This window comes from Chryseobacterium edaphi, from assembly GCF_025628985.1.
Taxonomy (GTDB): domain Bacteria; phylum Bacteroidota; class Bacteroidia; order Flavobacteriales; family Weeksellaceae; genus Chryseobacterium; species Chryseobacterium edaphi.
This window is the reverse complement of sequence record NZ_JAOTEM010000002.1, coordinates 749731-842677: the sequence shown is the minus strand read 5'-3', so window position 1 is coordinate 842677 and position 92947 is coordinate 749731. Positions and strand designations below refer to the sequence as shown.

General features: G+C 33.8%; 104 protein-coding genes and 3 tRNA genes (1 of these 107 cut by a window edge). 32 read left to right on the top strand and 75 right to left on the bottom strand.

Going from position 1 to position 92947, the window contains the following annotated elements; translation table 11 throughout:
• Positions 1–1083: 1083 nt before the first annotated feature.
• The 3 genes from NZ698_RS12255 to NZ698_RS12245 form a co-directional block, all read right to left on the bottom strand.
• The gene (locus NZ698_RS12255) at positions 1084–1899 is read right to left on the bottom strand and encodes a M48 family metalloprotease (RefSeq protein ID WP_263003403.1); all 816 of its coding nucleotides are present in this window, start codon (positions 1897–1899) and stop codon (positions 1084–1086) included.
• A 99-nt stretch (positions 1900–1998) separates the two neighbouring features.
• On the bottom strand, positions 1999–2808 hold the full coding sequence (locus tag NZ698_RS12250; protein WP_263003402.1) for a ferritin-like domain-containing protein: 810 nt from the start codon (positions 2806–2808) through the stop codon (positions 1999–2001).
• 24 nt (positions 2809–2832) lie between these two features.
• The gene (locus NZ698_RS12245) at positions 2833–3543 is read right to left on the bottom strand and encodes a ferritin-like domain-containing protein (RefSeq protein ID WP_263003400.1); all 711 of its coding nucleotides are present in this window, start codon (positions 3541–3543) and stop codon (positions 2833–2835) included.
• Between the two features lie 217 nt (positions 3544–3760).
• Between NZ698_RS12245 and recJ the strand changes: the two genes are divergently transcribed.
• From recJ to NZ698_RS12225, 4 genes are all read left to right on the top strand, one after another.
• Entirely contained in the window at positions 3761–5479 is a 1719-nt protein-coding gene (recJ, locus tag NZ698_RS12240) for a single-stranded-DNA-specific exonuclease RecJ (protein ID WP_263003399.1), read from the top strand.
• 122 nt (positions 5480–5601) lie between these two features.
• The gene (nadD, locus tag NZ698_RS12235; RefSeq protein WP_263003397.1) at positions 5602–6186 is read left to right on the top strand and encodes a nicotinate (nicotinamide) nucleotide adenylyltransferase; all 585 of its coding nucleotides are present in this window, start codon (positions 5602–5604) and stop codon (positions 6184–6186) included.
• Positions 6187–6192: 6 nt separating this feature from the next.
• Positions 6193–6987, top strand: coding sequence for a hypothetical protein (locus NZ698_RS12230; protein WP_263003395.1), 795 nt, complete (start codon positions 6193–6195; stop codon positions 6985–6987).
• Positions 6988–6992: 5 nt separating this feature from the next.
• Entirely contained in the window at positions 6993–7331 is a 339-nt protein-coding gene (locus tag NZ698_RS12225) for a DUF3817 domain-containing protein (RefSeq protein ID WP_263003394.1), read from the top strand.
• A gap of 47 nt (positions 7332–7378) precedes the next feature.
• On the opposite strand, the gene NZ698_RS12220 is transcribed toward NZ698_RS12225, so the two are convergent.
• Positions 7379–9145 (bottom strand): carboxypeptidase-like regulatory domain-containing protein, encoded by a 1767-nt coding sequence (locus NZ698_RS12220; protein ID WP_263003393.1) that lies wholly within the window; start codon positions 9143–9145, stop codon positions 7379–7381.
• Positions 9146–9431: 286 nt separating this feature from the next.
• Between NZ698_RS12220 and NZ698_RS12215 the strand changes: the two genes are divergently transcribed.
• A complete protein-coding gene (locus tag NZ698_RS12215) occupies positions 9432–11678 on the top strand; it encodes a TonB-dependent receptor domain-containing protein (RefSeq protein WP_263003391.1) in 2247 nt (748 codons plus the stop codon).
• Positions 11679–11753: 75 nt separating this feature from the next.
• Positions 11754–12608: an alpha/beta hydrolase gene (locus NZ698_RS12210; protein WP_263003390.1), complete on the top strand. Its 855-nt coding sequence runs from the start codon at positions 11754–11756 to the stop codon at positions 12606–12608.
• Position 12609: 1 nt separating this feature from the next.
• On the opposite strand, the gene NZ698_RS12205 is transcribed toward NZ698_RS12210, so the two are convergent.
• From NZ698_RS12205 to NZ698_RS12140, 14 genes are all read right to left on the bottom strand, one after another.
• Positions 12610–13128: a hypothetical protein gene (locus NZ698_RS12205; protein ID WP_263003389.1), complete on the bottom strand. Its 519-nt coding sequence runs from the start codon at positions 13126–13128 to the stop codon at positions 12610–12612.
• A 164-nt stretch (positions 13129–13292) separates the two neighbouring features.
• A complete protein-coding gene (locus tag NZ698_RS12200) occupies positions 13293–15047 on the bottom strand; it encodes a discoidin domain-containing protein (RefSeq protein ID WP_263003388.1) in 1755 nt (584 codons plus the stop codon).
• 27 nt (positions 15048–15074) lie between these two features.
• A complete protein-coding gene (locus NZ698_RS12195) occupies positions 15075–16097 on the bottom strand; it encodes a hypothetical protein (RefSeq protein WP_263003387.1) in 1023 nt (340 codons plus the stop codon).
• 263 nt (positions 16098–16360) lie between these two features.
• Entirely contained in the window at positions 16361–17911 is a 1551-nt protein-coding gene (locus tag NZ698_RS12190) for an NAD(P)/FAD-dependent oxidoreductase (protein ID WP_263003386.1), read from the bottom strand.
• A 19-nt stretch (positions 17912–17930) separates the two neighbouring features.
• Positions 17931–19445 carry a polyamine aminopropyltransferase gene (locus NZ698_RS12185; RefSeq protein ID WP_263003385.1) on the bottom strand — a complete coding sequence of 505 codons (1515 nt, stop codon included), beginning with the start codon at positions 19443–19445 and terminating at the stop codon, positions 17931–17933.
• The gene (locus NZ698_RS12180; RefSeq protein ID WP_263003384.1) at positions 19438–19653 is read right to left on the bottom strand and encodes a DUF350 domain-containing protein; all 216 of its coding nucleotides are present in this window, start codon (positions 19651–19653) and stop codon (positions 19438–19440) included. The genes NZ698_RS12185 and NZ698_RS12180 overlap by 8 nt, the downstream gene beginning before the upstream one ends.
• Before the next feature lie 12 nt (positions 19654–19665).
• Complete coding sequence (locus NZ698_RS12175; RefSeq protein WP_263003383.1) at positions 19666–19860, bottom strand: hypothetical protein; 195 nt, start codon at positions 19858–19860, stop codon at positions 19666–19668.
• Between the two features lie 3 nt (positions 19861–19863).
• Positions 19864–21327, bottom strand: coding sequence for a DUF4178 domain-containing protein (locus NZ698_RS12170; protein WP_263003382.1), 1464 nt, complete (start codon positions 21325–21327; stop codon positions 19864–19866).
• 3 nt (positions 21328–21330) lie between these two features.
• The gene (locus tag NZ698_RS12165; protein WP_263003381.1) at positions 21331–21690 is read right to left on the bottom strand and encodes an S-adenosylmethionine decarboxylase family protein; all 360 of its coding nucleotides are present in this window, start codon (positions 21688–21690) and stop codon (positions 21331–21333) included.
• A 22-nt stretch (positions 21691–21712) separates the two neighbouring features.
• Positions 21713–22636, bottom strand: a complete 924-nt coding sequence (gene ctlX, locus NZ698_RS12160) for a citrulline utilization hydrolase CtlX (RefSeq protein WP_263003380.1) — start codon at positions 22634–22636, stop codon at positions 21713–21715.
• A gap of 11 nt (positions 22637–22647) precedes the next feature.
• A complete protein-coding gene (locus NZ698_RS12155) occupies positions 22648–23925 on the bottom strand; it encodes a hypothetical protein (RefSeq protein ID WP_263003379.1) in 1278 nt (425 codons plus the stop codon).
• Positions 23926–24023: 98 nt separating this feature from the next.
• Positions 24024–24938: a dimethylarginine dimethylaminohydrolase family protein gene (locus NZ698_RS12150; RefSeq protein ID WP_263003378.1), complete on the bottom strand. Its 915-nt coding sequence runs from the start codon at positions 24936–24938 to the stop codon at positions 24024–24026.
• A 415-nt stretch (positions 24939–25353) separates the two neighbouring features.
• On the bottom strand, positions 25354–25686 hold the full coding sequence (locus tag NZ698_RS12145) for a helix-turn-helix domain-containing protein (RefSeq protein ID WP_263003377.1): 333 nt from the start codon (positions 25684–25686) through the stop codon (positions 25354–25356).
• A 185-nt stretch (positions 25687–25871) separates the two neighbouring features.
• Entirely contained in the window at positions 25872–26432 is a 561-nt protein-coding gene (locus NZ698_RS12140; RefSeq protein ID WP_263003376.1) for a hypothetical protein, read from the bottom strand.
• Positions 26433–26953: 521 nt separating this feature from the next.
• On the opposite strand from NZ698_RS12140, the gene NZ698_RS12135 reads away from it, so the two are divergent.
• From NZ698_RS12135 to NZ698_RS12110, 6 genes are all read left to right on the top strand, one after another.
• The gene (locus tag NZ698_RS12135) at positions 26954–28048 is read left to right on the top strand and encodes a phage tail-like protein (protein ID WP_263003375.1); all 1095 of its coding nucleotides are present in this window, start codon (positions 26954–26956) and stop codon (positions 28046–28048) included.
• A 759-nt stretch (positions 28049–28807) separates the two neighbouring features.
• Entirely contained in the window at positions 28808–31270 is a 2463-nt protein-coding gene (locus tag NZ698_RS12130; RefSeq protein ID WP_263003374.1) for a beta strand repeat-containing protein, read from the top strand.
• Positions 31271–31539: 269 nt separating this feature from the next.
• Positions 31540–31872 (top strand): DUF4870 domain-containing protein, encoded by a 333-nt coding sequence (locus NZ698_RS12125; RefSeq protein ID WP_263003373.1) that lies wholly within the window; start codon positions 31540–31542, stop codon positions 31870–31872.
• A gap of 333 nt (positions 31873–32205) precedes the next feature.
• On the top strand, positions 32206–32592 hold the full coding sequence (locus tag NZ698_RS12120; protein ID WP_263003372.1) for a transposase: 387 nt from the start codon (positions 32206–32208) through the stop codon (positions 32590–32592).
• A gap of 58 nt (positions 32593–32650) precedes the next feature.
• Positions 32651–33088 (top strand): hypothetical protein, encoded by a 438-nt coding sequence (locus NZ698_RS12115; RefSeq protein WP_263003371.1) that lies wholly within the window; start codon positions 32651–32653, stop codon positions 33086–33088.
• Positions 33089–33094: 6 nt separating this feature from the next.
• Positions 33095–33415, top strand: coding sequence for a helix-turn-helix domain-containing protein (locus NZ698_RS12110; RefSeq protein ID WP_263003370.1), 321 nt, complete (start codon positions 33095–33097; stop codon positions 33413–33415).
• Positions 33416–33597: 182 nt separating this feature from the next.
• On the opposite strand, the gene NZ698_RS12105 is transcribed toward NZ698_RS12110, so the two are convergent.
• From NZ698_RS12105 to NZ698_RS12070, 8 genes are all read right to left on the bottom strand, one after another.
• Positions 33598–34884: a citrate synthase gene (locus NZ698_RS12105; RefSeq protein ID WP_263003369.1), complete on the bottom strand. Its 1287-nt coding sequence runs from the start codon at positions 34882–34884 to the stop codon at positions 33598–33600.
• Between the two features lie 83 nt (positions 34885–34967).
• Complete coding sequence (eno, locus tag NZ698_RS12100; RefSeq protein WP_263003368.1) at positions 34968–36260, bottom strand: phosphopyruvate hydratase; 1293 nt, start codon at positions 36258–36260, stop codon at positions 34968–34970.
• A gap of 199 nt (positions 36261–36459) precedes the next feature.
• Positions 36460–37350 carry a YEATS-associated helix-containing protein gene (locus tag NZ698_RS12095; RefSeq protein WP_263003367.1) on the bottom strand — a complete coding sequence of 297 codons (891 nt, stop codon included), beginning with the start codon at positions 37348–37350 and terminating at the stop codon, positions 36460–36462.
• A 19-nt stretch (positions 37351–37369) separates the two neighbouring features.
• Entirely contained in the window at positions 37370–38575 is a 1206-nt protein-coding gene (locus NZ698_RS12090; RefSeq protein WP_263003366.1) for a hypothetical protein, read from the bottom strand.
• 1 nt (position 38576) lies between these two features.
• The gene (locus NZ698_RS12085; RefSeq protein WP_263003365.1) at positions 38577–38999 is read right to left on the bottom strand and encodes a hypothetical protein; all 423 of its coding nucleotides are present in this window, start codon (positions 38997–38999) and stop codon (positions 38577–38579) included.
• A gap of 136 nt (positions 39000–39135) precedes the next feature.
• Positions 39136–39924: a sensor histidine kinase gene (locus tag NZ698_RS12080; RefSeq protein WP_263003364.1), complete on the bottom strand. Its 789-nt coding sequence runs from the start codon at positions 39922–39924 to the stop codon at positions 39136–39138.
• Between the two features lie 606 nt (positions 39925–40530).
• Complete coding sequence (locus NZ698_RS12075; RefSeq protein ID WP_263003363.1) at positions 40531–41364, bottom strand: hypothetical protein; 834 nt, start codon at positions 41362–41364, stop codon at positions 40531–40533.
• 4 nt (positions 41365–41368) lie between these two features.
• The gene (locus NZ698_RS12070) at positions 41369–42001 is read right to left on the bottom strand and encodes a response regulator transcription factor (RefSeq protein WP_263003362.1); all 633 of its coding nucleotides are present in this window, start codon (positions 41999–42001) and stop codon (positions 41369–41371) included.
• A 174-nt stretch (positions 42002–42175) separates the two neighbouring features.
• On the opposite strand from NZ698_RS12070, the gene NZ698_RS12065 reads away from it, so the two are divergent.
• Entirely contained in the window at positions 42176–42604 is a 429-nt protein-coding gene (locus NZ698_RS12065; protein WP_263003361.1) for a hypothetical protein, read from the top strand.
• 56 nt (positions 42605–42660) lie between these two features.
• Here NZ698_RS12065 and rplQ read toward each other — a convergent pair whose 3' ends face one another.
• The 28 genes from rplQ to rplC all read right to left on the bottom strand — a co-directional run bounded on the left by rplQ (position 42661) and on the right by rplC (position 56677).
• Positions 42661–43182 (bottom strand): 50S ribosomal protein L17, encoded by a 522-nt coding sequence (rplQ, locus tag NZ698_RS12060; RefSeq protein ID WP_263003360.1) that lies wholly within the window; start codon positions 43180–43182, stop codon positions 42661–42663.
• Positions 43183–43188: 6 nt separating this feature from the next.
• Positions 43189–44184 (bottom strand): DNA-directed RNA polymerase subunit alpha, encoded by a 996-nt coding sequence (locus NZ698_RS12055; RefSeq protein WP_263003359.1) that lies wholly within the window; start codon positions 44182–44184, stop codon positions 43189–43191.
• A gap of 33 nt (positions 44185–44217) precedes the next feature.
• Positions 44218–44826 (bottom strand): 30S ribosomal protein S4, encoded by a 609-nt coding sequence (gene rpsD / locus NZ698_RS12050; protein WP_047442245.1) that lies wholly within the window; start codon positions 44824–44826, stop codon positions 44218–44220.
• Positions 44827–44845: 19 nt separating this feature from the next.
• Complete coding sequence (gene rpsK, locus NZ698_RS12045) at positions 44846–45235, bottom strand: 30S ribosomal protein S11 (RefSeq protein ID WP_027387198.1); 390 nt, start codon at positions 45233–45235, stop codon at positions 44846–44848.
• A gap of 12 nt (positions 45236–45247) precedes the next feature.
• Entirely contained in the window at positions 45248–45625 is a 378-nt protein-coding gene (rpsM, locus tag NZ698_RS12040; protein WP_047442246.1) for a 30S ribosomal protein S13, read from the bottom strand.
• Positions 45626–45628: 3 nt separating this feature from the next.
• The gene (rpmJ, locus tag NZ698_RS12035) at positions 45629–45745 is read right to left on the bottom strand and encodes a 50S ribosomal protein L36 (protein ID WP_007839480.1); all 117 of its coding nucleotides are present in this window, start codon (positions 45743–45745) and stop codon (positions 45629–45631) included.
• 114 nt (positions 45746–45859) lie between these two features.
• On the bottom strand, positions 45860–46075 hold the full coding sequence (infA, locus tag NZ698_RS12030) for a translation initiation factor IF-1 (protein WP_034684855.1): 216 nt from the start codon (positions 46073–46075) through the stop codon (positions 45860–45862).
• A gap of 3 nt (positions 46076–46078) precedes the next feature.
• Positions 46079–47458 carry a preprotein translocase subunit SecY gene (secY, locus tag NZ698_RS12025; RefSeq protein WP_263003358.1) on the bottom strand — a complete coding sequence of 460 codons (1380 nt, stop codon included), beginning with the start codon at positions 47456–47458 and terminating at the stop codon, positions 46079–46081.
• A gap of 8 nt (positions 47459–47466) precedes the next feature.
• The gene (gene rplO, locus NZ698_RS12020) at positions 47467–47916 is read right to left on the bottom strand and encodes a 50S ribosomal protein L15 (RefSeq protein ID WP_263003357.1); all 450 of its coding nucleotides are present in this window, start codon (positions 47914–47916) and stop codon (positions 47467–47469) included.
• Between the two features lie 19 nt (positions 47917–47935).
• On the bottom strand, positions 47936–48112 hold the full coding sequence (gene rpmD, locus NZ698_RS12015; protein ID WP_089028774.1) for a 50S ribosomal protein L30: 177 nt from the start codon (positions 48110–48112) through the stop codon (positions 47936–47938).
• Positions 48113–48122: 10 nt separating this feature from the next.
• A complete protein-coding gene (gene rpsE / locus NZ698_RS12010; protein WP_262990075.1) occupies positions 48123–48644 on the bottom strand; it encodes a 30S ribosomal protein S5 in 522 nt (173 codons plus the stop codon).
• A 19-nt stretch (positions 48645–48663) separates the two neighbouring features.
• Positions 48664–49017 (bottom strand): 50S ribosomal protein L18, encoded by a 354-nt coding sequence (gene rplR, locus NZ698_RS12005; protein WP_047442251.1) that lies wholly within the window; start codon positions 49015–49017, stop codon positions 48664–48666.
• 14 nt (positions 49018–49031) lie between these two features.
• The gene (gene rplF / locus NZ698_RS12000) at positions 49032–49577 is read right to left on the bottom strand and encodes a 50S ribosomal protein L6 (protein ID WP_263003356.1); all 546 of its coding nucleotides are present in this window, start codon (positions 49575–49577) and stop codon (positions 49032–49034) included.
• 17 nt (positions 49578–49594) lie between these two features.
• Positions 49595–49993 carry a 30S ribosomal protein S8 gene (rpsH, locus tag NZ698_RS11995; protein WP_050378492.1) on the bottom strand — a complete coding sequence of 133 codons (399 nt, stop codon included), beginning with the start codon at positions 49991–49993 and terminating at the stop codon, positions 49595–49597.
• 348 nt (positions 49994–50341) lie between these two features.
• Entirely contained in the window at positions 50342–50611 is a 270-nt protein-coding gene (gene rpsN, locus NZ698_RS11990) for a 30S ribosomal protein S14 (protein ID WP_047442254.1), read from the bottom strand.
• Position 50612: 1 nt separating this feature from the next.
• Positions 50613–51164 (bottom strand): 50S ribosomal protein L5, encoded by a 552-nt coding sequence (gene rplE, locus NZ698_RS11985; protein ID WP_263003355.1) that lies wholly within the window; start codon positions 51162–51164, stop codon positions 50613–50615.
• A gap of 12 nt (positions 51165–51176) precedes the next feature.
• On the bottom strand, positions 51177–51503 hold the full coding sequence (rplX, locus tag NZ698_RS11980; RefSeq protein ID WP_047442256.1) for a 50S ribosomal protein L24: 327 nt from the start codon (positions 51501–51503) through the stop codon (positions 51177–51179).
• Positions 51504–51523: 20 nt separating this feature from the next.
• Entirely contained in the window at positions 51524–51892 is a 369-nt protein-coding gene (rplN, locus tag NZ698_RS11975) for a 50S ribosomal protein L14 (protein WP_034684837.1), read from the bottom strand.
• Positions 51892–52146, bottom strand: a complete 255-nt coding sequence (gene rpsQ, locus NZ698_RS11970; RefSeq protein ID WP_027387210.1) for a 30S ribosomal protein S17 — start codon at positions 52144–52146, stop codon at positions 51892–51894. The genes rplN and rpsQ overlap by 1 nt, the downstream gene beginning before the upstream one ends.
• Positions 52147–52157: 11 nt before the next feature.
• Positions 52158–52343, bottom strand: a complete 186-nt coding sequence (gene rpmC / locus NZ698_RS11965) for a 50S ribosomal protein L29 (RefSeq protein ID WP_047442257.1) — start codon at positions 52341–52343, stop codon at positions 52158–52160.
• Between the two features lie 11 nt (positions 52344–52354).
• On the bottom strand, positions 52355–52780 hold the full coding sequence (rplP, locus tag NZ698_RS11960) for a 50S ribosomal protein L16 (RefSeq protein ID WP_263003354.1): 426 nt from the start codon (positions 52778–52780) through the stop codon (positions 52355–52357).
• A gap of 78 nt (positions 52781–52858) precedes the next feature.
• Entirely contained in the window at positions 52859–53602 is a 744-nt protein-coding gene (rpsC, locus tag NZ698_RS11955) for a 30S ribosomal protein S3 (protein WP_229983459.1), read from the bottom strand.
• An 8-nt stretch (positions 53603–53610) separates the two neighbouring features.
• The gene (gene rplV, locus NZ698_RS11950) at positions 53611–54009 is read right to left on the bottom strand and encodes a 50S ribosomal protein L22 (protein WP_047442260.1); all 399 of its coding nucleotides are present in this window, start codon (positions 54007–54009) and stop codon (positions 53611–53613) included.
• Positions 54010–54011: 2 nt separating this feature from the next.
• Positions 54012–54290, bottom strand: coding sequence for a 30S ribosomal protein S19 (gene rpsS, locus NZ698_RS11945; protein ID WP_034702850.1), 279 nt, complete (start codon positions 54288–54290; stop codon positions 54012–54014).
• Positions 54291–54292: 2 nt separating this feature from the next.
• Entirely contained in the window at positions 54293–55114 is an 822-nt protein-coding gene (gene rplB, locus NZ698_RS11940) for a 50S ribosomal protein L2 (RefSeq protein WP_050378484.1), read from the bottom strand.
• Between the two features lie 22 nt (positions 55115–55136).
• Positions 55137–55427: a 50S ribosomal protein L23 gene (gene rplW, locus NZ698_RS11935; protein ID WP_129535110.1), complete on the bottom strand. Its 291-nt coding sequence runs from the start codon at positions 55425–55427 to the stop codon at positions 55137–55139.
• Between the two features lie 3 nt (positions 55428–55430).
• Entirely contained in the window at positions 55431–56060 is a 630-nt protein-coding gene (gene rplD / locus NZ698_RS11930; RefSeq protein ID WP_263003353.1) for a 50S ribosomal protein L4, read from the bottom strand.
• Positions 56051–56677, bottom strand: coding sequence for a 50S ribosomal protein L3 (gene rplC / locus NZ698_RS11925; protein ID WP_129535112.1), 627 nt, complete (start codon positions 56675–56677; stop codon positions 56051–56053). The genes rplD and rplC overlap by 10 nt, the downstream gene beginning before the upstream one ends.
• Before the next feature lie 307 nt (positions 56678–56984).
• Here rplC and NZ698_RS11920 point away from each other — a divergent pair, with 307 nt between their 5' ends.
• Entirely contained in the window at positions 56985–57956 is a 972-nt protein-coding gene (locus NZ698_RS11920; RefSeq protein WP_263003352.1) for a hypothetical protein, read from the top strand.
• A 51-nt stretch (positions 57957–58007) separates the two neighbouring features.
• The gene (locus tag NZ698_RS11915; RefSeq protein WP_263003351.1) at positions 58008–60710 is read left to right on the top strand and encodes a hypothetical protein; all 2703 of its coding nucleotides are present in this window, start codon (positions 58008–58010) and stop codon (positions 60708–60710) included.
• Positions 60711–60743: 33 nt separating this feature from the next.
• Here the strand turns inward: NZ698_RS11915 and NZ698_RS11910 are convergent, their stop codons facing one another.
• The 9 genes from NZ698_RS11910 to NZ698_RS11870 form a co-directional block, all read right to left on the bottom strand.
• Entirely contained in the window at positions 60744–61244 is a 501-nt protein-coding gene (locus NZ698_RS11910) for a low affinity iron permease family protein (protein WP_263003350.1), read from the bottom strand.
• A gap of 65 nt (positions 61245–61309) precedes the next feature.
• A complete protein-coding gene (locus tag NZ698_RS11905) occupies positions 61310–62134 on the bottom strand; it encodes a GLPGLI family protein (protein WP_263003349.1) in 825 nt (274 codons plus the stop codon).
• Positions 62135–62191: 57 nt separating this feature from the next.
• Positions 62192–63025 (bottom strand): GLPGLI family protein, encoded by an 834-nt coding sequence (locus NZ698_RS11900; protein ID WP_263003348.1) that lies wholly within the window; start codon positions 63023–63025, stop codon positions 62192–62194.
• A 93-nt stretch (positions 63026–63118) separates the two neighbouring features.
• Positions 63119–63952, bottom strand: a complete 834-nt coding sequence (locus NZ698_RS11895; RefSeq protein ID WP_263003347.1) for a GLPGLI family protein — start codon at positions 63950–63952, stop codon at positions 63119–63121.
• A 137-nt stretch (positions 63953–64089) separates the two neighbouring features.
• Complete coding sequence (gene rpsJ, locus NZ698_RS11890) at positions 64090–64395, bottom strand: 30S ribosomal protein S10 (RefSeq protein WP_002661363.1); 306 nt, start codon at positions 64393–64395, stop codon at positions 64090–64092.
• A 17-nt stretch (positions 64396–64412) separates the two neighbouring features.
• Positions 64413–66530: an elongation factor G gene (fusA, locus tag NZ698_RS11885; RefSeq protein WP_263003346.1), complete on the bottom strand. Its 2118-nt coding sequence runs from the start codon at positions 66528–66530 to the stop codon at positions 64413–64415.
• 6 nt (positions 66531–66536) lie between these two features.
• A complete protein-coding gene (gene rpsG, locus NZ698_RS11880) occupies positions 66537–67013 on the bottom strand; it encodes a 30S ribosomal protein S7 (protein WP_034962875.1) in 477 nt (158 codons plus the stop codon).
• 23 nt (positions 67014–67036) lie between these two features.
• Complete coding sequence (gene rpsL, locus NZ698_RS11875; protein ID WP_027383325.1) at positions 67037–67450, bottom strand: 30S ribosomal protein S12; 414 nt, start codon at positions 67448–67450, stop codon at positions 67037–67039.
• A gap of 122 nt (positions 67451–67572) precedes the next feature.
• Positions 67573–69162: a DUF8728 domain-containing protein gene (locus NZ698_RS11870; RefSeq protein ID WP_263003345.1), complete on the bottom strand. Its 1590-nt coding sequence runs from the start codon at positions 69160–69162 to the stop codon at positions 67573–67575.
• Positions 69163–69287: 125 nt separating this feature from the next.
• Here NZ698_RS11870 and NZ698_RS11865 point away from each other — a divergent pair, with 125 nt between their 5' ends.
• The 8 genes from NZ698_RS11865 to NZ698_RS11830 all read left to right on the top strand — a co-directional run bounded on the left by NZ698_RS11865 (position 69288) and on the right by NZ698_RS11830 (position 76052).
• Positions 69288–69764: a Dps family protein gene (locus NZ698_RS11865; RefSeq protein ID WP_263003344.1), complete on the top strand. Its 477-nt coding sequence runs from the start codon at positions 69288–69290 to the stop codon at positions 69762–69764.
• 93 nt (positions 69765–69857) lie between these two features.
• Positions 69858–71036: a nicotinate phosphoribosyltransferase gene (gene pncB, locus NZ698_RS11860; protein WP_263003343.1), complete on the top strand. Its 1179-nt coding sequence runs from the start codon at positions 69858–69860 to the stop codon at positions 71034–71036.
• Positions 71037–71053: 17 nt separating this feature from the next.
• A complete protein-coding gene (locus NZ698_RS11855) occupies positions 71054–71737 on the top strand; it encodes a hypothetical protein (RefSeq protein ID WP_263003342.1) in 684 nt (227 codons plus the stop codon).
• Positions 71738–71783: 46 nt separating this feature from the next.
• Positions 71784–72320: a YciI family protein gene (locus NZ698_RS11850; protein WP_263003341.1), complete on the top strand. Its 537-nt coding sequence runs from the start codon at positions 71784–71786 to the stop codon at positions 72318–72320.
• A 62-nt stretch (positions 72321–72382) separates the two neighbouring features.
• Positions 72383–73138 (top strand): DUF5995 family protein, encoded by a 756-nt coding sequence (locus NZ698_RS11845; protein ID WP_263003340.1) that lies wholly within the window; start codon positions 72383–72385, stop codon positions 73136–73138.
• Between the two features lie 17 nt (positions 73139–73155).
• Entirely contained in the window at positions 73156–73851 is a 696-nt protein-coding gene (locus tag NZ698_RS11840; protein WP_263003339.1) for a hypothetical protein, read from the top strand.
• 53 nt (positions 73852–73904) lie between these two features.
• The gene (locus tag NZ698_RS11835) at positions 73905–75251 is read left to right on the top strand and encodes a DNA recombination protein RmuC (RefSeq protein WP_263003338.1); all 1347 of its coding nucleotides are present in this window, start codon (positions 73905–73907) and stop codon (positions 75249–75251) included.
• A 33-nt stretch (positions 75252–75284) separates the two neighbouring features.
• Entirely contained in the window at positions 75285–76052 is a 768-nt protein-coding gene (locus NZ698_RS11830; protein WP_263003337.1) for a TrmH family RNA methyltransferase, read from the top strand.
• Positions 76053–76136: 84 nt separating this feature from the next.
• Here the strand turns inward: NZ698_RS11830 and NZ698_RS11825 are convergent, their stop codons facing one another.
• A complete protein-coding gene (locus NZ698_RS11825) occupies positions 76137–76370 on the bottom strand; it encodes a hypothetical protein (RefSeq protein WP_263003336.1) in 234 nt (77 codons plus the stop codon).
• Between the two features lie 182 nt (positions 76371–76552).
• Here NZ698_RS11825 and NZ698_RS11820 point away from each other — a divergent pair, with 182 nt between their 5' ends.
• The gene (locus NZ698_RS11820; RefSeq protein ID WP_263003335.1) at positions 76553–77731 is read left to right on the top strand and encodes a hypothetical protein; all 1179 of its coding nucleotides are present in this window, start codon (positions 76553–76555) and stop codon (positions 77729–77731) included.
• The gene (locus NZ698_RS11815) at positions 77715–78293 is read left to right on the top strand and encodes a hypothetical protein (protein WP_263003334.1); all 579 of its coding nucleotides are present in this window, start codon (positions 77715–77717) and stop codon (positions 78291–78293) included. Before NZ698_RS11820 ends, NZ698_RS11815 begins: the two co-directional genes overlap by 17 nt.
• Here NZ698_RS11815 and NZ698_RS11810 read toward each other — a convergent pair.
• The gene (locus tag NZ698_RS11810; protein WP_263003333.1) at positions 78245–78817 is read right to left on the bottom strand and encodes a 5-formyltetrahydrofolate cyclo-ligase; all 573 of its coding nucleotides are present in this window, start codon (positions 78815–78817) and stop codon (positions 78245–78247) included. The two genes, NZ698_RS11815 and NZ698_RS11810, sit on opposite strands and share 49 nt — an antisense overlap.
• A gap of 211 nt (positions 78818–79028) precedes the next feature.
• A complete protein-coding gene (trhO, locus tag NZ698_RS11805) occupies positions 79029–80378 on the bottom strand; it encodes an oxygen-dependent tRNA uridine(34) hydroxylase TrhO (protein WP_263003332.1) in 1350 nt (449 codons plus the stop codon).
• Positions 80379–80668: 290 nt separating this feature from the next.
• Here trhO and NZ698_RS11800 point away from each other — a divergent pair, with 290 nt between their 5' ends.
• Complete coding sequence (locus NZ698_RS11800) at positions 80669–82201, top strand: trypsin-like peptidase domain-containing protein (RefSeq protein WP_263003331.1); 1533 nt, start codon at positions 80669–80671, stop codon at positions 82199–82201.
• A gap of 82 nt (positions 82202–82283) precedes the next feature.
• On the opposite strand, the gene NZ698_RS11795 is transcribed toward NZ698_RS11800, so the two are convergent.
• The 3 genes from NZ698_RS11795 to NZ698_RS11785 form a co-directional block, all read right to left on the bottom strand.
• Positions 82284–82739 (bottom strand): hypothetical protein, encoded by a 456-nt coding sequence (locus tag NZ698_RS11795; protein WP_263003330.1) that lies wholly within the window; start codon positions 82737–82739, stop codon positions 82284–82286.
• On the bottom strand, positions 82740–83120 hold the full coding sequence (locus NZ698_RS11790; RefSeq protein ID WP_129535133.1) for a RidA family protein: 381 nt from the start codon (positions 83118–83120) through the stop codon (positions 82740–82742).
• Positions 83121–83249: 129 nt separating this feature from the next.
• A complete protein-coding gene (locus NZ698_RS11785; RefSeq protein ID WP_263003329.1) occupies positions 83250–85838 on the bottom strand; it encodes a putative LPS assembly protein LptD in 2589 nt (862 codons plus the stop codon).
• A gap of 54 nt (positions 85839–85892) precedes the next feature.
• Here NZ698_RS11785 and NZ698_RS11780 point away from each other — a divergent pair, with 54 nt between their 5' ends.
• The 6 genes from NZ698_RS11780 (at position 85893) to NZ698_RS11755 (ending at position 88188) form a co-directional block, all read left to right on the top strand.
• The gene (locus NZ698_RS11780; RefSeq protein ID WP_263003328.1) at positions 85893–87182 is read left to right on the top strand and encodes an N-acetylmuramoyl-L-alanine amidase family protein; all 1290 of its coding nucleotides are present in this window, start codon (positions 85893–85895) and stop codon (positions 87180–87182) included.
• A 56-nt stretch (positions 87183–87238) separates the two neighbouring features.
• Positions 87239–87313, top strand: a tRNA-Glu gene (locus NZ698_RS11775).
• Between the two features lie 10 nt (positions 87314–87323).
• Positions 87324–87638 (top strand): hypothetical protein, encoded by a 315-nt coding sequence (locus NZ698_RS11770; RefSeq protein ID WP_263003327.1) that lies wholly within the window; start codon positions 87324–87326, stop codon positions 87636–87638.
• A gap of 73 nt (positions 87639–87711) precedes the next feature.
• Positions 87712–87966: a 30S ribosomal protein S20 gene (gene rpsT, locus NZ698_RS11765; RefSeq protein ID WP_050378252.1), complete on the top strand. Its 255-nt coding sequence runs from the start codon at positions 87712–87714 to the stop codon at positions 87964–87966.
• A gap of 8 nt (positions 87967–87974) precedes the next feature.
• A tRNA-Glu gene (locus NZ698_RS11760) sits at positions 87975–88046 on the top strand.
• Positions 88047–88116: 70 nt separating this feature from the next.
• Positions 88117–88188 (top strand) — tRNA-Glu (locus NZ698_RS11755).
• 204 nt (positions 88189–88392) lie between these two features.
• Here NZ698_RS11755 and NZ698_RS11750 read toward each other — a convergent pair.
• The 6 genes from NZ698_RS11750 to NZ698_RS11725 form a co-directional block, all read right to left on the bottom strand.
• A complete protein-coding gene (locus NZ698_RS11750) occupies positions 88393–89067 on the bottom strand; it encodes a superoxide dismutase (RefSeq protein WP_263003326.1) in 675 nt (224 codons plus the stop codon).
• A gap of 65 nt (positions 89068–89132) precedes the next feature.
• A complete protein-coding gene (locus NZ698_RS11745; protein ID WP_263003325.1) occupies positions 89133–89816 on the bottom strand; it encodes an SCO family protein in 684 nt (227 codons plus the stop codon).
• Complete coding sequence (locus NZ698_RS11740; protein WP_263003324.1) at positions 89803–90078, bottom strand: YHS domain-containing protein; 276 nt, start codon at positions 90076–90078, stop codon at positions 89803–89805. The genes NZ698_RS11745 and NZ698_RS11740 overlap by 14 nt, the downstream gene beginning before the upstream one ends.
• Positions 90079–90152: 74 nt before the next feature.
• Positions 90153–90512, bottom strand: a complete 360-nt coding sequence (locus NZ698_RS11735) for a hypothetical protein (RefSeq protein WP_263003323.1) — start codon at positions 90510–90512, stop codon at positions 90153–90155.
• A gap of 152 nt (positions 90513–90664) precedes the next feature.
• Complete coding sequence (locus NZ698_RS11730) at positions 90665–92620, bottom strand: heavy metal translocating P-type ATPase (RefSeq protein ID WP_263003322.1); 1956 nt, start codon at positions 92618–92620, stop codon at positions 90665–90667.
• A 44-nt stretch (positions 92621–92664) separates the two neighbouring features.
• Positions 92665–92947 carry the 3' portion of a Fur family transcriptional regulator gene (locus tag NZ698_RS11725; protein ID WP_263003321.1) on the bottom strand. It continues 137 nt past the right edge of the window, so the window shows 283 of its 420 coding nt (coding positions 138–420); its start codon lies off the right edge, out of view; its stop codon occupies positions 92665–92667.

The following is a 92947-nucleotide window of genomic DNA, read 5'->3' as shown; positions in this document are numbered from 1 at the left end:
TTTTGATGACCCTAATCTCTTATCTCAACACCTAATCTATCCACTCCTGCGCTCCCAGTATCGGGACTGCAAAGATAAAAACTTTTTTTATTCCCACAAATTTTATTTACACAAAATTTATTGAGATTTTTAAGTTAATTCCTATTCAGAGTTTTTTGTTCCTGCCCATCTAAAGGCTCTTCTGCGCTACCTCAAACTTCCGTTTTTCAGTGGGGCAAAAGTAGTACGTTTCCCCCTCTACTTCCAAATATATTTAACATAATGTTTAACTTAAATTCATATTCAATCCTAAAGCACTGATAACCTGAAACAAAAATTTAAACTGAGGTTGGGTAATTCATGGGGAGGTTCGAGAGTTCGAGAGTTGGAGAGTTTTAGCGTAGATGCGTCGGACGTTTAAAGGATTTTTAGGTTTGAGTTTTGGAAGCGAAGGTGTAGAGCTTGAACGACGGTGGGATAATAAAGGTTGGAAAATCATCATATATTTAAAGCAAAAGGTTTTTAGTTATTAGAGATAATTTAGGTTGAAGTGTGAAGAAACAGAGAATTATGAGAAATCGACTTTCTAAATAGTATATAAAAAAAGAAAAGTTGGAAATTGATATTTAAGTAGAAGTTTACAAATCATATGTAGAGATGCCGCTCTTACGGAGCTCAAATATCATTCATTACTCTTTTCTACAAACATAACGCTCCAATGGAGCTAAATTCGAATCAAATTATTTTCTTGCAAACGCTTTGATTCTATGAGCAAATATAGAGTTTGCCGAAACCTTAAAAACATGTTGGAAAAATCGGATAGAGTTTTTGAGTGCTAATATGAAGGTAAAACTTAGCACACTTCTGCAAACTAATAGATAAGTTTACTCTTTGTGACAAATCTCAATCCTTAACCGCTCTCTTAGCCCCGATCGAAACGGCATCCTTTTTTGGATGGACGCTGCAAAGCAGCGGGCATCAAAAAAAGATATAGTGGAGAGCGGGATTAAGCTCCTGAAAAAAAATGCATTATCATATAATGGTATTATAGTGTACAAACAAAAAAGTCCGGCATAGGCCGAACTTTCTATTATATATGTAAACTTATTTTGTCAACTTCGTTGTTGGAATAGAAACTGTCCCGGGATCTTTCCACAGACCGTCTTTTTCGGCTCTCTTTTTAATGGCTTCTGCCCTTTTGTTGCTATCGGGATGAGAATTGAACATTTTCTGAAAACCCGATTGCGCCGTTCCACCTTCGGATAACAATGCCAATTTTTTGAATGCTGTGTATGCTCCTACCACATTATAATTGTTTGCTTTCATAAAATCATAGGAATACAAGTCTGCTTCAGATTCCTGCTTTTTGCTATGTGAAGCATCAAGAAATGCGTTTGCCATCTTTCCTACCTGACTTTCATTCAATGTAGCAACCGTAGAGGAAGCTGATGAAGCAGCATCTAAAGCCGCAGCTTTTAAGTAAGCAGATTTGATTGCATCTTTTGTATCCTGATTTTTAACGTGACCAATCTCGTGACCGATAACTGCTAACAATTCAGCATCTGTCATGATATCCATTAAGGAAGAAAAAACACGAACACTTCCATCTGCACAGGCAAAAGCATTAATATCTTTTACTTTATAAACTTTATAGTTCAGATTTAGCCCATCCTGAGACTTGTGTTTTGCGAAAAGCTTATTTAATCTAATGGTGTAAGGATCTTTTGGTCCGGCAATCGCATTATTTTTATCCATGTAATCTACAGATTCTTTGGAAAGTTTTATTGCATCTGCATTGGTAAAAGTTAATGCCTTTGCTCCTTTAGATACAATATCGGTAGCTTTTCCGAGATTAATTTTTTGTGCATGAACTGCATTGATTGAGCCTAAGAATATTGCTCCGATAATAATTTTTTTCATATTACATAATTTAGTCTAGCCAAGATAATACTTTTTTATCAAAAATCCTCTTTCGGAGAAGTACCGAAAGAGGATTTAACCTAAACTATATAAACTAAATTAATCTATAAATAAGGATGCAATTGCCGTAGCTTCTGTTCCTGTCAATATTTCATCGTAAGCTGCAGAACCTGCTGCTGCCCCAAAAGCAGTTGCAGTATTGAATCCTGCTTGCATTGTTACATCTTCTCCATTATATACAGGATTGGTTGCGGCAGGCATATTTCCGCCATTTGCCAATTCGATCCATCCTTTGTTTGCACGCATTCTACGAACCATTGATGCATGTCTCGCTTCTACAGAGTGAATCTGTAAAGCTGCCTGAAGAACATCTTTGTTTGACATTACATTTCCTGCTTGTCCTTTATAAGCTCTAACTCCTGTATCTTCGAAAGCCTGAGCTAACGTAAGAAATTGCTGATAATTTGTAAAAGGTGTAAAAGCACCATTCGCTGTAAAGTCAAAAGTTGGTTTTGCAACCGGTGCAGTTCCTAATGACGTCAATGTGCTTTTAAGAAAAGTAACGTGAGCTGCCTCATGTTTTGAAATTTGTTGAAAAACTACCTTATCTGATGCAGGAATAAGGTTTGCAGTAGCGAGTCCTATTTTGTAATATTCGTCTTCTAAATATTCTAATGTTAAAGCCAACTGAAGAGCATCAGTCAATGCACTTTTCATTGCTAAAGTTGGTTCTGTTTTGGTTTCAGCCTTTGCAGAAGTTGCCATAAAGCTTCCTAATCCCAAAGGTATTGCAGCAATTGCCGCTTTTTTACCGAATGAAGTAAGATCTGAAAGGTTATCTAATCTTGACGTTTGTTTTGTAAAAAAAGAATCGTCAGAAAGTTTATCTAATAATTTTAAAATGTTCATAATAATAGATTTTGAAGTGAATAATTAATTAATACCTCTTTCTTTCCAGGTAAATGGAGTTTTAATAAATCCTCCGGCTGCCGCAACGACATCCTTCGGTTCTTTTGCTACATCAAGACCTGTAGTAGGATTTACTACATCATCTCCTGAGAAAGCTGCAGTTAAAGGATTAATCAAATCTCTGATTGCTGATGCGTGTCTTGCTTCTACAGAAACAATTTTACCTGCAAGTACAAGATAAGCAGGATTGGTAATATATTTACCGGCAGCATTGTAAGCTGCAACACCCGTATCTTCTAAAGCTTTTGCAGTTGCCAAAACTGAATTTCTGTCATTGAAATTTACATTCGGATACTGAAACTCAAGTGTCGGTAAGACGTTTGTCGTTGCACCTGTAATTGCAGCCTTGAAGAAATCTCTGTGAATTACCTCGTGGTGATACAAATCTGTTAAAACTTCTTTTTCTGCATTTGAAATTCCTGCATAGAAATTATTAACAACTTTCGTGTAAAAATCAGCTTCCAACTGTTCGAGAGCATATGCGTAGTTTAAGACACCTACGTCACCTGAACCTAGATCGAATATTTTATTATCATTGTATTCAAAATCGTCATCGTCACAGCCTACCAAAGTAAGCCCTGCAACGGCAATACCGATGCCGCTTAGTTTAAGAAAGTTTCTTCTGCTGGTATCAAGGGTGGCTCCCTGATTAGAAACATAGATTGGTTTTTTCATAATATTATTTTTAGAAAGGTTTAGTACTTTTAATGATATCTACGATAATAGTTTTGGTTTGGTTTTCATATTTTTAAAAAAAATTAATTTTTATTAAATTAATATTCAGAAAATATCAAAAAACATTGACACCTAAACAATTACAATACCATGGAGATAAAGTGTGGTATCTAAACATCAAATCTTTTTTAAAATAAATTTTACTTATTTTTGTGAAATGAGTCAAAAATGGATTTATAAAACCGAACCTGATGAAGAAACTGTTGATGGACTGAGTTCGTCGCTTGGTTTTGGAACTTTTGAATCCAAACTGTTAGTTCTTAGAGGAATTGACAATTACCAGAAAGCGAGAGAATTTTTCAAGCCCAATTTAACGGATATTCACAATCCTTTTTTAATGGCAGATATGCAAAAAGCTGTTGAGCGTGTTGCTACAGCTATTGAAAACGGTGAAAAAATAATGGTTTACGGCGACTACGACGTCGACGGAACTACTGCAGTTGCGCTTACTTATCTTTACTTAAGAAAAATTGTTCAGAAAAAATATTTAGATTTCTACATTCCCGACAGAAATTCTGAAGGGTACGGAATTTCTACGGAAGGTATTGATTTTGCGAAAGAAAATGGTTTTTCGCTGATCATCGCGTTAGACTGCGGAATCAAGTCGATTGACATGATTAACTATGCTAAAGAAAAAAACATAGACTTTATCATCTGTGATCACCATTTACCCGGAGACGAAATTCCTGCTGCTGTAGCGGTTTTGGATCCTAAAAGAAGTGATTGCAGATATCCTTTCAAGGAACTTTCCGGATGTGGTGTTGGTTTTAAATTGTGTCAGGGATTAAACACGATCTACAAAATTCCCGAAACGGAATTATTTGAACTGACTGATCTTCTTGCCATCTCCATTGCTGCAGATATCGTATCTATGACTGGTGAAAACAGAGTTTTGGCCAAAATGGGACTTAAAGTTCTCAGAAAAACCCGTAATCTAGGTTTAAGACTTCTTATTCCTGAAGACAAACTTTCAAATTTTGAAATTTCAAATATTGTTTTTGAAATCGCTCCGAAAATCAATGCAGCCGGAAGAATTTCGCAAGGAAAAGCCGCAGTAGAACTAATGGTTTCGGATAATCTGAAACACGCTCAACAAATTGTCGGCGACATCATGAATCTGAATGATGAAAGACGAGAACTCGATATGTTTTCTACTGAATCTGCATTAAAACAAATCATAGAATCTCAACAGGAAACAAAATACACAACAATTGTCTACCATCCGGAATGGAACAAAGGGGTCATCGGAATTGTTGCTTCAAGACTTATAGAAACTTATTATAAACCAACTTTGGTTTTCACTGACGGAAATAATGGCGAGATGGTAGCTTCCGCAAGATCTGTTTCAGATTTTGATGTGCATGAAGCTTTAGATTTGTGTTCGGAATACTTTCTGAAGTTTGGTGGGCATCACGCTGCAGCCGGACTTTCGATGGAAAAGGATAAGTTTGAAGATTTTAAAATTAAATTTGAAAAAACCGTTGCCGAAAAAATCAAAGATCATCAGAAAGAACCTTCAATAACTATTGATGCCGATTTGCAAGTCGATGAAATTAACAGAGATTTTATCAACTTCCACAGAAAATTGGCACCATTTGGTCCTCATAATATGAAACCGAATTTAGTTTTAAGAAATCAAAAGATTGCAGGTTACCTCAAAACGATGGGTAAAGACAACAATCACCTTAAATTTTATATCAAACAGGAATCTACCGGAAGAAATATCGAATGTGTAGGTTTTAAATTAGGACAGTTTGCCGATGATTTCAGAAATAAATCTTTTGATATCGCCTTTACTTTAGAAGAAAATCATTGGAAAGGAAATGTGACACATTATCTTAATATTCGGGATGTGAAGTTTATAGAAAGCGAATAAGTGAATTTTCTTTCAGAAGTGAGTGGTGAATTTCCAAAATCACTTTTCAAATAGATATTTTTTGAAATTGACAAGTGTAGCATATTCACTTGCAAAGCAAAATTGACAATTGACTTTTTAATATGAAAAAAATCGGTTTATTTTTCGGCTCTTTTAACCCTATTCATATTGGCCATTTGATTTTGGCTAATTATATTCTTGAGAATTCAGATATGGATGAACTGTGGTTTGTGGTGAGTCCGCAGAATCCTTTTAAAGAAAAAAAATCGCTTCTGAAAGATCACAACCGTTTGGATATGGTGCAGCTTGCGGTAAAAAATTATCCTCAAATGCGTGCTTCAAATGTAGAGTTTTCTTTGCCAACACCAAGTTACACAATTGATACTTTAACTTATCTTCAGGAAAGACATCCTGATTATTCTTTCAGTCTGATCATGGGAGAAGACAACCTCAACGGACTTCAAAAGTGGAAAAATTCTGATATTTTAATTAAAAATCATCATATAATCGTTTATCCGAGAGTTTTTGAAGGTGAGAGAAAAGATTCTGAATATCTTCAGCATGAAAATATTTCGATGATCAAAGCACCTGTGATAGAATTGTCGGCAACAGAAATACGAAATATGATCAAAGAAGGAAAAAATGTGAGACCGATGCTTCCACCGGAAGTTTTTGAGTATTTGGATGGCAGTAGTTTTTATAAATAGAATATGATGAGATTATTAATATTTTTATTTGCCTTTGTATTTCAGACAATTATTTTTGCCCAAAATATTTCAACGGAAGATTCTATTCAGAAAAAGCAAGAGTCAGAAAGAATACAAATTTTTAAAGAGCGCTTAAAGCAATATAATGAACTTTGTAGCAAAGATTCAATAAGAGCAGTAAATGATTCTAAAATTCAAAATAAATTTTATATTTTTAATACTGTACCATCTGGAGACGATTTTCCTGCTAAAAATGAGCTTCGAGATATTTTAAAAAACAATAATATCTTGTGGGGTGGAATTGGTAGTGGCAGCGACATTCCTTTACATTATACTTCTGATAAATGTTATAGTAGTTATATGACTTTTTTTACTGAGAAAAAATTTGGTAAAGAGTTTATTGATAATTTGGTAAAACAATCTCTTTTAAATCATATCGAAAAAAATCGTTCTTTAATTTTTGAATATAATGAACATCTAGACTGGATGTATGAAGGAGAATATTCGTTAGCCGATAAATTATTGAATATGTATTTTTTTACAAAATTCAAATACCCTAAAAACTATAAGTATTCGTCAGTTGATAATCAAGATTTTACTGAGATAGAATTGGAAGTAGATGAAAATTCGTCTATAATAAAGTTAGTTGGCTTTAAGCATCATTTGTCTAAAAACGAAGAATTTATTCCGTTTTTTGAAAAAAATATAAAACAGTTTATTAAATCAAGTAATTTTATTATTTCAGAACGAAATTATAAGTATCATGGTTCAAAAAAATCTTTTAAAATCTATTATAAATAATTAATATGAATTTCATCGAAAATTTTTTTTCAAAATATCCTCAGGAGAAACTTATCAAATGGTTTAAGCAAATCTGTATGGCAGAAGCTATCTCTTGGTTTTTCCTTTTTACAGCAATGACGTGGATACGCATTGATCCTGAAGGTATTTTACCGATTGTATACATCAGTACAATTGGAAGTATTCACGGATTATTTTTTACGCTCTATCTTCTTTTTTTACCATCTACAAGAAAAATATACACTTGGGATGATGAAGATACAGTCTTTGCTTTGATCGCTGCTTTTTTTCCTTTTGCTACGATCTGGATTGATAAAAAACTGGCACGTTTTGACAGAGAATAAAAAAAGAGGCTCTTTTGAAGCCTCTTTTTTAGTATATATTTTTAGATTTAATTATCTCTAATAACGTGTCCTGTTACACTCAATGTATGTGAACCTGTAGAATTTGTGTAGGTGCCATTAATTGTAAAATCAATGTATTGTCCTACGGCTCCATAATTACTTACTTGCAAAGTAAGATTATTTCCGTTAGAATTAATCACTCCTCCGGATGATTCCAAACTAAAATTGGAGGTAAATGTTCCAACTCCTATTGGGTTTTGGGAATTTAAATAAAAACCCCCTGTAGCACTTTGCGAACTTACAGAAAATCCAAAATTAGGATTTGGAACCGGAGTTTGGGAACTTCCACCACCATAAATGGGTGATAGAAAGTACTTTATAGTTTGTGTATCTGTCTGACTTGTAATAAATTCTGTTGCAGCAGTACAAACAGTAAGATTACCCAAATTTGTCGTAGGCGAAGTTGCAGTAAAATTAATATCTCCCGTTGTCTGAAGATTAGCGAAATCTGAACCGACAAATGTCAATTGCTGACTTGACGCACAGCTTAAAACATTAAAAGAAAAGCTTCCATTTGTTACCTGTGTGGAATAATTAGAAAAATAATTTGTGCTTGAAGCATAAGATAAATTTGCCACTCCGTTTGTAACATTATTTCCGGAACAATCCTTAAGAGTACCTGTAATGGTTATCGTATTACTCAAACTCTGCGAAATCGTAATTGCAGGAAGTGTATTGGTAGAATTACTTGCAAAAGGACCGATATTATTGGTCATGATCACATTATTACAGGCATCATAAATTTTCATCGTTAAACTTTCGCCAGCTGGAATAATTCCTGATGCATTTCCGTTTCCATCGGTAATTGCAGAAGTGGAAGTCTGGTTCTGTCTGAATAATTTCACATTTACATTACTCAAAGGTTGTGCAGCAGAGTTTTGAATATGAACATTTAAAATCGCTTGAGGAAACTGCGCATCACAATTCCACCAAGAAAAGTGACTTACATTTCCTACATAAGTATTTCCTACTTTTGTTGCAGAACCTTCTTCCTGCCAAATTCCTGTAGCTTCATTAAATGTCCAAAGAGGAATTGTAGCAGGAGCCGTTGACGTTTGAGCAGCATCTATTGCTACTGTCATTTCAGCAGTATGGCCAGTTGCAAGTTGAAGATTTTGTCCGGACGCACCTGTCAATTGTACATGCAACATTCCGAAAGTCTCCATCACTCTTGCGTTTCCTGCGGAATTATTTGCAAGCAGAGATCCGGGCATCAATTCATTAAGATACTGATCTGAAGGTTTCAGATGAAACATGGCAACATTTACATTTCCAGTATATGCATTTCCGTTTGCATCTTTAAAGCTACCGTCAAATTTTACTTTTGTTCCGTTTGGTAAAGATACCGTGGCTGTTGCTCCGGCTGTAATCGTAGAAGTATTCGTTGCTGGAATCATCATAATGTTGATTCTGTTGCTTCCACTTGTCGGAACCATCGTACGCGAACCGTTTACAAATCCCGTTTTCGCCACTTTTACATACGCGAAGTTTTCTTTCACATTGGCATTTTTAATTACAAAAATTCCTTTAGAATTGGTTTGTACAGTTGCTGATCCAATTGTAACCGTTGCTCCGGATATCGGAGTTCCGTTTGTGGATAAAACCAAACCATGGAAATTTCTTTGTGCTGAATTTCCAAAATTAAAGTTTGTCTCCTGATTTCCTTGCTGCTGATTTTCGAGATCTATAAAAGAATCGCTTTTACACGATACAAGAATCATCAAAATCATGAATAATGAGTAAAGTTTTGTCATAAATTATTACGTTTTATTGTGAACTCTAAATTAATCAAAAAAAAGTGAAGTTTAATAATTTATTTTATAATGTAATAAAATTATAGTTCAAGTTGTCTAATTATATAGAAACTCAAAGAAGTCAATATTTGAAATTTAAAATTTAGTAACTCATAATTAGATAGTTACAAATTAAATCAAAACATTTTTACTACTTTGTATTGCATGATACTAAATTTATTACATATCTTTGCAATGTAAAATAATAACAGATACAAGCATCTATAAACTATCAAATTCTAAAATCATGAAAACGCCACTACTCATCGCCGCAATATTTTTCACAGGACTTACTTTTGCCCAGGAAAAAAAATCAGATACTTTACAAACAAAAAAAATAGAAGAAGTTGTTTTGACGAAGCAGGTCTTCAAAAAACAGAGCGACCGTTTTGTATACGATGTTGCCGCTTCTCCTGTTACCAAAGGGAATACTACTTTTGATTTGTTGAAACAGACTCCCCTGCTTTCTACGACCGATGATAAAACATTAAAGATTGCCGGAAAAAACAATGCACTAATCTACATCAATGGCAGAAAAACCAATATGGATGCAGAATCTTTGACTCAATTCCTGAAAAATACACCTGCAGAAAATATTCAGAAAATTGAAGTGATTACCGTTCCGGGAAGTGAGTTTCAGGTAGAATCTTCAGACGGAATCATCAACATTGTTCTGAAAAAGAAAATGAGTGACGGTACCAACGGAAATATGAGAATGTCTAATTCTCAGAATAAATACAACTCAAGTCAGGCAAGTTTCTCTGTAAACTACAGAAAAGGCAAGCTTGGAATCAGCGCCAATCTGAGTGGGGGAGAAAATATTCAGGCTCAAAGTTACATTTTGAGAAACGGAAATGACTTTGTAAAAAACGAATCTGTAGGAGATATCGATGATCCCAATAAAAATCTTGGCGGATATTTAAATTTCGATTATCAGTTAAGCGACAAAAGTAATTTAGCTTTATCATGGAACTCCTGGGCAAATAAAAGCTATGGTTCTACCGTAGAACTTCTAAATACTTTAAAAACTTATAATTCCGACGGAAGTTTAGATAAAACAGATATTACCCGCTCAAGCAATCTCGAAAATGCAAGAAATTATAATAATTCTGTTAATTTAAATTACGAATTAAAAACAGATTCTCTGGGAAGCAAGCTAAACATGAATGCTGCTTATCTAATTTATAAAAGATTTCAAAATTCGAACAACAAAACGATTGTTGAGAATCCCGCAGGAGTTTTCACGCAACTTAGACAGAATGTTTTGCAGGATATTCCTCAAATCGTCAATAACTTTTCAGGAACGGTAGATTATATCCAAAAATTTAAAAATGATTTTACAGTATCTGTCGGAGGAAATTTTAACGCTACTAAAACTGACAATGATACAAAGAATTTTTTCAACTATTATGATGCAAATGGAAATCTGAAAAACATTGACCCAGATCTTAACCATTTCATTTATGATGAGCAAATCTATGGTGCATACGTCACTTTTGAAAAGAAATTTTCGGATAAATTTTCAGGAAAAGTGGGAACAAGATATGAAATCACAAAAAGTTTAGGAACATCTGAAATTCCCGATGAGCCAATGCAGAAATTTGAAAGAAACTACAACAACTTGCTTCCTTATTTAAGTCTGAATTATGCAATCAATGATAAAAACAATATTTCGTACGCATTTTCCAGCAGAATGAGAAGACCTAGTTTTTGGGAGCTGAATCCTGTAAAAAATATTCTTACAGAAGATAACTACACCCAAAACAACCCTTTCGTGAAAGCTTCATCAACGTATAATCAGGAGTTGACCTACATGTTTAAAAATTCTTATTTCCTGATCTTGAATCATTCTTATTTTAAAGATGTTATTACTCAAGTTCCGCTTCAGAGAGATATTGTGAGAGAAGGCAAAACCTATCGACAATTGGCATACATCAGAACCAATTTTGGCGACAAACAGGAAATGTCTGCAATGTTGGGAATGCAGAAAACGTTCTTCAATCAATACCTTACTACCAATTTCAATATCGGAGTACAGCACAATATTAATAAAGGAACATTGAATACAGATCCTACGACAGGACAGGTTTTTGACACTTATATTAACAATAGAGAATCATCAAGCATCGTGATTCAAACCAATAACACGATTCGTCTGGACAAGAAAAAAACTTGGTTTTTGGGAGTAAATTATTTCTTTGTAGATAAACAGCAAATTGAATTGGGAATGTTAAAAAACCTAATGAGCTTAGATGTAAGCATCAAGAAAAACTGGAACGACTGGACTTTTGCTTTAAATGTAAATGATGTTTTGAGAACCAACATTGTAGAAATCGAAGATTCTCAGGCAAACGGAACTTACAATTATATTAAAAACGACCAGTTCAGAAGAGGTGGAACATTCAGCATCACTTACAATTTCGGAAATCAGAAAGTGAAAAAAGTAAGAGATATCGAAGGCGCATCAGATGCCATTAAAAGCAGAACGAGATAAAACAATCATTCTTCATATATTATTTTGTACGAGAAACCTGCCGGGAAACCGGTGGGTTTTTCTATCTTTAAGACTATGAATAAATTTATTGGAATTCTTTTATTGATCTTACTACTTTCGGGATGTCAAAAAAAAACCGTGAATCTCGGAAAAGACATTTCGTTTGATAAAGAGATGAATCTTTCTTACGGAGCAGATTCTCAACAAAAATTAGATTTATATATCCCAAAAAATAAAGATTCAATTAAAGGAATTTTCGTTATCATTCATGGCGGCGGTTGGAGAGCAGGAGACAAATCTAATCTTACCTTTTTTACACTATCATTAATGCAGAAACTTCCGGATTATGCTTTTGCCAATATCAATTATCGTTTAGCAGATGCAAATTCTTTTGTTCTTCCCAACCAAACTAATGATATTGATCGTGCACTTGGTTTATTGGTTAAAAGATTTAATCCTAAGTCTAAATTTATTTTGCTTGGAAACAGCGCAGGAGCTCACTTATCAATGTTGTATGGCAACAATTCTTTTTTTGATTTTAAACATCATAACAAAATCAAAGCGGTCGTTAATATTGTAGGACCTGCTGATTTACTGCATAAAGATTTTGCTCATTACTCCGATTATGATTTTGTTGAAAAACATATGATTGATATGAAAACTCCGACTACAACTGATCTTACAAACTTAGACATTCCAAATCCTGTTTATTGGATCAACGAAAAATCACCTCCAACCATTTCTTTCTATGGAAATAACGATCAGGTTATTCCATTATCACAAAAATCTATTTTAGATTCAACACTGAATAAAAATGGAATTTATAATCAGTCTTTTGAATTTCCCGGCGGGCATCTTGATTGGCAGAATGAAAAGAATTCTCCTTTTCTGATTCAAAAAATTGATGAATTTTTAAAACACATTCAATAAATTAATCAGCCTTTTTATAAAGATTTGCTTTTTCAAGACCATAATTATTTATTCCAACTAAAGAAGAATCAATATTCCAATGAGGTAAATTTTCGTGAAGCTGATTAGATAATTTTTCAAATCCGGGAAAATGTTTCTGATTAAACTCAAAACTTCTCTCAGTGGTTACCACTTCAATCCCACTTTGTTTATCACGGTAACCAAAAGGAATACTGAAAGCATTTACTTCCATTATATCATCCCACTTTACAAACTCATCTTTTTCAGATAACACAAAACGAAATCCAGTTTCTTCGTATCTGAAAATTCCGTTAAAATTCTCAAGGTCATTGATTTCTTTTTCAACAGTCAAAAAATCATGTCTGTCATTCGGATATTTCAATTTATAATATGAAAATATAATGGTTGCAAAACAAAGGAAAATAATAGAATAACCTACCGCACTATTTTCAAAATCAGAATAGTTGTACAGGACATATCCAAGAATTAAGATACTTATTACAAGAACAGGTTTTTCCATATTATTGTAGTCACTACTTTGCTAAAAGACTTTAAATACTAAGAAACATTTTTTAACCATTAAGATCAATTAATAAGTTTAGACGATTTAAGAATTTGCAGGCAAATTTAAGTTGCGTGCTAAATAAATCTTAGAAACTTATTAAACTTAATGGTTAAGATTAATTACTCAGACTTCACCACCTCCGTTCTATCAGAAATACCATTTGCATTAAATGCTTCGATCTGGAAATAATAAGAATCTACCCTGTCTGCTCCGGTAAAGAAATATTCGTTTTTACCGTAAACCATAATGCTTCCATACAATTTGTCAGGTGATTTTCCCCAATAAATTACATATCCATCCGCATCAGAGTTTTGTTGCCACTTCATCCAAATGCTTCTTCTTTCACCAAACTTTTTAGGATCTGCTCTCAACGGAACAAAATTCTGAACTTTCGCAGGTTTCGTTCCTGCACCTTTTCCGAAAACTCTGAAACCGCTTAACGCAAACTTTCCTGTCGGCATTTTCAAATTTTCCATTTTTAAAAATCTTGCTTCGGCAGGTTTTTCCAATTCTACATAATCGTGAGGAACGTCTTTGGTGTTTTTACTTTTATCGACGATGACTTTCCACTTTTTACCATCGTTTGAACCATAGATTTTGTACTGATGCATTTTGCCTTCGGTTTTTCCCATAAATTCTACATCCTGATCTGCATAATTGGTCTGAATCGCATTGATTGTCGAAACTTCACCTAAATCAGTCTGAAACCATTCACCCGAATTTCCGGTTTTGGCGCTCCAATAGGTTTTAATATCTTCATCCACCGCATTATTGGAATGATAACCGCCTAAAGTTGAAGAAACCTGAACGGGTTTATTGTAATTCAGCAACATCCAACCCTGGAAAAGTCCTTTTGAGAAATCTTTTCCTTGTGCAAACTGTGGAAGTAAAGTCGGATAATCACCGTAAGCCGTGTTGGTGTACATCACATCATCTTTATCAAAACCTGCAGGCCAAATTCCTAAACGTCTTTCAAAATTATTTTTAGTGGAAATAAAAATCGTTGAGACGTGCCACCAGTTTTTAAAATTATCCTCAAAAGTTGCTCCGTGACCAGCCCCTCTTGCAAAACCTCCCGGCTTGTAGGAAAACGGATTATGCTGTTGATACTCAAATCCTTCTAATGGATTTTTACTTACATAAACTCCGTCAGAATAACCGCTGAATTCTGTTGCCGGAGCGCCATACTGCATATAATATTTGTCTTTGTACTTTGTCACCCATGCTCCTTCTACAAAAGGCTGCAGAAAAACATTATCATTGTATTCGCCAAATCTTTCCCAACCGTGATCTTCAGGTTTTAATCTCAAAATAGGCTTTACAAAACCTTGAGATTGTAAGTTTTTCACTTTAACTTCAGTTCCCAAAAGTGGCCATTCGTTGCTTGATCCCCAATATAAATATAGTTTATTTTTGTCTTCATCATAATGAAAAGCAGGATCCCACGCTCCAACTTTTAATGTATCGACAGCTATTTTCCAGTCGTCAACAGTTGGATTGGTCGATTTCCAGATCGGGAAATCAGATTCCCAGGTTGAGCCATAAACGTACAAGGTATCTTTCATCGCCCAAACTGCGGGTGCGTTCAGATCGTGGGTATATTTATTATCTCTGAGGAATTTTCTTTTAACAAATTTCCAGTCGAGCATATTGTCGCTGTGCCAATAGCCTTCCTGATTAGTCGAAAAAAGAAACAACTTTTTCTGAAAATTAACAATCACAGGATCAGCTGTAGCACGGTGTTTTCCTTGTTTTGAAAATACTTCAAAAGGCGTGTAACCATAATCGATATTGATTGGGTTACAATATGTTTTTTGTTGAGCGTTTATAGAAAATCCCAAAAATAAGGCTAATAAAAAAATGTGTTTTTGCATCTGAATAGTTCTTGGAGACAAATTTAATTAAAGTTTTTTGGGTTTCTTCCAAATAAATCCGTCCAGTAAATAATGGGTTAATTGAGGAACTATAAGCAAAGGAACCAAAAACTGAAACCATGTTTCTGAAAGTTGAAAGTCAAATGATAAATGCTCACGCCAGATCAGAACTTCCCACAGGAACTCTTCGAAAAAAGCGAATCCTACAATGACGACTACAAACAAAAAGATTCCGAAAGTAGATTTGAAAACCGACAGTCTGTTGAGCTGTTGATTCTCTTTCTGCTTGATTTCTCTGATGTAAATCAAAGCGACATAAGGAATTCCGTGTGAAATTACATTCAGAAAAGTGAAAACAAAATCATTATTGAAATAGACAATCCCAAAATACCATGAAAGAAAAGTTCCGCTAATGATGGCTGTTTTCGGAATATTAATCTGTCTTGTTCTAAAGATTTCAAAAATTGTCTTAAAAATCCAGACTGATAAAATGATGAAATAAAGAATTGTAATAAACTGGGTATAATCCGGTATATTTTTAAACCAATTAAATTCATTTTCAACAAACCATGTGAATGCTCTCGGAGTTTTAAACCAGTATAACATCGGATAAATTGTTGCCGTGTAAATAGCGATTTCGTCTATTCTTTTGCTAAAATTATTTGGCTCAAAACGTGAGTAAATCCGCATGAAACCATATTGCTGCCTGATAAAATGAAAGACAGCGATTAAAGCCAAAACCGACCAAAAGCTGAGACTTCCAAATTGATAAAGAATAAGTCCTAAAATCCAGCTCAACGCAGGAATTCCATAATATAAAAATGGTCTTTTTTTAATTTCAGCTTTTACAAAATACGTCTTAAACAAAGTAGAATAAACGTGCGCAACATCCACAAAGACAATCAAAAATAACCAAGTGTAAAATGAACAGTGATTTTCTAAACCTTGAATATGTTTTTGAAAGAGAAAGATAATCAGCAGGATTACAAATGGCGGCGAAAGAATCAGCCAGCCGTCAGTTTTTGCGTTATGTATCCAGGGTTGCTTCATTTTTTTCCAGTTATTTCAGTCGGATTTTTTATATTTTTTAATCGCGAGGTTAAACAAAGATATTTTTTATTAGCTACGAAATTTATGATAGACAATGGCGTTTCACTTAGCAATTGAAATACAAAGTAATCCTTTGTGTTACTTCGATAAGCGGAGCGGCTTTGTATAACCTAACAGGCGATGAAGTAATCAAAACTTTGTCTGCCTTTGCGATAAAATTTAATAATCAGTTTATAAATAATACATGATTTAAAATTACAGTTCTATTTCAACATTTCTTTTGCAGCTATTATTCCCTGATAAAAAGCTTCTTCAAAAATGGAAATTCCCGATAAATCGGTATGTGCAAAAAACACTTTTCCGTCAATTGATTCTTTTGCCTTTTGAGTTTCCTCTCCGAAAATCTGATTGGGAACAGGCGCAATCATTGCATGTCCAATCTTGTGAAACTGCATTTCAACAATAAATTCTTCAATCAAAGGATGTGCTTTTTTTAAATCATCCAAAACAAGACTTTTAAGCTGATCTTCTTTAATGGAATACAGTTTCTTTCTCGCTTTTCTGCAATCATTGGTTGAAAAACTTTTGTAATAAGTAATCACTTTTTCACCCATGATCTGATTGACATTCTGATGTTGATCGTAAATATATCCCAAACCTTCCGAACCGTAAATCACATTATCCCAAGCCAATTCTTCATCTCCGCCAAATTCATTTTTGAGCGTAATCGTCGTCAAAAGCCACGGAACATAGTTGAAAGATTTTGTGTTTCTGTTTTTAAAAATTCTTTCATTCACAAATTGTTGTGTTGCAAAGAGAACTTTATCGGCAACAATCTTTTTTGTTTTTTTCTCAGTGTTATCAAAGCTTAAAACCTCAACTTTTTCTCCGTTGATTTTAATATCAAAAACCAAATGTTGGGTTAGATTGTTACCTTCTGTATATTTTGAAAGATGTTTTGTCAGTCTTGCGTTTCCTTCCGGCCATGTAAAAACCTGATCTTTATATTTTGTGCTCCAGTTGTTTTTTCTTCCTGCAAAATAATGAATTCCTGCCCATGCCGAAACATAATCGATTCCCAAACCGTAATCGTCGCGACAAGAATAATCCAATAGCCAAAGTAATTCTTCAGATTTGAAATTATGCTCTGTAAGCCAATCTTTGAAAAGAATTTTCTCAAGATTTAAAACCTCATCTTCCTTACTCGAATCATGTACAGGAATAGCAAACCAATATTTTCCGGCATTATCTTTCTTGACACGAAAACCATCCATTAAAGCAAAAAACATTTGCAGTTCTTTTTGAGCTTCAAGAGAAATTCCTTTTTGTGGAACAACATCATTTTGCCATGAATTTTTATAAAACAAACGTTCCTGCTGCGGAAAAGTCATTTGATATTCATCTAAAATCGGCTCTCCTTTTTCGTCTTCTCCTAAATAGATTTTAGATTCTTTCAGAAAATCGATGATTTCTGTATTTTCTTTATTGGGTAAGGGTAAATAATGCGCTCCCAAAGGAAATTTTGAGAATTTATTTTCTCCGTTTGAAGAATTTCCGCCCAAATGGTTTTCCATTTCGAGAAGAAGGTAATCTTTTTCGTTATTTTGGTCTAAAAACCGACAGGCAGAAAGTCCGGAAATTCCGCCGCCGACAATTAAATATTTGGTCTGAATTTCTTCTGTGAATTTCGGGAAATCTTTTGCCCAGAGTTTATGACCGAGAATATGATTGGTTCCGGTGATTTTTAAAAGTAAAGATTTTGTTTTCGTTCCACAATATTGCAGAAAAGGTAACATCAAGCTTCCTAAAAACAATGTTTTAAGAAAATCTTTCCTACTGTACTTTTCCCCACTCTTCATCGAAATAACGTACTAATATTTGATTATCCAATCGGTTGACCTCAACAGAATCTGTTTTCATGTCTTTACTGAAATAGGACATCTGGTGAAAATTATAATCGTAAAACTTAAGATCTGGAATCTTCCTGTAAATCTTATTATGTATAGGTTCAAAAGAAGCCATAGAAAATCCCCATTCTCCAAAGGAAGGAATATAAGTATGATACGCCGAAGTAAACGGAAATACCTGATTCATGGTCTTTTCAATACACCAAAATGATTTCGGAGCAAAATAAGGTGATGTTGTCTGAACGACAATTTTTGTATCAATGGTTGTGATTTTTTCCAGCTCGTGATAAAACTGCAACGAATATAATTTACCTAAGCTATAGTTGGAAGGATCCGGAAAATCTATAATGATAACATCAAATTTCTTTTTGTTTTCCTTTACCCAAATGTATGCGTCTTTATTAATGACTTTTACTTTCTTATCCGATAACGAACGCTGATTCAGTTGGCGCATTGTTTCATTATTTTTGAAAAAATCGGTCATTTCTCCGTCTAAATCAACCAAAGTAATGTTTTTAACATCTTTGTATTTTAAAACTTCACGCGCTGCAAAACCGTCTCCACCGCCAAGAATTAAAATATTATCAATATTTTTTGCCATTGACATCACAGGATGAACCAAAGCTTCATGATAACGATATTCATCGGTAGAAGAAAACTGTAAATTATTATTTAAATACAACCGAAATTCTTTACTGTTTCTGGTTAAAACGATTCTTTGATAGGGAGAATTGTTGGTGTAAACTACATTTTCACCATATAATTTTTCTTCAGAAAACGATAAAATTCGGTCTGAAAAAATAAAAAGAACCAGCAATAAAAGAAATGCTCCGATTGATTTTATTTTTAATGAAAGCGGCTTTACCAAATCATTTTTCAAGTAAAAACATAGAAAAATAGCAATTGAAATATTAATTAAGCCGAAAAAAAGTGGTGTTTTAATAATTCCGAGACTTGGAATTAAAACCAACGGAAAAAGAATGGAAGCCAACAAAGCTCCGACATAATCAAAAGCAAAAACATTGGAAACCAAATCTTTAAACTGAACTTTATCTTTCAGGATATTCATCAGAAGCGGAATTTCCAGTCCGACTAAACATCCTGTAGAAAATACGAAAAGATATAAAGCCCACTCAAAATGTCCAACAGTATTGAAAAGTAGAAACAAAACAACCGAGCTTATTCCGCCAACGATTCCTACGAGAATTTCAATTTCGATAAATTTATCGATTAAACTTCCTTTGATGAATTTCGCCAGATAAGAACCGACTCCCATCGAAAAAAGATAAACCCCGATAATAAAAGAAAACTGCTTGACGGAATCTCCCAAAAGATAACTTGCCAAAGCTCCTGCAACCAATTCGTAGATCAGTCCGCAAGTCGCAATTACAAATACAGAAGACAGTAAAAGCAGTTCTAGAGACAGTCGTTTTTTATCCATGAACTGCCGAACCGATGATAATAGAAATTCCTATAATGAAAGAACCGAAGATAATTGCCAAAGCCACATTTTTGTTATGTGCAATCTCGTGCCATGTTTTTTCCGGAGTCAGCTTTTCAATGATCAGATAAAAAACCAATAAAATGACAACTCCCAAAACTGAGTAAATGATCGAATTGATAATTGGTAAAAAGTTTATATTTTCCATAAGTTTATATTTTTATTTGTGATAATATCTGTAAAATCCTACACCTGAAGAATGATGTCCTCTTGTTGTTCCATCTCTGTAAGTTTCTGTCTTTTCGCAGTCGCATAGTTGGTTTCCATCATAAGTAAGATAAACAAACCATCCCAAAAACACGCCTCCTATCGTGAGAAGAAACCAGTTTTCTTTTAAATATTTAAAAATCTTCATACTTTATGATTGAGGATAAGGTGAGTTTGAACTGTTTTTCCATTTTGAGACATTGAAATAATATCTCGCTACGTAACAAAGGACAAAAAAAGCTACCATTAAAATGATGATCACCCAAAAATTCCAGAATGAAACAGGAAGCCAGGTTGCCGTGATGTTTATAGAACTTTCGTCTGATTTCGTTTCCAAATTGGGAGTCTGAGCTATAGGATTGACATTCAGTAATGAGTCTAAATTTTTATTTGGAAAAGCCTGTTTGACCATCCTCCCAATCGCACCGGAATCTGTTTCCAATGTTTTAACATCTCCAAAAGACGTCGTTTCCTGAGTTGCATTGTTCAGAACATTGATTATTCCTGAAGGATCTTTAGACAAAGTGATACCGTCTGTAGCCGAACCAGCTATTGAAGTTTCTATTATTTTCTGTTTCTCTGCAGAGATTACGAAGTGATAGGTTCCGGAAGCAACTCCACATATATTGAATTCTTCGGTCTCACTTCCTTCAGTCCAACTTTCTCCGCCTTCGACTCCTGAATATTTTTCGATGTCTTTGGATACATACGTAGTTTCGTTTGTTTTTTCGTTGACAAGACTCAGTTGTACATTTGCCCAGGAATTGTCGAGTGCGGTATATGCTCTTACTTCTAACGGAGCAGAACCTCCCGAAAAGGTAAAGCTTTTGCTAATAAGCTCCTTATTCTCAATATTCTTAAAAAAAATACTTTCCTGAAAAACGGTATTATTTGCTCTTGAAGTATAAACATAAGTTTGCATCAGACAAATCAAAAGAGCAGTAATACATAAAATATTGATCGCCTGTTTGATATTGATATAAAAAGGCTGAACGATTCCGATTCCTGAATATGATGGAAGATTGGAAATTTTAAACGCTTTCTTAATTTCGTTTTTTGAAATATGTTGTCCTTTAAAATATTCTATTTTGCTTCCTGACTGTTCACGGGAAATCATGTCTGTTCCATTGACATATTCTTTGTAAGTGGCCAGTGAAAACTTCAAAGTATCTTCGAAAAAACCGGCAGCAGAATGAATGTTGCAATCTGTAGTTTCGTACCAACGATAGGTTTTACCATTATATTCACCCAAAGTTTTACTACTTCCTAAAATAAATTTTTCTTTGGGAATCGTTTCCAGTAAAACCCAGTGACCATCGCTTTCACTCAGAAAGAGATCGTTACCTGATTTATCTTTTAAAGCATATTCTCTCCAAAAAATATGAGTTCCGTATTTGCGGATAACGATTGATATTACGGTAAATTCTACACCTTGTAATATTCCTTTTTGCCCGATTTCCAAAACGACATTTTCTATCGGTTTTTTGACAATTCTTTTAGAAATATTCTGGTCAATATCAATATGATTTGAGCACGATTTGCAAACGTACTCTTCAACACGAAAGGTAAGATCAATGTTATTTTCTGTATTACAAACGGGACAAGTGTAATGCATTTTTTATCTGTAAATATTGTGTTTCTGAATAATTGTGGCATTAAAATATTGTACAACTTCGTCGGCGATCTGCTCTACTTTTGCCGAATTATCCTGTGTATAATTGCAGAGAAAAACATCGAAAGTCAGTTGTTTATATTCTGGCCAAGTGTGAATCGTGAGGTGAGATTCTTTAAGACAGACTGCAGAAGTAAAACTTTGGTTTTCAAAAACATGATTGGTAACACCAACCACTTCAACATCTTTGTCTTCCAGCATATTATGAATATGTTGCAAAAACTGCACACTGTCTAATAACAAATCTTCTAACTCCGTTTCCAAAGTTAGAAGAATATGTAAACCTTTATTTGATAATGGTTTCAATTACTAATTTTTTACAAATATATTATTTTTTTGGCAGGAAAACTTCAGCCAGCATACAACGTGCGCTTCCGCCACCATTGACTTCGATTGTATTTAAATCTGAATAAATGATTTCGCAATATTTTTCTATGTTTGCAATCTGTTCGGCATTCAAAGACTGATAAGCAGTCTGGCTCATTACCAAAAACTTTTCGCCATCTTTATTCTGCACCTGAAGCATATTTCCCGCGAATTGCTGCATTTGTTCTTCAGAAATTTCAATGATTTCTTTTCCTGAATTTTTTATGGTCTCAATGACTTTGCTTCTTTCCAGCTCATCATCAATGCAATCTAAACAAATCACAACAAATTTATCGGCAACACACATCATTACATTGGTATGGTAAATCGGAAGTCTTTCTGAACCTACCGTCTGAAAAGAATGGAAAACAATTGGTTCAAAGCCATACTTATTACAAAATTCTCTGAATAGATTTTCATCCAATCTTAGAGAAACCGAACCATATGCAATTTTATTATCATGATCGAAAATCATACTTCCTGTTCCTTCCAAAAAGTGTCCCTGAATTTCCGGTAACGACCAATCGTCGATTTCGTCAACTTCAAAACCCTGATCTTTGATGCTTTCGATAATATCTTCTCTACGTTCCACTCTTCTGTTGGAAGCGAACATGGGATATAAAACCACTTTTCCATCATTATGAAAACTTACCCAGTTGTTTGGGAAAATAGAATCCGGAGTGTGAGGATCGATGGTGTCTTTTATGGTAATGACATTAATTCCTTTGCTCTTCAGTTTTTCAACAAAAATTTTGAATTCCGCCAAAGCTTTTGACTGAATATCTGCACCTTTCTGCTCTACCTGAAAGTAATTGTTCTCTGCCGTTTCTGCATTGTAACCGAATGCAATCGGCTCTATCATGAGTACTGTATCTGTTGTCTGCATTTTTGTTTGATTTAATTTTCTTCTTTAATTAAAAATGTGTGGATTGGAAAAGATAAAAGATTCAGATTTTCACAAATATTAATACTATATTTTTTTTCTGAAAATGTTTCTGCTTCAACTTCCAAATCTGTAAAATAGCTGTCGCTATATCTTCTAAGAGTCTTTGCAGTTCTTATTCCTTCTTTTCTTACATCTTCTGATGATGAATATTCTGAAATTATTTTTGTGTCATTTTGAAATTTAATATTCATGTAAATCATTTCATCACTTTCAAAAATAGATGTCGTATCAAAATTCTGTATAAGTCTGTTAGAAACATTTAGATTTAATAATATCGAAGGAGAATAGATCTTTGCATAATAATACTCAAAATATTTGCGTTTATGATCACTCCAAATATAGTCTCGGGTATTTATTCTAGATACACTACTCCTAAAGGTCAGAACTCCATTTATTAATTTATACTCTTTTTTATTAGGACGTCTCCGACTGATTAGCTTTCCCTTTCCATCATATTTTCTCTCTTCCCAAAGAATCCAATCATTAAAAGTATTTTGATAATTTCTATAAATAATCTTCTCTTTTACATTCTCATTTTCATTATAAAAAATTTCTCTGAAAGGTAAGCCTGCATATTCTAATTTTTCACTTACTTTTTTCTCATTTTCTTTATGAATCGTAATAATAGAATCTTTTTCAATTATGATTATTTGCCGATTAGGATAATTTTCAAAATGATATTTAGTAACTTTATAATCTTTCTGCAAAGTCGAATCTACAATAAAATAGTCTTTGAATACTTTTTTTCTTACCTCCGTTTGATTAAAATATTTCTTACTCCAAACGTTTCTATTATCATACGTTTCTTTATAACTTAAATCTGGATTTTCTTGATTAAAAAAATATCTTGTTCTGAAAACATACAGAGAATCATTTTTCTTGCTATCAAAGTTGTAGACTTCCCTTTCTTCGTACAAAGAATTATTAAACAAAACTTTTGAAAATTTATTGAAGACTACAATTCCATTATTATTAATTTTTCTTGAAACTTGATTGATATTATTATCTTTAAAATTCAATATAAAGTTCTGCTCCCAATTATCTTTGACTGACTTCACAGAGATTAATCGATTTTCATCATCAAAATCATAGTATTCTGTATTTAAAGAATCTTTAACAAGAATGGATTTGCCTGAAATTAACTCGACTGATCTAAGAACTTTATTGCCCTGTTTTAGCTTTAAAGTTTTAATTTGATTTTCTTTTAAACCTTTAACGCTTCCATACAAAACTTCACCCCAATTCAGTTTTTGCTGAGAAAAGGTTTTATTAATTAAAAGTAGAAGAAAAAAGAAAAGTAGTCTTTTCAATGATATTAAATTGATTTTTATTCCCTCACCAAAGGCATTGTAGAACACCTCAACAAACCTCCCATTTTAGAAATTTCTCTATATGGAATTTCTTCTACGGTTATTCCCCATTCGTTTCTAAGGTGATTATTCATTCTTGTAAACGAACTGTCTGAAACGACAACTTCCGGAGAAATTGAAAAAACATTCGGAACCATTTCAAACATTTCTTCATCCGTAACGTGGAAACAGTTTTCTTCCCCGAAAATATCAATAATCAACTGATAATCACTTTCGTCAACAAAACCGTTTTTATAGATGATGCATTTATCCGTTCCGATCGGATTGAATGTGCAATCTAAATGCAAGATTCCCTGATAAGGTTCTCTGTCGTTTTTCTTTAATTCAAAATCGAGAATTCGTTTCTTTGGAAAATATTCTTTCAGGATTTCGATCGCATATTCGTTGGTTCTGGCTGTCTTGAAATTCCTGTAATCTTGTGAAAAGCAGGTTCCTATGAAAATGAAATCATTCCATACGATGACATCTCCGCCTTCAATGTGTGCAGTGTCAGGAAGATTGATAATATCTCTCCATTTCACTTTTTCGAAAATCGAACGATAAGCATCCTGCTCGTCTGCACGATCGGCGATGACATTAGAAATAATCATTTTGTCATCAATGACGAACGAAACATCTCTTGCAAAAACCTGATTGTAATCTTTGATAATGCTCGGACGTAGAACCTCAACATCATATTTTTTCAAAACTTTTTCAAAAGCTTCCATTTCATTGATGATATCTTTCTCTTTCGGATAAATATTATGCTGAATGGAATGATATGATTTTGCATCATAACTTTCTTCTAAAGTAGGATTTGGCCCCATTGAGTTAGGCTGTCCCAAAACCACTGATTTCAGTTTGCCGGTTTCGTTTTTGATATTTAGTTTCATAAAAAATACGTCTAATGTCTTTGCTTTAATTAAAGCATGGATTACATAGCATGAGCCACAAATATAATTAAAGAACATTGAAGTCAAAAATTTAATATTCAATAAAATGCAGTGATTTTAGTCAGCGACACAGACATTGTATTTAATGTAAACCTCGTTAAATTTTATCTGACTAATCTCAGTTTACCAGATATAATTGATGAGAAATTACCCAAATCAGACGATATTATCTTTATTCAAGATCAGAAAAGATCAATTTAGAAATTCAGTTTACTTTTAAATATATAAAATTTCAGAAATGTGATAAATTTTGAGCACCCGAAATGATAACTTGTACTATAAAATTAAAGAGTTCAAATTTATTTTCAACCTTTAAAATGAATGAAAGCATTACAGGAAATTGAAATTATCAGTATTAATTTGAGATTTCTATATCATTATATGAGTCTATAAAATCTGAAGGCGTCATCCCAGTCTGTTCTTTAAACATTCTGTTAAAGGTCGACTGTTGTCTGAATCCTGCACGGGTATAAATGTATTCTAATGTAAATTTTTGGTGTTCATTCGTAACGATATCATTTTTCACCTGCTCTATTCTTAATTCGTTTACCAGTTGGTTAAACTTCTTTTCACCAAATACATTCAATGCTTTTGAAACATAGGTCGTGTTAGTTTCTAATAACTCTGCCAGTTTTCTAATGTTGAATTTCGGACATTGATACGGCTTTTCAGATTGTAAGCAGTACATTATTTTCTGATACAAATCTTCCAGTTTATCTTTTTTGGCAGTTGCAGGTAAGCTGTCTTCTGTTTTTTGCTTATTGATGAGCTGATTTATTTCCTCTCTTGTTTCACTTATGAAAGCTGCGTTTTGAAAATTAGACTCGTTATTTTCTACGGAAACAACGTCGTTAGAATAACTGTAATTGTTTTTTATTTAATAAACTCAAGATGATAGTATAGAATAAGAAATGTAAAATATGCAGCGATGACAACTACGATGTATTCCTGATAATGCAATGCTTCAGGATTATTTTTATATAAATCTTTATCTAATGCAATGCCTGATAATTCTGAAACTTCTGATATAAAAAAACAGCCTGCAATAATAAAAAAAGAAAAATAAACACTATTCCTGAAAGATGTAACCAGCATTACCATAAGCGCTATTGGAATGTATAACAGATAAATCGTTTTTGAGATATTACATAGCAACATGCTGATGTAGGTAATAAGAAATAACAGTGAAATGAGTATGACTATGTACGTTCTAATAAAATCAAAACGCATTTTAGAAATAAGAAAGACAGTATAGGTCGTAATTAAAAATCCTAAAATAAGGATACTTTTTGGCAAGGCAAAAGGTTGATGCCCAATATCCCTGATCAGAAAAATCAATAGTATGTAGAATAAAAACATCCCTAAAATAGAGAAAGTAAACCATTCGCTAAATTCTCTTCTCTTATTGTATAGTTCGCTTTCAAAATTTTTCATAGCATTTGTGAGTCTATTATTTTGAGCTTGTGTTTTTGTTTAGCTGTTCAATTTTCATAAATAAAATATTTAAAATCACATTTGGTTATTTCAAACCCTACTTATGCAAATAAACATCGGGCACAAATATATAAAATCGTTTAAGTATTAAAAAATCAAATGGTTATGTTTTGCAGTAAATTCATGTTAGTAGAATGACAAATACTTAGAAACAATAAGTTAATTCGTAAAATCGATAAGTTAATTCGTAAAATTTAAATTCAAAAACAATTGAAAATCAATTTAGTACCAAAAACAACTACTCAATTTATCAATGGACTTATTCAATTATTTTGTTTCATTAAAAAAATATGAAATTTTGCATCGAAACAATTTTTAGTCTTTCTGATGTAGAAAACTGGGCTTTTAGCTACTCATTTTTTTGTGCATGTAATAATATATTTTGTACAATCAAAAATGATCTCAGCACTTACATTCAGAAGAAGTCAACGACAGAACAATAATTTTTAAAAAACTAAATGATGAAAAAAACAATTATTTCAGCGATTATGCTGGTAAGTTTTTGTGGTATTGCCATGGCGCAAGAGGGACGAGTTGGGATTAACACTAGCGATCCAAAAACATCAATGGATGTGCGAGGCAAAAGCGATACCTCAGGAAATTCCTTGAACACAGATGTTACCGGTTTTCAGGCGCCACGTTTGACCAGAGCAGAACTTACTGCCAAAGGAAACGCATTATATGGTACAGATCAAAAAGGAGCATTGGTATATATTACTGATGTTTTAGGTGGCGATACCCTGACTCAAAGAGTCAATATTACAACAGCGGGATATTATTATTTTGATGGTTTGGTTTGGCAAAGCGTCAAAGGCTCAACAAATAATGAGGCTTGGAAAACTTTAGGAAACTCAGGAACGACAAGAGGAACCAACTATATCGGGACGAATGATAATACAGACCTGATGTTCAAGACCAACGGAAAGTACAGAATGCACATCAATAATCATGGTGGTGTTGTGATTGGAGATTCTGCTCAAGCATATAATATGAATATGAGCAACGGTTTTGCAGGAGTACGAACTGACTTTTACAGTGACGATATTTCAAATTTCACAGGTGATCCAACCAATCCACAACCGGGATTTGGTATTGCCAACAGATTTGATGTAAGAGTAAAAGCGGGTACACCAAGTACAGGTTCGTTAAGATCTTTAAGTACAGCAATATCCCTTTCAGCCGATAATGGTGCGACAAAACCGGGTGGCGATGTTTCGGGAGCTTCTATTTTTGCTTACCGTGCACCACATATCGGAAATACTGACGGAACAGGAACGATTGCCGTTATCTCAGGATTAAATATTCTTGCAGGAAATGGTAACGGATCGGTAGGACCAACGTCAAGATTTTACGGAATTAATTTAACACCAAACAATCAGGGAGCCGGAAGTATTACTGATTATTTTGGCTACTATATGGGAACTCCCAACGGAAATACCGGAACTATTACCAATAAATACGGTGTATATATTGCCAATGACTGGTCTAACTATTTTAACGGAAAAGTAGGAATAGGAACAGCTCCCTTACAGCTCCCACCAATCAGCTTCACGTGAAAGCGACAACCGATCCTGTTCGTTTTGAAGGTTTGACAGCCGGTTCTGCTACAGACAATGTGGTAACTGTTGATGCAAGTGGCGTTTTAAAGAAAATTTCTCCGCTCACTTTTGGGGTAGATCTTACAAATGATGCATGGGTAAATAATTCTGCCAATACAAGAGTAGAATTAGGAACTAAATCTGACGGAACAACGGCAAGAGACGCAAATACAGGAGTTGCCGTAAATGACAAAGGTGCTTTGTTGCAAGGAAATTATCAGGATCAATTAACTTTCTATCAAAGTAATGGAAATAATTTATACAATGTAAGAGGCACTTCATCAGATATTTTGCCTACAGTTGCTTCTGGAAAATCAATGTATATTAACAATGCAACATCATCCATTGCAAACGGCTATTCACCAAACTCAAATATTACTGAAACATTACATGGAATAAGTACTTTACCAGGAAACACCAGCAATTATGCCTTTATAAGAGGTTTTGTATCAGACAATCAGCTAAGCGGTTCAGGAAATGTTACCAATCTTAACGGATTAGTTGGAAGAGCTTCAACGAATAGCGGAAGCAATGTGACCAATTTGGAAGCGGTACAAAGTTTAGCCCGAATTGGCGGTACAGGTACGGTTACCAATGCTATTTCTAATAAAAGTATGGTACAGATCCAGACAGGAACAACTACAAATGCTTATAACTATTATGGTACACAAACCAAAGTTGCGGGTTCTACACTGACCAATGCTTACGGTTTGTACTTTGAAGATATTAACCAGGGAGCAACATCCAATTATTCTATCTACACCAACGCAGGTAAAAGTACGTTTTGGAGATTTATCAACAGGAGCAGCAACAGACAACATCTTAACAGTAAATTCTAATGGTGTGCTTACAAAATCAACATTGGCAGCTTCTGGTCTTGCAAATAACTGGGGATTAACAGGAAATGCAGGAACTACTCCAGGAACCAACTTTGTGGGAACAACAGATAATGCCGGTTTAATATTTAAAGTAAATAATTTGCAGTCTGGTTATATAGATCCTGCAAAAAACAACACCTCTTTAGGTTATACAGCATCGGCTGCAATGACAACCGGTTATCAAAATACCTCTCTGGGTTACGAAGCTTTAAACTTAAATGCAGACGGAAGCCTAAATACTGCTATAGGTTATCAAGCTTTGAAAGTCAATCTTGTTGGAAGAGGCAATACAGCTATCGGTAATAATGCATTGACATTAAATACAGCATTCAATAATACTGCTGTCGGTAGTGGTTCATTGACTGGAAATACTTCTGGAGCCGATAATACAGCAATGGGTTTAGGCTCATTAACACATAACTCAAAAGGTTCTTATAATACCGCAATAGGATACCAAAGTACAATTAGTAATACAACAGGAAATTTTAATACAGCATTAGGTTTACAGGCATTGTATTATAATACTACAGGTAGCGATAACGTTGCACTTGGTCGTAGTGCAGCTTCAGCATTGACAGCTGGAGATAAGAATATAGCAATTGGGAGTCAGGTACAATTAGCTTCCAACACTGGCAGCAATCAGATGAACATCGGAAACACCATCTTCGGAGCAGGAATGACCGGAACTTTGGCAGCTCCGGCAGGAAATATTGGTATTAATACTTCTGCGCCCACAAATTCTTTACATGTAAAAGCAACCACAAATCCTGTTCGTTTTGAAGGTTTAGCAGCAGGTTCTGCAACAGATAATATCGTTACCGTTGACGCAAATGGTGTTTTGACTAGAACAGCAGCAAATTTAAACGGATTAGATATAACCAACGATGCATGGGTAAATAATGATGCAAATAACAGCGTAGATTTAATTTACACAGCGCTAAAAGATAATATTTCTTACACAGATAAAGGTTTTAAACAATTTGATAAAACAGGAACAACAGTACAAGATTTTGATGCTGCTACAGGTGCAATTAGTTCATTAGATTATAAAACAGGGAAGAACAGTTATAATACGCATTTTACAAGATCAAATAATATAGCAACTGTAGATTCGGCTTATCCTGCTTACACCGCTTCAGATCAAAGATTGGTTTTAGATGCAACCGAAACAAGAGCAGGGCAGACGTTTGGTGCAATGGAAGCTTTTGCCAGTACAGAAACCACTAACAGTATTGCTATAGGACAATTAAGAGGTGGAACTTTTAATGCTTATCATTTAGGTTCTGGATTAGCAACACAAGTTTACGGAGGTCGTGGTTCAGCATATATACAAGGAAGTGCAAAATCCACAACTACTCTTGGTTTGCAAGGTGCAGTTCATGCACAAACATCATCTAGTTTAGCTAATCTTTTCGCTATTTCTGGTTCATTAAATGTTTATGCTACACAAACAGGAACAATTACTAATGCAGCTTCGATCAGAGCAGGTTCTACATTGCAATCTTCGAGCGCGAGTATAACCAACCTGTTTGGAACCAACATTACAAATAGTATTCTTCCTACATATTCTGGTACAATTACAAACTATTATGATTTTTATGCAACAGATATTAACCCGACTAATCCTATCACAAATAAATATGGTCTTTATCTTTTAGGTGCTACAAAGAAAAACTATTTAGAAGGATTTTTAGGTGTAGGAACTTCCAGTCCTTCAAATCCTGTAGGTATAATGCACGACCGACCAGGAGATAATTCCGGACAGATCATTGTCGGGAAACAAAATCAGTCAGGAGCAATCACATTCAGACGTGCCAATGACGGAAACGGAGTTTCTCATGTAGGTTACAAATCCGCAACAGAAAGTAACGAGTTTCAGCTTACTTCTGCTGGAGGATCCGGGTTCTTTACTTTTAATACTGGAGAAGGAAGCGTCGAAGAAAAAATGCGTATCAAGAGTTTGGGTAATGTGGGTATCGGATCAAGTACACCCAACTCAACATTACAAATTGCGGGTTCGGTATCGGCAAACATCAGATCGCTTCCAGCAGGACAAACTTTAAGCGCAACAGATTATACAGTTCTGGCGCAAGGTGATGCCTTACTTCCTGCAGCAGATTCTAACAACATAGGGCGTATCTATAATATCATAAATGACACAGCAGGTAATATTACAATTACGGGTAACTTCAGACAAAACGGTTCTAATTTTACATCGTATGGTCTTAATGCAAGCGCAGGAGGAAGATCTTTTGTTGTACAGAGCACGGGTGCTGCATGGGTCATTATTTCAGTTCAGTAAAACATTCTGCTGATAAGATGCAGAAGTTCAGACAATATAGTTTATCACTATAAGTTTTTTTAGATGTTTGTGTAAAACCTCCGGTGTCATACTATGTATTGTACAATCTTCAAAACCGGAGGTTTTTTAAAAAAAATAGCGATAGGTTAATTACAAAATCTGTTTTCATAGGAAATTCACACAAAGCAGGAATCCCCCTTTGTCTTCCCGTATGGAACTGACACGAAGCAGGTTGAAACTAAAAAAAACACATTTTAAATATAAAAATTATGAATCAAAAAACATTATCAATTGTCAGCTACATCACCATTATCGGTTGGCTGCTTGCTTATTTCAGTTCAAAAGAAGAGAGAAAAAATCCTATGCTTCTCACTCATCTTCAGCAAGGTCTGGGTTTATCTATTATCAGCTTTGTTGTGGGTATTGCAGTTTCGGCTATTGCATCTGTAGTACCGGCACTGGGACTATTGTCTCTTGTCAATATTCTTTTTTTCATTCTTATGATTGTAGGAATCATCAACGCAGCAATTGAAAAGAATACAGTACTCCCGATTATCGGAGGTTTGTTTGAAGGAAAGTTTTCCTTTATTTCACAAAAATAATTACAGCGTTATAGCCATTCTTAATCTAATTCAAAATAGATATTTTTTAATTATTTGTGTTTTAATTGGCGGCAGAAAAGAGAAGCGATCTTATTCCGGCTATAACAAATAATTATGTTCTGTCGATTTTTTTTCATCATTTCTTCGGCCAAGAATTTTTCACGGCCGAAGTTTTATCCCAGGACAATAAAGATACAAGAACACAAATAGTGAGAGAAAAAATTCAAAAATTCGTTTATTTTTTTTTCATAACAAGCTGTTTTCTCAAAAAGTCAATGGCTTGTTATTTTTTATCTCTCAATCATTCATCATCATTAAATAAAGTCATCAATTATGAAAGAAAAGTATATTGTTGATAAAAGCCTGAAAGACATTCACATCGGGCATTACATCCACCTTAAAGTAATCGAAAATAAAATTGACATCAACAGGATCTGCAATTTTTTTGATCTAAGAGAAGAAGATATAATAAAGTTTTATGAAAGTGAAGATATTGCGACTTCAGATCTGCTCAGATGGTGTAAACTGCTGAATTATGATTTTTTCAGAATCTACACAGGACATCTCATTCTGTATTCACCGCCATGCAAAAACCCGAATATGCCTCCATCTGAACTTCCTGCATTCAAGAAAAACATCTACACACAGGAAGTGATCGACTATCTTCTGGAACTCATTACCAAACAAAAAAAGAGCATCCCTGAAGTATTGGAAAGGTAAAAGATACCAAAAACAACACTCTACAAATGGCTTAAAAAACGTAATACCGATCTGTCTTATGAAAATCAATAATAAAAGCATCATCAGATTTCTATTTGTTATTCATATGTGCATCACAATAGTAATAATTTCTTTGCTCGCAGGACTACTATTTTTTCAGCCGGAAATATTCAGGAAGATTCAATACATTGGTTATTTACTACTCATCTATAATATTTTAAGAATATTCCGTCTCAAATACATTGAGTACGAAAATTCCGGAGAGGTGCTTTCGCTTAAAAGATACAGTCTCTTCCATACCCAGAAACAGCAAAATCAGATTGAAATGCCGCTTTATAAGATCAATAAATTATATATAAAAAAATCATTCTGGTACAATTATCTGATCATTATCTTCCGAAGAGACGATCAGAAATTCAGCAAAATACACTTCCCTATTAATCATATAAAACACACCGACCTTCAAAAAATTCAAAATAATTTTAAAAATTGTTAAATTAAAATGCCAGATTACATCAATATATACAATGATCTTATCATTGACAAATTCCCGGATAAACTGAATACAAGAGAGATCAAAAATTTTCTTTCAAAAAAAGAACCTACTCATCTCGATATTATTCAGATCAATGATTTTATCTACAACAGCCAATCACCAATACCGTCCAACCAAAGACTGAAATGCTACGATAAAAAAAGTATTTTGAGAATTTTAAAATATCAAAAAGAAAATGAACTTTCAAACAGTTTTATTTCTTTAAAATACAGACTAAGCCGGAATACCGTTGCGCAATGGAAGAAGTGGTTTGCAAGTGAGGTTTAATTGGGTTGGAGGATTTTAGGGTTGGAGTGATGATAAGTTTTTGTTTTATCAAATTTTGCGAAAGGAAATGATAATTTTATAATTGAAGAAAACAGATATTCCTGAATTTTATATTAAATAGTTGTTACAAAAAAATCCCAAAGCAAAACTTTGGGATTTTAAATGTATACGAGAAACCAATATTATCTGTTTGAAATATCGATGTAATCTCTTTTTTGAGCACCTTGGTAAACCTGTCTTGGTCTTCCGATTGGGTCTCCTTTCAATCTCATTTCTTTCCATTGAGCGATCCATCCCGGAAGTCTTCCTAATGCGAACATTACGGTAAACATTTCTGTAGGGATTCCTAATGCTCTGTAGATGATTCCAGAATAGAAGTCTACGTTTGGATATAATTTTCTTTCGATGAAGTATTCGTCTTCTAGAGCTACTTTTTCTAATTGCATTGCAATATCAAGAGCTTTATCTTCAATTCCTAAAGCAGCCAATAAATCGTCAGCAGCTTTTTTGATGATTTTTGCTCTCGGATCGAAGTTCTTGTATACTCTGTGTCCGAATCCCATCAAACGGAAGCTGTCGTTCTTATCTTTTGCTTTAGCTACCCACTTGTTTACGTCACCACCATCTTTTTCAATCAATTCAAGCATTTCGATAACTGCCTGGTTTGCACCACCGTGAAGTGGACCCCAAAGTGCAGAAATACCGGCAGAAACTGAAGCAAAAAGACCTGTGTGAGCAGAACCTACCATTCTTACAGTAGATGTAGAACAGTTTTGCTCGTGATCAGCGTGAAGAATTAATAATTTATCTAAAGCAGCAGTTACCACAGGATTGATTTCAAATTCTTCATTTGGTAATCTGAATGCCATTTTGTAGAAGTTTTCTACATAGTTCAGACTGTTGTCTCCGTGGTTTAATGGTAAACCTAAAGTTTTTCTGTACGTCCACGCTGCAAGGTGAGCAAATTTAGCAATCAACAATTCTGCAGCAAGATCCATTTCTTCTTTTGATTGTACGTTAACCGCTTTAGGGTTGAAAGCAGTTAAAGCAGAAGTAAGAGTAGATAAAACTCCCATAGGATGAGCAGAACGAGGGAAAGCATCGATGATTTTTTTCATCTCCTCTGCTACGAAGTTATATTTTTTGATGTTACCGTTGAAGGTTTCAAATTGTTCTTTTGTAGGCAATTCACCGTGTAACAAAAGGTACATTACTTCTGTAAAATTTGACTTTTCAGCGATTTGCTCGATAGGATAACCTCTGTAGAATAATTCTCCCTGGTCACCATCAAGATAAGTGATGTCACTTAATGTAGCACCTGTATTTTTGTATCCTAAGTCTAAGGTAATAAGACCCGTTTGGTCTCTTAATTTTGAAATATCTATTCCTCTGTCTCCGATTGTACTATCTACGATAGGATATTCATACGAATTACCGTCATAATTCAATATAACTTTGTTGTCTGACATTATATAATATTTTATTTAAATTTCTTAAAAATACACAAAAAACAGCAATACTAAAAAAGTTTGCTGTTTTTTTTATTTTAATTTTATCTTTTAATTTTGAAAGCGTCTAATCCCGGGAAATAAGCAGTATCACCCAAAGCTTCCTCAATTCTTAAAAGCTGGTTGTATTTCGCCATTCTGTCTGATCTTGAAGCAGAACCAGTCTTGATCTGACCACAATTCATTGCTACTGCCAGATCAGCAATTGTAGAATCTTCGGTTTCACCAGATCTGTGAGACATTACTGATGTAAACTTGTTGTGTTGAGCCATCTGTACAGCAGCCATTGTTTCAGAAAGAGAACCAATCTGGTTTACTTTAACCAAAATTGAATTTGCAATTCCTTCGTCAACACCTCTTTTTAATCTCTCAACATTTGTTACAAATAAATCATCACCAACCAATTGTACTCTGTCACCGATTTTATCGGTTAACATTTTCCAACCTTCCCAGTCATTTTCCTGCATACCGTCTTCGATAGAGATAATAGGATATTTATTGGCCAATTCAGCTAAGTAAGAAACCTGCTCACTGCTTGAAAACTGAGCTGCATCCGGAGTCTGGAATTTTCTGTAATCATAAACTCCGTCTTTGTAGAATTCTGAAGCTGCACAATCTAATGCGATCATTACATCATCACCCGGTTTGTAACCTGCTTTTTCGATAGCCTGAAGTAAAGTATCCAAAGCATCTTCAGTTCCTTTGAACGTTGGAGCAAAACCACCTTCGTCACCTACCGCAGTAGAAAGACCTCTTGAATGAAGAATCGCTTTCAGGTTGTGGAAAATCTCAGTTCCTTTTCTCAATGCATGAGAGAAAGAATCTGCTTTTACCGGCATTACCATAAATTCCTGAAAAGCAATTGGAGCATCTGAGTGAGAACCTCCATTGATCACATTCATCATCGGAACAGGAAGTGTATTTGCATTGACACCACCGATGTATTTGTATAACGGCATTTTTAGTTCAGCAGCAGCAGCTTTTGCAGCAGCTAAAGAAACACCCAAAATTGCATTAGCACCAAGATTTCCTTTGTTTTTAGTTCCGTCTAAATCGATCATGATCTGATCCAAAAGATTCTGATCATAAACAGGAAGACCTACTAACTCAGGAGCAATCACTTCTCTTACATTTTCTACAGCTTTAGAAACACCTTTCCCCATCCACTCAGAACCGCCATCACGCAATTCTACTGCTTCATGTTCCCCGGTAGATGCTCCAGAAGGTACTGCAGCACGACCCATCGCGCCACTTTCTGTAAATACATCAACTTCCACTGTAGGATTCCCTCTTGAATCCAAAATCTGTCTCGCTTCTATGTAAGAAATGTAACTCATTTTTTGTTTATTTATAGTTTAGACAAATTTAATTAAAAAATAAGTTTTTTTGTTAATTGAAGGATGACAATTGATGTTTTTTGAGTTAAATTTTAGTTAATTTTAATTATTTATAAGTATTCGTATTAACTACAAATAAAAATTCTCCAAATATCTTTAAGATAATTGGAGAATCTTTTAAATTTTATTTTTTTAATATTTATCTGTTTCTAAAATCTTCCGGAAAGTTTTTTAATTCAGACAAATCTAATTCCAAAAGAGTGCGACCATCATCTGCACTTGCTCCTATTGTAAATGCTCCGTAAGAAGGAATTTCATAAGAAACTTTTTCTTTACCATCCGCTTCAATCTTAATCAATGATTTTGCAAATGAATCATGGAGATAAAGGTAGAGGTCACCTTCAAACGGGTGATTTGGACTATCCGTAGACACGGTAATGATTAAATTCAGAAAATCTTTTATTCTGGAATCGGTATATTCTACTGATAAAGTTCTTCCATTATCTTTATTTTTACAACCAAATCTCCCTTTTTGGGGATCACCGGGATATTTTATTGGACCAATAGATTTTTGAACACCTGTCTGAACAGATTTTGTGATTATCTGATTTTCAGAATTTGAGGTTGAAGTCATCAAATGTTCGGTTGCTAGCAGATTCTCAATTTTCTTTTTATCTGCCTTTACTTTTTCCTGAACTTTTTCCTGAAGTTCCTGTTTTTCAGCCTGGGTTAAAACTTTACTGATTAATAATTCAATAAACTTCATTCCAGCCGCAGCTCCAAGAAGGCAGTAGGCAGACCAAAGCAAATAATTTTGAGCAAAAGGCAAAGCCAAATTTTCTTTACAAAATACAGAGTAAGATCCGTTTTTTTCATTCTTTATATTTATATCTTGAAGCAAAGAACTATCTGCTAATTTGAGGAAGAAAGGAATCATAATCGTAGCAGCAAAACCTAAGAATAAGCATTCCAAAAGAGATCGTTTAAATTTTGAAGTATCTGTTACTTTATTTGAATCTGACAAATAATTAACCGCTCCACCTATAAGACCAGTAATGATCATTATGATTAAAATATCTAATAAATACATTGTTTCAGTTTATAATTTATTATTGAATTTTTCTCTTAGTTCCGATACCGCTCAAGAAGGAAAGTCCGGCTATAACATTTCCGCTTTTGATGATGTTGTTGTCAAAATCTTTTCCTAATGAAAGTGTAAGATGCTGGTTTGGAAATATGGCATAATCTAAATTGAGAACACATTTCCAAGTAGGTTTCAAATCTGAACCGGAAATAAAACTTCTATATAATCCCTCAAAACTACCTGTGAACTTTGAATCTTTGGGAGAGTATTCATATTTTATACCTGCATCGAATGTTGAGAAGTTACCATCCGGTTTAAAATCTTCAGTGGTCATCCAATCGCTTTTTGGATTATACATGTATCGGACAAGCAATAATGGAATTCCTGAATTTTCAAATGCATAGCCGAAAACTGTCCATAAACCGGCGTTGTAAATTCTGGAATTGTTGAACCTTTTTTCCTTGAATTGGAGACTTGTACCTCCTGCAAAGTCCCAAAGGAAACCTTTTCTGGATATATTAAAATCTTTCAGTAAGAGTTTTATTTTTTCTTGACTAGAATTAAAAACTGTATTATTTGCTATGAGTTTTTCATTTTTTATGCTATCAAGCCTTGTCTTTAACTGTTGATACTGAGTAGTCTCTTTCTTTCCTGCCTTAAACATTATTGCCAAATCTTTTTCTATTGAAAGCACTTGTGGATCATTGGAAATATTTTTGTTTTTTATAACTAAGTCATCGATAATTTTTTTATGCAGTTTTTTTACAGAATCATACTTTTTTCTTACTGTTTCATTGATTTCTCCTCTAAAAAGCGAAAATTTAAATCCTAAAGAAGTAAAGACCGAATTTGTTGGTAAATTGGTTGATGTACTATCAGTATTTTTAATTGCAACCGAAAAAACTAAAGTTTGTTTGAGAATATCACTTGTATTATTGTCATTAATAATATTATCTAAACTTTTTGTGCTTTTCCCAAATAACCAATATGGTGAAAAATCTAATGCATATCCCGCCTGATTTTTAAACATTGAAGTTACATCTTGCAGATTCAGCATTAAATTCGCAATATCAGTTGGCTTATTAATATCACTATTTGCTATACCCAATAAGTTCGATGCGGGAGAAGATGGTGCTTTTAATAAATCAACATTAACAGAGGTTTCCTCCTGTGAATAATAAATATTAATAAATAATATCATTAATATTATCAAAAAAACTTTTGTTTTCATTTTAAATAAAATTTATTTGTTGAACGATTTCCCCTGTATCTGAATCGTTTAAAATCATTGAAACAGTAAATACCTTGCTTATCGCACCTTCTCTTAATGTTACATTTAAAGCAAAGACCGTATTGTCTTCAATTGACGATGCTACCGAATAGACAAAAAATCTCTTTCCTTTTAAATTGACATTTGTTCCTATTGTTACCGGGCAAATACTAATATCAACTTCGTCAGTATTATTCATATAAGCTGCGTTGGTAACAATCAAATTTGGTGAAATCACTGATACCCAAATTTCTATTTCATTCCCATTATTACCACACACATAGAATTCTGTGTCATATTTAGTTTTTACAATTTCTTGATCATTAAATAATTTGTTACCTTTTAATAAATCAAGTCTTTTCTGAATTTTTTTTTCTGTTTTCATGGTTATTAGTTTTAAAGTTTATACCTCAAATTTCCAATTAATAACAACTTCAATCAATTACACAAAAGGGTGATTCTTAAAACAAAAAATCAGCGTCATTACAATGATGCTGATTTTAAAATTTTAAATAATCTGCTTATAAGTTAATCTTAAAAAAAATAAAAGTTCCTTCGTTTGTGGATGAAATTTCAAATTTTCCGCAGGACTCTTTCATTCTTCTTTCCATATTCCTTAAACCATTTCCTGAGGCATTTTCTATTTTAAATCCTCTACCATTATCTGATATTTCCATAATCAAATATTTATTTTCTTGAGTAAACGAAAGCTTTAGTTGATCTGCACCACTATATTTATACGCATTGTTTAAAGCTTCTTTGATACAGAGAAACATACTACGTCTTAAATCTGTTGAGATAGGTGTTTCAGAAGTTATTTGATCTTTATCAAAAGTCAATACAATTTGTGTTTTTTTCAAAAAACCCTCCGCATAGATTTTAGCATATTCAACGAAACTTCCAACGGTATCATTTCCCGAATTTAAACTCCAAAGCATTTCTCGCATAGAAATGTTCATTTCCTCGGACGTTTTTAGAAGTTCATTGATATCGTTTATTAAATCTTCGTCTTCAGCTTTTTGTTTTAAAAACTCTGCCTGAAGTTTTAATGCCGAAATTCCTGCTCCGAGATCATCGTGCATATCGTGAGAAATACGTTGTCTTTCTTTTTCTATCGATTTTTGTTTCTCAAGTTCTTTTTGAAGAAGTTGGTTTTGGTACTCTGATTCTTTGAGTTGTTGTTCTTTTAAATACAAAAGCTGCTTCCTGTTGTAAGTTATTACGATAAGAATAACAAAAATAACTAAAAGCATAATTAATAATATCGCTATTATATATGTCAATTTTATTTCAGGTGGTAGAGATTTCATCTTTTGTGTATTTGGTTAATCCTACATAAAATAATGCGTATACTATAATGTTTATTATCAGTAAAACATTTTTTAAAAGCTTTAAAAAATGTTTATCCTCAGTATCTAACAAGTACATCGGGATTATTCTGAACAGAAAAAAACAACTCCATATCAAAAGGGATGTCGAAATCCAAAAAAGAGGTTCATCAATTATTTTTATTTCTGAGATGTTATTTAGTTTTAAATTAATCCAATAAAGAACATAGAAAATATTTGAAACGCAATATATTATTGCTAGACTCAAATTGTATCTATCAACATAAAAAAATTGACTTGTAAAATATATACAAATTAAAATGCTGATTAATGTTAAAACTAATAAAAAAAAACTCTTTATGTGTTTGTAGTAAAAAAAAATAAAAAAAAGTATATTGAGTAGATTCAGATAATTATATTGAATTGCTTTTGAGCTAATAATATTCATTTCTGAGGAAAAATCAGTCAGAAAATTTACCAATAAAAAAACAAAAAAATAATTTTGAGAAAAAAAAGTTTTCTTTCTCAAAATTATTATCGACTTTATAACGGTAATAAAAAAAACAATATAGTATATTTTTAAAAGCATTATGGTTCTAAACTTCCTTGATCATAATAAGGAAAATCACTATTGAGACGAATACTATTGGTATCTACAGGAATTGATGACAAGTAAAAAGATTCAATTTCTTTACCAGCTACGTTAAATCTTAAACCATAACATAGATCATACTCTATTTTAAAAACATCTTTATTAAGACAACCGCCTAAATAATTCTTTATCCGTTCTATATACTCTTTTACTTTAGAAAGCTCATAATTTATAGCACTGGGAACATAATCGTCTTTAGAAGCATTTTTCAATGACTGCCCTATTGAACTACCAATAAATTCATTTCCAAATTGTACAATATTTACACTTATTAAGTATTCTTGTTTTAAATTAAAGAGTAAATAACTATGCATAATATCTTCTGCACCATTGATTTTTTGAACAAATGTCACAATTCCATAAAGTTTATCAACATGTGTATTTATCATTTGAAAATCAACATCTGATATTTCAGGTAATTGAAATTGATTAGTTTTTGGCTTTACAAAAGAAATTTTCATATCTGTAAATCCATTGTCCAAATAATGATTAACTAATTTTTCATACAAATTAAAATGTATAAATAATTTTGATTTTATTGATGGTACTTTTTTTGTAAAACTACTTAAGTCTTTTTTATGCTTATCATCAGGAATGGGTGTAGTAAATATATTATCAATACCGGCAGCCAGTATATATTTTTTAAGTTTAATCTCAATTTCTGAAAGGTTATCCTTAAATTCATTAGAGAAAATTCGAAATAGCTCTCCAGATTTCTCTTGATCTATTTTGTCTTTCTCATTTTTACAATCAATTTTAATTTTTTCCATGATTTTAGTTTTTAAAATGGTTAAATTTATTTATAGCTTCTACTTTATTATTTACCTGAAGCTTTCTGTATATATTTCCGACGTGTTTTTTTACCGTATCAATGCTAACAAATATCTTATCAGCAATTTCCTTATACAAAAGTCCTTGCGACAAAAGTTCAACGATTTCGGTTTCGCGTTTTGTGAGCTCTTCAAAATCTTTCACTTCAATTGTTTTTTTTTCAAAATGAGTCAAAACTCGCCTTGCAATCGAAAAACTCATCGGTGCACCTCCATCATAAACGTCACGGATTGATGATAGGATCTTATCCATACTTTCACCTTTGATGAGATATCCCATTGCGCCAGCCTTTAGAGAATTGAAAATCATTTCGTCATTCTCAAAGCTTGTACACATAATAAATTGTGTTGCGGACATTTCTTTTTTCAACTTCCCGATAATATCAATTCCAAGCATATCCTGAAGTTGGATATCCATCATGACTACATCGGGAGAAAGATCAGATAAATTTTTGAGAGCAGCATTTCCGTCAAAAAACTGTGCGATCACCTTCATATCAGTTTGGTAATCGATCACCTTCTTCAACGCATTGTTGTAGTTTTTTTCGTCTTCTACTATGGCTATGGAAATGCTCATGTTATTTGATTTCGTTAAGACAAATTTCAACAGAAAACAAAGAGGAAACAATTACACTTTTGTGTAATTTTAAAATTTGAGTTTCTTAGCTATTGGTTTGTTTTTTGTTTTTATTAAATTTAATGAAAATTTCACAACTAGGGAATTAAATTAATAATAAAAAATATATAATTAATGAAAAAGGGAATTTTAATAACTGCTTCATTTGTGGCTTTATCTTTAATAAGCTGTAAAAAAAATGAAAGCGGAAATAAAGGAATTGTTAAGAGCGATTCCTCAGAACAGGTCATTCTTGCAGACAACGGTAAAGTAGATTCCACAATCGGCTATAATGTTGATGTAAATGGTAAAAAGACCATCAAAACAGATTATGTTTACAAAGCTACAGACGGAACATTAGTAAAAGTAGTCTATAATTATGATCCTAAAGAAAATAACGTTTCAATCACCAGCAACAAAAAAACATTTATCTTGGACAAAATAAAATCAACAGGAAGTGAAACAACCTATGAAAAAGATGAGATGAAAGCGACTGTAAAAGGGGACAGTTTAATTCTTCATCAAGGAGACAATATTATTCAATTGGTAAAAACCAAAATATAAGACACAAAAAAACCGCTCAGAAATCTGAGCGGTTTTTTTATATATCTGAATGAATATTATTCACCAGCTTTTTCTTCAGTAGAATCAGTTGTTTCAGCCTTTGGCTCTTCAACTTTTTCCTCTACTGCTGAAGTTGCTTCAACAGCTACTTTTGCAGTAGAAGTAGATCTTCTACTTCTTCTTGTCGTCTTTTTCTCCTCAGCATTAGGATTATAAAGCTCATTGAAATCAACTAACTCGATCAAAGCAGTATCTGCAGCATCACCAGGTCTGAAACCAGTCTTGATGATTCTCGTATAACCACCGTTTCTTTCAGCGATTTTCGGAGCTACAGTTCTGAACAATTCAGTAACCGCTTCTTTACTTTGAAGATATGAAAAAACAATTCTTCTGTTGTGTGTAGTATCTTCTTTTGCTTTTGTTAATAGAGGCTCAACGTATACTCTCAAAGCTTTCGCTTTAGCTACAGTAGTGTTGATTCTTTTATGCTCAATCAGAGAACAAGCCATATTAGAAAGTAACGCGCTTCTGTGAGAAGCTGTTCTTCCTAAGTGATTGAATTTTTTACCGTGTCTCATTATTATTTAATTATCAGCGTCTAATTTATATTTTGCAACGTCGAAACCGAAGTTAAGACCTTTTGAATGCACTAATTCTTCTAGTTCTGTCAAAGATTTTTTACCAAAATTTCTGAATTTCATCAAATCAGACTTACTGTAAGAAACCAGTTCTCCCAATGTTTCAACTTCAGCCGCTTTTAGACAGTTTAGGGCTCTTACAGAAAGATCCATATCTGCTAATTTAGACTTAAGAAGTTGTCTTGTGTGAAGAGTTTCTTCATCGTATTGGATAGATGCCTTTACAGCTTCAGTTTCTAGAGTGATTCTCTCATCAGAGAACAACATGAAGTGATAAATCAATATCTTAGAAGCTTCAGTTAAAGCATTCTGAGGGCTTATAGAACCGTCAGTTTCAATATCTAATACTAATTTTTCGTAGTCTGTTTTTTGCTCTACACGATAATTTTCAATGCTGTACTGCACTTTTTTGATCGGCGTAAAAATTGAGTCAATAGCAATAGTTCCTACAGGAGCATTGTTTGACTTATTCTGGTCAGAAGGCACATATCCTCTTCCCTTTTCTACATTAAACGTGATTTCGAAAGTTACATCTGAGTTTAAGTTACAGATCAACAACTCTGGATTAAGAATCTCAAAACCGTTGATTGATTTACCTAAATCCCCAGCAGTAATTACAGTTTGACCGGAAACTTTAGCAACAACCTGTTCGTTAGTCTGGTTTTCTGCCGTAGCTTTTAATCTTACCTGCTTAAGGTTAAGAATAATTTCGGTAACGTCTTCAATTACTCCTGGAATCGTTGAAAATTCGTGCTCTACACCTTCTATTTTGATAGATGAAATAGCGTATCCTTCCAGAGAAGAAAGCAACACTCTTCTCAAAGCATTACCGATTGTAAGCCCGAAACCTGGTTCTAAAGGTCTGAATTCGAATTGACCTTTAAATTCATCAGAGTTAAGTAGAATTACTTTATCGGGTTTTATGAATTGTAAAATTGCCATATTATTGGGTTGAGCAAAAATTTGATTAAAAAATTATTTAGAGTAAAGTTCGACGATAAGCTGTTCCTTGATGTCTTCCGGGATTTGGATTCTCTCAGGAGCAGATACGAAAGTACCTTCTTTTTTCTCGTCGTTGAATTGTAACCACTCATAGTTTGCTTTAGAAGCTAAAGCATCTGCAACCACTTCAAGAGACTTAGATTTTTCTCTTACAGCGATTACATCACCAGCTTTTACCAAATAAGAAGGAATGTTAAGGATCTCACCATTCACAGTGATGTGTCTGTGAGAAGTCAACTGTCTTGCACCAGATCTGGTTTTAGCAAAACCTAATCTGTACACAACGTTATCCAATCTTGATTCGCAAAGCTGTAATAAAACTTCACCTGTTACACCTTTACTTCTGTGTGCTTTTTCGAATAAGTTAGCAAATTGTCTTTCTAAAATACCGTAAGTATATTTAGCTTTTTGCTTTTCCATCAACTGGACAGCATATTCAGATTTTTTTGCTCCTCTTCTTTTGTTAACACCGTGTTGTCCTGGCGGTTGGTTTTTTCTTTTCTCGAAGTTTTTATCATCTCCGTAGATTGCAGCACCAAACTTTCTAGCAATCTTTGTTTTTGGTCCAATATATCTTGCCATAATGGGTAAATTCTAAAAATTAAACTCTTCTTCTTTTTGGTGGTCTACATCCATTGTGCGGCATAGGAGTAACGTCAATAATTTCGCTCACCTCGATACCTGAATTGTGAATCGTTCTGATTGCAGATTCTCTACCTGCACCTGGACCTTTCACATACACCTTTACTCTTCTTAAACCAGCTTCGTGAGCTACGTTAGAGCAATTTTCTGCTGCCATTTGAGCAGCAAAAGGAGTGTTCTTTTTAGAACCTCTGAACCCCATTTTACCGGCAGATGCCCAAGAGATAACTTCTCCGCTTTTATTTGTTAAAGAAATGATGATGTTATTGAAAGAAGCTTGAATATGCGCTTCACCAATAGCTTCAACTTTTACTTTTCTTTTTTTAACTACTTTAGTTTGTTTTGCCATAATTCCTAACGATTATTTACTTGCTTTTTTCTTGTTAGCAACTGTTTTTCTCTTTCCTTTACGGGTTCTCGAGTTGTTTTTCGTTCTCTGGCCTCTTAAAGGTAGTCCTAGTCTGTGACGTATTCCTCGTTGGCATCCTATGTCCATTAATCGCTTAATGTTCAATTGCACTTCAGATCTAAGCTCACCTTCTACTTTAATGTTTTCAGTGATGTAATTTCTGATTGCAGCCAATTCATCGTCATTCCATTCGTTGACTTTCTTGTCTTCGCTGATACCGGCAGCTTTAAGGATTTCAGAAGAAGTACTTCTTCCTACCCCATAGATGTAAGTTAAACCGATAACACCTCTTTTGTTTTTTGGTAAATCAATACCTGAAATTCTCGCCATAATTTAGCCTTGTCTTTGTTTAAATTTTGGGTTCTTCTTGTTGATTACAAACAGAACGCCTTTTCTGCGAACAATCTTGCAATCAGCACTTCTTTTTTTAATTGATGCTCTAACTTTCATTTGAAATATTTAATTTTTTTCTATAATCAAACGAAATCTTTCGATTTCATCTAAAATATATTTATTCTTTAACAATAGCCAAATGGAGATCCGGAGATTCCATTTGGCGTTTGTTTAATATCTAAATGTAATTCTCCCTTTTGTTAAATCGTAAGGAGACATTTCCAGTTTTACCTTATCACCAGGTAAAAGTTTAATATAATGCATTCTCATTTTACCAGAAATATGAGCGATAAGTATATGCCCATTTTCTAGCTCTACACGGAACTGGGCGTTCGAAAGTGCTTCCGTTATAACGCCATCCTGTTCAATATGTTTCTGTTTTGCCATAAATTAATATCCAGTCGATCTTGATAGTTTAGACTGCATTAAGCCATCATAATGATGATTCAGCAGATAAGTGTTAATCTGTTGAACAGTATCTAATACCACCCCAACCATAATTAGCAACGAAGTTCCCCCAAAAAATAAGGCGAACGCATCTGTCTGAACAAGACTTCCATGCACTATTGCTGGAAGGACTGCAAAGATAGATAAAAATATTGCACCCGGCAAGGTAATTTTTGATAAAATGTCATCTAAATAATCAGCTGTCTCTTTACCAGGTCTTACCTTCGGTACCAAACCTCCGTTTCTCTTTAAATCATCAGCCATTTGGTTTACCGGAATTGTAATTGCGGTATAGAAAAATGAAAAGATAATAATTAATAGTGCGAACAATACATTGTACTGCCAGCTAAAAACATTCTTGAAACCTGCAAGAAAAGTGTTTGATTCATCAAATTTTGTCAATAAACCAGGTACAAACATTAATGCCTGCGCAAAAATGATTGGCATAACTCCGGCCGCATTTACTTTTAATGGAATCCACTGTCTTGCTCCCTGCATAAGATTTCTGTTTACACCTCCTCTTGCCTGAGCTCTGCTTACGTACTGAATAGGGATTTTTCTCACAGCAACAGATAGTACTACTGCTAAAAGAACAACCAACATCCAGAATATCACTTCAATCAAAATCATGATTGATCCTAATCCTCCTTTTCCGTTCTGAACTGCAATTTCCTGTACAAATGCTTCTGGTAATCTAGATAAGATACCTACCATAATAAGGATAGAAATACCATTTCCAATTCCTTTATCGGTAATTTTCTCACCCAACCACATTGCAAATACAGAACCTGCAACCAAGATTACAATACTTGGTAACCAGAACATAATAGAGTTCGGATCTACAAAATATGCAGACTGGAACTGAGCATACGGTAAGAATAATTGAGTAATAGAAGTTAAATAAGAAGGCGCCTGTACAAGACAAACTCCAATCGTTAACCATCTAGTAATTTGATTCAATGTATTTCTACCAGACTCTCCGTCTTTTTGAAGTTTCTGAAGATAAGGAATAGCCATTCCCATCAACTGAACAATAATAGAAGCAGAAATGTAAGGCATAATTCCTAACGCCATCACAGAAGCGTGGCTAAATGCCCCTCCCGTAAATGACGAAAGCAAGCCAAGAAGACCTGCTCCCTGCTTGTTTCCGCCTTGACTTTTATAATGCTCTAAGAGATCTCCTACTTCTGCAAGGTTAATCGCAGGTAAAGAGATGAAAGATGCGAATCTATACACAAGGATAATACCCAAAGTGAAGAGAATTTTATCTCTTAATTCTTTAAGGCTCCAAATATTCTTAAGGGTTTGTATAAATTCTTTCATTAGTAATATTATAAGGTAATTGCTTTTCCACCTGCTTTAGAAATAAGCTCTTCAGCAGATTTAGTGAATTTGTCTGCAGAAATTGAAACCGCAGATTTCAATTCACCTCTCCCCATAATTTTCACTATTTCTTTCTTAGAAGCTAAACCGTTTTCTACCAAAACTTCTTTAGTAATATCTCCTGTTAAAGATTTAGTATCAATTAAGTTTTGAATATCATCTAAGTTAATAGCTCTATATTCTTTTCTGTTTACGTTTTTGAAACCGAATTTAGGTAATCTTCTTTGCAAAGGCATTTGACCTCCTTCGAAACCGATTTTTTGAGAATAACCAGCTCTAGCTTGCTGACCATTGTGACCTTTCCCAGCTGTACCGCCTTTTCCACTACCTTGTCCTCTACCAATTCTTTTTGAACTAAAAGTAGAACCTGCTGCAGGTCTTATGTTGTTTAAATTCATTTTAAAATTATTTTAAAAATTATTTTTGAACTTCAAGTAAGTGACTAACTGCAGCTATCATTCCTAAAATTGAAGGAGTAGCTTCGTGCTCTACAACTTGGTGAAGTCTCTTAAATCCTAATGCTTCAAGCGTTCTCTTTTGGGTTTTTGTTCTACCAATAGCGCTTCTTACTTGTTTTACTTTAATTGTTGCCATTGTATATTTATTAACCGTTAAACACTTTACTTAGAGAAACTCCTCTCATTCTTGCAATTTCTTCTGGTCTTCTGATGTCTAACAATGCTTTGAAAGTTGCCTTAACTACATTGTGAGGGTTTGAAGATCCTTTAGATTTTGAAAGGATATCATGAATACCAGCTGACTCTAATACTGCTCTTACTGCACCACCGGCGATAAGACCTGTACCGTGAGAAGCAGGTCTCAAGAAGATATCTGCACCACCGTATCTTGCAGCAGTCTGGTGAGGAATTGTATGATTCATTACAGGAACTTTTACTAAGTTTTTCTTAGCATCTTCTACCGCCTTAGCAATAGCAGAAGCAACTTCCTTAGATTTTCCTAAACCAAAACCGATAGTTCCGTTCTCGTCTCCTACAACAACAATTGCAGAAAATCCGAAAGCTCTACCCCCTTTAGTTACTTTTGTTACCCTGTTTACGGATACGAGACGATCTTTTAATTCTAATCCTCCCGGTTTTACTCTTTCTATATTATCTAGTCCTAACATATTTTCCGAAATTTAATGATTAGAATTTAAGTCCTCCTTCTCTCGCACCATCAGCTAGAGCCTTAACTCTACCGTGATATACGAAACCGTTTCTATCAAATACAATAGCTTCAATTCCAGCAGCAATAGCTTTGGCAGCGATAGCTTTACCTACAGCAGCAGAAATTTCACTTTTAGTACCTTTAGCATCTACACCTTTTTCTCTTGAAGAAGCTGAAGCTAAAGTTTTACCATCTTTATCGTCTATTAACTGAGCGTAAATTTCCTTATTACTCTTGTATACAGATAATCTTGGCAATTCAGAAGATCCAGAGATTTTCCCTCTTACTCTTCTTTTAATTCTTATTCTTTTTTCTAATTTACTTAGTGCCATTTTCTTAAAATTTATTAAGCAGATTTACCAGCTTTACGTCTAACATTTTCTCCTACGAATCTTACACCTTTTCCTTTGTATGGCTCAGGCTTTCTGAATGAACGGATCTTTGCAGAAACCATTCCTAGAAGTTGCTTGTCATGAGACGTTAAAGTAATAATTGGGTTTTTACCTTTTTCAGTCAATGTGTCGATTACTACTTCTTTTGGAAGTTCTAATACGATACCGTGAGAGAATCCTAAAGCTAACTCAAGTTTTTGACCTGAGTGAGAAGCTCTGTATCCTACTCCCACTAATTCCAACTTTTTAGTGAAACCTTCAGCAGTTCCAATAATCATGTTGTTGATCAACGCTCGGTATAAACCGTGTAGCGCTTTGTGTTGTTTAGACTCAGACGGTCTGCTGAATGTAAGCACTCCATCTTCTTGTTCTAAAGTAATTCCTTCTGTAAGTTCCTGAGTAAGTTCTCCTTTAGGACCTTTTACAGTTACAACGCCATCTTTTTCAGTGACAGTAACTCCAGCTGGAATTGTTATAATTGCTTTACCAATTCTTGACATTTTCCTTTGATTAAAAATTAATAAACATAGCAGATTACTTCACCGCCTACTTTTTCTTCTCTAGCTTTCTTATCTGTCATTACTCCTCTAGAAGTTGAGATAATAGCTACACCCAAACCGTTCAATACTCTTGGAAGTTCCGCAGAACCTTTGTATTGTCTTAGACCTGGTCTTGAAGCTCTCTGGATAGATTTGATTGCAGGCTTGTTAGTTTGCTTGTCATACTTAAGAGCGATTTTGATCGTCCCTTGAACAGCGCTATCTTCAAACTTGTAGTTTAAGATATACCCTTGATCAAATAAGATTTTCGTAAGCTCCTTTTTGATTTTCGATGCAGGAATTTCCACCACCTTGTGGCCTGCGCTTTGTGCGTTCCTTACTCTTGTTAGGAAATCTGAAATTGGATCTGTTACCATTTCTTTGTTTTAAATTATTGGTTAATGACAATCAGTATTGAAAAGACTTGAAGATTAAAGACTTATGGCTCCGAATATTTCTTTGCCTGATCTCTTTACCTTCAGTATCTCAACAACTTAATGGTCACTTTTTTTTTTTAATTTCATTTTATTCTAATAAACATAGCCAAAACGAAGATTAGTCACTCAGAGAAATAATAATTTTCCTGAGCGGGTGCAAAAGTACAAAAAAAATTAATACTATTTATTTTTTTTCTTTTCCTCTATGCCGACTAGATTTTGTACTCTATTTATTAAAATACAGCTGACTTATAAAAATATAGAAGTCAGCTGTAAAAATTTTATTGCTTACCAACTAGCTTTTTTAACGCCTGGGATAAGACCGTTGTTGGCCATTTCTCTGAAAGTTACTCTAGAAATACCAAAGGTTCTCATATAACCTCTTGGTCTTCCTGTCAATTTACATCTGTTGTGTAATCTTACAGGAGAAGCATTTTTAGGTAATTTTTGAAGTCCTTCGTAATCACCAGCTTCTTTAAGAGCTTTTCTTTTCTCAGCGTATTTAGCTACAGTAGCTTCTCTTTTGCGCTCACGCGCTTTCATTGATTCTTTAGCCATCTTAGTTCTTTTTGAACGGTAAACCGAAGTGAGTTAATAATGCTTTAGCTTCTTTGTCTGTTTTCGCAGTTGTAACGAAAGTAATGTCCATCCCTTGGATTTTCTTTACTTTGTCGATTACGATCTCAGGGAAGATAATTTGCTCAGTAATACCTAAGTTATAGTTACCTCTACCATCGAAACCGTCAGCTTTGATACCAGAAAAATCTCTAATACGTGGTAAAGCAGAAGAAGTCAATCTGTCTAAGAATTCGTACATTTTAGTAGCTCTAAGAGTAACCTTAGCTCCTACAGGCATACCTTTTCTTAATTTGAAAGCAGCTTCATCCTTTTTTGAAATAGTACCTACAGCTTTTTGCCCGGTAATATTTGTAAGTTCTTCAACAGCATAATCGATGATTTTTTTATCAGCAGTAGCGTCTCCTAAACCTTGAGATAAAATAATTTTCTCTAGTCTTGGTACCTGCATTACTGATTTGTATCCGAATTCTTCCATCATTGCTGGAACAATTGTTTCCTGATATGCTTTTTTGGGTCTTGCTATATATTCCATTGTTATTTAAAATTATAAAGTTTCACCCGTTTTTTTGTCGATTCTTACTTTCTTATCTCCGTCGATTTTATAACCTACTTTGATAGCTTTTCCGTCTTTACCAACTAAAGCTATGTTTGAGATATGAATAGAAGCTTCCTTTTCTGTAATTCCTCCTTGAGGATTTGAAGCTGAAGGCTTAACGTGTTTTTTAACGATGTTAAGTCCTGCAACGATTACTCTAGGGTCTTTTCCTTCTTTTTTGATCACTTCAATAACTTCACCAGTTTTACCTTTGATATCTTTTTTACCAGTGGTAATGATTACGTTATCTCCTCTTTTTATTTTTAACTTTGACATTTTTTTTAAAATTTTAAATATTAAAGTACTTCAGGAGCTAATGAAATGATTTTCATATATTCTTTGTCTCTCAACTCACGAGCCACAGGTCCGAAAACACGTGTTCCTCTCATCTCTCCTCCAGCGTTTAGTAAAACACAAGCATTGTCTTCGAATTTGATGTAAGATCCATCTTTTCTTCTAACTGCTTTTTTCGTTCTTACTACTACCGCTTTTGATACTTGACCTTTCTTAGCGTTTCCTGATGGTGTAGAATCTTTAATTGTAACTACGATTTTATCACCAACTGAAGCATATCTTCTTCTGGTACCTCCCAGAACTCTGATCACTAGTACTTCTTTAGCACCTGTGTTATCAGCAACTTTTAATCTTGATTCTGTTTGTAACATTACTTAGCTTTTTCAATGATTCTTACTAATCTCCATCTTTTACTCTTGCTCATAGGTCTAGTTTCTTGAATAAGAACTGTATCTCCTTCTGTGCATTCGTTGTTCTCGTCGTGTGCAGTATATTTTTTCGTTTTCAAAACGAATTTACCGTACATCGGGTGCTTTACTCTTGTAGTTTCACTAACAACAATAGTTTTTTCCATTTTATTGCTGGAAACCACTCCGATTCTTTCTTTTCTTAAATTTCTATCCATTGTAAAAAGGATTATTGTTTGTTAGTTAACTCAGTGTTTAGTCTTGCGATTGTCTTTCTCAAATCTCTGATTTGAATAGGATTTTCAAGTGGACTGATTTTGTGAGCCAATTTCATTTTTGAGAATTGAGCTTTAGCTTCAGCCAATTTTGCTTGAATATCTTCAGCGCTTAGATTTTTAATTTCAGCTTGTTTCATTGTTTCAGAGATTAAAGAGGTTTAACAAAATCGTTAGCAACTACAAATTTGGTAACTACCGGTAATTTCTGTGCAGCAAGTCTTAAAGCTTCCTTCGCGATTTCGTAAGATACTCCTCCGATTTCGAACATAATTTTACCTGGTTTTACTACAGCTACCCAATATTCTACAGCACCTTTACCTTTACCCATCCTTACTTCGGCTGGTTTCTTAGTAATAGGCTTATCCGGGAATATTTTGATCCATAGTTGACCTTCTCTTTTCATATATCTTGTCGCAGCGATACGAGCAGCTTCGATTTGTCTTGCAGTGATCCAAGCACCTTCTGTAGCTTTGATTCCGAAAGTTCCATAAGCAAGTTGATTACCTCTTTGAGCAATCCCCTTCATTTTCATCTTATGAACTCTACGGAATTTGGTTCTTTTTGGTTGTAACATAATTTCTTAAATTTTAGATTTTAGAATTTAGATTTTAAAAAAGTAACGGTCATTTAAAAACTATCCTCTAAAATTTTATTAATTATTTTTTTTATCTCTAGAAGGTCTTCTGTTATCTCTGTCTCCACCTCCTCTGTTTCCGCCATTTGAAGGACCACCTTTCTTCTGTTGTCCTACTAATGGAGAAAGATCTCTTCTTCCGTAAACTTCTCCTTTCATGATCCACACTTTTACTCCTAACTTACCGTATTGAGTTAATGCTTCACCGATGTGATAATCGATATCTGCTCTGAAAGTTGACAATGGAATTCTTCCGTCTTTGAAGTTTTCAGAACGTGCCATTTCAGCACCATTCAATCTACCAGAGATTTGAACTTTGATTCCTTCAGCACCCATTCTCATTGTAGAAGCAATTGCCATCTTCACAGCTCTTCTGTAAGAGATTCTGTTTTCGATTTGTTTAGCAATGCTGTCTGCAACTAGTACTGCATCAAGCTCAGGTCTTTTGATTTCGAAAATATTGATTTGAATATCCTTTTTTGTAAGTTTCTTCAATTCTTCTTTTAACTTGTCAACTTCCTGACCTCCTTTACCGATGATTAATCCCGGTCTAGCAGTAGTGATTGTTACTGTTACTAATTTAAGTGTTCTTTCAATATAAATTTTTGAAATTCCACCTTTAGATAATCTTGCTTCAAGGTATCTTCTGATTTTGTAATCTTCAGCGATTCTGTCACCGTAGTTTTTACCACCAAACCAGTTAGAATCCCATCCTCTGATGATACCTAATCTGTTACCAATTGGATTTGTCTTCTGTCCCATACCTTGAATTAATTTTCTTTTGTACCTAAGATTAGTGTAATGTGGTTTGATCTCTTTCTGATTCTGTACCCTCTACCTTGTGGAGCTGGTCTTAGTCTCTTCAATTGTCTTGCACTGTCTACAAAAATTTCTTTAACGATAAGGTTAGCTTCTTCGATATCAGCACCATCATTCTTTGTTTGCCAGTTGGCCATCGCAGAAAGTAATACTTTTTCTAATTTCTCAGAAGCACCTTTTTTTGAATATTTTAGGATGCTTAAAGCTTTGTCAACTTCTACCCCTCTGATGATATCAGCAACTAATCTCATCTTTCTAGGAGATGTCGGGCAATCATTGTGTAATGCTTTTACTACATCTTGATTTGTTAATTTACGTGCTAATGCACTTTCTCTTTTTCTTGATCCCATGATTATCTACTTCCTTTGTTTTTGTTACCACCATGACCTCTGAAAGATCTTGTTGGAGAAAATTCGCCTAGCTTGTGACCAACCATGTTTTCTGTAACATATACAGGGATAAAAGATTTCCCGTTGTGTACTGCAATAGTTTGTCCTACGAAGTCCGGAGAGATCATTGATGCTCTAGACCAAGTTTTGATAACTGTCTTCTTACCAGACTCTATGTTTGTCTGAACCTTCTTATCTAAAGTATGATGAATGAATGGTCCTTTTTTAAGTGATCTTGCCATAATTATTTACGTTTAGATATGATATGACGGTTAGACGCTTTGTTTTTCTTTCTGGTTTTGTAACCTTTAGCTGGCATACCGTTTCTAGATCTTGGGTGGCCTCCAGATGAACGACCTTCACCACCTCCCATTGGGTGATCTACAGGATTCATTACTACTGGTCTTGTTCTTGGTCTTCTACCCAACCATCTGCTTCTACCAGCCTTACCTGATACAGTTAACTGATGATCAGAGTTAGAAACAGATCCAATCATTGCATAACACTCAGTAAGGATCATTCTAGATTCTCCTGAAGGCAATTTGATGATTGCATATTTTCCGTCTCTTGAAGTCAATTGAGCTGATGAACCAGCACTTCTTGCTAAGATTGCACCTTGACCTGGCTTCATTTCGATACAAGAAATCACAGTTCCCAAAGGAATGTTTTTCAGTTTCATTGCGTTACCTACATTAGGCTCTACGCTTTCACCAGAAATGATTTTTTGGTCAACTTTGATCCCATTTGGAGCGATGATATATCTCTTCTCTCCGTCTGCATACTCCACCAAAGCGATGAAAGCAGTTCTGTTTGGATCGTACTCTACAGTTTTTACCGTTGCTTCAACATCATGTTTGTTTCTTTTGAAGTCGATAATTCTGTATTTCTTTTTGTGTCCACCTCCGGTGTAACGCATGGTCATTTTACCAGTTTGGTTACGTCCACCTGACTTACTAATACCAACTGTTAGAGATTTCTCTGGTTTGTTGGTAGTAATTTCCTCAAAATTGTTTACAATTCTGAATCTCTGTCCTGGGGTGATAGGTTTTAATTTTCTAACAGACATTACTATTATTTATAATTAATAATTAATTTACAGCAAAAATGTCGATTACTTCTCCTTCAGCAAGAGTGATAATCGCCTTTTTCAATTTGTTTGTCTTTCCTACTTGAAGACCTTTTTTCGTGTATTTCGAAGAAACTTTAGGAGCATAAATCATGGTTCTAACGTCTGCTACTTTTACACCATAAGCTTGCTCAATTGCATTTTTAATCTGGATTTTATTCGCCTTAGGTTGTACTAAGAAAGAATAAGCACCTCTTAAATCTGTAAGATAGTTTGCTTTTTCTGAAATAACTGGTTTAATAATAAGTGACATGATTTATTTCTTTAAATTTTCCTGGAATTTTTCAACTGCACCTTCTAAGAAAACGATCTCACCTGCATTAATTAGGTCATAAGAAGAAATTTCGTTGAATTTCATAACCTTAGTCTTAGGTAAGTTTCTTGAAGATAAATACACATTCTTGTTTGTATCAGGAAGAATGAATAAAGATTTCGTATCGTTTAATGCTAATGCATTCAAGATAGTGATGAAATCTTTAGTTTTAGGAGCAGCAATGCTCAATCCTTCAACAATTCTGATGCTGTTGTCTCTCATTTTCTGAGAAAGAACAGATTTTTTAGCTAATCTCTTAAGAGCTTTGTTCAATTTGAATCTGTAGTCTCTTGGCTTAGGACCGAATACTCTACCTCCACCTCTGAAAGTAGGAGATTTAATATCACCGTATCTAGCAGAACCAGATCCTTTTTGCTTCTTAAGTTTCTTAGTAGAAGCAGTAATTTCGCTTCTTTCTTTTGATTTATGAGTACCTTGACGCTGTGCAGCAAGATATTGTTTTACTTCTAAGTAAACCGCGTGCTTATTTGGCTCAATTCCGAATACTGTTTCGTCTAGAGTTACTTTTTTTCCGGTTTCTTTTCCTGATGTATTTAATACTACTAGTTCCATTTTCTGATAATTACATAAGAATTTTTAGCTCCCGGAACAGCACCTTTTACTACTAAAAGATTTTGTTCTTGATCCACTTTTAATACTTGAAGGTTTTGTACAGTTACCTGCTTACCTCCCATTCTACCTGCCATTCTCATCCCCTTGAATACTCTAGAAGGATCTGATCCCGCACCGATTGAACCTGGAGCTCTTAATCTGTTGTGCTGACCGTGAGTAGCTTGCATTACACCTCCAAAGCCATGTCTTTTAACAACACCCTGGAAACCTTTACCTTTTGAAGTTCCTGTAACGTCTACATATTCACCCTCAGCAAATAGGTCTACTTTTACTTCATCTCCTACGCTTACCGTATCTACGAATTCTCTGTAGAATTCTACCAACTTAGCTTTAGGAGCAGAACCAGCCTTTTTAAAATGGCCAGCTAACGCTTTACCAACGTTCTTTTCACTCTTGTCATCGAAACCTAACTGAACAGATTTGTATCCGTCCTTTTCAATGGTTCTGACCTGTAAAACCGAGCAAGGACCAGCCTGAATAACGGTACACGGCATATTTTTGCCGTTTTCGTCAAACAGAGAAGTCATCCCGATTTTTTTTCCAATAATACCTGACATTATTTATATAATATGTTATAAAATTTCCTTGTATTCACGTTCATTTTTCGAGTTCTCAAATAATTACCAAGTTTGAATTGGGCATATTCCTCCCCTAAAATGAGTGTGCAAATGTATGAATAAAATTTAATTTGACAAATATATATTGCAAAATATTTTGATTTTTAATGATTTAGAGATTTGCATGACTTTTGAAACGAAATTCTTTCAAATAAATCTTTAATTTTGAGAAAAAAGTATATGATAGATATTTTCAGCATTCAGATGTTCTTACCTGAAATCATTTTATTTTTACAATTTCTATAAAATGAAATTTCTTCAACTATTTTTTGCGTTTCTCTTCGTTGCTTCTTGCAGCGAAAAAAAGATTCATCCTTATACCTATTATTACTGGAAAACGAATCTTGCTTTAAATCAATCTGAAAAAAAAGCATTAGCAGAATCTACCACTCATTTTTTATGCACCAGATTCTTCGATGTTGATAAGATTAATGGAAAGTTTGAGCCGGTCGCTGTCATCACTAAAGCCAAAAGCTTTAGTACAGAAAAAGAAATCATACCTACAGTTTTTATCACAAACCGGACATTCTATCAGATTAAAGGTGAAGAGATTACTTTTCTTGCAGAAAGTATTTATCAATTAATTCAGAAAAAAGTAAACGATTATCAACTCTCCTCAAGCAATGAAATCCAAATCGACTGTGACTGGACTGCCGGAACCAAAGATGATTATTTTAAATTTTTAAATGAGTTAAAAAAAATTTCAGGAAAAGAAATCACCTGCACTCTTCGTCTTCATCAGGTGAAAGATAAAAACCTGATGGGAATTCCCCCTGTGAAAAAAGTCTATCTGATGTGCTACTCTACTTCTTCGCCTTTGGAAAATTCAGATAAAAATTCAATTTTAGATATTAATATTCTAAAAAGTTATCTCTCAAAACTGGAAGATTATCCTTTTAAAAATATAGAAGTTGCTCTCCCTATTTATTCGTGGGGAATTGTGACCAATCATCTGGGAAAACATAAATTGATCAATGCTTTGTCGAAACAAGATCTGGAAAACGAAAATTTTAAAAAAATATCGGAAAATGAAATTGAAATTCTAAAGGACGGTTTCTATTTTGGAAGTTTCCTGAATAAAGGTTTTAAAATAAAAATTGAGGAAATCTCTGATGAACAGATCAAAGAAGTGGTACAGTTTTTAGATAAAAAAATAAGCGCCTACAACATTATATATTATCAATTAGATAGTAAATTTGTAGAAGGTCGAAATTTTTAGAAATATTGATTTAAGAAAAACATCATTTTAAATAAAACACCAAATATAAATATGAAAAAGTACATTCTATCATTAGCTGTAGTTTCACTTTTCTACACAAAATCTGAAGCCTGCGCTTGGGCAGATCCTGATTATGATTACTTTAATCTCTTCACACAAAGTATTATCAAAGACAAATCTTACCTGCCTTTTCTTCACAACTATTCCTCAAGATTTTACACTGATTTCAAAAGATCACAGATTCCTGATGAAAATACAGAATCATGGAGAAAATTTTTTAATAATCAGTTAAGCTATTCCGAGACAGATTTTTTGGTTAATAAACTTTCGATGAATGATCTGAATGATTTAAAAAAAGGAAACAGCACTGATACTATACTTAAAAAACTAGGTGCGGGATCTTATCAGAAATATCGTGAAGGAATCGATTATCTCATCGAGGCAAAATATCTTGAGCCTTACATGAAGATCAATTACGTAGAAACGGCAGATTCTTTCTATTACAGAGAAAATGAAAGCGATAAAAACGCGACCAACTTAGATTACGCAAAAACAGTTTCTGCACTGACTTCTTTATACAATGCTGCAAGGAATCCGGAAATCAAACAACGATATGGTTTTCAGCTTGTGCGTTTCAACCATTACACAAGAAATTTTGACGCTGCGCTTCAGGCTTTCAAATTATATGTACAGCCAGTTTCGCTACGTGGTGCTGTGTATTACATGGCACTCGATCAATTAGCCGGAGCACAACGAGGGTTGCAAATGGGAAGCGATGCCAACTGGAATTTCTTTCAGGTTTTCAAAAACAGTAAGAGCAGAAAAGAGGGCGCTTTTGTTTCAATGAAACTTTCCGACACTGCTTCATTTAATAATATTCTGAAAAGAGCAGGAAACAATGATGAGAAAAACATGGCTTATTTTCTTTTAGGCTACGAAGATTTTACCAATCCGATTCCGATGATGGAAAAAATGTACGACATCGATCCCAACTCGGAAATTCTCAAAGTAATGGCGGCAAGAAGCATTAATGAATTGGAAAGAAGTTATCTTCCGACATACTATTACGAATCTGAAAAATCTGCCACAACCACAGATGTAAAAACATCTGCAACAGTTACTGAAACAAAAGAGGCAAAACCAAAGGAATTAAGCTTTTGGCAAAAGATTGTATTATTTTTCAAAAATCTGTTTAGTTCAAAATCTGATAAAACAAAAGACGGAACAAAAAATGATCAAAGCGATGATGAGTTGCTGGAAAATCCTAACAGAATTCCTTTTTATACAAAAAACGAAAGTTATTATTATGACGAAAAGCAAAAAGATTTTTTGGATGAGTTAGAAAAATTTACTGATAAAACGAAGGAAAAATCAAATGATGAATATTGGCAGATTGCAGATGCTTATCTTAAATTTTTAAAGAAAGATTACAAAGCAAGCACGGAAATTTTAGATGAAATAAAAACCAGCAATCCTGAATATCTTGAAGAGATCAAGAGAATGAAAGTGTTAAATGATATCGTTTCGCAGCCAAAAATTACTGCCGAATATGAAGATCATTTGATGAAAGATTACGCCGAATATTTTGCTGAAAAGAAAATTGAGAAAGACAGCACAAATGAAGAAGGTTACGATTACTACGGTTCACCTCCTTCAACAGATTCTTTCCTGAAAGATGTTTTGGCAAATCGTTATTTTCTTCAGGGTGAAGACGGAAAATCTTTCCTGATGAATAATAAATTGTCGGATCTTCAGTACAATCCGAATTCTACGTTGGTAAAAAGTGTAGAAGATTTTTACAGAAAAGCTGATAAGACCCAATTTGAGCAACAGATCATCGCCAAAAACATGGATGATGTTGGCAACATCGATGCCTTTTTCAATCTGATCTATGGTGACAGAGCGATGAGATTGGCAGATTTTGATAAGGCTAAATCTTATTATCAGAAAGCACAGAGTTTCGCCGGAATCCCGAGAGAAAACTATGAAACATACAACCCTAAAACTGATAAATATGAGAAATTGGTTTATGACGGAACAAACTATGATGGTTTCAAAAATATTCCTAATCTGATATTTGGTCATAATGTCTGGGAAAGTTTTCAAAGTTCGGATTCAGAAAGTATGTCAACAGAAAATTATTCTGCATTTACTTTCATTAAACCGGTTATGAATAAACTTGAACTATCTGAAGCTTTGATTCAGCTTAAAAAAATAGGAAACGGTAAAGATCAAAAAGCAGCTGAAGCTAATCAACTGATCGGAAATCTATTGTATAACACTTCTGTTTTAGGATATTACCGTGAAGTTTTTGTAATGGATGTCGACAACAGCAATGGCGGAAAATACGATTTCTGGAGCACCGACAAGAAAAGCCCTTATCAATATTATTATAAAAATTTCACTTCAACCACTTATGTCGAACCAGATAATTTCGATTTAGCATTAAATTACTATAAGAAAGCATTAAGCGTTTCAAATAATAAAGAACAGAAAGCAAGACTGCTTTTCCAGATGGCAAGTGCCGAACAGGGAAAATATTATCAGTATGAAGCCAAAAATCAGGCAAATATTGATTATGCTGATCCGAAATGGTCTGAGAAAAATGATGCTTACCAAAAGCAAATGAATGACTTGAAAAATCAAAAGTACAGAACCTATTTTGCACAACTTAAATCTCAATATTCTGATACCGAAACGGCAAGAACACTTTTGGGAAGTTGTAGTTATTTTGATTATTTTATGAAGAGATAATTATTAAGATACATTTAAATACAAAGAAAGGAATCACATCGATTCCTTTTTTTGTTCCTGTTTTAAAAGCCACTCTTCGTGTTTCTTTTTAAAAGATGCATGTTTATAATTTTGATTTCTTTTCGCAGCATCGATCGAATGCGAAGCATGAATATCTTCATCTTCTTCAGCAAAATCTGCCAACTTTTCATAATAACAGTGAATTTGGTCGAGTTCCTTTTCGGTAAGATCTTCAATATCAACCATTCGGTTACTGGCTTTTTCGTTGGCTGCAATCAATTCATTTAATTTGATCTGAATGGCTTTTGAGTCTTTATTCTGAGATTTCTGAATCAGGAAAACCATAAGAAAAGTAATGATAGTAGTTCCTGTGTTGATGACCAATTGCCATGTTTCTGAATATTTGAAAATGGGACCCGAAACAGCCCAAATTACAACAATGGCAACTGCGCCAATGAAAGCATAAGAACTGCCGGTAAATTTTGTTGCCCAATTTGAAAATTTCTCAAAAATACTTTTATCTGATTTTGACATTACGATTAATTTTATCCTTAAATATAAACAAAAACTCCGCACAGTTGACGAAGCATTTAAGTTATTTATTTAGGATAAGCAACAAGTTTATTCAATTCCACAGGATTATTATACTTTCTCATATTATTCTGCTGTCTTTGCCTCACTTCGCGAAAATTCTTTTGCGTCAACTTTGTTCCATCCTGTAAAATCGCCCATTTGTCATCTGCCAGTTCAATTTCACCATTTTTCACAAAACTTAAAGGATCATTATAAAATGTAAGTTTTGCTTTCACATATTTTTCCCGGTTGACAGGAACTCCAATTTTATAGATGTGATCCAAAGCGACTTTTTGAGTTTCGTTTAACTTTTCTGACTTTATTAATTTGAATGAAAAATTATTTTTAGAATCTGAAATTTCCATAATTAATCCCGGCAAGCCATGAAATGTGTAAGGCCCATATTGAAAAGGAATTTCCAGAGAAAACCACGCCGTCCATTTTCTACCTCCCCAATTTGTTTCTGCTTTTTGCACCATATGATTTTGAATCGTTTTCTTCTCATTCGTTAAAACCCATTTTTGCGCAACTTTTTCAGAAGTTTTCAGGATATCATATTCGAGCCATTCGTAGTGATCGTATTCATCATTTGCCTTCCGGACAATAACATCGGTAAGTTTAGGAAAATTATCTGTTGAAAAACCAATATTGTTTTTGATAAGAGAATCTCCTTCGTAATATGATCTTCCGTAATATGTAATATCATCAGAAAAAATATCAAGATGATAAAATTCTTTTGTCAAATTGTTTTCTGTAGAATCCCTTTTAAAATCTACTTCATAAATAAAACGATGATTTTGTGAAAATAAAAAATTCGCAAACCCTAAAAACAATAGCAATAATATTTTCATACTCTTCAAAAAACTAAATATAAAAAATCCTTTTCTTGTGAAAAAGGATTTTACGTTTTATTTTTTGGGATAATGAATTGCTTTATTAACTTCGATCGGATTATTGCTTTTTCTTATGTTGTTTTGCATCATATCCGACAATTCTTTTATTTGCTCAGGACTTTTCACCTCAATTCCCATAACCATAAATCTTGCGCTTGGATCGGTATTATTTTTATAATGCTCTTTAAATTCGTGAAGAGGATCATTATAATTGTCAAGCATAAGTTTCTTAAGTTTTGCTTCAGTAATTTTTACAGGTTTCTGTCCTCCAAAGTTTTCGATAATTCCGGTTGTGTCATAGGTTTTTGCAAGTTTATAACTTTTCACTAAAGAAAATTTAAAATTATCCTTATCGTCGGAAATTTCAAATATCATTCCCGGTAAACCTCTAAATTTGTATGGTCCTTCACTTAGTGCAATATCTTTTGTAAACCAAGCCGTCCAGTTTCTGCCTCCGAATTTTGTAGTAGCTTTCTGCAATTTGTAGCCTCCCAAATTTTTAGTTTCTTCCGAAAGTTTCCAGTCAATTTGATCTTCGGTATCAACAATGAACATATTCTGAACATGAATATAGTTTGAGTTGATATTTGAATTTTTCTTTCTGGTCAATGCAGGAGTATCATCCCAAATAATACTATTCTGACCTTTTGTTTTGTTCGTAGAATCCGTGACAACAAAATCATAATTATAGAATTTAACGTCATTAGGATTCACATCAAGAACCATACTCGATTTTCTTGATTCTGCAGATGTGGAATCCATCTTAAATTGATATTCATAAATAAACCGATGTGTCTGTGCAGATAACGACAGACTAAACATCATGACAAGAAGTATTATTGTTTTCATTGTAATAATTTTTACAAAGATATAAAATAAATAGAACCTTGCAATACATAATAGTGTTAAAATATAAATTACAGATTTAAGTTCATTAAAATATTACTTTTTAATCTCGGGGTACTTTATTGCTTTATCCAATTCGATCGGATTGTTTTCTCTTAACATTATTCTTCTACGTTCGTCGGACATCCCTTTCAGCTGGTCTAAACTTTTGATCTGAACTCCCATTACATAAAATGTATTTTCAGGATTGGTATTTGATTTAAATGATTCTGCAATATCCTGCAGAGGATTATTGTAAAGTTCTAATTGTTTTTTTGCAATGACTTTCTCGGTAACAGGAATTGGTTTCCGTCCCAAAAAACTGTCAAGGAATTTCGCTTCATAAGTTTTAGGAAACTTCATACTTTTAACCAGTTTAAATTTAAAGTTTTCCTGATCGTCCTCTATCTCGAAAATCAATCCAGGAAGTCCCCGAAATTTGTATGGTCCTTCACTCAAATTAACGTCTTTAGAAAACCAGGCGATCCAATTTCTTCCTCCAAAAGTTGTTATTGCTTTCTGTAAAGTATATGATCCTTCAACTTTTGTTTCATCCATAAGTTCCCAATTCATTTTATCTGTTGATTTTACAGAGAAAAAATCATTCAGCAAAATCAGTGAAGTATTTTCAAAAGAATCTTTTTTTCTGATAACCGCAGGAAGATGATCATCCCATCTTGTTCTCTTCTGACCACGGATAATATTCAAAGAATCAGTTTCAGCGTAGGAATAAGGATAAAATTTAACATCGTCCGGATTGATGTCTAAAATCATATTTTCATTTGCAAATTCTTTTGCTAATGAATCTAATTTGTAGTGAAACTGATAAATAAAACGATGTGTTTGCGCTGTCAGGATAAAAGGAAACAATAGCAAAATAAATTTTATCATATTTTAATTTTAATCAAAAATATCAATAATGTTTGAATTGATTAAATTCCAGATTAGATAATTAGCTTTAGTGATTTAAAAATAAAAAATCCCCAATCTTTCGAAAGGGGATTTATATAATAATGATAATTAAATTATCACACTTTAATTTCTACGTCAACTCCTGAAGGAAGTTCTAATTTCATTAGAGCATCAACAGTTTTAGAAGAAGAAGAGTAGATATCCATCAATCTCTTATGAGCTGACAATTGGAACTGCTCTCTTGCTTTCTTGTTTACGTGCGGAGATCTCAACACTGTGAAGATTCTCTTATTTGTAGGTAATGGAATAGGTCCGTTTACAACAGCACCAGTAGCCTTTACCGTTTTTACGATTTTCTCAGCAGACTTGTCTACCAAGTTGTAATCGTAAGATTTTAGTTTTATTCTGATTCTTTGTGACATTTCTTTGATTTAAAAAATTAACCTTTTGCTTTAGCAATAATATCTTCAGCAACGTTTTGAGGAGTTGCTTGATACTTCTCTAATTCCATAGAAGAAGTAGCTCTTCCTGATGAAAGTGTTCTTAGAGTAGTAACATAACCAAACATTTCAGAAAGTGGAACTGAACCTTTGATCACAACGGCACCGTTCTTTTCTTCTTGTCCACTGATAGTACCTCTTCTCTTGTTAAGGTCACCAATGATGTTACCCATATATTCTTCCGGAGTTACAACCTCCAACTTCATAATAGGCTCCATAATTACTGGCTTAGCAGCACGTCCCGCTTCTTTAAATCCTAATTTAGCTGCCATTTCAAAAGAAAGTGCATCAGAATCCACCGCGTGGAAAGATCCGTCTTTAAGAGTAACTTTAATACCTTCAACTTCGAAACCAGCCAAAGGACCGTTCTTCATTGCAGCTTTAAAGCCTTTTTCAATGGCAGGAACAAATTCTCTAGGAACGTTACCACCTTTGATCTCATTAATGAATTCTAAACCAACTTTACCTTCGTCTGCAGGTCCTAGTTCAAATACGATATCAGCAAATTTACCTTTACCACCAGATTGTTTTTTGTAAACTTCTCTGTGTGGAGCAACTCTTGTAAGATTTTCTTTGTACTCTACCTGAGGCTGACCTTGGTTAACTTCAACTTTGAATTCTCTTCTCATACGGTCAACAATGATATCTAAGTGAAGCTCACCCATACCAGAGATAATCGTTTGTCCAGATGCTTCGTCAGTTCTTACTGTAAACGTAGGATCTTCTTCTGCCAATTTAGCTAAAGCGTTACCCATTTTATCCTGGTCAGCTTTAGTTTTAGGTTCTACAGCGATACCAATTACCGGATCAGGGAAAACCATCGATTCTAGAACGATTGGGTTTTTCTCGTCACACATTGTATCACCAGTTTTGATAGATTTAAAACCTACCGCTGCACCAATATCTCCTGCTTCAATATATTCTACAGGATTTTGCTTGTTAGCGTGCATCTGATAGATTCTTGAGATTCTTTCTTTATCTCCTGAACGGGTGTTCAAGATATAAGAACCAGCATCTAGTCTTCCAGAGTATGCTCTGAAGAATGCCAATCTTCCTACGAAAGGATCGGTAGCAATCTTAAATGCTAAAGCCGAGAAAGGCTCTTTTACGTCTGGTTTTCTGAAAATTTCAGCGTCAGTTCTTGGGTCAGTACCTTTGATATCATCTTTATCCAATGGAGAAGGCAAGTATTTACATACTGCATCCAACATAAACTGTACTCCTTTGTTCTTAAATGAAGAACCACAAGTCATTGGGATAATAGACAAATCGATAGTAGCTTTTCTAAGAGCTTCGTTGATTTCGTCTTCAGAGATTGAATCTGGATCTTCGAAGAATTTCTCCATCAAAGTCTCATCGTAGTCAGCAACAGCTTCTACTAATTTCTCTCGGTATTCAAGAACTTCATCTTTCATGTCGTCAGGAATTGGAACTACCTCGAAAGTAGCACCTTGTCCAGCTTCATCCCAGATGATCGCTCTATTTTTAATTAAGTCAACTACACCTTTGAAATCTTCTTCAGCACCGATTGGTAAAACGATTGGAACTGCGTTTGATCCTAACATCGTCTTAACCTGGTTTACCACGTTAAGGAAGTCAGCACCTTGACGGTCCATTTTGTTTACGAATCCCATTCTCGCAACTTTATAGTTGTCAGCAAGTCTCCAGTTTGTTTCAGACTGAGGCTCTACTCCATCTACTGCAGAGAATAAGAATACCAATCCATCCAATACTCTCAAAGATCTGTTTACTTCTACTGTGAAGTCAACGTGTCCCGGTGTATCGATGATGTTGAAGTGGTAAGGTTTAGTTTCAGGTAAAGCTTTTCCTTGATCAGTTGGGAAGTTCCAAGAACAAGTAGTTGCAGCAGAAGTAATCGTAATACCTCTTTCTGCTTCCTGCTCCATCCAGTCCATTGTAGAAGCACCATCGTGAACTTCACCAATTTTGTGGTTTACACCTGTATAGAATAAGATTCTTTCTGTAGTGGTAGTTTTACCGGCATCAATGTGCGCAGCAATACCAATATTTCTTGTAAATTTAAGATCTCTACTCATTTCTAATTAGAATTTAAAGTGTGAGAAAGCTTTGTTAGCTTCCGCCATTTTGTGAGTATCAGATTTTTTCTTGTAAGCAGCACCTTCTTCTCTTGAAGCAGCTACCACTTCGTTAGCCAATTTCAAAGCCATTGACTTATCGTTTCTCTTTTTAGAGTAAAGGATTAACCATTTCATTGCCATAGAAATTTTTCTGTCAGCTCTGATCGGCATAGGAATCTGGAAGTTAGCTCCACCTACTCTTCTAGAACGTACTTCTACGTGAGGCATAACGTTAGTCAATGCATCTTTCCAGATTTCAAGGGCAGTCTTTTCAGTTTCTCCTTTTTTAGTTTCTACGATATCTAAAGCATCATAGAATATTTTGAATGCGATAGACTTCTTACCGTCTAGCATCAAGTTGTTTACAAATCTAGTTACCAATTGATCATTAAATTTCGGATCTGGTAACAACGGTCTTTTTTTTGCTTTTGTCTTTCTCATTGTTTCTGTACCTTATTTAATGATTATTTTTTCTTTCCTTTAGCTGGTGCAGCTGCTGCCTGACCTGGTTTTGGTCTCTTAGCTCCATACTTAGATCTTCTCTGAGTTCTTCCGCTTACACCTGCAGTGTCTAATGCTCCTCTTACGATATGATAACGTACTCCCGGTAGGTCTTTCACCCTTCCGCCGCGTACCAATACTATCGAGTGCTCTTGAAGATTATGTCCTTCGCCCGGGATGTAGGCGTTGACTTCTTTACCGTTTGAAAGTCTTACCCTTGCAACTTTTCTAAGTGCAGAGTTAGGTTTCTTAGGAGTGGTAGTATATACTCTCGTACATACACCTCGTCTTTGTGGACAAGAATCAAGGGCAGCCGATTTACTCTTCTTGGTGAGTGCGACTCTTCCTTTTCTTACTAATTGTTGAATAGTAGGCATTTAATTGCTTTTTATTTTAGGGTGCAAAAATAGTAATAATTTTTTAATCTACAAGCAGTTATAAAGAAATAATGTTTTTTTTCATTAAGATTAGATCCATCTAATTTCCGTTAATTATTATACTACTGCTGTCCGGTTATACTTACCTGAACATTTTTATTCCATTTAAATTTTCTTACGTTTTCTTGCAATTGCAGGTAATTTTCAGGGTTTATAGAATAAATTACAACATGATCCACTGCTGCATTTATATTGTCATCGATTGTTAATACAGCAACTTTTTTCCAGTTTTTTGGAACGTAACCGCCAAACCATTCTTCATATACTATCGCTAAATCGTAATTATTTTTAATAGAATATTCAGTCACAAAATTTTCAAACTTCTGATCAAACTCCCTTCCATTTTCATTGTAAGGGATCATTTCCTTAGAACCTAAACCTACGATATCTAATAAATGAATATCTGAAAAATAACAAATTGCTCCAATATCATTCGCAACAACCTTCGATGTATTATAGTATTTTTTTAGAAATTTGGCAGACTGTATTTGCTGTTCGTAAATATTACGACTTCCATTCACGATCATTAAATGAGAAAATCCGAATTTATACACAAGTAAAAGGACATTGAAAATTATCAGCAACCCCATTACTTTATCTTTTTTAAATGCAAATAAAGGATTTACAAAAAAATGTTTCAGTCTTGGAATTATCACCATAACAAAAGCAACAGAAATATAAGCTTCATACCGGAAAAACGCCCGGAAAGTGCCAAAAAAGGAATGAAGAATCAATGTAAACGACAACACGATCAACAAAAAGTTATTTAGAATCAACTGATGAAAAGAAATCTTATTTCTGTAATCTCTATATAAAAGGACAACCGTAATTAGAAGAAAAAACAATCCCACCTTATAAAATGTGATATTTAAAAACAATTTATTTAAAAGAAGATGTTGAAGCTGAGAAACAAAGTCTCCCGCAAGTTCTATTCTGGCTCCTTTTACCACAACTGAATAGGGTAAAAAATAACCGGACTGCTGATAATTAAAATACCCAAATATCAGAATTGGAAGAAAGCCACACACTAATGTTAAAAATGCATTCCTGAAATTTTTAAGACAAACAAAAACAAATGCTAATGACACGAAATAAAACATACTTTCAAATCTTACCAAACCAAGAAGTGCAATAGTAAAATAAAACCAGTAAGCAGATTCCGACTTTTTAAAATCTGAATCGAGCCATTTTTGAAAGAAATAAATATTTACGACTATTAAAAAAACCTGTAACACATGTTCCATACCGAGCATTACCTGCAAGTGAAAAACGGCAAAAAATAATGTGAAAAGACTTGCAATAATCACATTTCTGTTTTGTTGAAAGTATTGACTGTAATATTTGTCAAGAAAATAAATGACAAAGAAGGAAATAATCAAATTAAAAATCAGTGGAATAATATCATGATTTCCAAAGATATAAATCAAGATACTTAATATAAAGGTGAAAATCGGTGATGAAGACGATGATGAAAAAGTGTATTGTGTCATTCCCCAGACTTTATGCAACGCAAAATTTTTTGCCAATGCTAAATGGATGTAGGCATCATCAACTGTATAAGTAAAAATATTGTCAGTTTGTGAAAGCATCAGTATCAGATAAATAACACAAACTCCGAAAAAAACGGCACAGGTAGTCAATAAACTTTTCATATTCCCGCAATATTACTAAAACTTCCGGAATTTTTTCTCCAAAAACCCGCGATAGTTATCATCTATGAAACAACCTCAATTTCGGCACAATTTTTCCTGCTTTTAGACATATTAAAAATAAACTTATGAAAAATGCAAACATTATCGGTTTACAGGAAGCCGACTGTCAAAAAATCTCAGAAAAACTCAATATACTTCTGGCCAATTATTCTGTTTTTTACCAAAACACGAGAGGTTCTCACTGGAATATCAAAGGTGAACAATTCTTTACATTACACCCAAAATTCGAAGAATTATACAACAGTCTTGTTTTAAAAATTGATGAGATTGCGGAAAGAATTCTGACTTTGGGTGCAACTCCTGCGCACAATTATTCTGATTATCTTCAGGTTTCAACCATTCAGGAAAGTAAAGAGGTAAGTGATGGTAATAAAAGTGTCGAGATTATTTTAAATTCATTTAAAGTAGTGATCGATCTTCAAAGAGAACTTTTAGACATTACAGATGAAGCCGGTGACGAAGGTACCAACTCTCAAATGAGCGACTACATTACAGAACAGGAAAAAGAAGTTTGGATGTACAACTCTTATTTAGGGAAATAATCTTACAGAAAACAATTAAAATATTTAAAAATCGTCTTACATTTAGACGGTTTTTATTTTTTATTATTAAATTTGCGTTAAAATTACACATATATGCAGGACATCCGTTTAAATTCAATTTTAGATAACGATTTTTATAAAATTACCATGCAAAACGCGGTGGTAAAACTTTTTCCGAGCCAGATTGTAAAATACGAATTTATCAACAGAGGAAAACATCATTTCCCGGAAGGCTTTGACGTTGCATTGAGAGAAATTGTTGCTAAAATGGCAGAGCTTAAACTCACTAAAGACGAAAAAAAGTTTTTGGCTAAAACCTGTCCGTATTTAAATTTACCCTATTTAGATTTTCTTGAAGGATATCATTATGATCCGTCAGAAGTGAAAATCGTTCAAACCGGCAATGACCTTTCAGTTACCGTAGAAGGACTTTGGTACAGAACGATTCTTTGGGAAGTTCCTCTGTTATCTTTAATCAGCGAGCTTCATTATAAGATGAATCACATGGAAAGAGATTCCAACGAAATTGTAATGAATAAAACTCTCGAAAAAGCAAATTCGCTGAATGATTTGGGAGTTAATTTCGCAGAATTTGGAACCAGAAGAAGACATTCTTACAAAGTTCAGAATCTGGTAATGGAAGCTTTAACCCAGAAAAAAGAGTCCACTTTTATAGGAAGTTCAAACGTACATTTTGCGATGAAGTATGGTGTGAAACCTATCGGAACTCATGCTCACGAATGGTTTATGTTTCACGGAGCAGAATTTGGATTTAAAATGGCCAACGAATTGGCCTTGGAACATTGGGTTGACGTTTATCGTGGTGATTTGGGAGTTGCGCTTTCAGATACCTATACGACCGATGTTTTCTTCCAGCAGTTTGACAAAAAATTTGCTAAACTTTTCGACGGAGTGCGTCACGACAGCGGAGATCCTTTCGAGTTTGCAGACAAAACCATTGCTCATTACAAAAACAACGGAATCAACCCTTTATTTAAATACATTATTTTTTCTGACAATTTAAATCTTGAAAAAGTAGAAGAAATTACCAATTATTGTAAAGGAAAAATCGGGGTTTCTTTCGGAATCGGAACCAATCTTACCAATGACGTAGGTTTAAAACCCATGAATATTGTAATGAAATTAATAGGAGTACAATCACTGAACAAAGAATGGATTCCCACAGTAAAACTTTCCGACGAACACGGAAAATATACAGGAGATCCGAAAATGATTGAATTGGCAAAAGAATTTTTGAGAATAAAAGATTAGACTTCATTTTAAACTAAATGCAAATTAAACATTTTGTTATTATTATTTTTCTTCTTTTTTCTTGCACTAAGAGAGATTACGATCATAATGAATTTGAAAACATTAATGTTTCAGATGAAGAACAAGTAAATAATTTTATTCAATTTTTTATTGAAAACTTAGATGACAAAAATGATATTCTTTCATTAATGAAGAATATAAAATATTACGGTAGCAAACTTGAGAAAGATTCAATTTTACTAAAACCTGAAAGATGGCTTATTACAAAAACTCAGCGGGATTCATTATTTACCGATGAAGATTTAGTTTTTGTGAGACAGCAAATAATAGATGAGAAAGATTATTCATTTCAAAGAAAAAACTTTAGGCAAAAAATTGTCAATTCTGATTCTCTGAAAAATGAAAATATTAAATTTAGTAATTGGCAAAGTGAGAAAACTGACTCTTTAAGAAAAATAAGTATTTCAAAAGCAAAAGAATATATTGCAGATGGAGCTTTTAGGGAATATCATTCTTACATTAAAAAAAACACTCCTATTTTATATATCAATAAACCAATATTCTTAAAGGATAAAAACAAGGTTATTTTTTCTTATTATACTTATTCAGGATATTTAAATGCGCGTAGTGAAACTGCAATTTTTGAATTTAAAAATGGTAAATGGTATAAACTGAAAATTATTTATGCAAGAATTAGCTAAAACTTCCGACATTCGTAATTGCTAATAGTTTACGAAAAACATTAAAATGATGAGAAATTTACTTACACTTTTCATAATTTCATTCTCTTTGACATCTTGTTTTATCTATACAAGAGGGGAAGACGGAAAACCGGGAAAACCTGGAGAGGACGGAAAGTCTGGACAAAATAACGCAACTAGAGAAATAATTTCACGATTTAACCAAAAACTGGCAGATTCTCTCGGAGCAGACAAGTACGGAATGAAAGCTTATACAATTGTCATTCTCACAACAGGAACTACAAAAATTGAAGATAAAACAAAAATGACCGAGCTGATGAAAGGTCATATGGAAAACATCGGTAAGTTAGCCAAAGATGGAAAAATAGTTGTTGCAGGACCTTTTTCAGAGAAAAATAATCGAGACTATCGCGGTATGTTTATTTTCAATACAAAATCTAAAGAAGAAGCCGAATCTTGGGTAAAAACAGATCCCGCTGTTTCAGCAGGAGTTTTCAGTTATGAAATTCTCCCTTGGTACGGTTCTGCAGCTCTACCATTATATTTGAAGCATCATGATGAGATTGCTAAAGAAAATCCTTAATTAAATTCTAACTTCTCAATCTGTAAGGTTTTTTCTTATCTTTAAATAAACTAAAAACCAATATGAAAACCATCGAAGAAGTTCTGAAAAAATTAGACGAAATCATCATTTGGAGCAAAGAAAATCAAAGCCCGATTGGATATTTTGCATGCACTTACAGAATTATGACCGCACAGGTTTTAAAAGGAATTCAGCAGAAAAAATTTGAAGATAATCCGAGAATGACGTTGCTTGATCTCGCTTTTGCAAACCGTTATCTTGAAGCCTGGGAAAATTACAGCAAAGGAAAAAAATGCACAAACGCTTGGTATCTTGCATTTGAAGCCACAAAAAATAAAAACCTTCTTATTTTACAGCATATTTTTCTGGGAATGAATGCACATATCAATCTCGATTTGGGAATTTCCGCAGCTTCAGTAATGCCTTACCGAAAAATCAATCCATTGAAAAAAGATTTTGAAACCATTAATTCTGTCATTGCATCAATCAACCAAAACGTTCAGGATTCTTTAAATAAAATATGCTATCCCGTGAACTTGATCGACAAACTTTCTAATGGAAAAGATAATGTGATTTTAGATTTTGCTATTTCAAAAGCAAGAGAAACTTCGTGGGCAACTGCAGTAATTGCTTCAAACACTCCTAATTTTTTAAGAGAATCCGTCATTAACATTGTTGATTATGCCGCTGCTAAAGTTGCTTCACAGATTTTAAATCCGAAATTACTTTCTTCACAGTTGGCTAAAGAATTGAAAAAATGTGAAAGTAATGATGTGGTGAAGAATATTGAAATTTTAGCTTCAACAAAAAATATTTAATTAAAATAAAAAAGTAAATGGGTAAAAGCTCCGATACCTTTTGGGATCAATTTTTTTATATTAAGAATTTTAATCAATATCCTGTACTTTCTTCTTTATTAGAAAATTATGAAGGAGAAAACATTCTGGGTTATGTTTATATTGACCATGAGCAGGGAATTACACTAGAAATTTTAAACCTTTTTACAGAAGAAAATAAAGAGATTGCTATTACAAAAAATTTTGTAGAGGACAAATCGAGAATCATTATTAGGTTTGAGCATTTTGCCGGTATATATTTTGAGCTTGCAGATCTGAAAAAATTGTTCTTGTTAAATATCAACCTTCCTGAATATATCCAATATTATTTGAGATCTGATCTTAAAAAATTCAGAACACATAAAATTTATCAAAAGTTTAGTGCGAAAGGCTTTCCAGATGACATAGCTGTTCTACTCATAGACGAAACACACCAATATAAAACAGAAAAAGTATGGGCAAGAGTTGAATATTTTGATGCAGAAAAAGAAGAAGGCAAAGCTCAATTGCTTGTTCAGCCATTTCAAAAGCTGGGAATAAATAAAGGAGACGAAATATATTTTAAACTTGCAGAAACACAAGATGAGTTAGGTTTTCAGCCAGTTGGATTTTTCCCTATTAAAGAAGAATCACGAAAAGAAAACATAAAAATTCCCAAAGAAAAAACAAATAGAAAGTGGTGGAAATTTTGGTAAAAACTAAGGTTTCCCGTAAACAAATCACCCATTTCTTTTTGTAATTTTGAAAAATGGAGACAACTTATTTAATCATCGGATTTATTTCCGGAGGAATTCTTGGCGCTATAATTTTATATTTTATCTTGAAATCTTCAATGGTTTCAAGAAATTCTTATGATGAATTGAATCATTTATATATTAAAAGCAATTCAGATTTTGAGAATTCAAATTTGAAGATTAATGAGTTGTCTCACAATATTGCTAAAGAAAAAGAAATCAATCTCAATCAATCTGATTTAATGAATGATTTAAAAGCAGAATTTGCGAAAGTTTCTGCCGAAAATACTTTTTTGAAAAATCAAAAAGAAGAAACAAAAAGAATTCAAGAAGAAGGGAAACTACAATTTGAAAATTTAGCCAATAGAATCTTAGAAGAAAAAACCGAGAAATTCACTCTATCTAACAAGCAAAATTTAGACACTCTATTAAAACCTTTAGGTGAAAATCTGGAAAACTTTAAGAAAAGAGTCAATGAAGTGTATGAAAATGAAGCGCGTGAAAGACATTCTTTAAACAGCACAATCAAATTAATGCTTGAACAAACGACAAAAGTTAGTCAGGAAGCAAATAATTTGGCAAATGCGTTAAAAGGACAAACGAAAACTCAGGGAGATTGGGGCGAAATGATCTTGGAAAGAATTCTTGAAGATTCCGGGCTCACAAAAGATCGTGAATATTTCAAACAGCAAACGATTAAAAACGAAGACGGAGACAGTTTACGTCCTGATTTTACTTTAAAATTACCTGGAAATCAATTGGTCATTATCGATTCAAAAGTCTCTCTGAATGCATATGAAAAAATGAATTCGTCAGAATCAGTTGAAGAAAAAGCTCAACTCACCACGCTGCACATTGGTTCTATTAAAAGACATATTGATGATTTAAGCAGAAAAAGATACGACCACATTAGAGAATCGCTTGATTTTACGATCATGTTTATTCCTATTGAACCGGCATTTTTAATTGCAGTTCAAAACGATCAGAATTTATGGAATTATGCCTATTCTAAACACGTCATTTTGGTAAGTCCGACGAATCTGATTGCATTTTTAAAACTCATTTCAGACTTATGGAAAAGAGACGATCTAAGCCAAAATGCTCTGAAAATATCTGAAGCGGGAGCAAAATTATATGATAAACTGGTTGGTTTTGTAGATAATTTAGAAAAGGTTGGCAAAAATATTGACCTTGCTCAGAAAACTTACAATGACGCTTTTGCTCAGTTGTATACGGGGAGAGGAAATTTAATCAAACGAGCCGAAGATCTGAAAAATATGGGTATTCAGAACAAGATCAACAAATCTCTGCCACAGACTTTAATTGAAACTGCAGAAAACCAAATTGATCTTTCTGAGTAAAACTTTCTGCCAAATTTTGCATAATTTTGCGAAATGCTAATCGAAAGTTTTCAAAACGAAAAAATAAAAAACATTACCAAGCTTTTAACCGACAACCGATTTAGAAAAAAATCCGGTGTTTTTGTCGTTGAAGGACAACAGGAGAACGAAAGAGCTCAGAAATATAATTTTGAAGCTACAGAATTTTTCGTTTGTGAAAGTATTTTTAAAAGTAAACTTCCAAAAGAAAAAATACATTACGTTTCCGAAAGGGTTTACGAAAAAATAGCATATAGAGGAAGTTCAGAAGGAATTATCGGAATATATAAAGCCAAAGATGCAGAGTTAAATACATTTAAACCTAAAGACAATTCGACTGTCATTATCGTGGAAGGTGTAGAAAAACCTGGAAATTTGGGAGCAATTCTGAGAAGTTGTGAAGCTTTCGGCGTTGATGCATTGATTGTAACGGATGCAAAAGCCGACTTCTACAATCCGAATGTGATCCGCTCTAGTGTCGGATGTTTGTTTGGAATGCAGGTTTTTCAATCTGAAAATGTAGAAACTCTTGAATTTTTAAACAACAATGGCTTCAACATCTACACGACAATCATGGATGAAACTTCGGAAGATCTTTACAAAAGAGATTTTACACAGAAGTCTGCTGTTTTATTTGGTACAGAGCATTCAGGTCTGAGTGAATTCTGGTCTGGAAAAGGAAAAAACACCTTAATTCCTATGTCAGGAAGCATTGATTCCTTAAATCTTAGTAATGCGGTTGCAATTACCTGTTATGAAACTTTAAAGCAAAAGAAGAATTAGAAACTTATTTTTAAATAAATACAGAGCATAAAAAAACCGCTTCGCTGGGCGAAACGGTTCTTTTATTCTTGCCGTAGCTAGAAATTATTTCTTAACTGCAGTTTTAGCAGAGTCAGACTTAACTTCAACGCTATCTTTCTTAGCATCAGCAGCAACTTTAGTAGAATCGATAGTAGCATCAGCTGTAGAATCGATAGCAGTTTGAGCTGAATCAGCAGTAGTTTCGATTGAATCAGTAGTAGAAGTTGTAGCTTCTCCTTTTTTACAAGCAACTAAAGAAATTGCAGCGATAGCAGCTACGAATAATGACTTTTTCATAATAAATTAAATTTAATTTGTTAATATTGTTTTTAAATCTTTTTCTCTGTTCGGTTATTTGAACAAGACAAAGGTATAGCAGATAGAAAGTTTGTTTATGAAAAATAATTGTAATACCTTTGTAAAACAGTTTTACAAATAAATAACACTGAAAATCAATACATTAATCATTTATCTACAAATTGACTGATTTAGATTTATTACATTTTGAGCAGCTGAAAAAGGACGTTCAGGCTCAATATCTGAAAGAATACACCCCTTCTCATGATGATATATCTAAATGGAAGGGAATTGACATCATATATTTCCAGGAAGATCTTCGAAAAAAGGCTAAAGGTAACATTAGCGAAAAAACATTTTACACCTATTTTAAAAATTCTCCGGTAACAAAATTACCCCGTATTGACATGCTCACTTTATTGAGTATCTATGCAGGTTACGCTTCATGGTACGAATTCAAAAAACAACATCTTTTTGCAGGAGAAATGCTACAGGATGAGCAGGATTTGAATGAAGACGATCGCCGAGAATTGGAAAAAACAGTTTCAAGTGCATTAAATTTGCCGAAAACTGAAAATTCGCAAGTAAAAACCGAAATAAAGACACCTGAAATATTTGATTTACAAAATAAGCCTATTGAAAATCAATTCATTGAACAAAAAACGGTTGCCGAAAATTCCAACAAAAATAAAACTGAAAAACCATCTAAAAAAAGCTATCAAAGAACCGCTTGGATTGCCGCAACATCAGTTTTCGTGATTTTGCTTGGACTTTTAGGATTTAAAGATGAAATTTTTGACAAAACATATACGTATTGTTTTACAGATGCAGACAGAAATCAGAAAGTTCAGAGTACTATTGAAATAAAAGTGCTTAAAGAAAATGAATCTCCTTTATTTTTCAGGATAAAACCAGGTGAATGTTTTTATTATCAGACAAAAGATAAAAACATTAAAATGCAGATCAGCTCAACGATGTATGAAAATCTGGAAGTTAACCGTAATCTTGAGAATGCTCCTGAAGAAGAAACAATCGAATTGAAACCCGATGATTATAAAATGGCGGTGTACTATTTCTCAACAAAAGATGTGAAAGGTGTAAATGCTGTCGAACAATTTAATCTTGTCAGACAAAAGAGAAAGCAACTTGAAAACCTTATCAGTAATGAAGCGGTAATTACTCAGGTTTACGACAGCGACATCTACGGACTTGAATCTCTCGACAAACAAGATTATATCACTCTTGTAACAACCCCTACAACATCACTAAAAAACCTTAACGTTATTGAGATGAAAAGAGATAAAAAGGGTAAAATCATATCTATCAAATTTAAAATATCAACTAATGAAAACAATCAATAAGACTTTGTTTTTCTTTATAGTGATTACACTTGCTGTTATTTCATGTGTAAAAAAAGAAGATTCCGCAGTAAGCGACCTTGATATATTAAGAAATACCAATAATAAAACTGTTCAGATGGACAGTACTCAGGCAATAAACGCAATTACCCTTCAAAAAGTGCAGGATGTTTTAGATCTTTCAACACTGTACCTTTCCGGTGAGAAAAATACTGAAATAGACACTGCGATTTATTCTAAAATTGAAAAATACTTTCAAAAACCCGACAGCACTACTTTTAATGTCCTTTTTAAGGAGCTTGAAAGTCTGCAGGTAAAAAAAGTGAAGGTAAACAATATCAATATTTATCAGGAAATACAAAATAACGACACATTAGATCTTGCAAAATTCAATGTTGAATATTTTGACAAAAAGAACAAATCTATCGGTACGTTTGAGAAAAATGCACAATATACATTGGTTTCAAAACCTGAAAAAACGAGTAAAGAATTTAAATTTTATTTCGTGAATTTCTATCAGCAGTCTTTGAAAAAAGACAGCACTTCAACAGGAGTTACCAAATAATCGACGGGAATATCATTTTCCCAGACGTCATCAATCATATCATCGGGGTCAAAATAATTGACACCGATTTTTTTTGACTTTTCAGAAAGCATTTCAAAAAAAGTATCGTAAAAACCTTTCCCGTAACCTACTCTATTTCCATTTTTGTCACAGTATAAAAGCGGCGTAATGATAAAATCAAAGTCATAGATGTGAGAATCTTCGTTAGAAACAGGTTCGGAAATTCCCCAATTATTGGTTTCAAATTTTGTATCAGAAAAAATTTCAACGGAAATCAATTCCGTATCAACAATTTTAGGCACGAAAACCTTAATGCTTCGACTTAAAAAATATTGAATAAAGCTTTCAGTTCTGATTTCATTAAATTTTTCAATGGGAATGAAAATATGGATTTTCTGTCCTGAAATTGGTTTAAAATAATTAACGAAATTCTCGAAAATCTTTTCAGACAACGATAAAACCTCATCTTGCGACAATGCTTTTCTTTTCTCAAGATATAGTTTTCTGATTTCCGATTTTATCATATTCAAATTTAAATAAAATAACGTTGCATCATTGAGTTTGGTAACTATTTTACAGAGATAGCGCTCCGATGGAGCGCTGAATATTTTGACAATTTGTTTCTACACAGATACAACTTCTACGAAGTTTTCGTAGTAATTCTATAACCATTCACAAAAAAAGTTACACCCCGTAGAATGTAACTTGTAGATTAAACCAAATAAGATGATTATCCTAAATTTTATATATTTTATCTGACAAACGAACTCTGAATGGAAGTTCAAAAGTAACCTGATCTCCAACTTTTGCATTTTCACAAGTTTCACCATTCACATGAAGTTCAGTAATCGTAATTTCCTGATCACCGGTAGTCGGTCCCGAAATCAAAACTTTATCACCCACTGAAAGTTCGTTATTTTCAATTAAAAACTGTGCAATTTTCGATTTTGTGTAATAATGTTCTGCTTTGCCAATCAATGATTTTTTGATTGAAATTTTTTGACGAATATTTTTAGAAATTGCTTTTGCTAAAGGTTTATCAGGTAAATCTCCGGAGTTTTTGAAGGTTAAAGCATCAGATTTTCCTTTTCTGAATACTTTATTGCCAACCTGCAATCCTTTTCTTAATCGTAATTGCTCTGCAGCGGGTAAATGAGAAATATCTAAACATTCTGTAGAGCAACAATTTTCCATAGTCGCTTTACATTCGTCACATTGAATGAACAACAAATGACAAGCATCATTTGCACAATTGGTATGGTTGTCGCAAGGTTTTCCACATTGATGACATTGAGAAATAATATCATCAGTAATTCTTTCACCTAATCGATGATCAAATACAAAGTTTTTCCCTAAGAATTTACTTTCAACACCTTCTTCTTTTACCTGACGTGCATATTCTATAATTCCACCTTCTAACTGGAAAACGTTTTTAAAACCTTGATGCTTAAAATAAGCACTTGCTTTTTCACAACGGATTCCGCCTGTACAATACATTAAAAGATTTTTATCTTCTTTGAAATCCTGTAATTGTTCATTGATAATTGGCAAACTCTCTCTGAAAGTTTCTACATCGGGAGTAATTGCACCTTCGAAATGACCAACTTCGCTTTCGTAATGATTTCTAAAATCAACTACAATTGTATTCGGATCTTCAAGCAAATTATTGAATTCCTGTGCTTTTAGGTGAATTCCTTTATTGGTAACATCAAATGTTTCATCGTTTAAACCGTCGGCAACGATTTTGTTTCTGACTTTGATTGTCAATTTTAAAAAAGAGTGATCGTCTTGTTCTACGGCAACATTCAAACGAATTCCTTTCATGAAATCGTAAGCTTCCAATGTATTTCGAAAATCTTCCAAATGATCTGCAGGAATACTCATTTGAGCATTTATTCCTTCATTAGCAACGTAAATACGACCAAGAGCATCAAGTGCATTCCAGGCTATAAATAATTGGTCGCGAAATTTTTTGGGATCTTCAATTTTGGCATACGCATAGAAAGACAAAGTAAGGCGTTGCTTACCGGCTTCATCAATAAGTTGAGCTCTTTCTTCTGCGCTTAAGGTGTTATACAGTTGCATGCTATAAACGTTTTAAGTGAGAAAAATATTTTTGCAAAGATAATATTTTTTCAATTGAGTCACATAATGACAAATGACACTTAATGTAGTGGAAAAAATGTCAGTTTTTATTTAATTAAATCTTAAGCTTTGTTAATAAAGCTTTCAGGAATTATGACTAACTGCACAAAATGGGAGAATTCTCGTTAAATTTTAGTTAAAATTGAAACACAGCATATTAATTGCATACTTATTTAGCATTAAATTTGTGTTCGACAATATTATAAATTAAAAACAAAGCAGATAATACAATGAAGAGTACTTTCAAAAAACTTTTACCATTTGCCGTTGTAGGGGTTATCTCAGGAGCTACCACAGTTGGCATACAACAATACATAGGTCATGATTCCAGCAACGTTGACCAATCTTATTTTACAAGTTCAAAAAACGCCTCTTTTGTAGGGATGAATACCGCAGCAGTAGGTGATGATTTTGTAAAAGCTGCAAAGACGACAGTTCCTGCAGTAGTAACAATCAAGAATTATCAGACAAGAAGTGCAAACAGAGCTTCCGATCAGGATCTTTTTGATTATTTCTTTGGTGATCCGTTCGGAGGAAGAGGTCAGCAAAGACAAAAACAGCCACAGCAGCAAGCTCCGGACAATATGCCTTCGGGAATGGGTTCGGGTGTGATTATTTCGCCAGATGGTTATATAATTTCAAACAACCACGTTGTTGCAGGTGCAAACAAACTTGAAGTTGTTTTAAGCAATAAAAAATCTTACATCGCAACATTGATTGGCACAGATCCGAATACGGATATTTCTCTATTAAAAATTGAAGAAAAAGGTTTGCCATTTTTAAATTTTGCAAATTCAGATAATATCGATATCGGACAGTGGGTTTTAGCAGTTGGTAATCCATTGGGTTTAAATTCTACTGTGACAGCGGGTATTATTTCTGCGAAAGGAAGAGGAATTGGAATTTTGGGAGGACAGGGCAAAGCAGCTAATCCAATTGAAAGTTTTATTCAGACCGATGCAGCAATCAACCCTGGAAACTCAGGTGGAGCTTTGGTAAATGTAAATGGAGATTTGATTGGAATCAATTCAGCGATTTCTTCAACGACAGGATATTATCAAGGATATGGATTTGCCGTTCCTGCGAACCTAGCGAGAAAAGTTGTTGAAGATATCAAGAAATTCGGAATTGTGCAGAGAGGTTTCTTAGGAGTAAATTCTTTAGACCTTTCAGACCAACAGCAAGTAACAGGATATAACCAACAGGAAAAAGCTAACCTAAAAGTTGGTTCAGGTGTTTATATCAGAGGATTCTCATCGAATAGCGGCGCTCAGGATGCAGGATTGAAAGCTGGAGATGTGATTACAAAAATTGATCAGATGGAAATTACTGATTTTGCAGATCTATCTATTTCAATCGGAAGTAAACGTCCCGGAGATAAAGTACAGGTTACTTATCTGAGAAACGGAAAAGAAAATGTGACTACAGTAACATTAAAAGATCAAAACGGCGGTACTACTGCAAGATCAAAAGCAGACCTGAGTGTAACAGAAAAAATAGGAGCAGAATTCGAACCTCTTAATGATCGTTTTAAAACAGAATATGGCTTAAACAGCGGTGTTGTTACCAAGAATGTAACGGAAGGAAGTGAGATGGCTAAAATTGGTATTGTTGACGATTATATCGTTATTGAAATTAATGGGAAACCAGTTAATTCTCAAAAAGATGTAGAAAAGCTTTTAGATAAATACCAAGGAAATGTGCAGGTGAAATTTGTAGACAACTACGGTAGAATTTATACAAAAGGATTTAAAATGCCTTAGTAAAATTGAAAAGTTATTAAAACAAAACCGCGCGGCAGTCAAGAACTGTCGCGCGGTTTTTATTTTATTAAAATGATAATGATTACTGTTTGTTATTCATTTTATCAGCAATTCTGCGTTTCTTTTTTCTTTCGTAAATCACTTCTACAATCTTCCCTCCCATCCATGCAAAAGGAAAAAAGATGAGGAATATGGATATTTTATAAAAAGTTGGATGATAAGGAAAGACAATCACATCAAGCATTGCAATAAATAGCATGATGAAACCTATAAGAATTGCATAGGCAACTTTAGCATATTTCACAATAATTGCAGTTGCTACACCTCCAACCGTACTTCCTAATCCCGAAATAAAAAGTAAAAAACCAAAAAAAGCATCATCATTTTTCATGCTTTCCAGAAATTTTTGCCAATGCTCAAATGGCGCAAAAGCTTCGAAGGTCACCCATTTGGGGAAAGCTCTTATACCAAGAGTAATGATAAGCCCTGCGATTGCAAGACCTACAATGATAGCAAATGTATTTCTTAGAAAACTCATTTAATCCTGATGTGCAATCATAGAAATTTCGATATCCACATTTTTTGGCAAGCAAGAAACCTGAACAGTTTCACGAGCAGGATAACTTTCTGCATCTAAGTATGAAGCATATATATCATTCATCACTGCAAAATCATCCATGCTTTTAAGAAAAATACTTGCCTTTACAACGTTTTTAAAAGTCATTCCGGCTTCGGTTAGAATTGCCTCAAGGTTTTTCATTACCTGATGTGTTTCTTTTTCAATTCCTTCTACCAATTTACCCGTTGCAGGATCTACAGGAATCTGTCCTGAAATATATAAAACTCCGTTGGCAAAATTTGCCTGTGAATAAGGTCCGATCGCTGCAGGAGCATTAACAGTAGATACAATTTTTTTCATATGATGAGATTATTAATTATTCAATTTTTTCCTTTGGCTTTCGATTTATTATAAGTGAAAATCATGCCGTTTTAACAAGGATTTATTTTGCTGCAAATATAAAATTTAAATTCTAAAATCAATATGATCTTAGAAAGATGGGTTTGGCTGCGTAAAGCTTCTGTCTTTATATTTCAGAGCGTCGCTTAAGATGTTTGCCTTAATTCCGATAAAAAAGTCATACACTTTATACTGTCCGAAAGGAACCCAGTTGAAATTGATTGTAAAACTACGCTGATCTCTCGAAAATCCGATTCTTGTGTACGCAAGTTCTTTGGTTACCACATCGTAATGGGTACTTCCGTTGATATTCCAGAAAGGGGTAAGTTTAATACTCCCATCTAAACCGATTGATGCAATTTTATTTGAAGTTCTTGTAGCACCTCTTGAATAGGCATAATTAGCGTTTACGTTCAGCGTCCATGCCTGATCAAAATGAGCGTAATTATCATCATCGAAATAATAATTTTCATTCCTGATTTCACCTTTCGAACCATATTTTTTAGCATAATCGGTTTTCTCTCCGAAAAGTTCGCTGCTTAAAGGATATGACAATTGAAGATTGAATCCCTGCACACTAAAATGTCCGAAATTCTCTGTTCTGACTCCTTGTTCCTCACCAGGAATATATAAAATTTTGTAAGGATCTAAAGTCAAACTTGTGTTAACACTTAATTTATTATCAAAAAACGAAGACTGACCATTAATTGAAATTACAGACCAAGGATGCGTTTTTGCTGCGAAGTTGTAATTTCCTGAAAGACTTAAAGATTCAAAAATTTTGATTTTCTTTACGCCTGTAGAATCGCTTTTAGATTTAACTTTCATCTCAACATTGTTTCCGATATTGAAACCTAAAGCTCCTACCATTCCGGATGTCGGTGCACCCACAATTCCGTTATCGAAAATTGAATAAGGCGTTAAAGCTCCGTTGGCATCATAATAATTTCTGAAATATCCGAAACCTGACCCACCAAAATCAGGGGAATACGTAAAGCCTATACTCGGCGTCATCATGTGTCTGATTGCCTCGATAGATGAACCTTTTTTAAAGTTTGCCTGACCGTAAAGTTGTGTCTGCAAACTAGCCGTTGTAGAAAATGTAGAATAACCCGCTACTTTCTTATTAACCTGATCAACAATAGCATTTTCTATAGGATCATATAATTTCGTCAACGTTTTTGTGGTTAAGGCATTGTCAATATTCGCTCCCAAGCTGAAAGTGAAATATTTTGCAACGGTTGTATTGGTTCCTAATGTAATATTGTTTTTAAGCCCTGTTTGCAATTTATCCCACATTGCTTTTGTGAACAATTCACCTTCACCTGTACTCACAAAGTTGGTTAAATTTAAACCTGTATTTACGGTAATATTTTCTATAAGTCCGGTTCTTACACCAGTTTTAGATCCAAATAAATAGAACTGATTGATCGCAACGTTCATTTGAGGTAAACGTAAATCAGCCAATCCTGTTGCAAAGTTTTGCGAATATGATGCAGTTCCTGTAATCGTTGCAGGAAGTTTTAAAAATCTTTTAGTGAGTGAAAGCGTGGAATTCTGCTGAGTTCTAAGCACACTCTCATTCATAATATAGCTGTTATTGACCGTATTATTATAGAATGTTGTACTTGTCACATCCACAGACGCAGAGAATGTAAGAAACGGATTTGATTTTGCATCCTGAGTATGTCTCCATGCAATTCTGTAAGTTCCTGTTTTGTTGTAATCGTCAAGACCTTTTATCCCACGAACTGTTGTCCCGATATCAGCAGAAAAATTACCTGAGTAGCGGTATTTTTTGAGATAATTCATTTCAGGCCGCAAATTCCAGCTTCCTTTGGTATAAATATCAGCTAAAACTTTAAGATCAAAATGTTCTCCGATGGGTTGATAATAGCCAATTCCGTTTAAGAAAAAACCAACATCCTGTCTCTCTCCAAAGCTTGGAATCAGAATACCTGCAGATCGTTTATCTGAAAAAGGCAAAATTGCAAACGGCATTATCAAAGGAGTGGGAACCTGCTCAATATACATTTGTACAGGCCCGGTAATAAGAGAACTACTGTTTTTCCCTTTGACCATTTTTATATGCGGAGCTAAAAGATGATAATCGGCCAAAGAATCTTTTTTCTTAATGAAATAATCATCGGTCGTAAACAAACCTCTTCTCATAAAGAAAACAGAATCATTATACTTTTTAGTTTTTTCTGCTACAATGATCCCTTGACTTTCCTCGGTTCTTGCATTATAAGCAATCGCCTGTTTTGTTTTGTAATTGTAATTGAAATTATCAGTCTCATAAGATTTACCCGCCTGAGTAACCTTAACGGGTTCTATGACTTTATCTAAAGAATCAAGCTTTCCTCTTGCATAAATGATGTTTTTGGTTTCATCAATAGATATGTAATCTGCATCAATCTGCATATCCTGATATTTTACCTGAGCATTTTTGTTCAGATAAATCATTCTCTTCGGAACATCTCTGCGCTGATCATCGGCTTTTGTGTCGAGTACATCATCTAATGATTCCTTTTGTACAATTATGGTATCCTTTTTGGAAATTGTATCTTTAATTACCGTAGTTTCCGTTAATTTTTTAGGCGTTTGCTGTGCTAAAAAACTGTTAAAAATTAGGATAATTAAAATTTGTAATATATTTTTGAAGACGGTTTTGTCCAATTTTGTTTTTATATAATTTAGGCTCAAAATTAGTATAATTTTTAAAACTGTAAGATGTACACACGAAAATTTAAAATAATTTTAGCATTTCTTCTGATACTTTCCCTACAATTTGCTTATTCCCAGAAAAAATTCACTGTCGTTTTAGACGCTGGACACGGGGGAAGCGATCATGGTGCGAACAGATCGTATAGTGATATAGGAAGAATTGCAGAAAAAGATATTACCCTAGCTATCGTCCTTAAAGTAGGTGCAATGCTTGAAAAAAATAAAGATTTTAAGGTAATCTATACCAGAAAAATCGATGAATATCCTTCATTGTCAGACAGAACCAACCTTGCCAATCGAAGCAAAGCCGATCTTTTTGTCTCCGTACACTGTAACTCTTCTCAAAGACCCACTGCATACGGAACAGAAACTTTTGTACAAGGTCCTGACCAGAACGACACCAATCTCGAAGTAGCAAAACGTGAAAATGACGTGATCTATCTCGATGAAAAAGATAAGCAGACCTTTGGTACTTACGACGCAAGATCTCCTGAATCATTAATTGCATTAAAACTTCAGCAAAGTAAATATCTAGAATCCAGCCTTTTGCTTGGCGGACTTGTGGAAAATAATTTTGTAAATAAAGACAAAAGATCTTCAAGAGGAGTTTGGCAAAAAAATCTTCACGTTCTCCGTATGAATGCGATGCCTTCTGTACTTATCGAAACGGGATTCATCAATCATCCTGAAGAGAGTCACTATTTGGCCTCTGATAAGGGACAGGAAGAGATTTCAGAAAGTATTTTTAATGCGATCATTGATTATAAAAGGGCAATTGACAGAAAATCAGGCGGTTCATCTGCGACCAAAAAACCTGAACCAGAAAAGAAAGAAGAAGTTCCTTTAAAAAATGACTTCAGAATATTACTTATGACTTCTGCTGTGAAATACAATGAAGATGATCCGGCTTTAAAAGGATTAAATTATATTCTTCCATTAAAAGAGAATGGTATTTACAAATATTATTACAGCGTGACCAACATGGCTTCGATTCGTGATATCAATATTAAAACAGCCAAAGATGCCGGTTTCCGAAATGCTTATGCAGTAGGATTTATGCCAAATCAAAAGCTAAATACAGGATATTACACTATCGAAGTTTATACCGGAAAAGATAAGTTGAGCGCCAACTCATTTATTTTGCAGACTCTAAAAGATGCAGAAAGAGAGAAAAACAACGGTCTATTCTATTATACTTATGGAAAAGTTTCATCTTTGGAAGATGCGGTAAAACTTCAGAAAGATCTGGAAGCCAAAGGTGTGAAAAATACGGTAATTCAGAAAATCAACAAATAAAGAAAAATAATTTTGAAGTTTAAAAGTTAATTAATACTTTTGCAACCTCAAAATTTGGTCTATTCGTCTAGTGGTTAGGACTCAAGGTTTTCATCCTTGCAACAGGAGTTCGATTCTCCTATAGACTACCAAATTTATATCATGCCGGATTTAAAAATACAGGAAGCAAAATTGTTTTTTAAGAAAATCCACACGAACCCAAAAAGTTACGATTTAAAGATCAATGAAGAAGGGATTACAGGCAAAGATGAGAAGATAAGTTTCAGACTTTACAGGAACGGTGAAGCAAGTGCCTTTGAGGTACTGATCGACGGAATAACTTTCACCAATACCACTGGGGAATGGAACAACGCACTGAATATGCTGACAAGCACAATCAGAAAAATAGAAAAAGAACAACAGAATATAAAACTAGAACAAGCATTAGATAAACTCAAAAAATACCTCTCAGAATAAAGTTTAAATTTTTTAAAAATAAATTTGGCTGGTATAAAAAAAGTTTATAAATTTGCACTCACATTTGAACGATATGGCAAATCATAAATCAGCTCTAAAGAGAATAAGACAAAACGAAAAAAGAAAAGTTCGTAACAGATACTACCACAAGACTGCTAGAACAGCTTTGAAAGTATTAAGAAATGAAGAAGATAAGGCTGCAGCTACAGAGCAATTGCCAAAAGTTATCTCTTTATTGGATAAATTAGCTAAGAAAAACATTATTCACAAGAATAAGGCAGCTAATTTGAAAAGCAAATTGACTAAGCACGTTAACAAGTTAGCGTAATTATAGTAGGCCCGTTCGTCTATCGGTTAGGACCTCAGGTTTTCATCCTGGTAAGAGGGGTTCGACTCCCCTACGGGCTACTTATAAAAAGAATTGAAACTTTTAAAAATTCAAAATTACTAACCCGTTACTTGTAACGCGATGGTAGATGGCCCGTTCGTCTATCGGTTAGGACCTCAGGTTTTCATCCTGGTAAGAGGGGTTCGACTCCCCTACGGGCTACAAAAAACTACTGAAATTATTCAGTAGTTTTTTTTGCTAATAATACCTAAGATTTAATTTACAATATCTTGTTGAAGGTATTTTAGACTTAAAAATTAAACAAATTTCACCTTAAGAAAATTATTTATTCTAAAAGAGATTAATAGTAAATAAAATAGCCGCTCATCAAATCAATGTGCGGCTATTTAGTTAAATTTAGAAGAACTATTTTTTGCTTAAAGCTTCATCATATCTTCTGCTCACTTCTTTCCAGTTGGTAACGTTCCAGATCGCTGTTAAATAATCAGCTCTTTTGTTCTGATATTTTAAATAATAAGCATGTTCCCAAACATCAATTGCAAAAATCGGAGTTCCTTTTTCTTCTACAACATCCATCAAAGGATTGTCCTGGTTTGGTGTTGAAGAAACAAATAATTTCCCGCTTTTGTCAACAGAAAGCCAAGCCCATCCAGAACCAAAACGGTCTGCACCGGCTTTGCTCATTTTTTCTCTAAATGCATCCATGCTTCCGAAAGCATCAGTAATTGCTTTAGACAACTTTGCAGAAGGCTGAGTGTCTTTCTGCGGAGTAAGAACTGTCCAGAATAATTCGTGATTGTAATGACCACCTGCATTATTTCTTACAGCCATTGGCAACGTACCCGCTTTAGATAAAATTTGAAATAATGTCTGCTTTTCCTGTGGAGTTCCGGCAATTGCCTTATTCAGATTACTCACATAAGCTGCAGCATGTTTTGAATAATGAATCTCCATAGTCTCAGCATCGATATTCCCTTCCAATGCATTATATGCGTAAGGTAATGGTGTTTGCTTAAATTGTGCAAACGCAAATTGCGCCGCAAATACTGCAGTAAAAGCAGCTACTTTAAAAATCTTCATAACTTTTTATTTATGGTTAATATTTATTTCTTTGGTTTGAATAACTAATTATAAAACTTTCTGCATTATTTTAATAATTTCCTGATATCTTCAATTAAAATTTCTCTATCAGGATGATACTTCCCGGTCAGTTTGGGAATTTTTCCTTCAGCATCTTCGTAATTTAATCCTGAATAGTACAAAATCGGCATTCGATCTTTATTATATCTACAACGAATGTTTCCATCCCGATCGACTAAGGCAATCATTCCGCTGTGATTCAAGCTTTCACTTTCATCCTCTTTATCGCCAACGTAAATATTAAACTGATCAGCCAATTTACCGATATAATCTCTGTTTCCTGTTAGAAAATGCCAGTTTGGTGATGTCACTCCAATTTTATTCGCATGCAATTTCAAAGCTTCCAGAGAATCGTTTTCCGGATCAATACTTATAGAAATGATTCCGAAATGAGAATTGTTGATCTCATTTTCGATTGCTTTCATGTTGCTATTCATCACAGGACAAATAGTAGGACATTTACTAAAGAAAAATTCCACGAGATACACTTTTCCAAGCATATCTTTATTTTTGATTTTTTGATTATTCTGATCTGTTAATTCAAAATCAGGAACTTTCATTACGGTATAAAGACTTTTCTTAAAATAACTCATCCCGAAACCAATACCCAGAAACAGAAGAGCTAAAATCACTAAAGGAATAATAACTTTAGATTTTGAACTTTTTTTCGGAATATTATTGTTGGACATATTTCTCAGGATCTTTTTTAAACTCGTCTTTGCAGTAAGCACTGCAAAAACCATACACTTTATTTTTATAGACTGTTGTATCTTTAGTAAAACCTGCCGTTTCCATTTTGCAGATAGGATCTACTTTATTGACAACCTTTATATTTGTTAAATTCTTCCCTGAAGAATTCATACTCTTTTTATGCTTAACTTTTGGAGCATCCTGATTGCAGGACACCATTGAGACTGACAGAAACACTGTCAAAATGAATATTGATTTCATTTATTTAAATTGAAATTAATGATAATGATTAACATGAAATTAAGTTTTGAGCCCATCAAAACTTAGAATAATGTTTAAGCTACAGGAGGATGAAATATTTTTGAAAAATATTCGGAGTGGTGATTATTTAAACATAAAGAATTCTCTTTATCTAAATCATCAAAGGCATTATTAATATTTGAAAAAGAGAAAATTTCGCTTGAAAGAAAAACATCTAAAACAGAAATTTTGATGATCCGGGAAGTATTTTGTTTTTCAGTTTTCACCAATTCTTTGCTTACAAAACATTTCCCTTTACAAGTTGAGTCGATGATATCTTTTTTTTCGCAAAGATTTTTCACAATATATTCATAGTTTACTGCATAATTGATCAAAGGCAAAACCGGACGGATTGCAATAGTAAAAATGATAAAAAATGAAATGAAAAACTTCAATGATAACTCTTTACTACAAATATACCACGCAAAATCTGTTTACAGATTAACTTATGATGAATATCATCAATACCTTTCTATATAAAATATCAAGGAAAGCTTTAAAATAAATGACTATGGAGATTAAGCAATCTGCGGGATTATTTTTTAAACTAAAATTTCATTCTTTGAATTCTCACAGCGTTTAAAATCGCTAACAAAGCAACTCCTACATCAGCAAAAACCGCTTCCCACATGGTTGCAATTCCACCTGCACCAAGAATTAAAACAATACCTTTTACGGCAAAAGCTAAAATAATATTCTGCCACACAATTTTCTTAGTCTGCTTCCCAATATTAATTGCCATTGGAATTTTACTTGGTTGATCATCCTGAATAACGACATCTGCCGTTTCTATAGTAGCATCGCTTCCCAATCCACCCATTGCTATTCCGACATCGCTTAAAGCAACAACAGGAGCATCGTTGACACCATCACCAACAAAAGCAACAGTTTGATTTTTAGATTTCAGTTCTTTTACTTTATTAACTTTATCTTCCGGCAACAAATCTCCGTAGGCATTTTCAATTCCCAACTGATCTGCGACAAACTTTACAACGGAAGTTTTATCACCACTCAACATCGTTGTTTTTACGCCTAGAGATTTTAATTTATTAATTGTCAACTGAGCATCATCTTTAATAGAATCAGCAATGGTAAGATAACCGACGAATTTTTTATTATAAGCAACCGCAATCAAAGTGTAAACAATATTTTCAGGTTTAAAATCAAACTGAATATTGAACTTTTCGAGCAATTTAAAATTACCGACCAGCAATTCTTTGCCGTTGATTAATGCTTTCAAACCATAACCTGCAATTTCTTCCACATTTTCTAATTGAATTGAATGATCAACTTCGCCAACAAATTGATGAATTGCCGTTGCAACTGGATGCGTGCTTTGACTTTCCAAAGCATTGATTAATTTTAAAATTTCATCTTGATGAACTTCATCATTAAAATGAACTTCCTGAACTTTAAAAACACCTTCCGTCATCGTTCCGGTTTTATCCATCACTACATTCTGAATAGTGGCCAAAACATCTAAGAAATTACTTCCTTTAATTAAAATTCCATTTCGGCTTCCTGCTCCGATTCCTCCAAAATATCCTAAAGGAATTGAAATTACCAAAGCACACGGACAAGAAATAACCAAGAAAACCAATGCTTTGTACAACCAAGTTTTAAACTGATAATCATCTACAAATAAATAAGGCAAAAAAGTTATTCCTATAGCCAAGAAAACCACAATCGGTGTATAAATTTTTGCAAATTTTCTGATGAATAATTCTGTTGGCGCTTTCTGAGAAGTCGCATTCTGAACGAGTTCCAGAATTTTGCTTAGTTTGCTATCTTTAAACGCTGCCGTCACTTTAATTTGGCTGACCGTATTTAAATTGATCATTCCTGCTAATACTTTTTCACCTTTTATCTTTGTATCGGGTTTGCTTTCTCCTGTGAGCGCAGAAGTATTGAATGATCCTTTTTCTGAGATCAATTCGCCATCCAAACCTAATTTTTCACCAGATTTTAACTGAATAATTTCTCCGATATTTACAGTTTCAGCATTTACTATTTGAGGCTTTCCATCTTTTAAAATGGTAACTTCATCCGGACGTTGATCGAGAAGTGATTTAATATTACTCTGTGCTCTTGTCACAGCAATTGCCTGAAAAACTTCACCGACAGAATAAAAAAGCATCACTGCTACTCCTTCAGGATACTCGCCTATCCCAAAAGCTCCGATCGTGGCAATTCCCATCAGGAAAAACTCTGAAAATACATCGCCTTGGACGATGCTTTCATACGCTTCCTTTAAAACCGGAATTCCTACAGGGATGTAGGCAACCAAATACCATACAAGACGAATCCAGCCATTGAACCAATTATTTTCAATAAAATGATCGAAAGCAATTCCTATTAATAATAAAGAAAACGAAATGATAGCCGGAAGAAACATCTGAAAAATTGTTTTATCATCCGTATCATGAGAATGCTCATGATCGTGACCATCATGTTCTGAGTGATCGTGCTGTTTCTTTGGTTTCGTACTGCAACATTCTTCCATAACAAATAATTTTAAGCAAATTTAGCTTTAAAGCCAATGCAATACTATTGCAAACTTTCTAAACAGTTTTCACAAATCCCTTTTGCAAAAAATCTTATTTCATCAATCCTAAAATTATTCTGAATATTCTCGGGAATCGAAATGTCTTCTTTACAAGTCGTTTCTTTACAAATCTTACAGTAAAAATGAAGATGCCTGTCTTTATGCGTTCTCTCATCACATTCGTCATGGCAAAGCATATATTTTGTGGTTGTATTTTCCTGAATGCTGTGAACGATTCCCTTTTCTTCAAAGGTTTTTAAAGTTCTATAAATAGTTGTTCTGTCA

Bases quoted from the DNA above. Each gene is read 5' to 3' on its own strand.
- rpsN (WP_047442254.1), bottom strand. From the start codon at position 50,611: ATGGCTAAAGAATCAATGAAAGCGCGTGAGCGCAAAAGAGAAGCTACT.
- NZ698_RS11870 (WP_263003345.1), bottom strand. From the start codon at position 69,162: ATGAAAAGTTTATTGACTACCTGTGCCGTTTTTTTCGGAGTTTGTGTT.
- NZ698_RS11825 (WP_263003336.1), bottom strand. From the start codon at position 76,370: ATGAAAAAGTCATTATTCGTAGCTGCTATCGCTGCAATTTCTTTAGTT.
- rplP (WP_263003354.1), bottom strand. From the start codon at position 52,780: ATGTTACAACCAAAAAGAACCAAATTCCGTAGAGTTCATAAGATGAAA.
- NZ698_RS11800 (WP_263003331.1), top strand. From the start codon at position 80,669: ATGAAGAGTACTTTCAAAAAACTTTTACCATTTGCCGTTGTAGGGGTT.
- NZ698_RS12080 (WP_263003364.1), bottom strand. From the start codon at position 39,924: ATGAAATCTCTACCACCTGAAATAAAATTGACATATATAATAGCGATA.
- rplE (WP_263003355.1), bottom strand. From the start codon at position 51,164: ATGGAATATATAGCAAGACCCAAAAAAGCATATCAGGAAACAATTGTT.
- NZ698_RS11745 (WP_263003325.1), bottom strand. From the start codon at position 89,816: ATGTCCAACAATAATATTCCGAAAAAAAGTTCAAAATCTAAAGTTATT.
- rpsJ (WP_002661363.1), bottom strand. From the start codon at position 64,395: ATGTCACAAAGAATCAGAATAAAACTAAAATCTTACGATTACAACTTG.
- NZ698_RS12145 (WP_263003377.1), bottom strand. From the start codon at position 25,686: ATGTACTGCTTACAATCTGAAAAGCCGTATCAATGTCCGAAATTCAAC.
- NZ698_RS11895 (WP_263003347.1), bottom strand. From the start codon at position 63,952: ATGATAAAATTTATTTTGCTATTGTTTCCTTTTATCCTGACAGCGCAA.
- infA (WP_034684855.1), bottom strand. From the start codon at position 46,075: ATGGCAAAACAGAAACATATTGAACAGGATGGCGTTATAACGGAAGCA.
- rpsK (WP_027387198.1), bottom strand. From the start codon at position 45,235: ATGGCAAAACAAACTAAAGTAGTTAAAAAAAGAAAAGTAAAAGTTGAA.
- rpmC (WP_047442257.1), bottom strand. From the start codon at position 52,343: ATGAAACAAGCTGAAATTAAAAATCTAAGCGCTGAAGATATTCAAGCA.
- NZ698_RS12110 (WP_263003370.1), top strand. From the start codon at position 33,095: ATGCCAGATTACATCAATATATACAATGATCTTATCATTGACAAATTC.
- NZ698_RS12135 (WP_263003375.1), top strand. From the start codon at position 26,954: ATGAAAAAAACAATTATTTCAGCGATTATGCTGGTAAGTTTTTGTGGT.
- eno (WP_263003368.1), bottom strand. From the start codon at position 36,260: ATGAGTTACATTTCTTACATAGAAGCGAGACAGATTTTGGATTCAAGA.
- ctlX (WP_263003380.1), bottom strand. From the start codon at position 22,636: ATGCAGACAACAGATACAGTACTCATGATAGAGCCGATTGCATTCGGT.
- NZ698_RS11730 (WP_263003322.1), bottom strand. From the start codon at position 92,620: ATGGAAGAATGTTGCAGTACGAAACCAAAGAAACAGCACGATCACTCA.
- rpsG (WP_034962875.1), bottom strand. From the start codon at position 67,013: ATGAGAAAGACAAAAGCAAAAAAAAGACCGTTGTTACCAGATCCGAAA.
- NZ698_RS11855 (WP_263003342.1), top strand. From the start codon at position 71,054: ATGCAAATTAAACATTTTGTTATTATTATTTTTCTTCTTTTTTCTTGC.
- NZ698_RS11790 (WP_129535133.1), bottom strand. From the start codon at position 83,120: ATGAAAAAAATTGTATCTACTGTTAATGCTCCTGCAGCGATCGGACCT.
- rplQ (WP_263003360.1), bottom strand. From the start codon at position 43,182: ATGAGACACGGTAAAAAATTCAATCACTTAGGAAGAACAGCTTCTCAC.
- NZ698_RS11740 (WP_263003324.1), bottom strand. From the start codon at position 90,078: ATGAAATCAATATTCATTTTGACAGTGTTTCTGTCAGTCTCAATGGTG.
- NZ698_RS12105 (WP_263003369.1), bottom strand. From the start codon at position 34,884: ATGTCAGACAACAAAGTTATATTGAATTATGACGGTAATTCGTATGAA.
- NZ698_RS12200 (WP_263003388.1), bottom strand. From the start codon at position 15,047: ATGCAAAAACACATTTTTTTATTAGCCTTATTTTTGGGATTTTCTATA.
- rpsM (WP_047442246.1), bottom strand. From the start codon at position 45,625: ATGGCGAGAATTTCAGGTATTGATTTACCAAAAAACAAAAGAGGTGTT.
- NZ698_RS12140 (WP_263003376.1), bottom strand. From the start codon at position 26,432: ATGAAAAATTTTGAAAGCGAACTATACAATAAGAGAAGAGAATTTAGC.
- NZ698_RS12205 (WP_263003389.1), bottom strand. From the start codon at position 13,128: ATGGAAAAACCTGTTCTTGTAATAAGTATCTTAATTCTTGGATATGTC.
- NZ698_RS12225 (WP_263003394.1), top strand. From the start codon at position 6,993: ATGAATTTCATCGAAAATTTTTTTTCAAAATATCCTCAGGAGAAACTT.
- NZ698_RS12175 (WP_263003383.1), bottom strand. From the start codon at position 19,860: ATGAAGATTTTTAAATATTTAAAAGAAAACTGGTTTCTTCTCACGATA.
- NZ698_RS11910 (WP_263003350.1), bottom strand. From the start codon at position 61,244: ATGTCAAAATCAGATAAAAGTATTTTTGAGAAATTTTCAAATTGGGCA.
- NZ698_RS12180 (WP_263003384.1), bottom strand. From the start codon at position 19,653: ATGGAAAATATAAACTTTTTACCAATTATCAATTCGATCATTTACTCA.
- NZ698_RS11830 (WP_263003337.1), top strand. From the start codon at position 75,285: ATGCTAATCGAAAGTTTTCAAAACGAAAAAATAAAAAACATTACCAAG.
- rpsE (WP_262990075.1), bottom strand. From the start codon at position 48,644: ATGTTAGGACTAGATAATATAGAAAGAGTAAAACCGGGAGGATTAGAA.
- NZ698_RS12115 (WP_263003371.1), top strand. From the start codon at position 32,651: ATGAAAATCAATAATAAAAGCATCATCAGATTTCTATTTGTTATTCAT.
- NZ698_RS11835 (WP_263003338.1), top strand. From the start codon at position 73,905: ATGGAGACAACTTATTTAATCATCGGATTTATTTCCGGAGGAATTCTT.
- NZ698_RS12120 (WP_263003372.1), top strand. From the start codon at position 32,206: ATGAAAGAAAAGTATATTGTTGATAAAAGCCTGAAAGACATTCACATC.
- NZ698_RS11750 (WP_263003326.1), bottom strand. From the start codon at position 89,067: ATGAAGATTTTTAAAGTAGCTGCTTTTACTGCAGTATTTGCGGCGCAA.
- nadD (WP_263003397.1), top strand. From the start codon at position 5,602: ATGAAAAAAATCGGTTTATTTTTCGGCTCTTTTAACCCTATTCATATT.
- NZ698_RS11850 (WP_263003341.1), top strand. From the start codon at position 71,784: ATGATGAGAAATTTACTTACACTTTTCATAATTTCATTCTCTTTGACA.
- NZ698_RS12250 (WP_263003402.1), bottom strand. From the start codon at position 2,808: ATGAACATTTTAAAATTATTAGATAAACTTTCTGACGATTCTTTTTTT.
- NZ698_RS12185 (WP_263003385.1), bottom strand. From the start codon at position 19,445: ATGGATAAAAAACGACTGTCTCTAGAACTGCTTTTACTGTCTTCTGTA.
- rplD (WP_263003353.1), bottom strand. From the start codon at position 56,060: ATGGAACTAGTAGTATTAAATACATCAGGAAAAGAAACCGGAAAAAAA.
- NZ698_RS12195 (WP_263003387.1), bottom strand. From the start codon at position 16,097: ATGAAGCAACCCTGGATACATAACGCAAAAACTGACGGCTGGCTGATT.
- rpsD (WP_047442245.1), bottom strand. From the start codon at position 44,826: ATGGCAAGATATATTGGACCAAAAACAAAGATTGCTAGAAAGTTTGGT.
- NZ698_RS11840 (WP_263003339.1), top strand. From the start codon at position 73,156: ATGGGTAAAAGCTCCGATACCTTTTGGGATCAATTTTTTTATATTAAG.
- NZ698_RS11915 (WP_263003351.1), top strand. From the start codon at position 58,008: ATGAAAAAGTACATTCTATCATTAGCTGTAGTTTCACTTTTCTACACA.
- rplV (WP_047442260.1), bottom strand. From the start codon at position 54,009: ATGGGATCAAGAAAAAGAGAAAGTGCATTAGCACGTAAATTAACAAAT.
- NZ698_RS12090 (WP_263003366.1), bottom strand. From the start codon at position 38,575: ATGAAAACAAAAGTTTTTTTGATAATATTAATGATATTATTTATTAAT.
- NZ698_RS12215 (WP_263003391.1), top strand. From the start codon at position 9,432: ATGAAAACGCCACTACTCATCGCCGCAATATTTTTCACAGGACTTACT.
- NZ698_RS11810 (WP_263003333.1), bottom strand. From the start codon at position 78,817: ATGATAAAATCGGAAATCAGAAAACTATATCTTGAGAAAAGAAAAGCA.
- NZ698_RS12170 (WP_263003382.1), bottom strand. From the start codon at position 21,327: ATGCATTACACTTGTCCCGTTTGTAATACAGAAAATAACATTGATCTT.
- rplB (WP_050378484.1), bottom strand. From the start codon at position 55,114: ATGTCTGTTAGAAAATTAAAACCTATCACCCCAGGACAGAGATTCAGA.
- rpsH (WP_050378492.1), bottom strand. From the start codon at position 49,993: ATGGTAACAGATCCAATTTCAGATTTCCTAACAAGAGTAAGGAACGCA.
- NZ698_RS11815 (WP_263003334.1), top strand. From the start codon at position 77,715: ATGAAAACAATCAATAAGACTTTGTTTTTCTTTATAGTGATTACACTT.
- NZ698_RS11770 (WP_263003327.1), top strand. From the start codon at position 87,324: ATGCCGGATTTAAAAATACAGGAAGCAAAATTGTTTTTTAAGAAAATC.
- NZ698_RS11865 (WP_263003344.1), top strand. From the start codon at position 69,288: ATGAAAAATGCAAACATTATCGGTTTACAGGAAGCCGACTGTCAAAAA.
- rpsL (WP_027383325.1), bottom strand. From the start codon at position 67,450: ATGCCTACTATTCAACAATTAGTAAGAAAAGGAAGAGTCGCACTCACC.
- rpmJ (WP_007839480.1), bottom strand. From the start codon at position 45,745: ATGAAAGTTAGAGCATCAATTAAAAAAAGAAGTGCTGATTGCAAGATT.
- NZ698_RS11920 (WP_263003352.1), top strand. From the start codon at position 56,985: ATGAAATTTCTTCAACTATTTTTTGCGTTTCTCTTCGTTGCTTCTTGC.
- NZ698_RS11900 (WP_263003348.1), bottom strand. From the start codon at position 63,025: ATGAAAACAATAATACTTCTTGTCATGATGTTTAGTCTGTCGTTATCT.
- NZ698_RS12245 (WP_263003400.1), bottom strand. From the start codon at position 3,543: ATGAAAAAACCAATCTATGTTTCTAATCAGGGAGCCACCCTTGATACC.
- rplO (WP_263003357.1), bottom strand. From the start codon at position 47,916: ATGAATTTAAACAACATAAGACCTGCAGCAGGTTCTACTTTTAGTTCA.
- NZ698_RS12055 (WP_263003359.1), bottom strand. From the start codon at position 44,184: ATGGCAATTTTACAATTCATAAAACCCGATAAAGTAATTCTACTTAAC.
- rplC (WP_129535112.1), bottom strand. From the start codon at position 56,677: ATGTCAGGTATTATTGGAAAAAAAATCGGGATGACTTCTCTGTTTGAC.
- pncB (WP_263003343.1), top strand. From the start codon at position 69,858: ATGCAGGACATCCGTTTAAATTCAATTTTAGATAACGATTTTTATAAA.
- secY (WP_263003358.1), bottom strand. From the start codon at position 47,458: ATGAAAGAATTTATACAAACCCTTAAGAATATTTGGAGCCTTAAAGAA.
- NZ698_RS12220 (WP_263003393.1), bottom strand. From the start codon at position 9,145: ATGACAAAACTTTACTCATTATTCATGATTTTGATGATTCTTGTATCG.
- NZ698_RS12070 (WP_263003362.1), bottom strand. From the start codon at position 42,001: ATGAGCATTTCCATAGCCATAGTAGAAGACGAAAAAAACTACAACAAT.
- NZ698_RS12150 (WP_263003378.1), bottom strand. From the start codon at position 24,938: ATGAAACTAAATATCAAAAACGAAACCGGCAAACTGAAATCAGTGGTT.
- rplW (WP_129535110.1), bottom strand. From the start codon at position 55,427: ATGTCACTTATTATTAAACCAGTTATTTCAGAAAAAGCAAACTATCTT.
- NZ698_RS12210 (WP_263003390.1), top strand. From the start codon at position 11,754: ATGAATAAATTTATTGGAATTCTTTTATTGATCTTACTACTTTCGGGA.
- rplX (WP_047442256.1), bottom strand. From the start codon at position 51,503: ATGTCAAAGTTAAAAATAAAAAGAGGAGATAACGTAATCATTACCACT.
- recJ (WP_263003399.1), top strand. From the start codon at position 3,761: ATGAGTCAAAAATGGATTTATAAAACCGAACCTGATGAAGAAACTGTT.
- NZ698_RS11845 (WP_263003340.1), top strand. From the start codon at position 72,383: ATGAAAACCATCGAAGAAGTTCTGAAAAAATTAGACGAAATCATCATT.
- rpsT (WP_050378252.1), top strand. From the start codon at position 87,712: ATGGCAAATCATAAATCAGCTCTAAAGAGAATAAGACAAAACGAAAAA.
- rpmD (WP_089028774.1), bottom strand. From the start codon at position 48,112: ATGGCAACAATTAAAGTAAAACAAGTAAGAAGCGCTATTGGTAGAACA.
- rplF (WP_263003356.1), bottom strand. From the start codon at position 49,577: ATGTCAAGAATTGGTAAAGCAATTATAACAATTCCAGCTGGAGTTACT.
- trhO (WP_263003332.1), bottom strand. From the start codon at position 80,378: ATGCAACTGTATAACACCTTAAGCGCAGAAGAAAGAGCTCAACTTATT.
- rplR (WP_047442251.1), bottom strand. From the start codon at position 49,017: ATGGCACTAAGTAAATTAGAAAAAAGAATAAGAATTAAAAGAAGAGTA.
- rpsS (WP_034702850.1), bottom strand. From the start codon at position 54,290: ATGGCAAGATCACTTAAAAAAGGACCATTCATTCATCATACTTTAGAT.
- NZ698_RS12095 (WP_263003367.1), bottom strand. From the start codon at position 37,350: ATGTATTTATTAGATATTTTAATCATAATGATCATTACTGGTCTTATA.
- NZ698_RS12085 (WP_263003365.1), bottom strand. From the start codon at position 38,999: ATGAAAACAGAAAAAAAAATTCAGAAAAGACTTGATTTATTAAAAGGT.
- NZ698_RS11905 (WP_263003349.1), bottom strand. From the start codon at position 62,134: ATGAAAATATTATTGCTATTGTTTTTAGGGTTTGCGAATTTTTTATTT.
- NZ698_RS11780 (WP_263003328.1), top strand. From the start codon at position 85,893: ATGTACACACGAAAATTTAAAATAATTTTAGCATTTCTTCTGATACTT.
- NZ698_RS12075 (WP_263003363.1), bottom strand. From the start codon at position 41,364: ATGGAAAAAATTAAAATTGATTGTAAAAATGAGAAAGACAAAATAGAT.
- NZ698_RS12065 (WP_263003361.1), top strand. From the start codon at position 42,176: ATGAAAAAGGGAATTTTAATAACTGCTTCATTTGTGGCTTTATCTTTA.
- rplN (WP_034684837.1), bottom strand. From the start codon at position 51,892: ATGTTACAAACAGAATCAAGATTAAAAGTTGCTGATAACACAGGTGCT.
- fusA (WP_263003346.1), bottom strand. From the start codon at position 66,530: ATGAGTAGAGATCTTAAATTTACAAGAAATATTGGTATTGCTGCGCAC.
- NZ698_RS11795 (WP_263003330.1), bottom strand. From the start codon at position 82,739: ATGAGTTTTCTAAGAAATACATTTGCTATCATTGTAGGTCTTGCAATC.
- NZ698_RS12125 (WP_263003373.1), top strand. From the start codon at position 31,540: ATGAATCAAAAAACATTATCAATTGTCAGCTACATCACCATTATCGGT.
- NZ698_RS12255 (WP_263003403.1), bottom strand. From the start codon at position 1,899: ATGAAAAAAATTATTATCGGAGCAATATTCTTAGGCTCAATCAATGCA.
- rpsC (WP_229983459.1), bottom strand. From the start codon at position 53,602: ATGGGACAGAAGACAAATCCAATTGGTAACAGATTAGGTATCATCAGA.
- NZ698_RS12230 (WP_263003395.1), top strand. From the start codon at position 6,193: ATGAGATTATTAATATTTTTATTTGCCTTTGTATTTCAGACAATTATT.
- rpsQ (WP_027387210.1), bottom strand. From the start codon at position 52,146: ATGGATAGAAATTTAAGAAAAGAAAGAATCGGAGTGGTTTCCAGCAAT.